114 protein-coding genes, 2 tRNA genes and 1 pseudogene (2 of these 117 cut by a window edge) are annotated in these 115,343 nt (G+C 41.0%); 45 read left to right on the top strand and 72 right to left on the bottom strand.

The features are described from left to right. On the bottom strand, positions 1-616 hold the 5' portion of the coding sequence (gene katG / locus CRO16_RS11860; RefSeq protein ID WP_097056607.1) for a catalase/peroxidase HPI. The gene continues 1,652 nt to the left of window position 1, outside the view; the window shows 616 of its 2,268 coding nt (coding positions 1-616); the start codon lies at positions 614-616; its stop codon lies beyond the left edge, outside the window. A 190-nt stretch (positions 617-806) separates the two neighbouring features. Between katG and CRO16_RS11855 the strand changes: the two genes are divergently transcribed. Beyond that, complete coding sequence (locus CRO16_RS11855) at positions 807-2,378, top strand: serine hydrolase (protein ID WP_097056606.1); 1,572 nt, start codon at positions 807-809, stop codon at positions 2,376-2,378. 35 nt (positions 2,379-2,413) lie between these two features. Further along, positions 2,414-3,142: a ThuA domain-containing protein gene (locus tag CRO16_RS11850; RefSeq protein ID WP_097056605.1), complete on the top strand. Its 729-nt coding sequence runs from the start codon at positions 2,414-2,416 to the stop codon at positions 3,140-3,142. A gap of 104 nt (positions 3,143-3,246) precedes the next feature. Here the strand turns inward: CRO16_RS11850 and CRO16_RS11845 are convergent, their stop codons facing one another. Next, positions 3,247-3,732 (bottom strand): YqiA/YcfP family alpha/beta fold hydrolase, encoded by a 486-nt coding sequence (locus CRO16_RS11845; protein ID WP_097056604.1) that lies wholly within the window; start codon positions 3,730-3,732, stop codon positions 3,247-3,249. A gap of 199 nt (positions 3,733-3,931) precedes the next feature. On the opposite strand from CRO16_RS11845, the gene CRO16_RS11840 reads away from it, so the two are divergent. The 6 genes from CRO16_RS11840 to CRO16_RS11820 all read left to right on the top strand — a co-directional run bounded on the left by CRO16_RS11840 (position 3,932) and on the right by CRO16_RS11820 (position 8,484). Beyond that, positions 3,932-4,384, top strand: a complete 453-nt coding sequence (locus tag CRO16_RS11840) for a hypothetical protein (RefSeq protein WP_097056603.1) — start codon at positions 3,932-3,934, stop codon at positions 4,382-4,384. Between the two features lie 102 nt (positions 4,385-4,486). Beyond that, a complete protein-coding gene (locus CRO16_RS11835; RefSeq protein ID WP_097056602.1) occupies positions 4,487-5,035 on the top strand; it encodes an RNA polymerase sigma factor in 549 nt (182 codons plus the stop codon). Beyond that, on the top strand, positions 5,032-6,396 hold the full coding sequence (locus tag CRO16_RS11830) for an outer membrane beta-barrel protein (protein ID WP_097056601.1): 1,365 nt from the start codon (positions 5,032-5,034) through the stop codon (positions 6,394-6,396). The genes CRO16_RS11835 and CRO16_RS11830 overlap by 4 nt, the downstream gene beginning before the upstream one ends. Positions 6,397-6,733: 337 nt before the next feature. Next, positions 6,734-7,189, top strand: a complete 456-nt coding sequence (locus CRO16_RS11825) for a hypothetical protein (RefSeq protein WP_143544532.1) — start codon at positions 6,734-6,736, stop codon at positions 7,187-7,189. Between the two features lie 291 nt (positions 7,190-7,480). Then, positions 7,481-7,636, top strand: a complete 156-nt coding sequence (locus tag CRO16_RS16190) for a hypothetical protein (RefSeq protein WP_179670531.1) — start codon at positions 7,481-7,483, stop codon at positions 7,634-7,636. A 305-nt stretch (positions 7,637-7,941) separates the two neighbouring features. Further along, positions 7,942-8,484 carry a lipid-binding SYLF domain-containing protein gene (locus CRO16_RS11820; RefSeq protein ID WP_097056599.1) on the top strand — a complete coding sequence of 181 codons (543 nt, stop codon included), beginning with the start codon at positions 7,942-7,944 and terminating at the stop codon, positions 8,482-8,484. A 79-nt stretch (positions 8,485-8,563) separates the two neighbouring features. Here CRO16_RS11820 and CRO16_RS11815 read toward each other — a convergent pair whose 3' ends face one another. Further along, the gene (locus CRO16_RS11815) at positions 8,564-8,995 is read right to left on the bottom strand and encodes a PepSY-like domain-containing protein (RefSeq protein ID WP_097056598.1); all 432 of its coding nucleotides are present in this window, start codon (positions 8,993-8,995) and stop codon (positions 8,564-8,566) included. A 159-nt stretch (positions 8,996-9,154) separates the two neighbouring features. On the opposite strand from CRO16_RS11815, the gene CRO16_RS11810 reads away from it, so the two are divergent. From CRO16_RS11810 to CRO16_RS11795, 4 genes are read left to right on the top strand one after another with little or no spacing between them, the layout of a single operon-like run. Continuing rightward, positions 9,155-9,832: a response regulator transcription factor gene (locus CRO16_RS11810; RefSeq protein ID WP_097056597.1), complete on the top strand. Its 678-nt coding sequence runs from the start codon at positions 9,155-9,157 to the stop codon at positions 9,830-9,832. Beyond that, positions 9,829-11,088 carry a sensor histidine kinase gene (locus tag CRO16_RS11805; protein WP_097056596.1) on the top strand — a complete coding sequence of 420 codons (1,260 nt, stop codon included), beginning with the start codon at positions 9,829-9,831 and terminating at the stop codon, positions 11,086-11,088. The genes CRO16_RS11810 and CRO16_RS11805 overlap by 4 nt, the downstream gene beginning before the upstream one ends. A 59-nt stretch (positions 11,089-11,147) precedes the next feature. After that, positions 11,148-11,594, top strand: a complete 447-nt coding sequence (locus CRO16_RS11800) for a PepSY-like domain-containing protein (protein WP_097056595.1) — start codon at positions 11,148-11,150, stop codon at positions 11,592-11,594. A gap of 10 nt (positions 11,595-11,604) precedes the next feature. Further along, a complete protein-coding gene (locus CRO16_RS11795) occupies positions 11,605-12,447 on the top strand; it encodes an SdiA-regulated domain-containing protein (RefSeq protein WP_097056594.1) in 843 nt (280 codons plus the stop codon). A gap of 76 nt (positions 12,448-12,523) precedes the next feature. On the opposite strand, the gene CRO16_RS11790 is transcribed toward CRO16_RS11795, so the two are convergent. The 5 genes from CRO16_RS11790 to CRO16_RS11770 all read right to left on the bottom strand — a co-directional run bounded on the left by CRO16_RS11790 (position 12,524) and on the right by CRO16_RS11770 (position 16,457). Next, positions 12,524-12,799 carry an ATP-dependent Clp protease adaptor ClpS gene (locus CRO16_RS11790; RefSeq protein ID WP_097056593.1) on the bottom strand — a complete coding sequence of 92 codons (276 nt, stop codon included), beginning with the start codon at positions 12,797-12,799 and terminating at the stop codon, positions 12,524-12,526. A gap of 46 nt (positions 12,800-12,845) precedes the next feature. Further along, positions 12,846-13,685 (bottom strand): 50S ribosomal protein L11 methyltransferase, encoded by an 840-nt coding sequence (gene prmA / locus CRO16_RS11785; protein WP_097056802.1) that lies wholly within the window; start codon positions 13,683-13,685, stop codon positions 12,846-12,848. Between the two features lie 10 nt (positions 13,686-13,695). Further along, entirely contained in the window at positions 13,696-14,448 is a 753-nt protein-coding gene (tpiA, locus tag CRO16_RS11780; protein ID WP_097056592.1) for a triose-phosphate isomerase, read from the bottom strand. Positions 14,449-14,793: 345 nt separating this feature from the next. Further along, positions 14,794-15,888 (bottom strand): BT_3928 family protein, encoded by a 1,095-nt coding sequence (locus tag CRO16_RS11775; RefSeq protein ID WP_097056591.1) that lies wholly within the window; start codon positions 15,886-15,888, stop codon positions 14,794-14,796. Between the two features lie 11 nt (positions 15,889-15,899). Beyond that, positions 15,900-16,457, bottom strand: a complete 558-nt coding sequence (locus CRO16_RS11770) for a DUF1599 domain-containing protein (RefSeq protein ID WP_097056590.1) — start codon at positions 16,455-16,457, stop codon at positions 15,900-15,902. 86 nt (positions 16,458-16,543) lie between these two features. Between CRO16_RS11770 and folP the strand changes: the two genes are divergently transcribed. After that, positions 16,544-17,368 carry a dihydropteroate synthase gene (gene folP / locus CRO16_RS11765; protein WP_097056589.1) on the top strand — a complete coding sequence of 275 codons (825 nt, stop codon included), beginning with the start codon at positions 16,544-16,546 and terminating at the stop codon, positions 17,366-17,368. Positions 17,369-17,406: 38 nt separating this feature from the next. After that, positions 17,407-18,180, top strand: coding sequence for a diadenylate cyclase CdaA (gene cdaA / locus CRO16_RS11760; protein ID WP_097056801.1), 774 nt, complete (start codon positions 17,407-17,409; stop codon positions 18,178-18,180). Here the strand turns inward: cdaA and CRO16_RS11755 are convergent. Next, entirely contained in the window at positions 18,177-19,949 is a 1,773-nt protein-coding gene (locus CRO16_RS11755) for an ABC transporter ATP-binding protein (RefSeq protein ID WP_097056588.1), read from the bottom strand. The two genes, cdaA and CRO16_RS11755, sit on opposite strands and share 4 nt — an antisense overlap. Further along, positions 19,949-20,689, bottom strand: a complete 741-nt coding sequence (gene truA, locus CRO16_RS11750; RefSeq protein WP_097056587.1) for a tRNA pseudouridine(38-40) synthase TruA — start codon at positions 20,687-20,689, stop codon at positions 19,949-19,951. Before truA ends, CRO16_RS11755 begins: the two co-directional genes overlap by 1 nt. A 107-nt stretch (positions 20,690-20,796) precedes the next feature. Between truA and CRO16_RS11745 the strand changes: the two genes are divergently transcribed. Then, positions 20,797-21,291, top strand: coding sequence for a metallophosphoesterase family protein (locus CRO16_RS11745; RefSeq protein WP_097056586.1), 495 nt, complete (start codon positions 20,797-20,799; stop codon positions 21,289-21,291). A gap of 193 nt (positions 21,292-21,484) precedes the next feature. On the opposite strand, the gene CRO16_RS11740 is transcribed toward CRO16_RS11745, so the two are convergent. Further along, a complete protein-coding gene (locus tag CRO16_RS11740) occupies positions 21,485-21,895 on the bottom strand; it encodes a DUF4293 domain-containing protein (RefSeq protein ID WP_097056585.1) in 411 nt (136 codons plus the stop codon). 193 nt (positions 21,896-22,088) lie between these two features. Between CRO16_RS11740 and rho the strand changes: the two genes are divergently transcribed. Continuing rightward, positions 22,089-23,876: a transcription termination factor Rho gene (rho, locus tag CRO16_RS11735; protein WP_097056584.1), complete on the top strand. Its 1,788-nt coding sequence runs from the start codon at positions 22,089-22,091 to the stop codon at positions 23,874-23,876. Between the two features lie 567 nt (positions 23,877-24,443). Here the strand turns inward: rho and rpsT are convergent. From rpsT to proS, 4 genes are all read right to left on the bottom strand, one after another. After that, positions 24,444-24,692, bottom strand: coding sequence for a 30S ribosomal protein S20 (gene rpsT / locus CRO16_RS11730; protein ID WP_097056583.1), 249 nt, complete (start codon positions 24,690-24,692; stop codon positions 24,444-24,446). A 28-nt stretch (positions 24,693-24,720) separates the two neighbouring features. After that, positions 24,721-24,792, bottom strand: a tRNA-Glu gene (locus CRO16_RS11725). A gap of 45 nt (positions 24,793-24,837) precedes the next feature. Further along, positions 24,838-24,909, bottom strand: a tRNA-Glu gene (locus CRO16_RS11720). A gap of 76 nt (positions 24,910-24,985) precedes the next feature. Further along, the gene (proS, locus tag CRO16_RS11715; protein WP_097056582.1) at positions 24,986-26,464 is read right to left on the bottom strand and encodes a proline--tRNA ligase; all 1,479 of its coding nucleotides are present in this window, start codon (positions 26,462-26,464) and stop codon (positions 24,986-24,988) included. A gap of 97 nt (positions 26,465-26,561) precedes the next feature. Between proS and CRO16_RS11710 the strand changes: the two genes are divergently transcribed. From CRO16_RS11710 to CRO16_RS11680, 7 genes are all read left to right on the top strand, one after another. Next, positions 26,562-27,611 (top strand): hypothetical protein, encoded by a 1,050-nt coding sequence (locus CRO16_RS11710; RefSeq protein ID WP_097056581.1) that lies wholly within the window; start codon positions 26,562-26,564, stop codon positions 27,609-27,611. Positions 27,612-27,634: 23 nt separating this feature from the next. Further along, positions 27,635-29,143, top strand: coding sequence for an OmpP1/FadL family transporter (locus tag CRO16_RS11705; protein WP_097056580.1), 1,509 nt, complete (start codon positions 27,635-27,637; stop codon positions 29,141-29,143). A 158-nt stretch (positions 29,144-29,301) separates the two neighbouring features. Next, positions 29,302-29,979, top strand: a complete 678-nt coding sequence (gene folE, locus CRO16_RS11700; RefSeq protein WP_097056579.1) for a GTP cyclohydrolase I FolE — start codon at positions 29,302-29,304, stop codon at positions 29,977-29,979. A gap of 16 nt (positions 29,980-29,995) precedes the next feature. Then, positions 29,996-31,483: a cysteine--tRNA ligase gene (cysS, locus tag CRO16_RS11695; RefSeq protein ID WP_097056578.1), complete on the top strand. Its 1,488-nt coding sequence runs from the start codon at positions 29,996-29,998 to the stop codon at positions 31,481-31,483. A 12-nt stretch (positions 31,484-31,495) separates the two neighbouring features. Beyond that, positions 31,496-31,738, top strand: a complete 243-nt coding sequence (gene yidD / locus CRO16_RS11690) for a membrane protein insertion efficiency factor YidD (protein ID WP_097056577.1) — start codon at positions 31,496-31,498, stop codon at positions 31,736-31,738. A gap of 53 nt (positions 31,739-31,791) precedes the next feature. After that, positions 31,792-32,616 (top strand): prolipoprotein diacylglyceryl transferase, encoded by an 825-nt coding sequence (gene lgt / locus CRO16_RS11685; protein WP_097056576.1) that lies wholly within the window; start codon positions 31,792-31,794, stop codon positions 32,614-32,616. Next, entirely contained in the window at positions 32,613-33,104 is a 492-nt protein-coding gene (locus CRO16_RS11680; RefSeq protein WP_097056575.1) for a DUF192 domain-containing protein, read from the top strand. Before lgt ends, CRO16_RS11680 begins: the two co-directional genes overlap by 4 nt. Positions 33,105-34,109: 1,005 nt before the next feature. Here the strand turns inward: CRO16_RS11680 and secDF are convergent. The 4 genes from secDF to gyrB form a co-directional block, all read right to left on the bottom strand. Continuing rightward, on the bottom strand, positions 34,110-37,103 hold the full coding sequence (secDF, locus tag CRO16_RS11670) for a protein translocase subunit SecDF (protein ID WP_097056573.1): 2,994 nt from the start codon (positions 37,101-37,103) through the stop codon (positions 34,110-34,112). A gap of 235 nt (positions 37,104-37,338) precedes the next feature. Continuing rightward, a complete protein-coding gene (gene mdh / locus CRO16_RS11665; protein ID WP_097056572.1) occupies positions 37,339-38,271 on the bottom strand; it encodes a malate dehydrogenase in 933 nt (310 codons plus the stop codon). Positions 38,272-38,354: 83 nt separating this feature from the next. Continuing rightward, complete coding sequence (locus CRO16_RS11660) at positions 38,355-39,332, bottom strand: DUF6588 family protein (protein ID WP_097056571.1); 978 nt, start codon at positions 39,330-39,332, stop codon at positions 38,355-38,357. A gap of 118 nt (positions 39,333-39,450) precedes the next feature. Next, the gene (gene gyrB, locus CRO16_RS11655; protein WP_097056570.1) at positions 39,451-41,391 is read right to left on the bottom strand and encodes a DNA topoisomerase (ATP-hydrolyzing) subunit B; all 1,941 of its coding nucleotides are present in this window, start codon (positions 41,389-41,391) and stop codon (positions 39,451-39,453) included. A 406-nt stretch (positions 41,392-41,797) separates the two neighbouring features. Here gyrB and CRO16_RS11650 point away from each other — a divergent pair, with 406 nt between their 5' ends. Then, positions 41,798-42,376, top strand: coding sequence for a DUF2911 domain-containing protein (locus CRO16_RS11650; RefSeq protein ID WP_097056569.1), 579 nt, complete (start codon positions 41,798-41,800; stop codon positions 42,374-42,376). Between the two features lie 51 nt (positions 42,377-42,427). Here CRO16_RS11650 and CRO16_RS11645 read toward each other — a convergent pair whose 3' ends face one another. From CRO16_RS11645 to CRO16_RS11630, 4 genes are all read right to left on the bottom strand, one after another. Further along, positions 42,428-43,060, bottom strand: a complete 633-nt coding sequence (locus CRO16_RS11645) for a 7-carboxy-7-deazaguanine synthase QueE (protein ID WP_097056568.1) — start codon at positions 43,058-43,060, stop codon at positions 42,428-42,430. A 95-nt stretch (positions 43,061-43,155) separates the two neighbouring features. Continuing rightward, positions 43,156-45,243: an N-acetylmuramoyl-L-alanine amidase gene (locus CRO16_RS16430; protein ID WP_317042532.1), complete on the bottom strand. Its 2,088-nt coding sequence runs from the start codon at positions 45,241-45,243 to the stop codon at positions 43,156-43,158. A gap of 62 nt (positions 45,244-45,305) precedes the next feature. After that, the gene (locus tag CRO16_RS11635; RefSeq protein WP_097056567.1) at positions 45,306-46,718 is read right to left on the bottom strand and encodes a SusD/RagB family nutrient-binding outer membrane lipoprotein; all 1,413 of its coding nucleotides are present in this window, start codon (positions 46,716-46,718) and stop codon (positions 45,306-45,308) included. 19 nt (positions 46,719-46,737) lie between these two features. Then, positions 46,738-49,827 carry a SusC/RagA family TonB-linked outer membrane protein gene (locus CRO16_RS11630; RefSeq protein WP_097056566.1) on the bottom strand — a complete coding sequence of 1,030 codons (3,090 nt, stop codon included), beginning with the start codon at positions 49,825-49,827 and terminating at the stop codon, positions 46,738-46,740. A 142-nt stretch (positions 49,828-49,969) separates the two neighbouring features. On the opposite strand from CRO16_RS11630, the gene dacB reads away from it, so the two are divergent. The 9 genes from dacB (at position 49,970) to CRO16_RS11585 (ending at position 57,635) form a co-directional block, all read left to right on the top strand. Continuing rightward, complete coding sequence (dacB, locus tag CRO16_RS11625; protein ID WP_245859024.1) at positions 49,970-51,313, top strand: D-alanyl-D-alanine carboxypeptidase/D-alanyl-D-alanine endopeptidase; 1,344 nt, start codon at positions 49,970-49,972, stop codon at positions 51,311-51,313. Between the two features lie 42 nt (positions 51,314-51,355). Then, positions 51,356-52,411 carry a S66 peptidase family protein gene (locus CRO16_RS11620; RefSeq protein WP_097056565.1) on the top strand — a complete coding sequence of 352 codons (1,056 nt, stop codon included), beginning with the start codon at positions 51,356-51,358 and terminating at the stop codon, positions 52,409-52,411. Positions 52,412-52,472: 61 nt separating this feature from the next. After that, the gene (locus CRO16_RS11615; RefSeq protein WP_245859017.1) at positions 52,473-54,002 is read left to right on the top strand and encodes a helicase HerA-like domain-containing protein; all 1,530 of its coding nucleotides are present in this window, start codon (positions 52,473-52,475) and stop codon (positions 54,000-54,002) included. Between the two features lie 15 nt (positions 54,003-54,017). Then, positions 54,018-54,572, top strand: coding sequence for a hypothetical protein (locus CRO16_RS11610; protein WP_097056564.1), 555 nt, complete (start codon positions 54,018-54,020; stop codon positions 54,570-54,572). 20 nt (positions 54,573-54,592) lie between these two features. After that, a complete protein-coding gene (gene rluF, locus CRO16_RS11605) occupies positions 54,593-55,447 on the top strand; it encodes a 23S rRNA pseudouridine(2604) synthase RluF (RefSeq protein ID WP_097056563.1) in 855 nt (284 codons plus the stop codon). Positions 55,448-55,505: 58 nt separating this feature from the next. Continuing rightward, a complete protein-coding gene (locus tag CRO16_RS11600) occupies positions 55,506-55,751 on the top strand; it encodes a DUF7218 family protein (RefSeq protein WP_097056562.1) in 246 nt (81 codons plus the stop codon). Between the two features lie 2 nt (positions 55,752-55,753). Beyond that, positions 55,754-56,179, top strand: coding sequence for a VOC family protein (locus CRO16_RS11595; RefSeq protein ID WP_097056561.1), 426 nt, complete (start codon positions 55,754-55,756; stop codon positions 56,177-56,179). Positions 56,180-56,192: 13 nt separating this feature from the next. Beyond that, entirely contained in the window at positions 56,193-57,212 is a 1,020-nt protein-coding gene (locus CRO16_RS11590) for an AI-2E family transporter (protein WP_097056560.1), read from the top strand. A gap of 15 nt (positions 57,213-57,227) precedes the next feature. Continuing rightward, complete coding sequence (locus CRO16_RS11585) at positions 57,228-57,635, top strand: YkvA family protein (protein ID WP_097056559.1); 408 nt, start codon at positions 57,228-57,230, stop codon at positions 57,633-57,635. A 1-nt stretch (position 57,636) separates the two neighbouring features. Here the strand turns inward: CRO16_RS11585 and CRO16_RS11580 are convergent, their stop codons facing one another. From CRO16_RS11580 to argS, 4 genes and pseudogenes are all read right to left on the bottom strand, one after another. Beyond that, positions 57,637-58,536 (bottom strand): bifunctional 5,10-methylenetetrahydrofolate dehydrogenase/5,10-methenyltetrahydrofolate cyclohydrolase, encoded by a 900-nt coding sequence (locus CRO16_RS11580; protein WP_097056558.1) that lies wholly within the window; start codon positions 58,534-58,536, stop codon positions 57,637-57,639. A 53-nt stretch (positions 58,537-58,589) separates the two neighbouring features. After that, a pseudogene (locus CRO16_RS11575) lies at positions 58,590-58,964 on the bottom strand (four helix bundle protein). A 43-nt stretch (positions 58,965-59,007) separates the two neighbouring features. Further along, positions 59,008-60,336, bottom strand: coding sequence for a signal recognition particle protein (gene ffh, locus CRO16_RS11570; RefSeq protein WP_097056557.1), 1,329 nt, complete (start codon positions 60,334-60,336; stop codon positions 59,008-59,010). Positions 60,337-60,548: 212 nt separating this feature from the next. Next, positions 60,549-62,318: an arginine--tRNA ligase gene (argS, locus tag CRO16_RS11565; RefSeq protein ID WP_097056797.1), complete on the bottom strand. Its 1,770-nt coding sequence runs from the start codon at positions 62,316-62,318 to the stop codon at positions 60,549-60,551. Positions 62,319-62,427: 109 nt separating this feature from the next. Between argS and CRO16_RS11560 the strand changes: the two genes are divergently transcribed. Beyond that, positions 62,428-62,862, top strand: coding sequence for a hypothetical protein (locus CRO16_RS11560; RefSeq protein ID WP_143544530.1), 435 nt, complete (start codon positions 62,428-62,430; stop codon positions 62,860-62,862). Between the two features lie 35 nt (positions 62,863-62,897). Here the strand turns inward: CRO16_RS11560 and ctlX are convergent, their stop codons facing one another. Next, positions 62,898-63,869, bottom strand: coding sequence for a citrulline utilization hydrolase CtlX (gene ctlX / locus CRO16_RS11555; RefSeq protein ID WP_097056555.1), 972 nt, complete (start codon positions 63,867-63,869; stop codon positions 62,898-62,900). After that, a complete protein-coding gene (locus tag CRO16_RS11550) occupies positions 63,839-64,750 on the bottom strand; it encodes a dimethylarginine dimethylaminohydrolase family protein (RefSeq protein WP_097056554.1) in 912 nt (303 codons plus the stop codon). The genes ctlX and CRO16_RS11550 overlap by 31 nt, the downstream gene beginning before the upstream one ends. Before the next feature lie 386 nt (positions 64,751-65,136). Between CRO16_RS11550 and CRO16_RS11545 the strand changes: the two genes are divergently transcribed. Together CRO16_RS11545 and CRO16_RS11540 are read left to right on the top strand one after the other, a co-directional pair. Further along, positions 65,137-66,291 (top strand): glycoside hydrolase family 2 TIM barrel-domain containing protein, encoded by a 1,155-nt coding sequence (locus tag CRO16_RS11545; RefSeq protein ID WP_143544528.1) that lies wholly within the window; start codon positions 65,137-65,139, stop codon positions 66,289-66,291. Next, positions 66,281-70,057: a glycosyltransferase gene (locus CRO16_RS11540; RefSeq protein WP_097056552.1), complete on the top strand. Its 3,777-nt coding sequence runs from the start codon at positions 66,281-66,283 to the stop codon at positions 70,055-70,057. The genes CRO16_RS11545 and CRO16_RS11540 overlap by 11 nt, the downstream gene beginning before the upstream one ends. A 55-nt stretch (positions 70,058-70,112) precedes the next feature. Here CRO16_RS11540 and CRO16_RS11535 read toward each other — a convergent pair whose 3' ends face one another. The 35 genes from CRO16_RS11535 to rpsL form a co-directional block, all read right to left on the bottom strand. After that, positions 70,113-71,402, bottom strand: coding sequence for a citrate synthase (locus tag CRO16_RS11535; protein WP_097056551.1), 1,290 nt, complete (start codon positions 71,400-71,402; stop codon positions 70,113-70,115). Positions 71,403-71,674: 272 nt separating this feature from the next. Continuing rightward, positions 71,675-72,967, bottom strand: coding sequence for a phosphopyruvate hydratase (eno, locus tag CRO16_RS11530; protein WP_097056550.1), 1,293 nt, complete (start codon positions 72,965-72,967; stop codon positions 71,675-71,677). Positions 72,968-73,126: 159 nt separating this feature from the next. Beyond that, positions 73,127-74,239 carry a glutamine-hydrolyzing carbamoyl-phosphate synthase small subunit gene (gene carA / locus CRO16_RS11525; RefSeq protein WP_097056549.1) on the bottom strand — a complete coding sequence of 371 codons (1,113 nt, stop codon included), beginning with the start codon at positions 74,237-74,239 and terminating at the stop codon, positions 73,127-73,129. 185 nt (positions 74,240-74,424) lie between these two features. Continuing rightward, positions 74,425-74,919: a 50S ribosomal protein L17 gene (rplQ, locus tag CRO16_RS11520; RefSeq protein WP_097056548.1), complete on the bottom strand. Its 495-nt coding sequence runs from the start codon at positions 74,917-74,919 to the stop codon at positions 74,425-74,427. A 98-nt stretch (positions 74,920-75,017) separates the two neighbouring features. Then, positions 75,018-76,010, bottom strand: coding sequence for a DNA-directed RNA polymerase subunit alpha (locus CRO16_RS11515; RefSeq protein WP_097056547.1), 993 nt, complete (start codon positions 76,008-76,010; stop codon positions 75,018-75,020). A 20-nt stretch (positions 76,011-76,030) separates the two neighbouring features. Continuing rightward, the gene (gene rpsD, locus CRO16_RS11510) at positions 76,031-76,636 is read right to left on the bottom strand and encodes a 30S ribosomal protein S4 (protein ID WP_097056546.1); all 606 of its coding nucleotides are present in this window, start codon (positions 76,634-76,636) and stop codon (positions 76,031-76,033) included. A gap of 88 nt (positions 76,637-76,724) precedes the next feature. Continuing rightward, positions 76,725-77,114, bottom strand: coding sequence for a 30S ribosomal protein S11 (gene rpsK / locus CRO16_RS11505; RefSeq protein ID WP_029037149.1), 390 nt, complete (start codon positions 77,112-77,114; stop codon positions 76,725-76,727). 8 nt (positions 77,115-77,122) lie between these two features. Then, complete coding sequence (rpsM, locus tag CRO16_RS11500) at positions 77,123-77,497, bottom strand: 30S ribosomal protein S13 (protein ID WP_097056545.1); 375 nt, start codon at positions 77,495-77,497, stop codon at positions 77,123-77,125. A 2-nt stretch (positions 77,498-77,499) separates the two neighbouring features. Beyond that, complete coding sequence (gene ykgO / locus CRO16_RS11495) at positions 77,500-77,616, bottom strand: type B 50S ribosomal protein L36 (protein WP_037325435.1); 117 nt, start codon at positions 77,614-77,616, stop codon at positions 77,500-77,502. Positions 77,617-77,621: 5 nt separating this feature from the next. Next, entirely contained in the window at positions 77,622-77,837 is a 216-nt protein-coding gene (gene infA / locus CRO16_RS11490) for a translation initiation factor IF-1 (RefSeq protein ID WP_006988529.1), read from the bottom strand. Continuing rightward, entirely contained in the window at positions 77,837-79,174 is a 1,338-nt protein-coding gene (gene secY, locus CRO16_RS11485) for a preprotein translocase subunit SecY (protein ID WP_097056544.1), read from the bottom strand. Before secY ends, infA begins: the two co-directional genes overlap by 1 nt. 10 nt (positions 79,175-79,184) lie before the next feature. Beyond that, positions 79,185-79,637, bottom strand: coding sequence for a 50S ribosomal protein L15 (rplO, locus tag CRO16_RS11480; RefSeq protein ID WP_097056543.1), 453 nt, complete (start codon positions 79,635-79,637; stop codon positions 79,185-79,187). Positions 79,638-79,646: 9 nt separating this feature from the next. After that, complete coding sequence (gene rpmD / locus CRO16_RS11475) at positions 79,647-79,829, bottom strand: 50S ribosomal protein L30 (RefSeq protein WP_029037145.1); 183 nt, start codon at positions 79,827-79,829, stop codon at positions 79,647-79,649. A 12-nt stretch (positions 79,830-79,841) separates the two neighbouring features. Then, a complete protein-coding gene (rpsE, locus tag CRO16_RS11470; protein ID WP_029037144.1) occupies positions 79,842-80,366 on the bottom strand; it encodes a 30S ribosomal protein S5 in 525 nt (174 codons plus the stop codon). A 5-nt stretch (positions 80,367-80,371) separates the two neighbouring features. Further along, the gene (gene rplR, locus CRO16_RS11465; RefSeq protein ID WP_097056542.1) at positions 80,372-80,731 is read right to left on the bottom strand and encodes a 50S ribosomal protein L18; all 360 of its coding nucleotides are present in this window, start codon (positions 80,729-80,731) and stop codon (positions 80,372-80,374) included. A gap of 11 nt (positions 80,732-80,742) precedes the next feature. Then, complete coding sequence (gene rplF / locus CRO16_RS11460) at positions 80,743-81,285, bottom strand: 50S ribosomal protein L6 (protein ID WP_097056541.1); 543 nt, start codon at positions 81,283-81,285, stop codon at positions 80,743-80,745. Between the two features lie 19 nt (positions 81,286-81,304). Then, a complete protein-coding gene (gene rpsH, locus CRO16_RS11455; protein WP_097056540.1) occupies positions 81,305-81,703 on the bottom strand; it encodes a 30S ribosomal protein S8 in 399 nt (132 codons plus the stop codon). Between the two features lie 61 nt (positions 81,704-81,764). Further along, positions 81,765-82,034 (bottom strand): 30S ribosomal protein S14, encoded by a 270-nt coding sequence (gene rpsN, locus CRO16_RS11450; RefSeq protein ID WP_097056539.1) that lies wholly within the window; start codon positions 82,032-82,034, stop codon positions 81,765-81,767. A 2-nt stretch (positions 82,035-82,036) separates the two neighbouring features. After that, entirely contained in the window at positions 82,037-82,588 is a 552-nt protein-coding gene (gene rplE, locus CRO16_RS11445) for a 50S ribosomal protein L5 (protein WP_097056538.1), read from the bottom strand. Positions 82,589-82,590: 2 nt separating this feature from the next. Then, positions 82,591-82,902, bottom strand: a complete 312-nt coding sequence (rplX, locus tag CRO16_RS11440; RefSeq protein ID WP_097056537.1) for a 50S ribosomal protein L24 — start codon at positions 82,900-82,902, stop codon at positions 82,591-82,593. A gap of 12 nt (positions 82,903-82,914) precedes the next feature. Further along, on the bottom strand, positions 82,915-83,283 hold the full coding sequence (rplN, locus tag CRO16_RS11435) for a 50S ribosomal protein L14 (RefSeq protein WP_029037137.1): 369 nt from the start codon (positions 83,281-83,283) through the stop codon (positions 82,915-82,917). Between the two features lie 2 nt (positions 83,284-83,285). After that, entirely contained in the window at positions 83,286-83,543 is a 258-nt protein-coding gene (gene rpsQ / locus CRO16_RS11430; RefSeq protein WP_097056536.1) for a 30S ribosomal protein S17, read from the bottom strand. Between the two features lie 17 nt (positions 83,544-83,560). After that, positions 83,561-83,752: a 50S ribosomal protein L29 gene (rpmC, locus tag CRO16_RS11425; RefSeq protein WP_097056535.1), complete on the bottom strand. Its 192-nt coding sequence runs from the start codon at positions 83,750-83,752 to the stop codon at positions 83,561-83,563. Positions 83,753-83,763: 11 nt separating this feature from the next. Next, complete coding sequence (rplP, locus tag CRO16_RS11420; protein WP_097056534.1) at positions 83,764-84,183, bottom strand: 50S ribosomal protein L16; 420 nt, start codon at positions 84,181-84,183, stop codon at positions 83,764-83,766. Positions 84,184-84,202: 19 nt separating this feature from the next. Continuing rightward, positions 84,203-84,925 carry a 30S ribosomal protein S3 gene (rpsC, locus tag CRO16_RS11415; RefSeq protein WP_097056533.1) on the bottom strand — a complete coding sequence of 241 codons (723 nt, stop codon included), beginning with the start codon at positions 84,923-84,925 and terminating at the stop codon, positions 84,203-84,205. A gap of 8 nt (positions 84,926-84,933) precedes the next feature. After that, positions 84,934-85,341, bottom strand: a complete 408-nt coding sequence (gene rplV / locus CRO16_RS11410) for a 50S ribosomal protein L22 (protein WP_097056532.1) — start codon at positions 85,339-85,341, stop codon at positions 84,934-84,936. 8 nt (positions 85,342-85,349) lie between these two features. Continuing rightward, positions 85,350-85,628 carry a 30S ribosomal protein S19 gene (gene rpsS, locus CRO16_RS11405; RefSeq protein WP_029037132.1) on the bottom strand — a complete coding sequence of 93 codons (279 nt, stop codon included), beginning with the start codon at positions 85,626-85,628 and terminating at the stop codon, positions 85,350-85,352. Positions 85,629-85,634: 6 nt separating this feature from the next. Continuing rightward, the gene (rplB, locus tag CRO16_RS11400) at positions 85,635-86,462 is read right to left on the bottom strand and encodes a 50S ribosomal protein L2 (protein WP_097056531.1); all 828 of its coding nucleotides are present in this window, start codon (positions 86,460-86,462) and stop codon (positions 85,635-85,637) included. A gap of 9 nt (positions 86,463-86,471) precedes the next feature. Next, complete coding sequence (rplW, locus tag CRO16_RS11395) at positions 86,472-86,762, bottom strand: 50S ribosomal protein L23 (RefSeq protein ID WP_029037130.1); 291 nt, start codon at positions 86,760-86,762, stop codon at positions 86,472-86,474. A 5-nt stretch (positions 86,763-86,767) separates the two neighbouring features. Beyond that, positions 86,768-87,397: a 50S ribosomal protein L4 gene (gene rplD / locus CRO16_RS11390; RefSeq protein WP_097056530.1), complete on the bottom strand. Its 630-nt coding sequence runs from the start codon at positions 87,395-87,397 to the stop codon at positions 86,768-86,770. Beyond that, on the bottom strand, positions 87,397-88,008 hold the full coding sequence (rplC, locus tag CRO16_RS11385; protein WP_097056529.1) for a 50S ribosomal protein L3: 612 nt from the start codon (positions 88,006-88,008) through the stop codon (positions 87,397-87,399). The genes rplD and rplC overlap by 1 nt, the downstream gene beginning before the upstream one ends. 150 nt (positions 88,009-88,158) lie before the next feature. Next, the gene (rpsJ, locus tag CRO16_RS11380; protein WP_009779180.1) at positions 88,159-88,464 is read right to left on the bottom strand and encodes a 30S ribosomal protein S10; all 306 of its coding nucleotides are present in this window, start codon (positions 88,462-88,464) and stop codon (positions 88,159-88,161) included. A gap of 11 nt (positions 88,465-88,475) precedes the next feature. Then, on the bottom strand, positions 88,476-90,587 hold the full coding sequence (fusA, locus tag CRO16_RS11375) for an elongation factor G (RefSeq protein WP_097056528.1): 2,112 nt from the start codon (positions 90,585-90,587) through the stop codon (positions 88,476-88,478). Between the two features lie 3 nt (positions 90,588-90,590). After that, positions 90,591-91,067, bottom strand: a complete 477-nt coding sequence (gene rpsG / locus CRO16_RS11370; protein WP_097056527.1) for a 30S ribosomal protein S7 — start codon at positions 91,065-91,067, stop codon at positions 90,591-90,593. Positions 91,068-91,109: 42 nt separating this feature from the next. After that, positions 91,110-91,484: a 30S ribosomal protein S12 gene (rpsL, locus tag CRO16_RS11365; RefSeq protein ID WP_013305196.1), complete on the bottom strand. Its 375-nt coding sequence runs from the start codon at positions 91,482-91,484 to the stop codon at positions 91,110-91,112. 563 nt (positions 91,485-92,047) lie between these two features. On the opposite strand from rpsL, the gene CRO16_RS11360 reads away from it, so the two are divergent. From CRO16_RS11360 to rlmB, 7 genes are all read left to right on the top strand, one after another. Further along, entirely contained in the window at positions 92,048-95,260 is a 3,213-nt protein-coding gene (locus CRO16_RS11360) for a SusC/RagA family TonB-linked outer membrane protein (RefSeq protein WP_097056526.1), read from the top strand. A gap of 11 nt (positions 95,261-95,271) precedes the next feature. After that, positions 95,272-96,705, top strand: coding sequence for a SusD/RagB family nutrient-binding outer membrane lipoprotein (locus tag CRO16_RS11355; protein WP_097056525.1), 1,434 nt, complete (start codon positions 95,272-95,274; stop codon positions 96,703-96,705). Positions 96,706-97,099: 394 nt separating this feature from the next. Beyond that, positions 97,100-97,807 (top strand): hypothetical protein, encoded by a 708-nt coding sequence (locus tag CRO16_RS11350; protein ID WP_097056524.1) that lies wholly within the window; start codon positions 97,100-97,102, stop codon positions 97,805-97,807. A gap of 16 nt (positions 97,808-97,823) precedes the next feature. Further along, the gene (locus CRO16_RS11345) at positions 97,824-100,589 is read left to right on the top strand and encodes a TonB-dependent receptor (RefSeq protein ID WP_317042529.1); all 2,766 of its coding nucleotides are present in this window, start codon (positions 97,824-97,826) and stop codon (positions 100,587-100,589) included. Positions 100,590-100,597: 8 nt separating this feature from the next. Further along, positions 100,598-101,785, top strand: a complete 1,188-nt coding sequence (locus tag CRO16_RS11340) for a DUF4249 domain-containing protein (protein ID WP_097056522.1) — start codon at positions 100,598-100,600, stop codon at positions 101,783-101,785. 7 nt (positions 101,786-101,792) lie between these two features. Continuing rightward, entirely contained in the window at positions 101,793-103,559 is a 1,767-nt protein-coding gene (locus CRO16_RS11335; protein WP_143544526.1) for a hypothetical protein, read from the top strand. A 42-nt stretch (positions 103,560-103,601) separates the two neighbouring features. Further along, positions 103,602-104,336, top strand: a complete 735-nt coding sequence (rlmB, locus tag CRO16_RS11330; protein ID WP_097056520.1) for a 23S rRNA (guanosine(2251)-2'-O)-methyltransferase RlmB — start codon at positions 103,602-103,604, stop codon at positions 104,334-104,336. A 15-nt stretch (positions 104,337-104,351) separates the two neighbouring features. Here rlmB and CRO16_RS11325 read toward each other — a convergent pair whose 3' ends face one another. After that, a complete protein-coding gene (locus CRO16_RS11325; RefSeq protein WP_097056519.1) occupies positions 104,352-105,107 on the bottom strand; it encodes a rhomboid family intramembrane serine protease in 756 nt (251 codons plus the stop codon). Positions 105,108-105,284: 177 nt separating this feature from the next. On the opposite strand from CRO16_RS11325, the gene CRO16_RS11320 reads away from it, so the two are divergent. Next, positions 105,285-106,562: a replication-associated recombination protein A gene (locus tag CRO16_RS11320; protein ID WP_097056518.1), complete on the top strand. Its 1,278-nt coding sequence runs from the start codon at positions 105,285-105,287 to the stop codon at positions 106,560-106,562. Here CRO16_RS11320 and CRO16_RS11315 read toward each other — a convergent pair. Genes CRO16_RS11315 through CRO16_RS11285 form a run of 7 tightly spaced genes read right to left on the bottom strand, consistent with a single transcriptional unit; the run spans position 106,556 to position 113,472 of the window. Then, positions 106,556-107,407 carry a hypothetical protein gene (locus CRO16_RS11315; protein ID WP_097056517.1) on the bottom strand — a complete coding sequence of 284 codons (852 nt, stop codon included), beginning with the start codon at positions 107,405-107,407 and terminating at the stop codon, positions 106,556-106,558. The genes CRO16_RS11320 and CRO16_RS11315 overlap by 7 nt on opposite strands. Further along, a complete protein-coding gene (locus CRO16_RS11310) occupies positions 107,404-108,804 on the bottom strand; it encodes a DUF5723 family protein (RefSeq protein WP_097056516.1) in 1,401 nt (466 codons plus the stop codon). The genes CRO16_RS11315 and CRO16_RS11310 overlap by 4 nt, the downstream gene beginning before the upstream one ends. Further along, complete coding sequence (locus CRO16_RS11305; RefSeq protein ID WP_143544525.1) at positions 108,804-109,349, bottom strand: hypothetical protein; 546 nt, start codon at positions 109,347-109,349, stop codon at positions 108,804-108,806. Before CRO16_RS11305 ends, CRO16_RS11310 begins: the two co-directional genes overlap by 1 nt. 41 nt (positions 109,350-109,390) lie before the next feature. After that, on the bottom strand, positions 109,391-110,080 hold the full coding sequence (locus CRO16_RS11300) for a YjjG family noncanonical pyrimidine nucleotidase (RefSeq protein WP_097056514.1): 690 nt from the start codon (positions 110,078-110,080) through the stop codon (positions 109,391-109,393). Next, complete coding sequence (locus tag CRO16_RS11295) at positions 110,067-111,356, bottom strand: polysaccharide deacetylase family protein (protein WP_097056513.1); 1,290 nt, start codon at positions 111,354-111,356, stop codon at positions 110,067-110,069. The genes CRO16_RS11300 and CRO16_RS11295 overlap by 14 nt, the downstream gene beginning before the upstream one ends. Before the next feature lie 9 nt (positions 111,357-111,365). Then, on the bottom strand, positions 111,366-112,067 hold the full coding sequence (radC, locus tag CRO16_RS11290) for a RadC family protein (RefSeq protein WP_097056512.1): 702 nt from the start codon (positions 112,065-112,067) through the stop codon (positions 111,366-111,368). Positions 112,068-112,116: 49 nt separating this feature from the next. After that, the gene (locus CRO16_RS11285) at positions 112,117-113,472 is read right to left on the bottom strand and encodes a UDP-N-acetylmuramate--L-alanine ligase (RefSeq protein ID WP_097056511.1); all 1,356 of its coding nucleotides are present in this window, start codon (positions 113,470-113,472) and stop codon (positions 112,117-112,119) included. A gap of 353 nt (positions 113,473-113,825) precedes the next feature. On the opposite strand from CRO16_RS11285, the gene CRO16_RS11280 reads away from it, so the two are divergent. Continuing rightward, positions 113,826-115,343, top strand: the 5' end (the start) of a protein-coding gene (locus tag CRO16_RS11280) for a gliding motility-associated C-terminal domain-containing protein (RefSeq protein WP_097056510.1). 3,165 nt of this gene lie beyond the right edge of the window; only the first 1,518 of its 4,683 coding nucleotides appear in the window; its start codon is at positions 113,826-113,828; its stop codon lies beyond the right edge, outside the window.

The raw sequence follows: 115,343 nt of genomic DNA, 5'->3' as shown, positions 1-115,343 counted from the left end.
CCCAATAGATATCTTCTTCGGGCTCCCATACATCCTCCCGGCCTCCTGCAAAACCGAACGGCTTTAATCCCATTGATTCCAGTGCAACATTTCCGGTAAGGATCATGAGATCTGCCCAGGAGATTTTTTTACCGTATTTCTGTTTAATTGGCCACAGCAAGAGACGTGCTTTATCGAGATTTGCATTATCGGGCCAACTGTTCAAAGGTGCAAACCGTTGAGATCCCGAACCGGCACCTCCCCGGCCATCCCCTATACGATAGGTTCCGGCGCTATGCCAGGCCATACGAATAAAGAGTCCGCCGTAATGTCCATAATCTGCCGGCCACCAATCCTGTGAATCGGTCATGAGATTATGAAGGTCTTTTTTTACCGCGTCCAGGTCCAGGCTTTTGAATTCTTCGGCATAATCAAAATCCTCACCCATAGGATCAGAAAGTTTGGAGTTTTGCCTAAGGATGGAAAGGTTTAGCATATTGGGCCACCAGTCGCGGTTAGAAGTTCCACTTCCGGCAGTTTTGTCCAGAGCACCTCCCATGAAGGGGCATCTGGAAGATTCATTTACTTCCCAGGCTTTGTGGGTACCCGGGGAATTTCGATGCTCATTATCTGCCATTTTATTAAAATTTTAGTTAATTAATTCCTTTAAAAATACAATAATTAAGAGGTTTATATTTTATATCTCATTGGATTTTTCAATACTAAAGGAGAAAAAATCTTATAGTTGGCGTATAGGTGGTGAAATGCATGGCATGAATACAGGTTTTTCAAAAACCGCTTATCTTTAGGGGCAAAACCCTTACCCGATGAATACAAAATTTCTTACCTGCCTTTTCATATTTAGTTTATCATTCTTTGGAAATTTAGCTACAGCCCAGGGGTTAAATGAAAAACAAATTGACAGCCTTGTGGAGAAAACCATGAAAACCTTTGATGTTCCCGGTATTGCTGTTGCCATACTTAAAGATGACAGGATAGTTCATATGGAAGGCTACGGCACCCGATCTCTTAAAGATGGGGGAAAGGTTGATGAAAATACCCTTTTTGGAGTAGCATCCAACACCAAAGCTATGACCAGCGCCGCCCTTGCCATGCTTGTTGATGAAGGCAAGCTGGAATGGGACACAAAGGTTATTGAAGTGCTTCCGGAATTTAAATTATATGATCCTTACGTCACCAGCGAATTTACAGTACGGGATCTGCTCACCCACCGCAGCGGCCTTGGCCTGGGAGCCGGGGATCTTATGGTGTGGCCATCTCAGAATAAAACCCAAAAAGAGGAACTTATTTATAACCTGCGCTATTTAAAGCCGGTATCTTCTTTTCGTTCGCAATATGATTATGACAACCTGCTGTACATTGTGGCCGGGGTTATTGTCGAAAGAATTTCGGGACAGGATTACGCAAGTTTCATCGAAGAAAACATTTTTGAACCCCTTGGAATGGATCGGTCGGCTGTAAATTACAACCTTATCGAAGATAAATCCAATGTAATTGATGGCCATGCTCCCACCGATGGCAAGTTGGTAACCGTAGGCTTAAGTTTTACTGAAGCTGCCGATCCTGCGGCGGGAGTCTATTCTTCCGTTGCCGATATGAGCAAGTGGGTGCAGGCACAGCTTGACAAAGGTAAATATGGACCCAATCTGGGAAAAGAGCTTTTCAGCGAGCGGCAACATCGGGAAATGTGGACGCCGCAAACCCTTACCGGTTACGGAAAAGGCGATTATAATACTCATTTTAAGGCCTACGGCCTGGGCTGGTTTTTAAGTGATGTCAATGGCTACCTTGAAGTCACTCACACAGGAGGACTTCTGGGTATTGTAAGCCAGGTGACTATGATCCCGGAGCTGGAGCTGGGCATAATAGTACTTACCAATCAGCAATCGGGTGCAGCTTTTCGATCGATCACCAACAGTATAAAAGATGCCTACTTCGGAATTGAAGGCAAAGACCGCATTAGCCAGTACAATGAAAGCAGGCTGCGCTACGAAAAACAAGCAGATTCTGTAGTGACTGAAGTATGGAAAAATGTTGCTGAAGTTCAGAAGAAAAGCAAAATGAGTGCTGAAGCTCTTTCCGGTTACACCGGCACCTACCGGGACCCCTGGTTTGGACAGGTGGAGATCGAATTGCAAAACGGAAAGCTGCGGTTTGAAGCCCAAAATGCGCCGGACCTAATTGGAGAAATGAGTTTTTATAAAGGAAATTCCTTTGTTGTACGCTGGGATGACCGCAGTTTAAACGGAGATGCTTTCGTGGTCTTCTCTCTTGACCGGGAAGGAAAACCTGTAAGCTTTAGCATGGAACCTGTTTCCCCAATGACCGATTTTAGTTTTGATTTCCAGGACCTGGAGTTTACAAGGATTAAAGACTAAGTTTCAGGTTAAAACTTTAGGATTAGTTTAGACTTATGAAAAAGATTATTGTTATTCCCTTTTTGCTGGTTATGTTTTTGAGCTGTAATGCACAGGAAAAAGACAGGATCCTGATCTTCACAAAAACAGCAGGCTTTGTGCACGAATCTATCCCCGATGGAAAGGCTGCCATCATGAAGGCCGGAAAAGAAAGGGGAATTGGAGTGGATACCACCAGCAAGGCCTCTTATTTCACAAATGAAAATCTAAAAAAATATAAAGCTGTAGTGTTTCTCAACACTACCGGAGATGTTTTGGAAGAAGAGCAACAAAGAACATTTGAAGAATACATGCGCGGTGGCGGTGGCTTCGCCGGGATCCATTCCGCAGCCGATACCGAATATGAATGGCCCTGGTATGGAAAGCTGGTTGGCGGATATTTTAAGTCGCACCCTCACATTCAGAATGCAGTGGTTAAAGTTGTAAACAGGGACCATCCTTCAACAAAACATCTCCCGGAAAGTTGGGATCGCCGGGATGAATGGTATAACTATAAGGATCTTAATCCGGCGGTCACTGTTCTTGCTCAACTGGATGAACAAAGTTATGAAGGTGGAGAAAATGGAAGCCACCATCCAATCGCCTGGTACCACTTTTATGATGGCGGGAGAGCCTTCTATACCGGCGGCGGCCATACTTCAGAAAGTTATTGGGAGCCAGACTTTTTTGAGCATGTGATGGAAGGGATCATTTGGGCAGCAGACCTGCAAAAGGTGCAGGATTAAAAATTTTAATTCCGCTAAAAACATTCTTATGGGCAAATTTTGAGTCAGATTAATTCAGAACTCAATAATAGGAAAATAAGTTTCCAGCCTTTCAGTTCTAATAGCTACAGCTTCCTAAAGAATGAATCCACCTCCTCTTTAAAGAAATCGACCGGAATGTTATGACCCAGGCCGGGTACGAGGTGAATATGGACATCGGTTACAGGATCGAAATTCTTCGTCAAAAATGAAAGCGTATCAACAGGAGAAACAACCTCATCCACCTGCCCAAGGACGATCTGCTTCAGGGAATTCAAAGATTTGATATCAGGAACATATTGCTTTACAGATCTTTCCACCAGAGCAGGATTAAACATCAACCCGGGTTTTTCCAGGGCATTGGAAACGTAATAAGCTGCAAATCCACCCATACTGCTCCCCATTACAACATCAATTTGAATGTGGGCTAGCATCTCCAGAATGGTTTCGATAGCATTGGGATTGGTATAATAATTAAGATCGGGTGTATGGACTTTTCCGTACTTCTCTAAAATGGCTTTTTTCTCGGCGCTCAATTTACTGTCAAGTCCGTGGAGGTATACTATATTCAAGGTTTAAGGTTTAAGGTTTAAGGTTTAAGGTTTAAAAAATTAAGTTACGAAATTATATTTGCCGGTCCCTTATCTGCCCTTCTTTCCCCTCCCGAAGCATCCTGAATCTTGAATTTTAAATTTTGAATTTTAAATCCCTTAGACGCAACCTTTTGATAATTAAGGGTCATGTAAGTAAAGAGACCAAAAATTCTCAAGCATGAAATATCATATTTTACTTTTTGCCCTATTTCTAAGCTTATACTCATGTTCAATAGAAACTTCGGTGCCCGATAATTATGAGCACCAGGGAACATGGGAACTGGTAAGGACAAGAAGCAATATGGCCCATGCAGCCTACGAAGATCCCCAGGTGAGGGAATCATATACCTTCAGGAATAACGGGACCTTTCTTAAAACCAGGCTTGAAGGCGCTTCCGAAGAAACAGCAGAAGGCACCTATAAACTGGTGAACAGGCCATGGAACGGAGCCGGTGAACCCCTGCTTTTGCTGGAGCTCAAATTTGATACCGGTATTCCAATGGTATCCAATTGTACTGTGGACCCGGTGGAAAACCTGATCATTACTTCAGAATATTTACTCATAAACACCTGGGTAGCCTGTGATGGCTTCCTTATGGAATATGAAAAAACAGAACCATCTGAAAATTAAACCTTTAAATTAAATATTTGTTTCAGGAAGGAAATATTTTTTTAAAAGAAGCACGAAAAATTGAGTAACATTGTACTCTACAAAACGGGATAAATTCAATTTGTGAGTCTCAACGACCTCATCATTAAGTGCAAAAAGCAGGAAAGGCAGGCCCAGGAGGAGCTGTACAACCGGTATGCGTCAAAGTTTTTTGCCATATGCCTTAAGTACTCCAACAATTATGAGCAGGCAAAGGATAATATGCAGGAAGGTTTTATCAAGATCTTTCAAAATATATCCCAGTATAGCGGCAATGGCACCTTTGAAGGCTGGATGACCCGCATCATGATCAACACGACATTAAAGCAGTATAAAAAAAATGCTTCCGTTTTTTTAAGTATTAAGGAAGACATTGCCGAAGATCCGGAATTAGAATATGAAGAAAATGAATTTTCCACCGATGTTCTCATAAAAATGATCCAGGAGCTGCCCGAACGTTACCGGCTGGTATTTAACCTTTTCGTAATGGAAGAGCACTCTCACCAGGAAATTGCAGAAATGTTGAACATAAGTGTAGGAACCTCAAAATCCAATCTTGCCAGGGCACGAATGAAGCTGAAAGAAATGATCGAAGTTCGAAGAAATCACCCCTCATTGGCAGTAGAAAAATGAAACAAAAGAAGAAAATAGACGATATCTACAGGGAAGGCCTTAAAAGCGCTCACGTCCCTCCCCCTGCCGACTCCTGGGAGTTCATCAGTGCCCGCCTGCCTAAAGAGAAAAAGAAGAGGGTGCTGCCGCTGTGGATCCCTCTTGCCGGTGTTGCAGCTTTAGTTGCGCTGCTGATAAACATTTTTAATTTTAACCTTTTTGACACCTCTGCTCCCGAACCTTTCGTGAATCAGGAGGAAAATTTTAGACCAAATATCTCCCCTGCTGCGGAAATTACCCCGGAAGCCGAACCCGGCATTACCCATTCTGAAAATAAGGAACAGGAAGATCTTTCTATAGAAAATTCTTCTGAAGCAGTTGCTGCTGAAAGTAACTCCAATCGGGCAGCATCAAAAATTCAAAATAACGGGAAGGTTCCGAATGCTGTTGAAGCGAAGGCAGAGAAAAAGCTTTTGTCACAAAAGGCAATTCCGGATGCTGAAAATGCTACGACTGCTGATGCTGCTGTTGCTGAAACCTCAAAGGAGACTTTGGTACCTGGTGAGGGAACCGGAATTAAGCCGGCGATAACATCTACTCCTGCTGAAGCCCTTGCAGAAACTCCTGATGCTTCAAAAATGCAAAATACCAATGCGGCTGTAAAAAAGGATCTTACCAAAGAACTTCTTAAGGAAGAAGCTGAGCTTGCAGAGGCTGAAACCGCAGCACCTTCCACTAAGAATGAAGGTTTCCTTAAGCGAATAAGAATTTCAACTACTGCGGGAGCGGTCTATTTTAATATGGGAAGCAGCAATACCGTGGATTCTCAAATGGCGGGAAATACCGGAGGTAGCGATGTTTCCATGGCATATGGAGTAAACCTGGCTTATCAGGTTTCAGAAAAAGTAAAGATCCGGTCGGGTGTAAGCAAAGTGGATTTCAATTACAGTACCAGGCAGGTGGATTATAATACAGCTTCCAGTTCCAGTGCAGTAAGAACAGATCCCGCCGGTATGGGCATCATGCTCGCCTCACAGGGAGACCTGGAGCAGGAATTCGGATTTATTGAGATTCCACTTGAAGTAGAATTCGCCCTTATCGACAAAAAAATCGGACTCAATCTTATTGGAGGTGCCAGCACCCTGTTGCTCGGGAAGAATAATCTTGTCATGAACACTCCCGCTTTCACTACCGACTTTGGAGGAGCACAAAACCTTAATGAAGTGAGCTTTAGTGCAAACCTGGGATTGGGAGTAAATTACAAGTTCACCCCAAAGATCCGCCTTAACCTGGAACCTATGTTCAAGTACCAGCTTAACACCTTCGATACCGGTAATTCCCACTACTTCGGAATCTACTCCGGCCTAAGCTACCAGTTTTAAAGGTTTAAGGTCTATGATCTTAAGCGTGTTGTGCACAGTGATAAGTAGGCAGGTGGAATAAGTGTGCAGTGATAAGTGGGCAGTGAGTGTTCAGTGATCAGTGATCAGTGATCAGTTTAAATGAAGGAAAAGTCTTGGTTCCTGGCTCTTGTTTTCTACACTAGTGACCATGGGGCATGTTTTAAATCCCCAAATCTTCAAATTTACTTCCTACTGCCCACTACCAATTCAAAGTCCTGACTCTCGGTTCTGAACTCCTGGCTTTTTTTAAATCTAACACACGCAACCTTTAATGATTTTGAGGTCATATAGATAAAGACAATTACGAAAAAAGAGTATGAAAAAATTAGTATTACTTGCGTTGTTAATATTCACAATACAGAGTTGTGAATTGGAGTCGGATGATCCGGTTTGGATGCCGGAGTTAGCTAAGGTAACGGCTATCGATTTACCGGAATTTTTTGAAGAGGGAAAAAGCTATGACATTGAGGTAACTTACGTTCTGCCTACAGCCTGTCATATTCCCCAGGGAATTAATGCCTCCCGAGAATCGCTTTACGGCAGCGGCCGAAGAAAGATTTATGTGGCAGGGATTGCAGCAAAGAAATACGGCGAACCTGAGTGTCAGGAAGAAAGTACAGATCTTGAAAAAACCGGAAGTTTTAGGTTGGTGGTAGATGAAGACATGCCCTACACCTTCTTCTTATGGACCGGGAAAGATCAAACAGGAAAAGATCTTTATACCGAAGTAGAAGTACCCGTGGGGGAACCGGCTGAAGAGGCACAGGAATAAACCGCATTTTAATTATTATTTGTAGCCGGGGCTGTCTAAAGAGGTAACTTTTTAGGCAGCTTTTTATTATTTATTGATCAGCTTAAGAATATAAATTTTTGACGCAGATACTAAGGCTAATCCTCGCCGGAATCAAAAACTTAAAAATCAGTTAATTAGCAAATAGCCTCTGAGAAATAAGGCAGGATCTTCTTATATTTAATCTTACAGCAGATTAATAATTCCGGGAGGAAATTCAGCGTCGCAACCCGGGAATTTGCCGGGTTTTTGCATCGTAAAATTTTTAAAGCCATGATAGAATTCAGCACCTCCAGTAGAGAAAAACGCCAGCCCGAATCCAGGAATCGCAAAGGTATTGGAAGACAGGACTGGGGTTACACAAATCATTACAGAAGAATGATGATGCAGCGGCTTCCTCCTAAAGATAATGAAGAAGAGGAAACTTAAAAATAAAGATATCCCGAAAGATTTAGAGGCTCATAAAATGCTATTTTTTGTGCCTCTTTCTTTTTACTCTTCCCTCCACCCCTGTTCTATTTCTAAAAATGTCAAATCTTTAAGGGAGAAACCCATTAAATGTTGCCCGCGTTCTCAACAGCTTCTTTTCAAACCCAGGAAACCGGATTTTCGGACAGCAATTCTTTAGTAGATTTACTTAACCCCCTCTCCTTCTCTGTTTTTATAACTTAGGCTTAACACATTATTCTTACAATAAAGGCTATCTTAATAAGGTTAACCAAAAATTCAAAGTGATGAGAGTAAGATTAAATAGTGTCTACAAATTTTTGATGGTACTGTTGGTACTGGTGCTGGCCTCCTGTGGTTCTGCCAAGAAGACCGGAGACGACCTTGTTACCGATTCCCGGCAGGAAAAAGATATGATTGAACGTAATTATCCCGTAATGGCCGATCATTTTGACAGTGCCGTTGGATACGCCATTTTTCCAAACGTGGGTAAAGGAGCCTATGTAATTGGTGGTGCATCGGGAAACGGAACAGTATATGAAAACGGAAATCTTATAGGTTACGCCGATCTAAAACAAATTGATGTGGGACTTCAAATTGGCGGTAAAGCTTTTGTAGAAGTACTCTTCTTCGAAAATGAACAGGCTTTGGAGAAATTTAAAAGCGGAAGCTATGAATTAAGTGCGAATGCCTCTGCTGTTATACTTGATGAAGGATTTTCAAGAGATCTGGAATTCCAGGATGGAGTGGCAATAGTCACTGTCCCAAAAGGAGGCGCTATGGCAGGAATCTCTGTAGGCGGACAAAGATTTGAATTCAGGCCACTATAATAATCGTGGTTCAAAAAACAGAAAACGGCTCCCTGAAAGGAAGCCGTTTTTTTGTTACCATTTCATTATAGCAAAAAATTTAATCTACTTTTCTAAAATTTCCCTGAGCATCAAATTCCAGTTCGGTACCGTCTGCCAGCTCTACTTCCTGCTCATCATCGTTCTTTTCCCAACTGATTATCTTGTTTCCGGAATAATTTGATTGAACATAAGTGACCACCTCTTTTGGTAGTGCTGCCTCAGGTATGGCTTCATTATTTTTACTGTCTATCTCTGTGATCTCTCCATTTTTATTGAAATCCAATTTGATTCCATTGGAAAGATGCACCTCATATTTCTCATCCTTATCCCAGAATTCCCAGCTGCTCTCTTCCTTAGTGGTTTCAATAGTGGCAGAAGAGAAATTCTTTTTGATGTAATCCTGAGAATTTTGTGGCAGGTTTGCAGATGTTTGAGCAAATAATCCAAAGGAGCCTAACATTAAAGCCCCGCTTAAAATCAATTTTTTCATAGTTATATTTCTTTTTTAATTCTGAACAAAATAAGCCCCCGAAACTGGAAGAAAATGGGAATGCTATGGTTTAGTTTAATTTCTCCATTTTCAATTAACTTTTCCCGTTCCCGATTGTTTCCGAATTTGGCTTATATTTTTGCGGGCATTTAAAATCTTATGAAGATACTTATTATAGAGGACGAAGCAGAGATGTCCCGCAACATGCAAACCACCATGGAAAAAGAAAATTACCTGGTGGAGGTGGTCAGTAGCTACAAGGAAGCACTTTCGAAAATCGGAATCTATGACTATGATTGCATTCTCCTGGACATTTCTTTACCCGACGGGAATGGACTGGAACTCCTTAAGATCTTAAAAGACAAAGGCCTCTCTGATGCCGTAATTATTGTTTCGGCTAAAGATTCTCTGGATGACCGTATTCTGGGTCTTAATTTGGGTGCCGATGATTACCTCCCAAAACCATTTCATATGGCAGAACTAAATGCCCGGGTAAAAGCCATTTTACGAAGGCGTAAATTCGATGGTTCCAATGTGCTGGAATTTTCCAATTTAAAAATTGATATAGACCACCACCAGGTGAAAATAGATGGCAAGGAACTGGAGCTTAACCGTAAGGAATTCGACGTACTGCTTTATCTTAGTATCAATAAGAACCGCCTCGTAAGTAAGACTGCCCTTGCCGAACATGTGTGGGGTGACAATATCGACCAGGCCGACAGTTTTGAATTCATCTACTCGCAGATCAAGAACCTAAGAAAGAAATTGACTACCGCCAAGGCTCTCCCCGAGATCAAGGCAGTGTATGGAATAGGTTATAAGCTCATTAGCCAATGAAACTTCTCAACTATACCACCTCCTATTTTGCATTGATCCTCATCTTCCTACTTTCCATATGGGCGGTAATCTTTTACATCGAGATCCTCGATGAGATCTATGACAGCATGGATGATGGCCTGGATAACCAAAAAATGCTGGTGATAAGAAAAGCGGCAAAGGATCCGGCCCTGCTTAAGAAGAATACTTTTGATGAAGGCAACTTTATAATTACCCCTACTTCTTCAAAAACTGCGGAAAAATTTACCGATGCCTACCGGGATACGCTGATGTTCATGGAAAATGAGGAAGATTTTGAACCTGTCCGCCTGCTGGAAAGTGCTTTTCGCCATGAAGGGGAATATTATAAGATCAAGGTGATAACCTCCATGGTAGAAGAGGATGATCTCATAAAAGAATTATTCTTTTCTCTTATTTGGCTCTATGTTGGTCTAATATTAACCATTCTCCTGTTGAATAATTTCCTTCATAAAAAGGTATGGCAGCCGTTCTACAAACTCCTTAGGAGCCTGGAAAAATTTAATATTGAAAAAGACACCGAGATCAAATTCGGATCCACTAAAGTGGAGGAATTCCAACTGTTGAATGAACGTATTGATAAACTGCTGAAGAAGTCGGTCGAAAGTTATACCAGCCAAAAGGAATTTATTGAGAATGCTTCTCATGAGCTGCAAACCCCTCTGGCTATAAGCATTAACAAACTGGAATTACTTGCAGAAAATTCTTCCTTAGAGCCTCAACAAATGGAAGAGCTGGGCCTCATCCTGAACAATTTGGAAAGATTAACCCGGCTTAATCGTGCCCTGCTCCTCCTCTCCAGGATCGAAAACCGGCAGTTTGCAGACGAAGAAACGGTAAACTTTAACCAGCTCCTGAAGCAAATAAATCTCGAATTTGAGGATCTTGCCTCCCATAACAGCATTGAAGTTGATGTAATAGAAACGGCTGAACTTCAATACAACATGAGTAAAGACCTTGCCAGAATTCTGGTGGCAAACCTGCTCAAAAATGCACTTTTACACACCCCTGCAGCAAGCAGGGTGAAAGTTGAAATCTTTAAAAATCAAATTTTGATTCAGAATTTAGGAGAAAAGCCGCTCAACCCAAAAACACTTTTTTCCAGATTTCAACCAGGCAAAAGGAGTCATTCCAACGGACTGGGACTTGCGATCTCTAAAGCCATTGCCGACAGGTATAACCTGGAGATCAATTATGATTTCAGGGACAACCTGCATTCCTTTACAATTAACTTTTAATTACCACTGAATTCCCATTTCTTTCCCGATTCCGTTCGGAAATTAGCATTAAAAAAAAAATGAAGCCGAAGTGGGTCCTGTATCTGTTACTTTCCGGAGTTTTGCTTTCCTGTGATTCCGATGATTATCCGAATGCGGATATTCCTTCGGTAGCGATCAATCATTTCCGGGCTTTATATCCTGAAGCTTCCGAAGTTAACTGGGAGCAGGTCAAGGATCATTATGAAGTGGATTTTGAACTTTACGGCCGCGATACAAAGGTGCAAATTCAAACTTCCGGAGATATCATAAAGGAAAAACAGGAAATCCCTTACGAGGTATTACCTCCGGAAGTAAAAAGCAGCCTGGAGAAGGAATTCGGAAAGAAAAAAATTGAAGATCCTGAAATGATCACTGCGGGTGAAAGAAGGTATTACCAGGTGGAGATCGCCGGCTTCTTTTTTGACAAAGAAATGATAGTAGATAAACAGGGAGTAAAAATCACTTCAGTTCCTTACTGGGATTAAAAACACAGCTATGAAAAAAACGAGTCTTATCATCCTCATACTGGCAATAAGCCTGATAGGTTTCTTTGCCTTTCAAAAAGAAAAACCAAATGACCTGCAACAACAGGAATACCGGATCCTTCAAAAATGGGACCTTCCTGAAGAGTTAAGTGAGATCTCCGGAATAGATTGGATAGGCGAAAATACCATTGCAGCGGTACAGGATGAAGATGGGATCATTTTTATTTATGACCTCAAAAGTTCCAGCATAAAAAATAAAATAAAGTTTCATGGAGGAGGAGACTATGAGGGTATTAGAGTAACCAAAGATGACGCTTACATTTTAAGAAGTAACGGTACTATTTTTAAAGTGGCAAATTATAAGGGCCCCGAGCCTATAGTCACCGAATATAATTCCTACCTCGCAGAGGTCAACGGTATTGATGTGGAAGGTTTACATCTCGATCACGAAAATGCCCGGCTACTCCTTGCCGAAAAAGATAAAAAAGGCAAGAATGTTTCAAAAGGCATCTATGCCGTCACCTTAAACCTTGAAAATTCCTGGAAGGAACCCGCTCTAAAAATAAACCTGGAAGATCCGATCCTTGGGAAGGGAAAGAAGAAAAGCCGGGGCAAATTTTATCCTTCAGAAATTACCGCCCATCCTAAAAATGATAATTACTACCTGCTGGATGCGCAATCCCCATCCCTGCTCATCATGGAACCCGGCGGAGAGCTGGTAAAGCTCTATTTGCTCGATAAGAAAGATTTTGAGCAACCAGAAGGGATAACCTTTGATCCTTCCGGGAACGTATACATCTCCAACGAAGCAGGGAAAAATCAGGCAAATATTTTAAAGGTGGCTTTAGAATAAGGGTAATGGCAATAAATAATAAGAGGCCGGAAAAATTACATTTTCCGGCCTCTTATTATTTCAGGTTTAGCGCAGTTTAAACAATCTCTGCACTCAAGCCTTCGTCGAGCAATTTTCCGCAGCGGGGCTCCAGTTCCTTATAAGGTCCTGTTTTAACCGTGCATTTACCTTTATAGTGTACTAACAGCGCACACTGTTCCGCTTGCTCGGGAGTATGCTCACAGGCAATGATGAGGGTTTCAATAACGTGGTCAAAAGTATTATAGTCATCGTTGTAAAGAACGATCTCATGTACTTTGGATGCTTTGCTTTTTACTTCTTTCTTCTCAAGAACTTCTTCCTTCGTGCTCATAATCAGTCTAATTCGTGATAAATTCAAGGGTTAAATATAATAAATTCTATTCAATCTTGTTTTTTACAAACCTTAAAGCGACCCATTCATCTCTCTCTATATAATCGCTGTATTCCAGGCCCTCTTTCTCACATTCCTTTCTAATTGCAGGAATATCTTTGGAATAGAATCCACTAAGATATAATTCTCCCCCGCTGTTCAAACATTTGTTATAGGCAGAAATATCTTCCAGAAGAATATTTCGGTTAATATTGGCAATAATAACATCATAGTTGCGTCCCTCCAGCAGTTCGGCAGCACCTTCAAAAACAGAAATATTTTCACAGGCATTGCGCCCCACATTTTCAAGAGTATTTTGGTAGCACCAGTTGTCAATATCTATGGCATCGATCTCAGTTGCCCCCTTTTTCTCTGCAACGATGGCAAGTACGCCGGTACCACAGCCCATATCCAGCACTTTTTTCCCCTGAAGATCATACTTCAGCAAAAATTCTATCATCATATGAGTGGTGGCATGATGCCCCGTGCCAAATGACATTTTTGGCTCAATGACTATGTCATACTTAACATCGGGTTGAGGATGGAACGGTGCCCGAACCCCGCATTCCTCATTGACCACAATAGGATGAAAGTTTTTCTCCCACTCTACATTCCAGTTCACCTGCTCAATTTCGGTTTGGGTGAAGGAAATATCGAATTCATTCGACTGGAGTATATGTAACCCCGACATAGTTTCAGCTTCATATTCCTCTGTAGGAATATAAGCCGTAATTCCATCTTCATTCTCCACAAAACTTTCAAAACCCGCCATGCCGAGTTCGGCAATCAAGATTTCAGAAGCAGGTTGCGGAGGCTCAATAACAAATCTAAACTCCAGGTAATTCATATTTTTCACTTTAAAACGCATTAACGATAGCCAGGAAATCGGGCGCTTTTAAACTTGCTCCTCCAATTAGTCCCCCGTCTACATCTTCCTTGGCGAAGATCTCCTGTGCATTTTCCGGCTTAACACTTCCGCCGTACAGGATCGCCACCTCATTTGCCAAAGTCTGTCCAAATTTTTCAGCGATGGTTTTTCTTATAAAAGCGTGCATTTCCTGTGCCTGTTCGGGAGAAGCAGTTTCTCCGGTTCCAATGGCCCACACCGGTTCATAGGCAATTACCACCTTCTTCCAGTTTTCTTCAGAAACCTGAAAGAGTCCTTTTTCAAGTTGTGACTTCACCACTTCAAAATGTCTTTCTCCCATTCTTTCACTAAGTTCTTCGCCACAGCAAAAAATCACTTCCATATCATTTTCAAGAGCTGCATTAACCTTTTTTGCAAGGACCTCATCGGTTTCCTTAAAGATCGCGCGGCGTTCACTGTGACCAATGATCACAGTTTTAATTCCTATACTGGTAAGCATACGGGCAGATACCTCGCCGGTATAAGCCCCTTCGCTGTTTTCGTTCATATTTTGAGCCGCAACATCAATGGAATATTTTCTTAAAGATTCAAAGGCATGGTGTAAATTGGTAAACGCCGGCGCCACGATTACCCGTACGCCTTCTTTTTCCTGCCATTGATTTTTAATTTGTCCAAGCAGATCTTCTGTTTGGGCAAGATCGTTATTCATTTTCCAGTTTCCGGCTACTATTTTCTGTCTCATCTTGGTTTTTTAAGGGGATAAGTTAGTATTCTGTTTTCGATGAAAACGCTAAAACTATTATAAATTCCTTCGGAAAATATTAATAGTCAAGAGCTTATCAATTAATTTATTTCTTCTGAAATATTGCAGTACAAATATACGGCTGCAGGGCGTAGAAAACTGCAAAAAAGGGTCGGAAATACTACTTCGAAAGCGGTTATGAAAAGAATATTTTAAGGACAATTAGACAATGTCACACAGCAAATATGACTTCTTACATATTTTCAATCCTTCCAGGTTTAAAACCGGCTGAGTGGTCAAACCAGGGACTAAATACCATTCAAAAAATACCTTTTTTGGCACCTCTTAAAACTTAAGATCTTCAGCATCATTCCAATGCAATTTCTTAAGGATCGTCCCTTTCTGAAGCTTCACCAGCCCGGGATTACTTCGAATAATTGTTTTTAAAGCCGTCTCATCACTAAAAAACCACTCCAGGTCAAGGCCATACTTCCTGTTCATGGTACCTTTTAGATCCTCGTCTGAGGCTGAAAGCCCAATGACCCTGTAGCCATTGCTTCTCGCTTTTTTAATGACCTTTTCTAATTTTTCAAGCCCATCGGGTTCACTGCGATTAAGGCTGTAGGCAACGATCATGAGCAGTTTCTCCTCCTGCAGGATCTCAGAAGTAAAATTCTCTCCATCTTTTTCTATGGAGAAATCATGAATGGGCGGTTCATAGCCTTTTTTGACCATTTCGGTTTCCACTTCAATGAATTCCCCTTCCACAGCCGGGTAAGATCCATTCGTAGTGTAAATTTTTTCTTCGCCATTTACCCTGAATTTCCAGTTGTAGTCATAAACTGCTTCCTGAGCCCCTTCGGGAATGGTCATCGCCTGCTGAATATTAGTTCCTTCCTTATAAGCTCTGAAATCAAGCCAGGGAAGGTGCATTAGCACGTAATAAGCAAAAAGGAAACATAGCATGAAAGAAAGGAATACGATCCAGCGGTGCGATGCCTGTGCAAAATAAGGGGTAATGTGTTCTCTTTTAAAAAATAGGAACAAAATGAGCACCAGCAGAATGATGTCCTTATAAAACGACTGCCAGGGGGTTAGAGGAATTGCATCTCCAAAGCACCCACAGTCTGTCACCTTGTTGAAGTAAGCTGAGTAAAAGGTCAAAAAGGTAAAAAACAAGATCATGAGCAGCAGCACCCATGTGGTGAATCTTGGCAAATAACCTATAAGCAACATGATTCCCACGACCACCTCAAAGACGACCAGTAACAATGCAATCACTAAAGCAAAGGGAGCTAAAAATTCCAGGTTCAGCACCGACGGACTAAAATATTCTTCCAGTTTAAAAGAAAAACCAATAGGATCATTAAGTTTAACAAATCCCGAAAAAATAAATAAGATCCCTACCACCCAACGGGCGATGCTTACAAGAATTTTCATGTGTTGCCGATTTATGTTTTGCTTAGTTCGCTGTTTTCGTGAATATGTATAAGGGCAAAAACTGCATAATTGATCATGTCCTCATAATTCGCCCCAATTCCTTCACTCACCAGAGTCTTGCCTTTATTATTTTCAATCGTCTTGATACGTAGTAATTTTTGCAGGATAAGATCTGTCAGGGAACTTACCCGCATTTCACGCCAGGCCTCTCCGTAATCATGATTTTTATTCTCCATAAGGGCTTTGGTTCTGGCAATGGTTCGATCATACAATTCTGAAACTTCTTCTTCATTTAGATCCGGTTGCTCTGCCACGCCTTTTTCCAGCTGAATCAAAGCCATTACAGAATAATTGATGATCCCTATGAATTCCGGCACTTCTCCTTCATCCACTTTTCGCACTTCATTCTCCTGAAGCCCCCTAATTCTCTGAGCTTTTATAAAAATTTGATCTGTGAGGGACGGCAGCCTCAGGATGCGCCATGCACAGCCATAGTCTTTCATCTTTTTTAAAAACAAGCTTCGGCATTCGGCCACCACGGCATCATATTGGGCAGAAGTATCCTTCATAGAGACAGGGAATTTGCGTAAATTTCGCTGATTTTATTCTTTTTGTCAAAGTTAATTTTTCCATTCAAAAAATAGCATTTTTAAGCATGTATATCAACTGCAAGGGACAACTCATGGATTTTTCTACTCCCAAAGTAATGGGAATCCTTAACATCACCCCCGATTCGTTTTATGACGGCGGCAAGAGAAATAGCCTGCAGGACCACCTGCTTCAGGCAGAAAAAATGCTTGAAGAAGGTGCAGACATTATTGATGTTGGTGCTTATAGCAGCAGGCCGGGGGCTGAAGATATTCCGGAAAGCGAAGAATTGCAGCGGATCCTTCCGGTGGTGAAGGCACTGGTAGAAAAATTTCCAAAGATCATTTTGTCGATAGACACCTTTAGAAGTGAAGTCGCCAGGCAATGTGTGGAAACAGGAGCCGCAATAATAAATGATATTTCCGCTGGAATTCTGGACGAAAAAATGATGCAAACTATAGCCCAGCTGCAGGTGCCGTATATCATGATGCACATGCGAGGCAATCCTCAGAACATGAAAGATCTCAATGAATACGAAGACCTGGTGCAGGATCTGCTTTTCTATTTTTCGGAAAGGATCGAAAAGGCGAGGGTCCTGGGGATAAATGATCTCATCATAGACCCCGGCTTTGGATTTTCCAAGAACATCGATCAAAATTTCCGGTTGCTCTCAAAACTTGAGCTGTTCAAAAACCTTAATTTACCCATACTCTCTGCTCTTTCCAGAAAATCCCTGATCTATAAAACCTTTCACACCACCCCGGAAGAAGCGCTTAATGGTACTACGGTTTTAAACACCGTTTCTCTCATGAAAGGTGCAAATATTCTAAGGGTCCACGATGTGAAGGAAGCAGTGGAATGCGTGAAATTGGTGGAGCGCCTGAAAAACTAGCTTATAATTTTTTACATTTACCAAAAAGCAAATCTACCTTGGAGTTTTTAGACCTGCGCATTCTCGATATTGTTGACATCATCTTTATCGCTGCCCTGCTTTACTATATCTATAAATTAGTAAAGGGAACCGTTGCGGTCAACATCTTTATTGGGATCGTGATCATCTATTTCGTCTGGAAGCTTACCCAGCTACTGCGAATGGAAATGTTGAGCAGCGTGCTTGGAGAATTTATTGGCGTAGGGATGTTTGCTTTGATCGTTGTGTTTCAGCAGGAGATAAGAAAGTTCCTTCTCATGATAGGCTCCACAAATTTTGCACGGAGAAGGAGATTTCTCCAAACTCTAAAGCTTATAAAGGATGACCTGGAGGTGCCGCATGATGTGGAGGCTATAGTAAAAGCTTGTGAAAATATGGGCAGAACGAATACAGGAGCATTGATCGTTATTCAAAAAAATACCAGCCTTGACTTTATTAAGAATACAGGGGATCCAATGAAAATTCAGGTGAATCAGCCTATTATTGAATCTATTTTCTACAAGAATAGTATTTTACATGATGGAGCAATGATCATTGAGGATAATTATATTACAGCAACCCGTGTTATCCTTCCGGTTTCCAATGACAGAACAATTCCTTTAAGATTTGGGCTGCGTCACCGGGCCGCTGTAGGAATTACCGAAAAGACCGATGCCCTTGCACTGGTGGTAAGTGAAGAAACCGGGCAAATCTCTTATATTAAAGATGGGGAATTTGTGATCTACGAAGATCACGATGACCTGGTTGAAAAACTCAGAGCAGATCTGCTCTAAAGCGTTTCCTCTTCCTGCATGAACTGCACCTCATAAAGATTTTTGTAGTATCCATCTTCTTTTTTAAGAAGCTCTTTATGGGTTCCCATTTCCACAATTTTCCCTGCATCCATCACCAGGATCTTATCAGCCTTTTTGACGGTAGCCAGACGGTGGGCAATTACTATGGAAGTACGACCTTGGGTCACCTTATCTGTAGCGTCCTGAATGAGTTGTTCACTGTAGGAATCCACAGAAGATGTTGCCTCATCCAGTACGAGAATACTCGGATTGCTTACATAGGCCCTTAAAAATGCAATTAATTGCCGTTGTCCCGAAGAAAGCATTACTCCCCGCTCCTTCACGTTATAATCATATCCGCCGGGAAGGCTGGCAATGAATTCATCTACCCCGATCTCCCTGGCTGCAGCTACCACAGTCTCTTTAGTGATCTTTGGATCGTTAAGGGTAATATTGTTCAGGATAGTGTCGGCAAAAAGGAAAACATCCTGTAATACAATGGCGATTTCGCTCCTTAGAGATTTGAGGGTCATATCTTTTACATCGATGCCGTCCAGCAGAATCCGTCCACTGGAAATCTCATACGACCGGTTGAGCAGATTGATAATGGTAGATTTTCCGGCACCGGTAGCTCCCACGATGGCCACAGTTTCACCAGGTTTAGCTTTAAAAGAAACTCCTTTAAGAACTTCTTCGTCGCCCACATAGCTAAAACGAACTTCTTCAAATTCAATTTCCCCTTTTAGGTGATCCACAACGACAGTACCTTCATCGGCAATAGAAGCCTGGGTATCCAGGATGCCAAAAACGCGATTTGCAGCCACCATTCCCATTTGAAGCGTATTGAATTTATCGGCTATTTGACGCAGGGGCCTAAAGAGCATCTGGGTTAATTCCACAAAGGCGACAATTACCCCTAAAGTAACAGCTTCACTGCCCCCCATCACCTGCAAACCTCCATACCATACGATAAGACCAATGGTTATGGAAGTGGACATTTCGGCAATTGGAAAGAAAATGGAGTTGTACCATACCGTTTTGATCCAGCCTTTGCGATGTTTATCATTGATCTCCTTGAAATTCTCGTACTCCTTTTGCTCCCTGGTGAAGAGCTGAACGATCTTCATTCCTGTAATGCGTTCCTGCACGAAGGTGTTTAAGTTGGCTACCTGGGTCCTTACCTCTTCAAAGGCCACCTTCATTTTCTTCTGAAAAACTCTTGTTGCGTAAAGAATGAATGGTAGTACCACCAGTACAAGTAAGGTCAATCTCCAGCTTTGGTAGAACATAAAGGCCAGAACTACAGCCATTTTGAGCAGGTCACTAATGATCATAAACAAACCTTCGCTGAAAATACTTGCTATAGTCTCTATATCGCTCACTGCCCGTGTCACTAATCTTCCCACAGCCGAATTATCAAAATATTTCATTTTAAACTGCAGCATGTGTTTAAAAAGATTTACCCTGATATCCCTGATCACTTCCTGCCCCAGCCAGTTGGCAAAATAGATGAAACAGAACTGGAAGATCACCTCTAAAACCAGTACGCCCGCCATAAGAGATATAAAGAACAGCAGCTGGTCATTATCCTGCGGCACAATAGATTCATCTATGGTGATCTGTAGTAGATACGGCCTCATTACTCCCAGCAAAGACAGGAGAACGGCAGCAATAGCCACAAAGTAAAAAGTCCACTTGTAGGCACGGGTATAGGCCAGCAGACGCTTAAAAAGGTTAAAATCAAATGCTTTTCCCGTTGATGCAGCCATTAATTAAAAATTCCTGTTGGATAAATGATCCTGGTTAAATATAATCCGTGTGCAGGTACAGACGCGCCTGCATTACTTCTGTCTTCACTTTTAATGATTCTGTGCATCTCCTCTACCTCCATTTTTCCCTGTCCAATTTGCAGCAGGGTCCCCACTATCGCCCGAACCATGTTCCGCAGAAACCGGTCTGCCGAAATGTGAAAAACAAGCCTGTCTTCCTGTTGCTCCCACTCTGCTCTTTTGATCGTACAGTTATAAGTAAAAACATCTGTCCTGGACCGCGAGAAACATTTAAAATTGGTGTAATCGAGCAATATTTCTGCCGCCCTATTCATTTTTTCAATATTCAGCTCTTTGTGAATATGGTAAGCAGTATCTGTAGAAAAAACGTCTTTCCTGGTCACTATATGATATTCATAGGATCTGGAAACAGCATCAAACCTTGCATGAGCTTCGGGGGTTACCTTAAAAAGTCCTTTTAACGCAATATCCTGCGGCAAAAGAGAATTAGTTCTAAAGATAAAATCTTCATCTAATTCTGCTTCAGTATTAAAATGTGCAAAGATCTGCCTGGCATGTACTCCGGAATCTGTTCTGCCCGCTCCGATTATTTCGACTTTTTTCTGCAGCAGGGTGCTTAAGCTTTGTTCAACCACCTCCTGCACAGAAAGGGCATTTGGTTGTCGTTGCCAGCCGTGATAAGCCTTTCCGAAGTATTCCAACTCCAAAAAATATCTCAATCTAAATTTTTACTTTTACAAATTATAAGCTACAAAGATAAGCCATTCGGGGCAACTGCTCATTCTACCTTATCTATAGTTTGTTAATCTCGTTATAAAAATTCCCGATGAAAAAAATTCTCCTGTTAAGTGATACCCATGGCTATATGGATGACCGAATCCTTAAATATGCAGAAGAAGCAGATGAGCTGTGGCACGCAGGAGATATTGGCACCACCGCTGTAAGTGATTCTCTTCAAAAAATCAAACCCTTAAAGGCCGTTTTTGGAAATATTGATGGAGCCGAAATTAGAAAGGAATTTCCTCTTAATAACAGGTTCATGTGTGAACAGGTAGATGTATGGATCACCCATATTGGCGGATATCCCGGCCGCTACTCCCCTGCCGTAAAAGAGGAAATTAAGGCTAATCCTCCACGCATCTTCATTAGCGGACATTCGCATATTCTCAAGGTTATGAACGATAAAAAACTGGGGGTGCTCCACATGAATCCCGGTGCTGCAGGAAAACAGGGATTTCACCAGATGCGAACCATGCTTAGATTCGTCATAGACGGAAAAGAAATCCGGGACCTGGAGGTGATTGAGCTGGGGAAAAAGTAGTGTTCAGTGATCAGTGATCAGTGATCAGGAAGTTGATAGTGCCCAGTCTCCATTAGGACTAGAATAAATTAAATGTCACCTCGAGCGCAGTCGAGAGGTTGAACTTTAAACTTTGAACCTTAATCAACCCAACAAAAAAACCCGAAGTTTTCACTCCGGGTTTTTACGCACTAATACTACTAAGATGAAAGGTTTATCGCAACCGGTCCACAGATTTTACAAGATCTTCATCCTTTTTTATGGCCTTATTGGCCAGCACTAAAAAAACGATAGAAAATACAGGAGTCAGCATCCCAATACCTTTCTCTGAAACCGAAGTTTCTCCAGATATAGTTAGGGACCAATAGACAAATAATCCTAGTAAAATTAAGTTTAATAAGATATTGATACGCCCCAGCACAAACTGAAGCTTTCTATTCCTAAACAAAAAGATCGTAACTAAAGAGATCAACGCAGACAGCAAAGTAAGACCTAAGGCAGACATTACATCTTCGATGTAAACAGGATTACCTGACAGGTCATTCCAAAGCTTAAAAATAAAGACAAATCCAGCACTTAAAAGGGCCGCGATCAATAGGTAAACAGTCTGTATTCTTTGTAGCATTTATCCTCAATAGAGGCACAAAAATAAAAGATTCTTTTTAGAAACCATATTTAAATAATTAAAATAATGTCGTATAATTGCAATATCAATTCGTAACCAATTCAATAAAGGTTACTTAGACTCCAAAAAAATTTTTCGATTCTTCCTCGAGAAGGTTAAATAAACCAAAGATCAATTTTATCTAAAAACATTCATGTTTGAAATTTCAGAATTAAAGGCTAAAAAGCTGCCTGAACTTCAGGAAATAGCCAAAACGCTAAATGTGCCTAAATACCGCACTCAAAAAAAGCTTGATTTGGTATATCAAATCCTTGATTACCAGGCTGCCAATCCAAAAAAAGTTCAGGAAGTCCTGACAGATGAGGATGTAAAACCACAGCCTCAGGAAGATCAAAATTCCGAAAAGCAGCACCGCAAAACCCGTCCCCGCAGAGAAAAGAATACTGCCGACAAAGGCACTGAAGACAAGTCTTCTAAAAATGTTTCTGCTTCAGAAAAGAAGGAAGACAGCAGGGACAAATCTTCAGAATCAAAAGGTTCTTCTCCAGACAAAAGGCACGATCAGAAAAACAAAAGAGAAGATTCTCAAAGACAACAGTCTTCTTCCAAAGATTCCAGTCCCCGAAATTCTCAAAAGGACAACAGGAAAGATTCCCGTCAAAAAGATTCCAGAAACCAGGGCAGCAGAGATAACAACCAGCGGGATAACCGTGACTCCGGGAACAGAGATTCCGGCAACCGCGATAACGGCAATAGAGATAACAGCAACCGTGATAATCGTGGCGACAGCGGCAACAGGGACTCCGGGAACAGAGATTCCGGGAACCGCGATAATCGCAACCGCTACAAGGAACCCGACTATGAATTTGATGCTATCATAGAAAGCGAAGGCGTTCTCGATATTATGCAAGACGGTTATGGCTTCCTTAGGTCATCTGACTATATGTACCTTTCCTCTCCAGATGATATTTATGTTTCCCAGTCACAGATCCGTCTTTTCGGACTTAAGACCGGAGATACTGTTCTTGGACAGGTAAGGCCTCCAAAAGAAGGAGAAAAATATTTCCCTTTGATCAAGATCAATAAGATCAATGGACTTGATCCACAAGTGGTGCGGGACAGAGTTTCTTTTGAACACCTTACTCCCCTATTCCCTCAGGAAAAATTTAATATTGCCGAAAGACAAAGCACAGTTTCAACCAGAGTTATCGATATGTTCTCTCCAATAGGAAAAGGGCAAAGAGGTATGATCGTTTCCCAGCCCAAAACCGGTAAAACGATGTTGCTTAAGGATATTGCAAATGCAATTGCCGCAAACCATCCTGAAGTGTACCAAATTATTCTTCTTATTGACGAACGTCCTGAAGAGGTAACCGATATGCAGCGAAATGTAAAGGGAGAAGTGATCGCTTCAACTTTTGACAAGGAAGCTCATGAACATGTAAAGGTTGCTAACATAGTTCTTGAAAAGGCCAAAAGAATGGTGGAATGTGGACACGATGTGGTCATTCTCCTGGATTCCATTACCCGTTTGGCAAGAGCTTATAATACTGTACAACCTGCCAGCGGAAAAGTTCTTTCCGGTGGTGTTGATGCGAACGCGCTTCACAAACCAAAAAGATTTTTTGGTGCCGCCAGAAATATCGAAGGTGGAGGATCTCTTTCAATCATCGCAACTGCTCTTACCGAAACAGGGTCAAAAATGGACGAAGTTATCTTTGAAGAATTTAAAGGTACAGGTAACATGGAACTTCAGTTGGACAGAAAGATCGCCAACAGAAGAATATTCCCTGCTATCGATCTTACTTCTTCCAGCACGCGTCGTGATGACATCTTACTGGACGAAGCCACACTTCAAAGAATGTGGGTAATGCGTAAATATCTTGCCGATATGAATCCTGTGGAAGCCATGGAATTCATCAACGACAGGATCAAGCAAACCAAAAATAACGAGGAGTTTCTTATCTCCATGAACGGATAAGACTTACCTCTCTAAAATCATAAAATCCGGACATTTTTGGTGCTCCGGATTTTTTTTTGTTTTACGGTTCAATAGAGAGATTGCGGAAACGAGCACCACCCCGTCCGCTAAAAGCGGACACCCCTCCTCAATGAGGAGGGGAGCTAAAAGGGGATTCTGAAGAATAATCGAAAAGAACAAGAACTTTCCCATCCGCCAGCGGCGGACTCCCCTCCTCAGGGAGGAGGGGAGCTAATTTCCGGGTTCTAATTAAAAATCCAAAGGCGAGCACCACCCCATTCGCCGGTGGCGGACATTCCTCCTCAGGAAGGAGGGGCGCAGTTTGAAATTACAGAAGGAAAGCCCGGAGACAGACCCGTCCGCTTGCGGACGACCACCTCAAAGAGGTGGTAAAACAGACCAATGGCTCCCCTCCTTATTTTAAGGAGCGGTGTCCGCGATAGCGGACGGGGTGGTTAAAACACGAAACCCCGCAGCTTTCACTGCGAGGTCCTTTTACTTTAAAACGAAAAAATGCCTCTCGTTTTTAAACGAAAGGCATCCTCCTATAAATTGAACACTATTTTATTAAAGCGCAGCTACGTGCTTAGCTAACTGAGATTTAAGGTTAGCAGCTTTATTATCGTGAATAATGTTTTTCTTCGCCAATTTGTCGATCATAGAAACTACAGTAGGAAATAAAGTCTCTGCTTCCTGCTTTTCTGCATCCTTCAACTTCTTGATAGCGTTTCTTGTAGTTTTATGCTGGTAGCGGTTTCTAAGACGCTTAGTCTCATTGCTACGTATTCTCTTCAACGCCGACTTATGATTTGCCATTATACTTAAATTAAATTATTTCTTCTTGTAGTCCGTAGGGGAATCGAACCCCTGTTACCAGGATGAAAACCTGGCGTCCTAACCCCTAGACGAACGGACCAATTAATTATTTCAAAACCGGTTTACACGACTTGTAAACCTCTTGTAGTCCGTAGGGGAATCGAACCCCTGTTACCAGGATGAAAACCTGGCGTCCTAACCCCTAGACGAACGGACCATTTATTTTCAAATGCGGATGCAAAAATACAACTATTTTTGAATGGCGCAAATGTAGAATAAATTTTTTTGAATTTTTAATAAGCTTTAGCAAACAACACTCTTCCCACAGACGGTTTTCCCGTATAAACACAAGCACCTTCCTCCTTGTGTTCGTCAAATGGAATAAGCCTTATAGTAGCTTTTGTAAGTTCTTTGATCTTTTCTTCGGTTTCGGAAGTTCCATCCCAATGCGCCGAAATAAAGCCGCCCTTTTCATTTAAAACCTCTTTAAATTGTTCAAAGTTCTCCACCCGGGTGATATGATCATTTCTAAAGGAAAGGGCTTTTTGATGCAGGTTCTCCTGGATCTCGGTCATTAATCCTTTGACCTTTTCCACCACCTCGGTTTGTGCAATGAATTCCTTACTCAGCGTATCTCTTCTGGCAAGCTCTACAGATCCTTTTTCCAGATCCTTTGGTCCTATAGCAATCCTTACAGGTACACCCTGCAATTCATACTGGGCAAATTTCCAACCCGGCTTCTGAGTATCCCGATCATCATACTTCACCGAAATTCCCTGCGCTCTAAGGTCTGCTGCTAATTGATTAGCAACTTCAGATATCTGGTTCAATTGTTCTTCTCCTTTGTAAATAGGAACTATTACCACCTGAATTGGAGCCAGGTTTGGAGGTAACACCAATCCGTTATCATCACTATGGGTCATGATCAAAGCTCCCATTAACCTGGTGGAAACTCCCCAAGAGGTAGCCCATACATATTCAAGGCTTCCTTCCTTACTGGCAAACTTGACATCAAAAGCCTTTGCAAAATTTTGTCCAAGGAAATGAGAGGTGCCGGCCTGTAAAGCTTTTCCATCCTGCATCATTGCTTCTATGCAGTAGGTTTCTTCGGCTCCTGCAAAGCGTTCGCTTTCGGTTTTTCTACCTTTTATTACCGGCATTGCCATAAAACTTTCAGCAAACTCGGCGTATATGTTATTCATTTGCTCGGTTTCTGCCAGGGCCTCAGCTTTAGTAGCATGAGCGGTATGCCCTTCCTGCCACAGGAATTCGGCAGTACGAAGGAATAAACGGGTTCTCATTTCCCAGCGCACCACATTAGCCCATTGGTTAACCAGGATAGGCAGGTCGCGATAGGATTGGATCCAGCCCTTATAAGTGTTCCAGATTATAGCTTCAGAAGTTGGCCTTACCACCAGCTCTTCTTCTAATTTTGCATCAGGATCAACAATAAGCTTCCCTTTATTATCGGGATCGGTTTTTAACCTGTAATGAGTAACAATAGCGCATTCTTTGGCAAAGCCTTCAGCATTCTTTTCTTCAGCTTCAAAAAGGCTCTTAGGGACAAAAAGAGGAAAATAAGCATTTTGATGCCCTGTTTCCTTGAACATTTTATCCAGTTGTGCCTGCATTTTTTCCCATATTGCATAACCGTAAGGCTTGATCACCATACAGCCTCTTACAGCAGAATTTTCGGCCAGGTCGGCTTTCACAACCAGTTCATTATACCATTTTGAATAATCTTCTTTTCGAGTAGTTAGGTTCTTTGCCATCTCCAGTCTTTTGGCACAAATCTTGCACCTTGTTAATGAAATAAAGTTAGGGCAAAACTAACTATTTTTATCTTTGTTCAATAATTAATTCAACGCCATGAAACGATACTACAAGCTTTTAAATGTGAGAAACCTGCTAACAGCAGTGAGTTCTCTGTTTTTATTAGCTTCCTGTAGTTCTTACCAGTATGCCGGGTATGAAAATGATGGAATATATTCCTCTTCAAGAACCGGTGAGGCTTATACTGCTAATGATTACGAGGAATCTTATGAAGACGCCTTATACTACAAAAATCTTTTTGGAGAGAAAGCAGAGCAATTTGGAGCCGTACCTGAAGAAGGAGCCATCTTTACCGATGTGGAAAGTTATGCTTCGGGGCAATATGATGCCGAGATGTTTGGTGAAGAAGGCCTTGCCTATGAACCCGGACGTGCTGCATGGGGATCTGATCCAGATGAGATCTCGATAAACATTTACAACGATTACAACCCGTTCTATTACGGTTACGGATATCCCTATTATGCCGGATTTTACGATCCGTTCTGGGGACCTCATTACAGGTATGGGTTTTATAACCCATACAGATACGGTTATGGATATCCTTACGGATACGGTTATCCCTTTGCATATCATTCCTGGGGCTGGAATATAGGATGGAGCTTTGGATGGGGCGGTTATTACGGCCACAGGTATTCTCCCTACTACTATGGACATAATTATTACCCGTCATATAACCGTCGGGATGTAGCTTACAGCTCAACCAGGAGAGACGCCTATTCCACAAATAACCGTTACAGACAAAGTAATGATGATAGCCGCATCTCCAGAATACAGGGTTATTCGAACACCCGGAATGTTAGGGCTGCAGGTACTTCAAGAACAGATGCCAGAACCTACCAGACCAGAACTACAAGGGTAAGATCGTCCTCCATACCTAATAGAAGATCTTCGGACAGTTACAGGACTTCCACTCAACGTCGGGAAGTCCAAAGTACCAGGACTGCGCCTACACGACGTGAACCACAGGCGAGAACTACCAGATCAAGCAGCAATAATAACAATAGCAGCTACAGGTCTTCCTCATCCAGCTCCAGCACAAGATCTTCCGGTACCACTACCAGATCGAGCCGCGGTAGAGGTAACTAGCCAAGTCTAACAAAACTGATTGTATGAAAAAATTAATTTTTGCCTTCGCAGCCATCTTATCGATGACTGCGGAGGCTCAAAATATTATAGACGCCGTACGATACTCTTCTACAGATCTTAACGGAACTGCAAGATATAGGGCAATGAGTGGAGCTTTTGGAGCTTTGGGAGGAGATCTTTCTGCTCTCAACGTAAATCCCGCAGGATCTGCAGTTTTTCTAAACAGCTTTACTACTTTCACCCTAAATGTGGAAAATGCAGAAAATGAAGTAAGCTTCATGAACGGCTTCAATACCAATTCGAATACAGATGTGGATCTGGGACAAGCCGGGGCTGTTTTTGTTTTCAATAACAGGGACGAAGATGCTGCCTGGAGAAAATTCACTCTTGGGTTTAATTATAATAAGTCAGCTTCTTTTGAAGATGATTTCCTGGCGTTTGGAACCAACACGAAAACCATTAACAATTACTTTCTTGGTTTTACAGAAGGAGTCCCTCTAGATCTTTTGGAAATTGGAAATACCAACCTTGACAGAAAATATGCTGATCTTGGAGAGCGTCATGGTTTTGGAGCGCAGCAAGCCTTTCTCGGTTATCAGGGTTATTTATTTGATTATACTCCGGAAAACACCAACGCACCTTTTGCTCCGTACACTTCTAATGTAGCAGCGGGAATTTTTGATCAGGAATATGGATATGCAGCTACAGGGCTAAATGGTAAATTTTCATTTAATTTCGCAACCCAGTATCAGGATATTCTTTATTTAGGTCTTAATTTAAATACTCACTTTTTAAACTATGATAGAGTCACTACTTTTTTTGAGACAAATAGTAATAATGGAAGTGAAATAAATGAAATTTTCTTTGAGGATCGTCTTAGCACTTTGGGTAGCGGTTTCAGTTTACAATTGGGAGCTTTGGCCAAGGCAGGAGAAAGCTTAAGAATTGGGGCAGCTTACGAATCTCCAACCTGGTATACCATTTCTGAAGAAACCTCTCAATATTTGGAAACCTATAGCGAAGAGTTGGGGGAAGCCATTGTGGATCCACAGGTTGTAAATATTTATCCTGATTATAAGCTGCAAACGCCTTCTAAATATACCGGAAGCTTAGCTTACCTGTTTGGACCTTCGGCATTGATTAGCTTTGATTATTCGTACAAGGATTATTCCTCCACGAAATTTAAACCTAAAGATGACCCTGCTTTTATGAATCAGAATGATATTATTTCCAATGGATTAAAAGGAGCTTCAGAATTTAGGATAGGTGGCGAATATCGCATAGAAGCCTGGAGCCTTCGTGCGGGATACAGATTTGAAGAAAGTCCTTACACCAATGAAACCACTATTGGAGACCTGCAGGGTTATTCAGCAGGATTGGGTTATAACTTCGGAAATGTGCGTCTTGATCTTTCATATGACAATTGGGAAAGAGACAGCAATCCTCAATTATACCAAACCGGACTCACAGATCGTATGGCTATTGCAAAGAACAATTCCAACTTTATCCTTTCCCTGAGTTTCGGAATTTAAGGAACAGTAAAAAAATCAAAAACAGTCTTCGGACTGTTTTTTTGTTTCCCTCTAAATTGAAAGCGGCATCTTGCTGGTCTTGATTATCAAAAAAGGGTTTAAATATGTATCTTTGCAAGCTTAAATAGAGAGTAGTTTACCGCACTTTATAACCTGATATGAAAAAAGACAATATAGACGAGGCCATTGATGAGATGGGAGATGCATTTGTCAGCCCAAATACAGACACACCAATGCGCAGTGATGCGTTCGACCTTAGCGATGATGAAAAGATCGAGAAGATCCAGGAAGATGTAAGGAATATCCTGAACACCCTGGGGCTTGATCTTACCGACGACAGCCTTAAAGGCACTCCCAAAAGGGTTGCCAAGATGTTTGTAAGAGAGATCTTTGGTGGTTTACATCCGCAAGGGAAACCAAAGGCTTCTACCTTCCAGAACAAATACAAATACGGCGAAATGCTGGTAGAAAAGAATATCACCCTCTACTCTACCTGTGAGCATCACCTGCTACCAATAGTAGGGAAAGCCCATGTAGGCTATATCTCCAACGGTACTGTAGTTGGTCTTTCAAAAATGAACCGTATTGTAGATTATTACGCTAAGCGTCCGCAGGTACAGGAGAGACTTACTATGCAAATCGTGAAAGAACTTCAGGAGGTTTTGGGAACTGAAGATGTTGCCTGCGTCATTGATGCTAAACACCTTTGTGTGAACAGCCGTGGAATCAGGGATATTGAAAGCAGTACCGTAACCAGCGAGTACGGCGGCCGTTTTAAAGATCCGGAAGCAAGACGGGACTTTTTAGATTACATCAACCTGGAAACAGAATTTTAAAATTCGCTCTAACCATATGGCACTTTACCAGCAGCAGGAATTAAAGATCTACAATTCAATATCGGGAGAAAAAGAAGTTTTTAAACCAATTAATGAAGGTGCAGTGGGCATGTATGTCTGCGGACCCACCGTGTACAGCAATGTGCATTTAGGAAATTGCCGAACCTTCATCTCTTTTGATCTTGTATTTAGATACCTGAAACACCTTGGCTACAAAGTGCGTTATGTTAGAAATATTACAGACGCGGGCCATCTCGAAAATGACGCCGACTCGGGAGAAGACCGGATTGCTAAAAAAGCACGTTTAGAGCAGATCGAACCAATGGAGGTGGTACAGCGCTATACTGTTGATTTTCATAATATCCTTCAAAAATTCAATAATCTTCCGCCAAGCATTGAACCTACAGCTACAGGCCATATTGTTGAGCAGATAGAGATCATCAAAGAGATCCTTGAGAAAGGTTATGCGTATGAAGCTAACGGCTCTGTTTATTTTGATGTCCTTAAATTCAACGAGTCTCATGACTACGGAAAGCTAAGCGGCAGAAAATTAGAGGATATGATCCCAAACACCCGTGAACTCACAGCTCAAAGCGACAAGAAAAATCCCCAGGATTTCGCCCTTTGGAAAAAAGCGGAACCGCAGCACATTATGCGTTGGCCATCCCCATGGAGCGACGGATTTCCGGGCTGGCACCTCGAATGTACTGTAATGAGTTCAAAATATCTGGGAGAAGAATTCGATATTCATGGCGGCGGAATGGACCTAAAATTCCCTCACCACGAATGTGAGATCGCCCAGGGGGAAGCAGCTACGGGCAAGACCCCTGTTCATTACTGGATGCATGCCAATATGCTCACCCTTAACGGGAAAAAAATGGCCAAAAGCACCGGAAATAATATCCTTCCCAACGAAATATTTACAGGCGACAATCCTAACCTTGAAAAAGGTTTTGCCCCTACTGTGGCAAGATTTTTCATGTTACAGGCAAATTACCGCAGCATCCTTGATTTTTCCAACGAAGCTATGTTGGCCAGTGAAAAAGGCTTTAACAGGCTTATGGATGCCTATCACGCTCTTGGAAATCTGCCTACAGGTAAAACTTCCGATTTTGATGTGGCCGAATGGAGGCAGAAGTGTTATGACGCCATGAATGACGACTTTAACAGTCCCATTCTAATCGCCCAGCTTTTTGAAGCGGTAAAACAGATAAACATTATAAAAGAAGAGAAGTCCTCTATTACTGCGGAAGATCTTGAGCTGCTGAAAAAGACCATGAGTGACTTCATTTTTGAAGTTCTTGGATTAGTAGATAATGCTGAAGCTGCAGATAATGACTTCGGAAAGAAATTAGGAGGCACCGTTGAACTTCTTATCAAACTAAGAGCTGAAGCCAGGGCCAACAAGGATTTTGCAACCAGCGATAAGATCAGGGATGAGCTTATCGAATTGGGTATACAGCTGAAGGATGGTAAAGACGGGACTACCTTCACAATAGACTAAATACTGAAAAAGGTGAAAAAGTGGCTGTCATATCCGCTTATAGGTTTGGTGAAATTTTATCAGAATTTCATTTCTCCTCTCACCCCTGCTACCTGCCGCTACACTCCTACCTGCTCGCAGTATACCGTAGAAGCATTACAAAAACACGGCGCCTTTCGGGGCAGCTGGCTTTCCATTAAACGTATTGCCAGTTGTAATCCCTGGGGCGGCAAAGGCTATGACCCGGTGCCCGAAAAACTTCCGAAGGAAAAATAATTCCTTAAAGTCAACAAATATGTATATTTACCTTCCAACCTTAAAATCATTTCATGCTTTTCAATAAGATCTACTGGAATCCTTCCGAAGGAATCGATCTGGGATTTTTCGTTATCCATTATTATAGTTTAATGTTCGTAGTAGCCTTCACCCTGGGCTGGTATTTAATGAAAAGCATCTATGAACGTGAAGGAGTGTCTCTGGAAAAACTGGATTCCCTGTTCATTTATACCGTGCTTGCCACCCTTATTGGCGCCAGGCTGGGCCATGTGATCTTTTATGACTGGGATTACTTCCAGGACCATTTACTGGAGATCTTCCTGCCAGTACGGTTTGAGCCCGAATTCGAATTCACAGGTTTCCGTGGGCTCGCAAGTCACGGCGCTGCCATTGGGATCATTATTGCCATGTACTTCTACTGCAAAAATGTACTCCACAAGCCAGTGCTGTGGGTACTGGACAGGATTGTTATCCCTGTTGCCGCCGGTGGAATATTCGTGAGAATAGGAAATTTCATGAATTCTGAAATTATTGGAAAGCCTACCAATTCAGACTTTGGAGTGGTCTTTACCAAGCTGGGAGAAGATTTTGCACGGCATCCTGCACAACTTTATGAAGCCGCCTGTTATGTTGTTGTATTCGTGATTTTGTGGCTCACCTACTGGAAAACTTTAAAAAGAGAAAAGCTTGGCTATATCTTCGGGTTATTCCTCGTTCTGCTTTGGACCGTGAGGTTCTTTGTAGAATTTGTAAAGGAACCACAGGTAGGAGAACGCGTGAATTGGGTATTGAACACAGGGCAATGGCTGAGTGTACCGTTTATAATTGCAGGATTCTACTTTATGTACCGCCCATCTACAAAAGACAGAGTAAAATGATCCGAAAAACGACATTTTTGAGCCTGCTTATTACCGGGTCTTTATTGACAGGTTGCAAAGACAAACCTGAAGCTACAAAAGAGATCGCAACAGAACCTGTCACTTTTAAACAGGAAGCTGAAGCTTACCTTGTAAAACCTGCAGGAGATACTATCCGGCACCTGAAGCTGGAGATTGCCGATGATGATTATCAGCGCGAGACAGGTCTTATGTATCGCCAATCCATGGAGGCAGACCAGGGAATGTTGTTCATTTTCGAGAACGAGGAACCCCGCGGATTCTATATGAAAAACACGCATATCCCACTGGATCTTATCTTTCTCGATTCCCAAAACAAAATCGTAAGTATTGCAAAAGATGCAAAGCCCGAAAGTCTGGAAACCATACCTTCCAATGTTCCTGCGCAATATGTGCTGGAGATCAACGGCGGCCTCTCAGATCAATGGAATCTGGTAGTAGGAGATAGTTTGATCCTCAACAGGGATTAAAAAAAATTTTCTGAAATGACATTTTTGAAGCCTCACTTTTAGTGGGGCTTTTTGTTTAAGCAGCCACGAATTCACGAATAATTTTATATTTCCCGCTGATCTCGCAGATTAACGCAGAATAATAATAAATTTTAATGCCATTCTTTTAAATCCAAATCTTGCTCGAGTATCTCCCCTCCTCCGGAGGGGTGCCTGCAGGGTGGGGTGGGAAATAGAATTCAATGCCTGGGATATAAAATTTGGAATTATCAATCTCTCCCTTATCCAATGCACTATGTCCGCTTAATTAAATTCGTGAATTCTGGCAAAATAATTTTCAAATCAATTAATAGCACTCCCAAAGAGGCGGATTGCTTCAGTCGCCATAAAGCTTCTTCACTATGACTAAAAAAAGTTATTCAGAAAAGTGTAGCTCCGGAGGAGCGACATGTCTATAGCATTAGAATGGAAAAAAGAAAAGAGCTCCAGAGGAGCGACATACCTCCAGGTTCGACAAAAGCATTCCGGAATTCGGGTCGAAGGAATTTTTTAAAAAAGTGGCTTTTTACTAAAAGAGCGGCAGATTGCTTCAGTCGCAAAAAGCTCCTTCGCAATGACCGATGGGAATGACAAAAGAAAAAGCTCCGGAGGAGCGGCATGTTTCCAGGTTCAGCAAAATCATTCCCGAACTCGGATCGAAAGATTTTCAAAACAGTGATTTCTTATTAAAAGAGCAGCAGATTGCTTCAGTCGCAAAAAGTTCCTTCGCAATGATGGAAAAACATTCGAATAGAAAACAACTCCGGAGGAGCGACATATAATTTAGTCTCACAGGTTACAGAAAAATCATTAGTGAATTTGTGGCAAAAAAATTCTGTGAAAAACATCTTCAAAAGCACAAGATTGCTTCAGTCGCCGAAAGCCTCCTTCGCAATGGCGGTAGGCACAAAAACCCTTCTTTAAGACTTGACCGCAAAAAAAAGCCTTCCGCAGGGGAAGGCTTTCTGTTATAAGTGTTGTTGCAGATTATCCTACAACTTCTTTTTCTTTTAATTTTCTCTTCTTGCTTTCTTTGTTGAAAGTGTCGTAAGTCACAGGAGTCGCTATAAAGATAGATGAGTAAGTACCTACAATTACACCAACAATAAGAGCGAACATAAATCCTCTGATGCTTTCTCCTCCAAAGATGAAGATCGCAAGTAACACCACCAACGTGGTTAAAGAGGTATTGATGGTTCGGCTCACAGTGCTGTTCACTGCAGCGTTGATCGCATCTTTTTTGGTCCAGGATGGATGTTCGTTAAAGAACTCCCTTATCCTGTCGAAAATTACCACAGTATCGTTCAATGAGTAACCAACCACAGTAAGTATCGCAGCAATGAACGCCTGATCGATCTCCATGTTGAAAGGCATGAACTTATATGTCAAAGAGAACACCCCAAGAACGATCAACACGTCATGGATAACTGCAATTACAGCTCCAAGCGAGAATTGATACTTTCTAAATCTTAAAAGGATATAAAGGAAGATCACCAGTAAGGATCCAAGTACAGCCCAGATAGATGCCTGCTTAATATCATCGGCAATTGAAGGTCCTACTTTAAGAGATTGCATGATCCCTATTCCTCTTTCTCCTTCCCCACCTACAGTGAAATCTTCGTAGGTTGTTCCTTCAGGAAGGTAAGCCTGTACAGCGCTGTAAAGCTTCTGAAGAATCTCTTCATCAACTTCACTTCCTTCTTCTTCAACTTTATATTTTGTTGTTACCCTTATCTGGTTGGCAGCACCAAAGGTCTTGGCATTTGCACTTCCAAATTCGGTAATCAATTCATCCTCCAATTCAGTAGGGTTTATAGACTGATCGAAACGGATAGTATAACTTCTTCCTCCTACAAAATCCACTCCCTGGTTAAGTCCCTGAGTAAATAAAGAACCTAAGCTCACAAGAATAAAGATCCCGGATACCACGTAGAAAGTCTTTCTCTTTTGAAGGAAAGGAATCGTAAGGTTAGTGAACAGATTTTTGGTCATTCCGGTAGAGAACTCAAGGTTCTTGTTCGGATTCTTTGCGTAGTTGTCAATGAACAACCTGGTAATGAAGATCGCAGTGAATAAAGATGTTGCGATACCAATCAATAAGGTAGTTGCAAATCCTTTAATAGGACCTGTTCCAAGAACCAACAGGATCAAACCGGTCAACGCAGTAGTGATGTTGGCATCAAGAATAGAAGAAAGCGCATTGCTGAATCCATCCCGGGTAGCATCCTTATGATTTTTACCCAATCTTAGTTCTTCCCGTATCCTTTCAAATATAAGTACGTTCGCATCCACCGACATACCAATGGTCAATACGATACCTGCAATACCGGGAAGGGTAAGCACGGCACCAAGTCCTGCCAGTACCCCAAATATGAAAAGGATATTCACAATAAGTGCAATATCTGCGTAGATACCGGCCTTACCATAATAGAATACCATCCATAGAAGCACCAGGATAAGTGCTATTGCAAAAGAGTTGATCCCACTATCAATGGCCTCTTGTCCAAGGGACGGACCAACAATCTCACTCTGTACGATATCTGCAGAAGCCGGAAGCTTACCTGCACGAAGCACGTTCGCAAGATCCTGACCTTCAGTTATTGAAAAATCTCCTGTAATTTCGCTTCTTCCGCCGGAAATAGGTCCGCTGGAAACACCCGGTGCAGAATAAACCACGTTATCAAGAACAATAGCAATACTGCTCTGGTTTTCCGAAGCATATCCGGTCATTTCCTCCCAAATCCTGGCTCCTTTTCCGTTCATTTGCATAGTCACGGCTACCCTACCCACCTGGTCGTAGGCCTGTGTAGCATCTGTGATCACACTTCCTGAAAGTGGAGGCTCATTTTGTCTATTCCCTACAAGTGCATAAAGGGGTGCAGCTGCATCATCTTCATCTGTAATTCCCCAAACGAATTTTGCATAACGCTGCTCTCCCTGAAGAAGACCTCGCACCTGAGGCATGTTAAGATATTGAGTTACTTTGGCAGTGTCTTCTATGTTAAACGTAGCCAAAACAGGTCCTCCCTGGAAACCGGGAGAAACCATCAAGTCGAATAATGGATTATTTTGCTGAGCAACTTCAACAGAGTCGTCTGCAGATTCAAGTAGCGCATCGATCTCATCTGCTTCAGCATCGGTAGTATCTACAGTTGTTTCTGCAGTTTCGGTTTTTTGTGCTTCGAGGCCTTTTAAAGTCTCATTTGCCTGAACAAAGAAATTCTGAAATTCATTGCTTTCATATACATGCCAGAACTCCAATTGTGCTGTACTTTGTAAAAGGTCTTGTACACGCTCAATTTCTCTGGCTCCCGGAAGCTCCACAAGGATTCTTCCTGATGTTCCAAGACGCTGAATGTTTGGTTGGGTTACCCCGAATTTATCAATACGTTTTCTAAGAACTTCAAAAGCCGAAGTAATAGATTCATCAATTTTTCTACGAATGATAGGCTTTACATCCTCATTGCTCATTTCAAAATTGATCTCCTCGCTTAGATTCTTGTTTGCAAAAATATCGGGAGAGGCAAGACGGGCATCAGGAATATCTTCAAAAGCATCAAAGAAAAGATCCACGTAGTTTTCCTGACTGGTCTTCTGAGCTTCATCTGCTTTCGCAAGGGCCTGGTTAAAGGCAGGGTCTTTACTATTATTCGCAAGCTCTCTAAGGATATCCCTAACCGAGATTTGAAGAATTACGTTAATTCCTCCTTTTAAGTCAAGACCTTTGTTTAGTTCCTTTTCTTTAGCCGAGTTATAGGTGATCCCAAGAAAAGTTTCTTCATTCCCTACAGAGTCAAGATATCTTTGTTCAACTCTTTCCCTTTCAACAATGTAATTCTCAACACTTTCAGGAACTTCCCGCTGTGCAAATTCTTCGGCATCACTTTCAATATTGCCAGCAATAAATGTAAAAGATAACTGGTAAATACATACCAGGGCAAACAAAATTGCAAACACCTTGACTATTCCCTTGTTCTGCATTATTCTTTAATTTATGTTCAATTTTTAAAAACGGACAAATATAGGTTTTCAATAATGAAATCCCAATTATATTTTTTGAAAAAATTAACTATTTGAAATAATAAAAAAAACTGCTCAAAAGCACCTGTAAATTAGAATTTCACTGACCTGCCGAAGGATCAACAGTAGGAAAATTCCGTTTTAAAAAGGCTTTTTTGAGCAGCTTCTTCCGTAACTTATTTTAACCGTAAAAATACTACTTTTTAAGGTCCAGAAGGTCATTCACTTTTGATACACCTTCTGCACTTTCTTTTAATTTTGACTTTTCAGCATCATCGAGTTCCAGCTCAACGATCTTTTCAATTCCGTTTTTACCAAGGATCACCGGCACCCCGATACAAAGATCACTTAGCCCGTATTCCCCTTCTAAAAGGGCAGAACAAGGGAACATTTTCTTCTGATCACATGCGATTGCCTGCACCAATGAAGAAACTGCTGCTCCCGGAGCATACCAGGCGCTGGTTCCCAACATTTTTGTTAGGGTCGCACCTCCTACTTTAGTGGCTTCAGAAACTTCATCGATCCTTTCTTTAGAAATGAACTTGCTAACCGGAACCGAGTTACGGGTGGCCAGTCTTGTCAACGGCACCATTCCGGTATCGCTGTGGCCTCCAATCACCATCCCGTCGATATCAGATTGCGGGGCATCAAGAGCTTCACTTAAACGGTACTTAAAACGGGCGCTGTCTAACGCACCTCCCATTCCAATGATCTTGTTCTTTGGAAGATCGGTTGTTTTATGAACGAGGTAAGTCATGGTATCCATTGGATTACTTACCACAATAAGGGTTACATTAGGAGAGTGCTCTATAAGGCTTGCAGAAACAGATTTTACGATATCAGCATTGATCCCTATCAATTCCTCACGGGTCATTCCCGGTTTACGCGGAATTCCACTGGTGATCACAGCGATATCTGAATTTGCAGTTTTAGAGTAGTCATTCGTGCTTCCGGTGATACGGGTATCAAATCCAAGAAGTGAGGAGGTTTGCATAAGGTCCATGGCCTTTCCCTCGGCATAATCTTCCTTGATATCTACTAAAACTACTTCTGAAGCAAAATTCTTAATGGCAATGTATTCCGCACAGCTGGCTCCAACAGCTCCGGCACCTACTATAGTAACTTTCATTTTGAATTATTTTGATTAATAGTCTTGCGAAAATACGAATTCTACTGCAGTTTTTCTTTAAACGGAAGCTTAAATGCAGGATTTTAAATCCTTACATGAAGGCCTAAATTGGCATTGAAAAATTCTCCCACCGTACCCGTCGCACTTAACCTGAAACGGTCAAAATGAAGGTTGAAGCCAAGGTCCCCTTTGAATTGAAAATTAGAATCTTCAAGTTTATTTACCTGGGTATTTACCTCACTTAAATAGTCTCCGGTTCCTCCAAAGGTGTAGTCAAAACTTGAATTCATTAGACCTACAGCCCCAAAAGGTTCGAAAATTCCAAAATTTTTGGAAGCTATTAATTCTGCCATAAAAAGATCGGCATCTACATTGATTTGATCAAGAAGCACAATACCTTGTGCGCCCTGAGGTTCAAATTCATATTCTACATTCAGTTTGCTGTAGGCAACTCCAATAGCCACCTGAAAACTTCGTTCAAAATTGTACGGATTGAAATACTGACTTAAATTGTGTACTACCCCAAGACCATAGGTACTTGCCGTAACATCATCAATGGTCACTTTGGGCATGGCCCGAAGAGTGATTTCAGTTCCTGCACCCACTCCTACTGCCACTTGCGCAAATGCATGTGGAATATAATCTCTCCCAATCCCATCAATAGCATCAAAATCAACAGGGATGTCCTGCCCCATAAAATTAATATTACCCACGAGAACGTCATTGCTTACACCGCCAAAAGCAGTAGGTAAACTGGCACTTTCTACACCTTGTATTTCTAAAAGCTGAAGTTCTGAATTATTTAAAGTGAAAGATTTCTTTTTAGAGGGAACCATAAGGGCATTCCCGTGAAGAGAAAATCTAAAATCCCATTTTTCAAGCGCCGATGCAGAACTGAACCACCCGGCGCTAGCCTGAATTCCGGCGCCATCTGCGGCGGGAGCAGAAAATTTCCCGGCAATCAGTAAAATATCATCAATAAATTTCCCTACATCGTCAGACTGTGCAAAAGCAGGTACAGATAATAGATAAACAGTTAATAGGAGAAGAATTTTTTTCACAAGATCAGATTTATTAGTGTGGTAAAAATAGCAAAAAAAGTATAGGTTCTTCAGAGACTTCCTACAAACAAAAGACCCTGCTAAAAAGCAGGGTCTTTATAATTAATTATGTAAGGTGTTATGCATCAATATTAGCATACACAGCATTCTTTTCGATGAATTCTCTACGCGGTGGCACCTCATCACCCATTAACATAGAGAATATCCTGTCGGCTTCTCCTGTATTGTCGATAGTAACCTGGCGCAAGGTTCTGAATTCAGGATTCATGGTAGTATCCCAAAGTTGCTCTGCGTTCATCTCCCCAAGACCCTTGTATCGCTGAATGCTTACACCACCGCTGTAGGATTCCGCGATCTCATCACGCTCCTTATTGCTCCAGGCATAACGCTTCTTGTTTCCTTTCTTTACAAGGTAAAGTGGCGGAGTGGCAATAAATACGTGCCCTGCTTCAATCAACTCTTTCATGTACCTAAAGAAGAAAGTAAGAATAAGTGTAGCAATGTGACTACCATCCACATCGGCATCACACATGATCACGATCTTGTGGTATCGAAGTTTGGAAAGGTTAAGCGCCTTGGAATCTTCTTCTGTACCAATGGTTACTCCAAGAGCAGTATAGATATTCTTGATCTCTTCGTTCTCAAAGACTTTATGGCTCATCGCTTTTTCCACGTTCAGGATCTTACCCCTAAGCGGAAGGATAGCCTGGAAGTGACGGTCACGCCCGGCTTTAGCTGTTCCACCCGCCGAGTCTCCCTCCACAAGGAACACTTCACATTCCTGCGGATCCTGCGACGCACAGTCAGATAATTTCCCCGGTAATCCTCCCCCGCTCATCACGGTCTTACGCTGCACCATTTCACGGGCCTTCTTAGCTGCGTGACGTGCCTGCGCTGCAAGAATCACTTTTTGAACTATAGTCTTGGCATCATTAGGATTCTCTTCAAGATAATTTTCCAGCATTTCGGAAACCGCCTGAGAAACTGCGGAAGTAACTTCCCTGTTCCCAAGCTTGGTTTTTGTCTGGCCTTCAAATTGAGGCTCCTGAACTTTAACCGAGACAATAGCTGTCAATCCTTCTCTAAAGTCATCTCCGGAGATCTCAAATTTTAGCTTATCCAGCATTCCGGAAGCATCGGCATACTTTTTAAGGGTAGTGGTCAAACCTCTCCTGAAACCGGCAAGGTGAGTACCCCCTTCGTGGGTATTAATATTGTTTACGTATGAGTGAAGGTTCTCGTTAAATGAAGTATTGTAAACCATAGCCACCTCAACGGGGATATCGTTCTTTTCACCTTCAATAGAAATTACTTCACTGATAATCGGCTCCCTGGTCCCATCAAGAAACTTGATAAATTCTTTTAGACCTTCTTCGGAATGAAAGACTTCAGAAACAAATTCTCCTTTATCATCTTTCTCTCTGCGATCTGTAAGCGTGATAGTAATTCCTTTATTTAAAAAAGAAAGTTCACGCATTCTGCTCGCCAGGGTGTCGTAGTTATACTCAGTGGTTTGCTGAAATATGGAGGCATCGGGCTTAAAAGTTACAATAGTACCCGAAAGATCTGTTTCTCCAACTGGCTTTACCGGATAAACAGGCTTACCCCTTTCGTACTCCTGCTCCCAGATCGTCCCGTCACGGTAGACCGTTGCCTTTAAATGATCAGATAATGCGTTCACACAACTAACCCCAACTCCGTGGAGTCCACCGGAAACTTTATAGGAATCCTTATCAAATTTACCTCCCGCTCCAATCTTGGTCATAACGACCTCAAGAGCAGAAACTCCTTCTTTTTTGTGAAGATCTACAGGAATTCCCCGGCCATTATCCTCGGTAGTGATCGAATTATCTTCGTTGATGGTAACTTTTATAGTATCGCAATGTCCCGCCAGCGCCTCATCGATCGAGTTATCAACTACCTCATATACCAGGTGATGCAAACCTCTCACGCCTGTATCTCCAATATACATGGAAGGACGCATCCGCACGTGCTCCATCCCCTCCAGCGCCTGGATACTGTCAGCCGAATAACTGTTTCTTTTAACCTCTTCACTCATACTTGATTCGTTAAAATTTTATCAATTTCTATAACACACAAATATACGATATTCCATCCTTTTATACCATTCCAAACCCACACCCACCATCGAAGTTATCAACAAAATCTGTGGAAAAACCCCAGCTTGCACTATTTAAAATTTTTACCTGAAAAAATCTCTACAGCTCAAGATAATCTTCTGAAAGGTCAATAGTTAAATCGTTTTTTTCGGAACAGATCTTATAGAAAACCGGAAGTAGTTATTGACATTTTTGAGGGTGAATATTTCCTTGTGAAAAACTCAAAATTATCCGGTTTAAAACCGACGGTTAAGTATTCATCATTTTAACGAGAATTAAAGATAACCTTAACTAAATTACAAATTGCTTAAAGTATATTTAGGGCTATAATCTAAAACCATTGAAATGAAAAAATTTTTTATAATCTGTGCCGTTTTTGCAGGTACTTTATTCACACCTCAGCTGAATGCTCAGGAAACGCCTGAAACTACTAAGGATAGTGATGGACCCAATTTTTCGAAACTGGATGTGAGCCCTATGGATGTCATCCTCTTTAGAGGAGAAAACAACGAACCCCTTGCCCGGGTACTTTATAGTCGTCCTCAAACCAGAGATAGGGAAATTTTTGGAAAACTTGTTCCTTATGGTGAAGTTTGGAGAACAGGTGCCAATGAAGCTACAGAGATCACTCTTTACAATGATCTCATGGTAGGAGATAAGACTATTAAAAAAGGAACTTATACATTATTCACTATTCCGAGAGAAAAGGAATGGACGATCATCCTTAACAACAGTACTAACATTTGGGGGGCTTATGACTATCATGTAGAAAAGGATGTAGCAAGAATTACCGTTCCTGTTAGAACATCTAAAACTCCTATTGATGCACTTTCTATGAGCTTTTCTCCAACAGAAAACGGCGCCAATCTGTACATTGGATGGGATGACCGTTATGTAGTAGTGCCATTCAAAAATGTGAAGTAGCAATCTTATTATAACACCTACGAAAAAAGCCCTTTTGAAAAGGGCTTTTTTTTATGGGATATTTAGGTATTTATGGGTTTGCAGGGAGACTTTCCACTGTGGATTTTGCATCACGTAATCTACGATCAACGGCATCATTTTTTCCCTGTTGCTCCACTCCGGCTGCAGGTAAAGAATACAATTCCTGTTGACTTTTGCCGCCTGTTCTTCTGCAAATTGGAAGTCATGTTTATTAAAAACGATCACCTTGAGCTCATCTGCTACTTCATAGATCTCCGGGGTAGGTAATTTGATCTTTTTAGGAGACAGACAGATCCAATCCCATGTGCCGGTCATTGGATAAGCCCCCGAAGTCTCAATATGTATTTTTGCTCCCCGGGCTTTTAAGCGGGATGTAAGAGGCTCCATGTTCCAGGTGAGTGGTTCCCCTCCCGTAACCACTATAGTTTTACTACTTTTTAAAGCCTTTTCTACTATCTGGTCCACACCTGTTGGGGGATGTAATTTAGCATTCCAGCTCTCCTTAACATCACACCAGTGACAACCAACATCACAACCACCGATCCTTATAAAATAGGCAGCAGTTCCTTTGTGAAAACCTTCGCCCTGTATTGTGTAAAAATCTTCCATTAGCGGCAGCATCTCTCCCCTTTCCACTAATGCATTTACTTCCTGTTCATTCATAACCGGCAAAGATAATTAAAATCGGTGTTCAAACACCCCCGGTTTAAGATCAGATTTTTTGAAAAGTGAAGACAGAAATCCTCACCTCCTCTAAATTAATTTCTGATAATTAGACCGTTTTCAATTTTAGGGGCACTACCGTCCAGAGATATAACAAAACCATTGATAACTGCATAACCCGATTCCCCCGTTTTCTGAAGAAAAAAAGTAGGATTCATTCCCACCTCTATTTTTTCAGGAGCTCTAAATCTTTCCCCAACGATAATTATTGGATAGTTGGTGTAATTTTGGCCTTTAGGCAGATCTTTCACCTTCACATATGCTATTCCTTCAGACAAAAGATCAGAAAAATCCAGTTTTTCCGCAGCTTTTAGATTGGGAAGCGTTTGAGGATAAATTTTTCCGGGTTTTAAAGAAAAACCTGACACATCTATGGCTTGATATCCATAGTTGGTAGAGAGATCACCCTGATCTGCAATATTGCTTCGGAAATAGAATTTTTGTTCTCCTTTCGAAGGAATTTCGGAGTGGTTGATCCCCAGGTCCAGGATATATTGATCTCCTAAAAGTTCATATTGAAGACCCGTTAATTTAAGATCATACAACTTGCTGTCATTTTCAGGAATTTTAGAGTAGTCAGCAATAGCTGCCCGCTTATAATCTTCTTCAGAAATGGAAAAGATTGCAGCCAGGATAGCCAAAAAGTTTAATTTCCTGATCTCCTGTTTTTCCCGATCATCCGGAAAACCACCGGATTCAATTAAAATAGTGCTGGTTCCCCATTTCTGAATATTATCTCCAAAAGCACGAGGCTCGAAATCATCGTTGTATCTTCCAACATTGCCCGAAGCATACTCCTGAAGCAGCTCGTTCATCTGGACAATAAGTTTCATGGCATTTCCCCGAACGTCATTTACAGATTTTTCGTAATCATACGCAGGTGCCAAAAAGGAGATCGTAGCAGGCTTTTCTGTTCCTTCTGCATTGTAGTACCTGCTTTGATCGTGAAGATTGAATCCAAAGTCGGCATCGAGGCTGTCTCTTATTCTTTTTAAGGACTGTGCTTCAGGGGACTGAAGGCGCAGTGCATCGCGATTCACATCTATCCCCAGGGCATTTCTTCGCTGAAACTCCTCAGCACCGTCAGGATTAAGCATTGGAAGGAAATGAAGCCTTACATTCTGCAATAATTCCTGTTTTTCCTGCTGAAAGGAATCGTCTGCAAGAAAATTCAGAATATCAAAAACAGCCATTGTAGCTGTAGATTCATCACCGTGCATCTGAGACCAAAGCAGAACATCAGTGTCCCCAGAACCTACACTAATCAGGTTAAGGCTTCTTCCTTCAATTGAAGTCCCTACCTTATTGACCTCAAATAATTCATGATCCTTCCATTTGGCAATTAATGGCAAGATATCTTCATGTTTTATTCGTCTTTCTTCAAGGGTATTTTCTTTATATTTCTCATAATCTTCAACAATATCCCGGATCAAAGGAAAAGTTTCATTCCTTACGGGCTCAGGAAGTGGTTTAAATTGAAGGTCGGCAGTAGCAGCTCTAACCTTTGCCATAAATTCCTCACCGGGATCTGATTTCTGAGTCCGGTATGACTCATCTTTTTCAAGCCACAGTTCGTGATCTTCAAAATTGGTGTATTCGTGATGGCCAATTACATATTGAATATCATATTTGGACTTCAGATATCTTACCAGCCATATATTTGCTTCCACCTGAGCTTCGGTTAGTGGTGTTTCAGGTGTTCCTCCTACGTTTTCCACCCCAATAGCGGCATGATTGAGACCTATCACATGCCGTCCCATGGTGGTTTCGGGCATTAGCCGGTAAATTGTACCGTCTCTGTCCACAAGAAACTGAGTAGAGACATTAAGATTACCTGCTCCTGCTATTTCTGTCCTGGCTCCAGGAAGCGTTGGATTTTTAAAGGCTTCAAAAGATCTTTCAAGAGTGGGTATGGCCGTCCAGTGAAGTACTACCATCTTAGGTTCGATAACAGGCTGCTCCTGTTCCAACCCATACCGCTCTTTCATATAATCAAGCGAGAGCTGCTCCCTTTCCTCATCAAAAACAATGGGCCTGTCAATAATTCTGGATGGGGGATTCTTCCTGCTGGAACCACAGGAGATCAAAATCAAAGAAGCAAGAAGAAACAACAGATATCTCATAGTATAAAAATAAAAACTCCCGACAATATCGGGAGTTTTTCAGAATTATGAGAATGAGATTTTTATTCGTCCCAAAAAATTGGATCTGTCAACGTGACGTCAGGAACGTTTCTACCGTTTCTGCTTATTTCTGAATCAGGATAAGCTAATCTTCGGATGAATTCCCCCTGTAGTTCTGGATTCACATTTTGAGGCAACGTAAAATCTTCGTATTGATAATCAAACCTTCGTGCATCTACCCAAGCTTCCGGGTGTAAGAACATAGCTTTCCATTTTTCTTCAAAAATATCTGCAATAGTAAGATTATCTGCTCCCACACTTACGGATGGATGGTTAATATACTCTTCTATTTCTGCACTGGAGACTCCTACCTTTCTCATATGAGCCCGGATTCCCTCCAAATAAGCCTCATAGGACCGTTCACGGTCAATTTCAAAAGCCGCTTCTGCTTCAATAAATTTTTGCTCGAAATAAGTAGCTATTAGAATTGGCGATGTTTCCGAAGAATAAAAATCTCCCGTTTCCAGGGTCGACCTTGCTCCTTCTGCAGGAGCATCTCCCCTACCGGCACCGTTCTCAACTCCTATGTATTCCCCATCTTCTGTTGCACTCACTAATAATGGTAAACGAGGATCCACTACTCCATAGGTTGTTCCATCCATGGCTTCAATAAATTGTTCAGAGATCCATCCGCCCAAAAGAAGTCCGGCATTATCAATAGCAACCTCTGCCCACGGATTAAAGGACTCTTCAAAATAAATCACCTGCGCGTCATCATCATTACTTTCAAATCCATCTTCTAACGCGGCCAATACTGCCGCAGGATCATATGCTGCTGTTTCACTTAAATGATTCAGATAACGCGCTTGGAGCATGTTTCCAAATTTTATCCATTTATCAACATCCCCATTGTATATAAAATCATCTGCTCCTATTGGAACATCAGTTTCCTGGGAAAGATTACTGACTCCCTGGTTTAAGAGATTGATGATCTCGCCATAAAGAACTTCCGCATCATCATAAGCAGGAGTAATAGTTTGAAAATCAAGGGCTTCACTGTAAGGCACGTTTCCCCACGCGTCTACGGTCATTCCCAGATTTAAAGCCATTAAAATTTGACCAGCACCCTGATAATGATTAGCACCAATAACTTCTGCCTGGGCAATCATATCACTGAGATCTGTCATTACATTATACATACTGGACCAGGTACCACTATAGTTCACTCTATCCATAATGTCTGATGAACTGGCGGGGTTTGGTGATGCCAGGTGTTGCACATAATTTGTTGAAATATCTCCCATCCGGAAGGTATTCTGGGCGGTTTCATAAGTAGAATTTGCCATGAGACCAGCAATAGGTGCTTCAGTAGGATTATTTGGATCTTCATTAATATCCAAATAATCATCACAGGAAACAACCAGAACCATTAAGGTTATCAGGAGATAATTCTGTGGTTTTATTAAAAATTTCATATCTAATATTTTTTTACGATTAAAGACTCAGGTTAAGAGTAACAAAATAACTTTGAACCCCGGGATATCCGAGACCTGTAAATCCTACAGCGTTTCCTCCGGCACCTGCACTGAAAGATTCCGGATCGAAACCGTCCCAGGGAGTGTAAAGGATGATATTATTTGCTGCAACAGAAATTCTGGCCGATTCAAATGGTAGCGCTTCCAGGATATTACTCTGGAAATTATAACCCAGAGAAATATTTCTCAGTTTAATAAATGAAGCATCATGAACAAAATTCTCACTCACAGTTCTATAGGTATTTCGGTAAAAACCGGCCCCATAATCCCTGCCATCAGGACCTACCCCCTGGCCAAGCCATACCGCCTGGGCATTTGGAGATCCATCTTCAAGAACCCCTTCAAAAACACGGGTGTCATTCCGTGCTAAAGTGTACTCGGCTATTCCAAATGCCGCCATAAAATTATCATACTGGCTGTACTGCTCAAGCCCGGTCCTAAAGTCGACCAAAAAGGAAAGATCGAAACCTTTATAGTTAAATTCATTCCTCAGACCCCCAAACCATTTTGGAGTGGTGTTTCCTAGAACCAGTTGAGAACCGTTTCTTACCGGAAAACCATTGGCTCCAATAATAATCGGCAGATCTTCGTTCAGGAAAATACTGTTAGGATCGGCGCCATATCGTGCATAGCTGCTACCAAAGATATTCCCATAGGCTTCACCTTCTATTAATTTCATTGTAACCGTACTTCCTGCATATCCAAACTGGCTGCCTACAACAATTTCATCAATTCCCTCGCGGATATTAACTACCTTGTTTTTATTATAGGAGGCATTGAAAGAAACTTCCCAGCTAAAATCTTCGGTCATGATGGGAGAGCCCCTTAAAACGAATTCCACACCCTTGTTTTCAATTTCTCCGGCATTGGTTACAAAAGTTGAAAAACCTGCCGCCTCAGATACCGGTACAGGTATTATTTGGTCCTTACTATTAGACTTGTACCAGGTGAAATCTAATCCTAACCTGTTTTCTAAAAACCGTAGGTCTGTTCCAAATTCTATGGAAGTTGTTCTTTCAGGTTTCAATTCCGGATCTCCAAATCTGCTGAACCTGGTGAAACCAACCTGGCCGTTTAGTGGATAGACTGATGGGGAAGTATAGGTTTGTCCTATCTGGTAAGGATCTGTATCTTTTCCAACCTCTGCCCAGGAAGCACGTAATTTCCCAAAGCTTAAGAAATCTGGCACCTCAATATTTTCAGTAAAGACATAACTCAGGTTAACCGAAGGGTAGAAGAAAGAATTATTACCTATTGGTAAGGTTGAAGTCCAGTCATTTCTTGCTGTGATATTCAGGAAAAGCATATCATCATAATCAACTAACAGGTCTCCGTATAACCCCACCAATCTTTTCTTTCTTTTATGCTGGGAATTTGATATCTGGCTTGTGTAGCTAAGGTCATAAAAACGCGGAATCACAAAGTTTTCTCCTGTAGCGTCAATGCGCTCATAGTCCCTTTCAAAGATATCATTACCCACCCTTAAAGTTGTTGAGATTTTTTCACTCCACGTATTATTGAAGGTGAGGAAAAGGTTGGAATTTATATCCCGGCTGGTAATACGGGTTTCAGTGATAAAACCTGTACTACTTAATGGAATTTCTCCCGCAATACCCAGGGGACCCGGAGTTATTTCTGTTCGACTGTCACTATAGTAGTCGGTTCCGATTATGTAATTGACATCTAACCATTCTACCGGACTGTAAACAAAGTTCAAACTACCAATAGTTCGGTTAACCTCATCTTCAAAAGTACTGAAGCGGGCATCATATAAGGGATTTGTATTCCCATAGGTTTTCATAGTGCCATCGGGATTGATATAATCTGTGACGTCATGATTGGGTGCCCAATACATCATCCGTTCCATAAATCTGTCATGTGGCACCCTATTTCCTCCTGAAATAGTGTAATTTATATTTCCTGAAAATCTAAATTTATCACTCATTTTTACTTCCCCACTTAGTTTGGCAGAAGTTCTCCCCCAATCACTGAAAGGCATTATTCCCTTATGGTCAAGATTTCCCAGGGAACCATAAAAGGTTGCATTTTCACCACCTCCTGAAATACTGAGCGTATTATCAAATTGGACTCCGGTTCTAAAAGCATCTCTCCAAATATCATAAAACCGAACATCAGGATCTATTTGGTTGATCTCCTCCATGGAAGGTCCCCAGTTTGGCCAGAAAGAATCGGCCTCATATTCCCCTGAAAATCCCTGTCCATAAACTTCCTGCACATCGGGATATCGATTGATCTCTTCAAAGCCCACAGAACTGTTGAGGTTAATTCGCATAGCTCCCGATTTTCCCTTTTTTGTAGTGATAATAACTGCACCGTTTGCTGCTCTCACTCCATAAAGAGCTGTAGCTGCAGCACCTTTTAGAACGTTTAGGGATTCGATGTCGTTTGGATTTAAATCGGCTGCCCTGTTAGAAAGTCCGCGAGGAGTCCCCGCAGATTCTGTAGTAGAGTTGTCAACAGGCACTCCATCGATTACAAATAATGGTTGATTATCGGCGTTTGGATCAAGAGAATTTATACCTCTAATGATGATCCTTGAACTCTGTCCGGGAGCACCACCCGCGTTCGTGATCTGCACTCCTGCAGCCTGCCCCTGTAAGGCACTTACAACATTCTGCTGATTGGACTGAACAATATCTTCAGAAGATAATTCCTGAACAGCATAACCCAATGCCTTTGTTTCCCGCTCAATACCAAAAGAAGTTACCACCACCTCGTCCAATGCCTGTAGATCGGCTTCCATGGCTACATTAATTTCGTCTTCGGCACCCACTGTACGTTTAACAGTTTGGTATCCCATCGAGGAGAAGCTTAATACATCTCCCGCTTCTGCATTGATAGAATAGTTCCCATCAAAATCTGTTACAGTACCGGTTCTGGTACCTTCAATAATAACGTTTACTCCGGGAAGCGGCATCCCCTGATCGGCCGTAGTTACCGTTCCCGAAATCACCCTCTCCTGAGCCTGTACATTCATAAACTGCAGAATAGCGATCATGAATGTAAACAGTGTAATTTTGTTTCTCATTTGTTTGGAATTTGAATTAAAATTAAGATGAGAAGTTATTAAATTTTTTCACATTTCAAAGCTAATAATTTAAAATTCCTTTAAATTCAACCCTTTAAGCAATTATAAATTAACTATAAGTTCTCCTTTAAATCATTTTCCCGTGAAAATACTTCGCCGCCTAAAAGCCCCGATTCTGAAAAATATTTTTCGAATATTTATTGTTGTGCTGGTCTTTACCTCCTGCTCCTCCTCAAAAGTTTTAACCTCTCAACTGGATGAGACCCTGGAGGAATTCCCCGCCTTTGAAACCGGATTCACGGGAATCATGATCTATGACCCGGTTGCCAAAAAGGTGGTTTATGAGCATAATTCTGAAAAATATTTTACTCCGGCGTCCAACACAAAACTTTTTACTTTCTATACCGGATTGAAGATCCTGGGTGATTCCGCAGCAGGGTTGGAATATGTGGTAAAAGAAGATTCCCTCCTCTTTAGGGGAACCGGAGACCCTTCCTTCCTTTACGACAAACTGGAATCTACCAGAGTTCTCGACTTCCTGAAGACGAGAAATGAAACATTGTATTATGTGCCTCCAATTTTCCGGGAGGAGCATTTTGGCCCGGGCTGGTCCTGGGATGACTATAACTATTATTATTCCGTGGAACGCTCTGACATGCCTGTCTTTGGAAACTATGCTACTTTCACCTCTACTTCTGAAGCGGAAATCCCTGTTGCGAAACCAAAGTTTTTCTACCGATTTCTTCTGAAGGATTCTCTTGCGACAGGAGACAACTTTCGGGTAATGCGGGAGCGTGACCAAAACAAATTTCTCTATCATCAGCCAGCAGGAGCTGAAAAAAGAAGTCGGGAGGTGCCCTTTGTCTACAGTCCACAGTTAGTAACCGAACTTCTTAGCGATACCCTTCAAAAACCAGTTAAAATTTTACCTTCCGAAAAAGCCGATTTCAGCAACAGCAAAATTCTTTACAGTATTCCGGCAGACAGTCTGTACAAAAGGATGTTGCAGGTTAGCGACAACCTCATTGCCGAACAACTCCTGCTTATGAGTTCACAGGTTATTTCAGATACCCTCAAAACAGATATTGCTATTGATTACATGCAGAAAAATTACCTGCAGGACCTCCCTGACGAGGTGATTTGGGTAGATGGATCAGGGTTGTCGGTTTACAACAAATTCACACCACGGTCTGTGGTTAAACTTCTGGAAAAAATTTCAGAAGAAGTACCTCAAAAAAGGCTTTTTCAGCTGCTACCCGCCGGCGGAGAATCGGGTACCATCAAGAATTTCTACAAAGCGGAGGAACCCTATGTTTTTGCAAAGACCGGTACCATTAGTAATGTACATGCCTTAAGCGGGTACTTAAAAACAAAGAGCGGCAAGGTGCTTATCTTTAGTTTTATGAATAATAATTATACTGTCCCTTCCGCAGAAATAAAGGCAGGAATGGAGCTTATCCTGCGCAATATCTATTTAAATTATTAGTTTTATAGAGGCTCAAAAAGCCCATTTTTAATCTATCTCTAAATGCAAAGACGTAATTTTCTGATGAATGTTGGGCTGGGCAGCCTTGCAATCCCCCTCCATAGCCTAGCCAATTCAATACCAACCACAAATTATTTTCAGGAGGTAAAAAGACCGAAACGGCTTAAAAAAGGTGACACTATCGGGATCGTAAGTCCGGCAGGGGCTATATATGAATCCGAGCCATATGAGATCGCAGTAGAGTCTATGGAAGCCATGGGTCTTAAGGTGAAACTGGGAGAATATGTGCGTACCCGTCACGGTCACCTTGCAGGAACCGACGAACAACGTGCAGAGGAATTCAACGAGATGTGGAGAGATCCCGATGTTGATGCCATTATTTGCCTTAGAGGCGGATCTGGTGCTGCCAGGATCCTGCCGCTTCTGGATTATGAGACCATTGAGAAAAATCCGAAGATTTTTATTGGTTACAGTGATATCACTGCATTGCACCTGGCAATCTATAAGAAAACAGGACTGGTCACTTTTCACGGCCCTCTTGCCACTTCCACATGGAATAACTTTGCGGCAGAACACTTCCAAAAACTCCTTTTTGAAGCCGAAGCCGTGCAATATGACAATCCTTCAGATAAAGGAGGCTTACTCACTCAAACCAGGAACAGGATTCGGACCATCACCCCGGGTACTGCAACCGGCGGGCTCTTAGGAGGTAATCTTTCTGTACTCACGAATATTATGGGTACCCCCTATTTTCCTGAAAATTGGGAGAACAAAATCCTGTACCTGGAAGATGTAGGCGAAAAAATTTATGCTGTAGACAGGATGATGACGCAGCTACAGCTGGGGGGAGTTCTTGGAAAGATCAGCGGCTTTATCTTCGGGAAATGTACCGAATGTGATCCAGGAGGTAGCAGCGGATACGGATCTCTAACTCTTGAAGAAGTCATTGACCATTATATCAAGCCCCTTGGAATTCCGGCTTTTTCAGGAGCTATGATAGGCCATATCAATGATAATGTGACAATTCCTAATGGAATACGGGCAGAAATGGATGCAGAAAAAGGTACTTTCAAACTCCTTTCTCCTGCAGTAAGTTAAATTCTGAAGTTTTTAAACCCTGCCAGTCCCTCACAATTCTTACTTTTATAAAAATTTAAAAGTGGTCGGTAAAAAAGATTTTTCTGAGAGTATTGCTGCAGGTTACCAACCTAAAGGAGATTTTATTTACCTGGGTGCGGCTATGCATGATGGGGAAGTCTTTTCCGATGCAGCAGTGAAAATTCCGTTGAAGACCATGAACCGTCATGGACTTATCGCCGGCGCTACCGGAACCGGCAAGTCAAAGACCCTGCAGATCCTTGCCGAAAATCTTTCAAAAAAGGGAGTCCCGGTACTGCTTATGGATGTGAAAGGGGATCTAAGCGGTGTGGCAAAACCTTCAGCCGGAGAGGCCTTTATACATGCCCGCCATGAAAAGCTGAATTTCCCTTTTAAAGCTTCGGCTTCACCGGTGGAAATCTTAAGCCTTTCCGAAGAAAAGGGCGTGCGACTAAGAGCTACTGTCAGCGAATTTGGTCCGGTTCTGCTATCCAGGATCCTGGACCTTTCAGATACACAAAGCGGTATTCTCTCCATCATCTTCAAGTATTGTGATGACAATCACCTGCCACTCCTGGACCTTAAAGATCTTAAACAAATATTGCAGTATTCCACCGGAGATGGAAAAGAGGAATTTGAAAAGGATTACGGCCGAATTTCTGCAGCTTCGACAGGCGCTATCCTTAGAAAAATTGTAGCCCTTGAACAACAGGGAGCTGATCTTTTCTTTGGAGAAAAATCGTTTGAAGTTGAAGACCTGCTGCGAAAGGACGGTAATGGCGACGGGTATATTAATATCTTAAGATTAACCGATATCCAGGACCGCCCCAAACTTTTCTCCACTTTCATGTTAAGCCTGCTGGCCGAGATCTATAACACCTTTCCCGAACAGGGAGACAGCGATAAGCCAAAGCTTGTGATGTTTATAGATGAAGCTCATCTTATTTTTGAACAAGCCTCTTCTGCCCTGCTGGACCAGATAGAAAGCATTGTTAAATTGATAAGATCCAAAGGAGTAGGTATTTATTTTGTCACTCAAAATCCTGCCGATATACCTGCAGATGTTTTGGGGCAATTAGGATTAAAAGTTCAGCACGCTTTAAGGGCTTTTACGGCTAAAGACAGAAAAGCGATAAAACTTGCTGCAGAAAATTATCCTATTTCTGAATTCTACGATACCAAAAATGAGCTTACATCGTTAGGAATTGGGGAAGCGCTGGTAACGGCACTGGATGAAAAAGGAAGACCAACACCCCTGGCTGCAACTATGCTAAGGGCTCCAATGAGCAGAATGGACATTCTTTCTGAAGGTGAACTGAAAGATCTCATTGATGCTTCGGGATTGGTAAATAAATACAACCAGACGATTGACAGGGAAAGCGCTTATGAGATCCTAAAAGCAAAAATTGAAAGGGCCGATGTTGAGGAAGCCAGGGAAAAAGCAAAGGAAGAAAGAAAAAAACTGGAAAAAACCACTACCGGCAGACGCAGAAATACTTCCGCCGACCCACAAAAAGCAATTGTTAAAGTACTCACCAGCGCAACTTTTATTAGGGGTGTAATGGGAGTCCTAAATAAACTATTAAAATAACCTGTTACCACAATCATGCGACAAAGCCTCCTAATTCTAGCAATTACTTCTACTTTATTCATAGCCTGTGAAAAAGAGCAGGATCCATTTTTAATTAGCGCAAACAGTATTGGTTTACTCACCAGAGATGTAAAGATCACTCAACTGGATTCTGTTTTTGCAGAAGATTCTATAGTGAAACAAGTGAGTGACGGTGAGTTTTACCGCAAGAGCAATGAGATCGAGATCTATGATAGATCGGGTAAAAAATTATTGCTGTTGGAACCTGTACAGGCTTTTGATTCCACGAGCACCATTGGATTCATCCAGGTATTGGATCCCCGCTTTAAGACCGCAAAAGGATTGGGTACGGAAAGCACGTTTAAAGATATCGTGGAGAATTACAATATTTCGCGTATTGAAAACACTTTAAGTGCTGCTGTCATTTTTATTGACGATCTTAACATGTATGTAACCATAGATAAAAAGAATCTTCCTGTAGAACTAAGGTATGATACCCAATCCAGGATTCAGGCTTCCCAAATTCCTGATAATGCGCCAATTAAATATTTTATGATCGCCTGGGATTAACCCAAACCTAAATCACATCAATGTCTGCTGATAATCTTACCCGTTTAAATAAATACTTGAGTGAAGTAGGCTATTGTTCCCGCCGTAAGGCAGACAGCCTCATAGAACAGGGGCGGGTAACCATAAATGGTGAAGTTCCTGAAATGGGAACCAAAGTAAAACCCGGAGATGAAGTACGTGTAAACGGGGAACTGATTGTACCTCCCAAAAAAGATAATGTTTACCTGGCTTTCAACAAACCCATAGGAATAGTTTGCACCACCAATCCTAAGGACAAGAAGAACATTGTTGATTACATCAATTATCCAACCCGAATTTTTCCTATTGGCCGTCTCGATAAACCCAGTGAAGGCCTCATTCTTCTTACCGATGATGGAGATATTGTAAACAAGATCCTAAGGGCAAGAAACAATCACGAAAAAGAATACATAGTCACTGTAGACAGGCTTATTTCTGCTGATTTTATCAACCGCATGGCATCAGGAATTCCTATTTTAGATACAGTAACAAAAGAATGTGAGGTAGAGCAGCTGAGTAAATATGTCTTCAGGATCGTTTTAACCCAGGGCCTCAACAGGCAGATAAGGCGCATGTGTGAATATCTGGGATATGAAGTCGTGAAGCTGAAGCGCATAAGGATCATGAATATTGAACTGGACGTGCCAGTGGGCCAGTACCGTCATCTTACCAAAAAAGAACTTGAAGAACTGGATAAATTGACCGGTGCTTCCATTAAAACTGAAGAAGGGTCTTTGATAACTCCTGCTTCTGAAGAGAAAAACACACAAAGGCCTAAATCCTTTAAAGCTTCCGAAAATAAAAGGCTTCAGCCAAAAACCCGAAAAAATTCCGGAAGGAAGGATCGGGAATCTTAACAGAGAATTAAGCCATAAAATGATGATTACTGCCTATTTTTAATAAAAAAATAGAAAAATGGCAAAGCAAAGTAATCGCATTAAGAACGAAGATCAGTATGAGGCATTAAGAGATAAGGGTGCCAGCAAAGAAAAAGCTGCCCGTATAGCCAATTCTTCAAATTCAGGAAAGAAAGGTGGTAACGCCGATAAATACGAAGACCGCAGTAAGGATGATCTTTACAAGAAAGCCAAAGAGGTCGGTATTGAAGGGAGATCAAAAATGAGTAAAAAAGAACTTATTAACGCTTTACGAAATCATTGAAAATGCACAAAATACAACCTTTTCATCTTGCGATCCCGGTAGACGATCTTGAGAAAGCCAGAATCTTTTACAGGGACACATTGGGCTGTGAGGAAGGAAGAAGCAGCGACCACTGGGTAGATTTTAATTTTTTTGGTCATCAGCTGGTGATCCATTATAAAGCTGCCGATGAACCAAAAAATACCGGCAGTAATCCTGTCGACGGAAAGGATGTGCCAATTCCTCATTTTGGTGTAGTGCTCGATTGGGACACTTTTCAGAAATTTTCAGAAGAATTAAAACGAAAGAACGTCAAATTTGTGATCGAACCTTACATCAGGTTTGAGGGACAGGTGGGAGAACAGGCCACTATGTTCTTTAAAGATCCCTGTGGAAATGCATTAGAGTTTAAAGCCTTTCAAAATATAGACCAACTATTTGCAAAATAATTACTCAACCTAAATGAACCGATTAAAACCATCACTGGTACGACAGTTATTCGTACTACTTCTCATATTATTTCTCCTGGTTTTAATCTTTAGAGAAATTTTACCTTACCTCTCGGGAATTCTTGGGGCTATCACCCTTTTTGTTATTTTGCGAAAACCCATGATCAAACTGGTAAATAAAGGATGGAGACCGGTTATGGCAGCATCCTTTTTAATGTTCCTTTCTTTTATAGGAATTCTGGTTCCGGTTACCCTCACCGTTCTCATGCTGACTTCCAAAATAGGAAAGGCTGTCGCAAACTCAGAAAAGGTATTGCAGGTAATTAAAGAACAAATTAATCATGCCGAAACTTACGTAAACTACGATATAAGTCAAAGCATCGATTCTGCCAGCGTGACCAACTGGCTATCTAATAACCTGCAGTCTCTTGGCGCAGGCACTTTCAATGCTTTCATTGCCATAAGTATCATGTACTTTATGCTTTACTATATGTTGATGTACAGAGATCAAATGAAAGGCATTGTAGTTTCCTATATCCCTTTGGGGGAAGAAAACCTGCAGGTCATTGGGGAAGAAGGAGATGAAATAGTAAAGTCTAACGCATTAGGCATTCCTTTGGTTGCTTTTTTCCAGGGAATTGTTGCCTTAATAGGTTATCTCATCGTAGGAGTTCCCGATCCCCTCTTTTGGTTCGTTATTACGGCTATTGGCGCCATGGTTCCTTTTATTGGAACTGCTATTGGTATTTTACCGGTAGCCATTCTGCTCTTTTCAATGGAAATGGAATGGCAGGCGATCTTTATTTTAATCTACGGATTTGTGATTGTTGGGATCACCGATAATATTTTACGACTATATATTCTAAACCGACTCGCAAGTGTCCACCCTCTTATCACCCTTTTTGGGGTACTGGTGGGAGTACCGCTTTTTGGATTCATAGGACTCATATTTGGACCTTTGCTGGTATCCATGTTTTTGCTTATCTTAAAGATATACAAGCATGAATACGGAAAAACTGAAAATAAACTATAACTAAAAAAATAAGCTATGCTGGAAAATGTAAAAAAGAAGATCAATGAAGATTATCTAAAATCTGAAGTTTCTAAGGTGGATGATGGGGATCTTGATATGGTGATGAAAAACAAGGAAGCGATTGACAAGAAGCTGAAAGGTTCCGGCATGAAGAAATACGCGGAACTGGGAAAACTAATGTTTGGCATGCTAAAAGATTATAAAAAAGGAGAATACCAAAGGGTGCCCTGGTTTACAATAGCAGCTATAGGTCTTACCCTGCTTTATGTATTAAATCCAATGGACATGCTACCCGATTTCCTCCCGGGTGTGGGATATGTTGATGATTTCGCGCTCTTTACCGTAGCTATTCGTTTCCTTGAATCTGACCTACATGCCTATCTTGACTGGAAAATAGATGAGGCGAAGCTGCTAAATTCTTAGATCAGCTTTTCAGTTCTTTTTCCCTGGTGCGATGAGTTTCTCTTGCTAACAAGGTGTTCTTAAGGAGCATTGCGATAGTCATTGGACCTACTCCACCGGGGACAGGTGTTATGTAACTTGCTTTTTTGGAGACATTTTCAAAATCCACGTCTCCTGTGATCCTGTAACCTTTTGGTTTACTTTCATCGGGAACGCGGGTGATTCCCACGTCTATTACTACGGCATCATCCTTGACCATTTCGGCTTTGAGGAAGTTTGGAATACCTACGGCAATAATGATAATATCTGCCTGCGAAGTTATTTGGGTGATGTTTTTGGTGAACTCGTGAGTAAGAGTAACCGTGGAATTTCCAGGGAAACCCTGTCTTCCCATCAGAATACTCATTGGCCTGCCCACGATATAACTACGTCCAATCACACAGGTGTGTTTTCCTTTCGTCGGAATATTATATCGCTCCAGCATTTCCAGAATTCCGAAAGGCGTTGCAGGAATGAAAGAAGTCATGTCCAGGGACATTTTTCCGAAATTGGTGGGGTGGAAACCATCCACATCTTTATCGGGACTTACTGCTAAAAGTACCTTTTGAGTGTTAATCTGTGGCGGAAGCGGCAACTGCACGATAAAACCGTCGATATCATCATTGTTGTTCAGCTCCTCTATCTTTGCAAGTAATTCCAGTTCACTGGTATTAGAGGACATCCGGTATTCCGAAGATTCGAAGCCCACTCTTTTACAGGCATTGACTTTTGCATTCACGTAAGTCAAACTGGCGCCATCACTACCAACAATAATGGCAGCTAAGTGCGGGACCTTCTCCCCGCGTTCTTTCATTTTTTGAACTTCCAGGGCAATTTCTTCCTGAATATCGTTGCTTAGTTTTTTACCGTCGAGGAGCTCCATGTTTTATAAGTGTTCAGTGATCAGTGGTCAGTGATCAGTTAATTATAAGTATATTATTCTTCTGTTTTGACACCAAATTTTCCAGGGTTGAGAATCATGTAATTAATTAATTTGCCTACTTCATCACTCTCTATTATCAACTTCTTGAAATCATCTTCGGTAATATATTTACACCTGAAGGCCTATTCAAGCCACACTTGTGTTTCAGAATTTTCCGCATCTCAGTCTGTCAATTTGCTTGCAAAGTGCCGGGGATAATTTCTTTTTCTGTAAGCCTCAGCAATAGCCGCGGAAACGCTTCGGGATGAACGTCGAATCTGGTCTGTCAATGAATAAGTTTCCTCCTTCGGAAATTTTTTAGAAATCTCAAATATTTGCATTGAAAGGGTTACTGACTTCTGATATGCAAACAAATCCTGAAATTTCATAACTAAATTTAGCTGTTCACTGAGCTCTGACCACTGAGCACTTTTACTTCATTCCCTTCATCATCTGCATCATCTTTCTTCCGCCGCCGCCCTGCATCATTTTCATCATCTTGCTCATTTGGCTAAACTGCTTTAAAAGCTGATTCACTTGTTGTACCGAAGTACCGGAACCTTTTCCTATTCTCTTTTTTCTTGAGGCATTAATGATAGAAGGTTTTGAGCGTTCTTCGGGCGTCATGGAGTGAATGATAGCCTCAATAGGCTTGAAAGCATCATCATCGATCTCCACATCTTTCAGCATTTTTCCTGCTCCGGGGATCATGCCCATAAGATCTTTCATAGATCCCATCTTCTTGATCTGCTGAAGCTGGTTTAGGAAGTCATCAAATCCGAATTCGTTTTTGGCGATCTTCTTCTGAAGTTTTCTCGCTTCCTCTTCATCATACTGCTCCTGGGCTCTTTCCACAAGGGAAACAACGTCACCCATTCCAAGAATACGATCGGCCATACGGGAAGGATAGAACACATCAATAGCATCCATTTTTTCACCCGTACCAATGAATTTTATAGGCTTGTTGACGACAGATTTGATCGAAATTGCCGCACCCCCACGGGTATCCCCGTCGAGTTTTGTGAGCACAACACCGTCGAAATTAAGTCGGTCGTTAAAGGCTTTTGCTGTATTCACTGCATCCTGCCCTGTCATGGAATCTACTACGAAGAGCGTTTCCTGCGGCTGAATGGCGCTGTGAATATTTGCGATCTCTGTCATCATCGCCTCGTCAACGGCAAGTCGACCGGCGGTATCTATGATCACCACGTTATGACCATTGGCTTTCGCATGCGCAATAGCAGCTTTTGAAATAGCAACCGGATCCTGGTTGCCCTCATCGCTGAACACCTCAACTCCCACCTGATCTCCAACTACGTGCAGCTGGTTAATCGCCGCAGGACGATAAACGTCACAGGCAACCAGTAATGGCTTTTTGCTCTTTTTTGTTTTAAGGTAGTTAGCCAGTTTTCCCGAAAAAGTGGTTTTACCACTTCCCTGCAATCCCGACATAAGGATCACCGACGGATTTCCTGAAAGGTTTATACCCTCTGCATCTCCTCCCATCAATTGAGTAAGCTCATCCTTGACGAGCTTCACCATCATTTGCCCGGGTTTTAAAGCGGTAAGTACATCCTGGCCCAATGCTTTTTCCTTCACCGTAGTGGTGAATTCCTTGGCAATTTTATAGTTAACATCGGCATCCACAAGCGCGCGACGTACCTCTTTAAGGGTTTCGGCAACGTTAACCTCGGTAATTTGGCCATGCCCCTTAAGGACATGTAAGGCATTATCTAACTTATCGCTTAAACTTTCGAACATAATCTCTCAGATTTTATATAACAGCAGTTTTCACCGGCAGTTGCAAATTTAATGAATTGAGCCTGAAGTGAAAATTTTTTCAGCGCCACATCAGTTTTAAATATATCTTTTTCTTCGGAAAAAAAATTCCTCCGTAAGAGGTGTCAAAAATGTCATTTTTGATACCTCTTATTTTTACTTCTAAAATCGCACTTCTACCTTCTAACTTCAAACTACATTCTCTCCGGCACCTGAATTCCCAGCAGTTCAAAGGAAGATTTGATCACGTCTCCCACTGCTTTTGAAAGCTGCACCCTGAATTTCTTTTCAGTTTCGTCTTCGGTTCCTAAAATTGTGACATTTTGGTAGAAACTATTGAATTCTTTCACCAGTTCATAAGTGTAATTGGCAACCAATGCAGGACTATGATTTTCGGCAGCAAGATTCACAGTTTCGGGATAAAGCTGCAGCTGCTTGATCAACTGTTTTTCCTTGTCATTTAGCTGATATTCTGAAATGACCTCAGAATAATCAAATTCTGCTTTTCGAAGGATGGACTGGATACGGGCGTAAGTGTATTGGATGAACGGCCCGGTATTTCCCTGGAAATCTACTGACTCTTCAGGATTAAAAAGTATCCTTTTACGTGGATCGACCTTCAGAATATAATACTTTAAAGCTCCAAGCCCGATGATCCTGTAGAGCTCCTCCTTTTCGGCTTCAGAATAACCGTCAAGTTTTCCAAGTTCTTCAGAGATCTTTCGGGCGGTGGCAGTCATTTCTTCAATAAGATCATCGGCGTCTACAACAGTACCTTCCCTACTCTTCATTTTCCCGCTGGGAAGATCGACCATTCCGTAGCTAAGATGATAGAGATTTTCTGCCCATTCGTAACCCAATTTTTTCAGTATCAAAAAGAGCACTTTGAAGTGATAATCCTGCTCGTTTCCTACGGTATAGACCATTCCGTTAATATGAAAATCTTCTACTCTCTGGATGGCCGTACCTATGTCCTGGGTCATGTAAACCGCGGTACCGTCACTTCGAAGCACGATCTTCTCATCAAGTCCGTCGGCAGTAAGATCAATCCACACGCTGCCGTCATCCTTACGATAAAAAACACCTTTTTTAAGACCTTCGGCAACCACATTTTTCCCAAGGAGATAGGTGTCGCTTTCGTAATAATTTTTGTCGAAATCCACCCCGAGCTTTTGATAAGTTTGCTCGAACCCATCATACACCCACTGGTTCATGGTCTTCCATAAATCCACAACCTCAGCATCACCCGCTTCCCATTTGCGAAGCATTTCCTGTGCATCCTTTAGAATTGGTGCTTCAGCTTTTGCCTCTTCTTCAGTTTTTCCCTGGGCTACGAGATAAGAAACCTCTTCCTTGTAGGCTTTATCGAACTTCACATAGTAATTCCCAACCAGCTTATCACCTTTTAAACCTGAAGTTGCAGGAGTTTCATGATCTCCAAAACGTTGCCATGCAAGCATTGACTTACAGATGTGAATTCCGCGGTCGTTGATGATCTGGGTCTTATAGACTTTCTTTCCGGAGGCCTTTAAAATCTCAGCAACAGAATAGCCTAAAAGGTTATTCCTGATGTGGCCCAAATGCAACGGCTTGTTTGTATTGGGAGAAGAATATTCCACCATGATAGATTCCTCAGCTTCAGGAGTTCTTCCGAAGTTTTGATCATCTTTCATCTTTCCGAAGAAATCCAGGTAATATTGATCATCAAGAACAATATTCAGAAATCCCTGTACGACGTTGAATTTTTGGATCTCCCGGTTATGTTCCACCAGGTATTGACCAATTGCTTCCCCGAGCTTCACAGGATTGGTTTTGATCTGCCTCAACATTGGAAAGGTCACCAAAGTGATATCTCCTTCAAAATCCTTTCGGGTAGGCTGAAATTCAACCGACTCGGGTTCCACCTGAAATATATTTTTTACCGCCTCTTTTACCTGAAGGGCCAGAGTTTCCTGAACATTCATTTTTTCCAATTTTATTTTATTCCCTGGGAAACAGGAAGCGCAAAGATAACAGAAATTTAGGCTTGGGTAAACGGTTTGAAGGCAAATGCTTATCTTTAGAAAAAAGAGCATGCTAGTCAATATTTCAAAAGATTTTAGTGAGAAAAGAGAAGAGATCAATCAATTGATAGGCAAAGCATTTCCCCTTGAAGAAAGAAAAGAACTGGAAGGCACAAGTCTGCCAAATATTCCAATTACAGCCGCAAGTATAGAAATCTACAATTTACTTGTACTCAACGAGGGAAATAGCCATTGTACTATAGAAATTCGTCCTAAAGGTGTAATGATAAGCTTTAGAGCTGCGGGGGAATCTTATTCGCTCGTGATACCCTTTTATAAACTAAAGATCTATAAAGGCAGGAGTGAGGAATATTCTTTCTACAAAGATAATTACTTCATAAAAGTTTGGGCGGGCGCCAATGAACATGAGGTGCATGCCTTTATTAAAAAGCTGAGACATTACAAAGCCGATAAAGCTTTGCCACGTGTAGACGATCAGGAATAGGGATAAAAAAAGCCCTTTTTCAAGGGCTTTAAAATTTACTTTTTTGGGAGAAAAACTTCTGCCAGCATACAGCGGGCACTGCCTCCACCACAGGTTTCTATGGTGGTAAGATCACTGCTAAGGATCTCACAATGTCTTTCAATTGCTGCTACCTGGGCCGGAGTTAAACTTTTTCTTGCCGCCTCACTCATCACCAGGTATTTTTTACCTTCTGCTCCCTGTACCTGGAGCATATTTCCCGCATAATGATGCATCTGGGCTTCAGTGATCTCAATGATCTCTTTCCCATCAGATTTAAGATGCTTAATCACATTTTTTCGCTCCTTGACGTCATCAATGCTGTCCAGACAGATCACTGCAAAATTTTCTGCCAGGCACATCATTACATTAGTGTGATAGATAGGCATCCTGCGGCCGTCAACATCCTGGTAAGCAGTAAAGATTACCGGAGTAAGTTCAAAATCCTCGCAAAATTCTATAAGTAATTCTTCACTTGCCCTGGGAGAAAGTGCACAATAAGCTTTTTCATTAACTCTGTCAATGATCAAAACCCCCGTTGATTCGAGGAAAAGACCTTCCTCTTCAGCACTGGTGTAATCAATGACATCTTCTATGAGATATCCTGCCTCCTCTATTTTGTCAAAAACTTCGGGACGGCGTTCACGTCTTCTGTTTTCGGCAAAAAGTGGATAAAGAGCTGCAGTAGCATCTTCATGAAAGGTGACCCAGTTGTTGGGAAAAATTGAGTCGGGAGTATCCAGCTTCTCATCATCATTCACCACGATCACATTTACACCCACACTCCTTAACTTCTCTACAAAAGCATCAAATTCCTCCTGTGCTTTTTTGTTGATCTGTTCATTGGAGAGGTGTAGTCCTTCCTGAAAATAATTGTTTACGGCGGTTTGCTCATTCATTCTGAAAGCCACCGGCCGTACCATTAAAACTGTATCTGTTATTTGCTTTTTCAAATCGTTTAATCTCTTATTAATGGCAGGGTGGAACATCTTAAAAGTCCTTCCTGCTTTGCTATTTCGGCATAAGGCACCTCCTCCACTGTAAGACCGTTTTCACGGAGCCAGGTGTTGAGGCGGGTAAAATTCTTTTCGGAGATCACCACATCTTCAGAAATAGAGAAAACATTAGAGTTCATGTCATACATTTCCTGCCGGGTAATTTCGAATACGTTTTCCTTTCCGAAGAAATCTACGAGCCACTCATATTCCTCCCTGTTAAGGAAACCATTCTTATGAATTATCGCTTTTCCACGGCCTACAGGCTGGAAACAACAATCCAGGTGCAGGGCATTGTCTCTCGCCTCGGTATTTGATTTCCTCAAATTAAAGGACTTCACCTTTTTATTTGGAAACATTTCTCTTAGATGCTCCACACCTTTAAGGTTGGTACGGGCCGTGATAAAATCTGCATAATCTTCCCCATAATAGGCACCTATAAACAGGTAGTCATTGTACAACATAACGTCTCCTCCCTCTACATGCACATCTTCCGGAAGCTCAATTACCTTATCCTTATCTATTTGATCTATGACATATTGGATGGCTTCGATCTCTTCCTCCCTATCGGGTAAAATATTAGCCTTAATGAACTTGTCGTCAATAACAAAGGCTATATCCCGGGTAAAGATCTGGTTGAGGTCTTTTACCAATTGCGGGCGGTAAACTTTAACATCATATTTCTCAAGCACCTCCCTAACCGCCTCCATTTCTTTCACCATATCTTCCTCTGTGGGATAGGTTCCTGCTTCGATATGTTCGGCAGATTTTGGATCGTAGGCATTTTCCAGCTCCGGCACCGGCCCCGGACTCTCGGCAGTACCCAGAACTACTGCTCTTAAACGGGAAGTCTCATTTTTAATATTCAGTTTCATAAACCCCAAATTTGCTGCAAATATAGCAAAAGGATTTGTCTGATTTAAAAGCCTATGGAGGCATATATTTTTATTTTTCCTGCTTTCTCTTTTATTTATAATTACTAAAATCTGTTTTTCTATTTTTGTCTACAAACCAAAAGGAATTCCACTGCTAATTTCCTCAAAGGAAAGAGCAGATACTTTGATCAATACATTTGTTACGAGCCTTAGAAATTAAATTATCCAATATTAGATTCAGGGCGAAAAATTTTCTTTTCCCTCTACTCCTCATTTTGTGTTCTTCCTGTGAAAATCAGGAATCTGAGCATAAATTTGTTCCGGCCGTACACATTTCAAAAAACAAAGGAAAATACCAGCTTATTCGCAATGGGGAACCATTTTATATGCATGGTGCTGCAGCACACAAAGATTTTTTAGAGGAGCTAAAAGATGCCGGTGCGAATACGGCCCGCATTTATGACACCATTGATCTTAAAAGCACTTTGGATAAAGCGCAACTATTGGGTCTTGCGGCTGTTGTCGACATTCCCATGCCTAAAGAACATACAGATGGTATTTTCTATGAAGACAATGATCTTTTTGAAGAAATGTACAGCAGGGTTGCCAGAGTGGTTACGCAGCACAAAGATCACCCTGCCCTGTTATATTGGAATTTAGGAAATGAATTATATTACCCCTACTTCTACAAGGACACAAAATTCTATGAACGATTTAATATTCTAATAGATCTTATTCATGAGTTAGACCCCGATCATCCCGTAAGTACAACAACTATAGGTGCAAATAAATTGAGGGTGCTTTCTATAGAACTGAAAAGTCCCCAACTGGATTTTATTTCCTTTAATTCCTTTGGATCCCTAAGCACCTTTACTGATCGTTTAAAACCTATCGCACCTTTGTGGAACGGACCTCATGTGATCACCGAGTGGGGTGTCAACGGGCCATGGGAAGCTCCACTTACTTCGTGGGGTGTACCCATAGAAGAGACGAGCACAAAAAAAGCAGAACAAATAATACAGAGATACCGGGATTATATTAAACCTCTTAAAAACAGTAATTCTCTGGGGAGTTTTGTTTTTTATTGGGGGCAAAAGAATGAGATCACGCCAACCTGGTACAGCCTTTTCGAACCAAATCATTTGAAAAGTCAGGCAGTATTTGAACTTGCTAAAATCTGGAAAGGATTAGATGCGGAATTTCCCGGACCGCAACTCGAGTATATATTACTCAATGAAAAAGGCGCACTGGATGATATTATACTGGCAGCAGGCCAACCGGCAATTGCAGAAATATTTTTTGATAGGCCGCCTAAAGGCTATACCTTCCATTGGGAAATAAGAGAAGAATCCTGGTATGCTTACCACATAAGTCAGGTGATCCCGGGAATGGAATTTCATGTTGAAGATAATCGGGTAAGATTTGAAGCACCCGTACAAGAAGGCCCCTACCGGCTTCATCTTATGATCACCAACAATACTGGGTATTATGCCACTGCAAACATTCCTTTTTACGTCCTAAATCCTGCGAATGAGGAATAGTATTAAAGCACCTACGGTAAGAGAAGAAAGAACTATTAAACTTTTGATCCTGCTAGCACTTTTCAGCATAGCTAATTTTTTGTTCTTCTTCCTCCAACCCGAACATCAGGGAAATAATTACCTCTTTCTTTTGCTTTTTATTACCATCTCCTACAGCATTTTTAAGAAGCTGTACATGTGGTACAACTATGCAAATATTTCAGTTCCGGAAAAACCTTCTACCTCTCTCGACGTAACAGTAGACATCCTCACCACCTATTTTCCCGGAGAACCTTACCAAATGATCGTTACCACTCTGGAAGCCATTACCCAGATTACCCATCCTCACACAGCCTATTTATGTGATGAAGCAAATGATCCATATTTAAAGGATTTTTGTGAAAGGAATGGGATCATACACGTCACCCGTAATAATCGAAAAGACGCTAAGGCAGGAAATATTAATAATGCATTGAGGACAGTTGCAACCGGAGATATTTGTGTGGTTCTTGACCCCGATCATATTCCGGAACCGGATTTCCTGGATGTTATTCTACCCTACTTTGCCGATCCTGACATTGGATTTGTACAAACTGTACAATCTTACTACAACATCAAGGATACTCTGGTGGCAAGAGGAGCGGCCGAACAGACCTTTCAGTTCTACGGGCCAATGATGATGACCCTTAATTCATATGAAACTGTAAATGCTATTGGAGCCAATTGTGTTTTCAGAAGAAAAGCTCTTGATAGCATAGGAGGACATGCTCCCGGTTTGTGTGAAGATATGCATACCGCTATGTTGCTTTATGCCAAGGGATGGAAAGCAGTGTATGTTCCCGAAGTTATTGCCCGCGGACTGGCACCTTCAAATCTTACCACATATTACAAACAACAATTGAAATGGGCGCGTGGCACTTTCGACCTCTTATTCAATGTTTATCCAAAAGTGTTTAAAAAGCTTAATGTAAGACAGAAGATACACTTCGGTATCCTCCCTTTGCATTACCTGAGTGGAGTCATGTACTTTTTAAATTTCTTGATTCCTGTACTAGCCCTTGTTTTTTCAACTACCCCCTGGGAAGGAAATATTATAGATTTTATTCTTGCTTTACTTCCCGTGGCTATGAGTGCATTATTGATAAGGGCTTTTGTACAAAAATGGGTGATCGAAAAAGAAGAAAGAGGATTTCATATAACAGGAGGCTTACTCCAGATCAATACCTGGTGGATCTATATGCTTGGATTTGTTTATACCATCTTTAATAAAAATGTTCCCTACCTGCCTACCCCTAAACAAAGTGAATTCAATACAAATCTGAAGATCGTAATTCCGAACATTGCTGTTGCTGTTATTTCTGTATTTGCCATTATTTATGGTTTGCGCAGGGATTTCACTCCTTTTTCCATTTTCATGGCAGGTTTTGCTTTTTTCAATACCTGCATAATGTTGTTTGGTATTTATCTTACAGTGAAGGTTACTAATCAAAACAGAATCCTTAGATCAAACTTAAGCGACTCCACGGTTAAGAACCTGTTTTCAACAAAACAAAAACTTAGAAACCTTTTCCATACAGCTTTCACTATAACAAGAAAAGGAGCTCTGCCCCTATTGATCATTGCACTTTTTTCAACTTTGGCTTTTAAGCAACAAATGAAAAACAACAGATGGGAGAATGTGGAAGCTAATTATTACATTAAAAAAACAGGAAAGTTACTGGGCATCTTTCATCCCCCCGAAGACACCGGCTGGATTGATCTTGAAGATATTAATGCCCTGGAAGCCAGGAACAATCTTAATTTTGATATCATTTCGCTGTACATGGCCTGGAACGAGGATAACGTGGAAAATTTTCCGGACCAGCTTCTTAATAGCATAGCAGTGAAAAATGCAGTTCCCATGATCACCTGGGAACCCTGGAGTTCAGATTTCGACCTGGCCGAAGAAAATTCTGATCTGCGGGAAAACAGGAGAGTACTTAAATACATCCACGAGGGTCTTTTTGACGATTACATTACAAAATTTGCCGACAAGTTGGCAAAATACAATAAACCGGTATTTCTAAGATTTGCTCATGAATTTAATAATCCCGGATATCCCTGGTCTGCCGATGGAGGAAACACTCCGGCAGATTTTAAAGCAGCCTGGAGACATGTCCATGAAATATTAAAAGATCGGGGTGCAAATGAAGTGATGATGGTATGGAATCCCTGGGATCCACAAGGAATGGAACAATATTATCCCGGAGACCAATATGTGGATTGGGTAGGTCTAACCATGTTAAACTATCAGGGGCTAAACCAGAATGGTGAGGAAGTTGCTTTTGAGGATCTTTACCTTCCTTTTAGAAATAAGCTGCACTGGTTCACAAGAAAACCTGTAATGCTGGCAGAATTTGGTTCTCTAAATCTCAACGGTAATCAGAATGCCTGGCTGAAGAATGCAATGACCTCTATCTCCGGGGTCCTCACAGAGATTAGCGCTGTGGTTCTATTTAACAGCGCCTACGACAATAATATTCCGGTCAATAACTGGTACAAAAGGCCCTACCTTGACTGGACCACAGATTCCCTGTCTATTATAAGTGCTCACTTCGATGAGACCCCTCTTTTCTCAAATACTTCTCCTGCTCTTATTGCTGGGAAAACGGAAAATAAACCGGTGAAAAACATAAGAGGAGTTAGATATAAGAAAGGAGAAGATTGGAAGGATAATTATTACGTGCTTACACGTGAACATTTGCTTGCCGATTTTAAAAAGATGAAAGAAGCAGGCATCAACACAGTTCATTTCAAAGGCGGAAACGTCTATGAATATAATCTCCTCAAGTACATTGAGGAAAGGGATTTAAAGGGGATCTACGAATTTGACATCGATCTCTCTCAAGGGTTTATAAACCGAGATTCTGAAAATGCGAAGCTTACAGAATATATTCTTGAAAAAGTCGAAGAATTAAAATCTAATCCAGCCATTGTCTCTTACAGCTTCAACTACAATCTCGATCTTTACTACTCCAAACCCTTACTGTTCTACCAAAAACAAGCCTATGCAGATTGGCTGGCCTATCTAATTAAAAGAATAAAAGAGATTGATCCTGAAAAGTTAATATTCCTTGATCTCCCCCTTAAAAGGTCAACCCCTGCAGAACTCCTTGAGCTGGATCAAATTATTCCCGTGGATGCTTTTGGCCTAATGCTGAAGGATTCTACCCACCTTAAAAAAACCTTAGCCTTCTCCAAGGATAGAAATATACCTGTTTTTTTGAGTTCCACTCCTGCCGACCTTATTGCTACAGTGCCTTCTTTACCTGAAACCAATATTATACTTGAAAACTGGCAGGATGAAAGATACAGCCACAGGCTATCTTTTGACGGATTGTTGGATTTCTCCGGCCGAAAGAAAAGAACGTATTATACAGCTCAAGATCATTTCAGGTTTCAAAAGGATCGAGTGTTTTCCACAATAAAAATTGTAAAACCTGCCATTCCATTACTCCCACACCAAACTGTAACTTATCATGCTGCACTCTATGAAGACAACAATTGGCTTCAGGGTTCTCAAATTTCAGAAGATTTCATTTTTGAATGGAAACTCATCAAAAATGACATCTTTGGAAATCCCTTAGCGGCCCGTGATCTTGGAGAAGGAAAATCGATAAATGTTAAAATTCCTGAAGATTATGAAAACTATGAAATTCTTTTATCTGCAACGAGTAAAGATTCAGATGGAGTTTTACAAAGCCGGGAAATTCTTCATACTCCAGTTTTAATAAGAGGTGGATATTAAAAAAGCTCTGCAGATTCCTCTACAGAGCTTTTTTTACAGAATACCTGAAGATATTCTATCTGTTTTCTATTGATTTAAAAGAACGCTTAGTCTCTCCAATATAAACCTGACGTGGACGGCCTATTGGCTCCTTGTTAAGTCTCATTTCTCTCCACTGGGCGATCCAACCTGGAAGACGACCTACCGCAAACATAACTGTGAACATTTCTGTAGGTATACCCATTGCGCGGTATATAATTCCTGAATAGAAATCCACGTTGGGATAAAGCTTCCTGTCAATAAAATATTGATCTTCTAAGGCTGCCTTTTCAAGGCCCTTAGCAATTTCAAGAATAGGATCATCAACTCCTAACTGCCCAAGTACTTCATCGGCTGCTTTTTTAATGATTTTAGCTCTTGGATCAAAGTTTTTATATACTCTGTGTCCAAAGCCCATTAATCTGAATGGATCATCCTTATCTTTTGCTTTTTCAATGAATTTAGAAGTATCCCCTCCATCTGCTTTGATCTCCTCCAGCATTTCGATCACAGCCTGATTAGCACCTCCATGAAGAGGTCCCCAAAGGGCAGAAACACCTGCAGATATAGAAGCGAACAAACCTGCGTGAGAAGAGCCCACGATCCTTACTGTGGAAGTAGAACAGTTTTGCTCATGGTCTGCGTGCAGAATAAGCAATTTATCAAGAGCATTCACTACCACTTTATTCTGCTTATAATTTCTCTTTGGATTATCGTCCTGGAACATCATTTTTAGAAGACTTTCCACGTACCCAAGGTTGGTATCTTTATTATAAAGAGTCTGCCCATTCTTTTTCCTTAGGGTCCATGCAGCAAGCACCGGAAATTTTGCAAGGATCTTTACTATAGCCCTATACATATCTTCTTCCGAATCTACATTGACAGACTTGGGATTGAAAGCAGTAAGGGCACTTGTAAGGGAAGAAAGAACTCCCATTGGGTGTGCAGTTTCAGGAAAACCTTTTAGCACGGTTTTCATGTCTTCATTTACAATGCTTTGATCAAGAATATCTGTATTAAATTTCTGTAGTTGAGAAGCATTAGGCAACTCCCCAAAAATAAGCAGGTATGCTACCTCCAGAAAATCAGCCTTTTCAGCAAGTTCTTCAATGGAATAACCACGATATCTTAAAATACCTTCTTCCCCATCAAGAAAAGTTATCGCGCTTTCACAAGCTCCGGTATTTTTGTAACCCGGGTCCAGGGTAATGGCCCCACTTTCACCTCTTAACTTGGTAATATCGATTGCGACCTCATTTTCTGTGCCCACTACCATCGGCAGGTCGTAGGTCTTTCCATCTATTTTTAGAGTAGCTACTTTTGACATATCTTTTATGGATTTGCTTTTAATTTATTTTAAGGATTGCTAATTTACAAAATTCTCCCTTATTTTCGGACAGGAACAGCCTTTTCCTTGACTAGAATAGCAGGGAAAATCCCGGCAACAACAGCCTTTTCTAAAAAGGTTATCTTTTCTACTATTTTCAATTTAGTTAAATATAAATAGGATGGAATTCAGGAAGTATGACAAACATCATATTTTAAAACAAAAAGCCTTTCCGAAAAGGAAAGGCTTTAATATTTGTTCTACTTAATTAACTATTTTTTGATCTTGAAGGCTTTTTCCTGCGGAAAATACGCAACACTACCTAACTCCTCCTCAATTCTCAACAGCTGATTGTATTTTGCCATACGATCACTCCGCGAAGCAGAACCCGTTTTGATCTGCCCGGTATTTAAGGCAACCGCAAGGTCTGCAATGGTATTGTCTTCGGTTTCTCCCGAACGATGAGACATTACAGAAGTATAACCTGCATTATGAGCCATATTAACTGCCGAAATAGTTTCAGTTAAAGTACCTATCTGGTTTACCTTAATAAGGATTGAGTTTGCAATCTTATTTTCAATTCCTTTTGACAAGCGTTCCACGTTGGTTACAAAAAGATCATCTCCTACCAACTGCACCTTATCTCCAATTTTTTCTGTTAGAGCTTTCCAGCCATCCCAGTCATTTTCATCCATTCCATCTTCAATAGAAATAATCGGATATTTGGAAGCCAGTTCAGCAAGATATTCTGCCTGTTCTTCGCTGCTTCTTATTTTTCCTGATTCTCCCTCAAATTTTGAGTAGTCATACTTTCCATTGTGATAAAATTCGGCAGCTGCACAGTCCAGTGCGATCATCACTTCTTCTCCCGGCTTATATCCCGCATTTTTGATAGATTTTAAAATCGTATCAAGTGCATCTTCTGTTCCGTCAAGAGTCGGTGCAAATCCTCCTTCATCACCTACTGCAGTGCTAAGTCCGCGATCGTGTAATACCTTTTTCAGGTTGTGGAAGATCTCTGTTCCCATTTTTAAGGCTTCGGAAAAGGTTTTTGCCTTTACAGGCATCACCATGAATTCCTGAAAAGCTATTGGTGCATCACTGTGAGAACCCCCGTTGATAATGTTCATCATAGGCACCGGAAGCGTATTGGCACTTACTCCTCCCACGTAGCGATAAAGCGGCATATTCAATTCATTCGCGGCAGCTTTTGCCACAGCAAGGGAAACTCCCAGAATAGCATTAGCTCCAAGCTTGGATTTATTCGGCGTTCCGTCCAGTTCGATCATCGCCTGATCCACAATGTTCTGATCAAAAACTGAGTAACCCAACAGTTCTTCAGCAATTACTTCATTTACATTTTTTATTGCTTTAGAAACTCCTTTTCCCATATAATCCTTGCCGCCGTCACGAAGCTCTACAGCTTCATGCTCTCCAGTGGAAGCTCCTGAAGGAACAGCAGCTCTTCCAATAACTCCATTTTCGGTCTCCACATCAACTTCTACGGTAGGATTTCCGCGGGAATCAAAGATCTGGCGGGCGTGTATATTTATTATAATGCTCATTTTTATAAATTTTAATTAATTATCTTTTTTAGCCCCTGCAAGATACGAATACTTCAAAAGAATAGTAAAAACCTGCGTTTATACTTCAATGGAATTAAGAGAATTTTATTAACGAAACCGATGTAGATAAAAAATCCCCGCCGGTGCGGGGATTTAATTTTAAGCTTTTACCTTGATAAGGTTGTGAATGAACTCATCAAATAAATAATGAGCATCATTTGGGCCCGGGCTGGCTTCAGGATGATACTGAACAGAAAAACAATTCTTGTTCTTAATCCTAATCCCTGCCACCGTTTGGTCGTTTAGATGGGTATGGGTCACCAATACATCAGGATGCGCTTCGGTCTCTTCTTTGTTAATTGAGAATCCATGATTTTGCGAGGTGATCTCCCCTTTTCCTGTTTCTAAATTTAAGATAGGATGATTAATCCCCCTATGCCCGTGGTGCATTTTGTAAGTTGAAATTCCGTTAGCAAGAGCGATTATCTGGTGGCCGAGACAGATCCCGAAAAGCGGTTTATCTTCAGCAATAATATCTTTGGCAACCTGAATGGCATTTCCTAGCGGCTGTGGATCACCGGGTCCGTTAGAAATAAGGTATCCCTGTGGCTCCCATTCCTTCATTTCATTATAAGTGGCATTATACGGGAAAACCTTGCAATAGACATCCCTGGTGGAAAGGTGCTTTAAAATGCTCTTTTTGACACCCACATCAAGAACCGCTACTTTAAAGCGGGCTGATTCATCACCGAAGAAATAAGGTTCTTTGGTGGAAACCTTTGAAGCCAGTTCAAGCCCATTCATATCAGGCACTTCTGAAAGTTCATTTTTAAGAGCTTCCATATCCTCAAAGTCTGTGGTGATCACAGCATTCATAGCACCATTTTCCCTAATGTAGGTCACCAGTGCACGGGTATCCACGTCTGAAATGGCAAAAAGATCGCTTTTATCCAAAAACTCTTTCAGGGTTTCATCTGCAGCAGGCCGTGATTGATTATAGCTGAAGTTCTTGCAAACCAACCCTGAGATCTGCGCAGTTTCAGCTTCTTTTTCATCTTCCTTTGCCCCATAATTACCAATATGTGCATTAGTGGTCACCATGATCTGCCCAAAATATGACGGATCTGTAAAAATTTCCTGATACCCGGTCATTCCCGTGTTGAAACAGACTTCTCCAAAGGCTTTTCCATCTTTGTCGCCTACGGCTTTTCCATGAAAGATGGTTCCGTCTTCCAATAACAGGATTGCCTTTTTTCTGGTTTGGTATTTCATAAACGCTTTCTCCTTTTTTCTTCTACAAAACTATCATTTTTGAATGAGATAACTTTGAGTTGCTATTTATTGATTTTAAAACACTTCAATTTTTCCCCTTTCAGGAATCCCCGGGGAGAGGGTATAAAAAAAGGATAAGCTTTAATGGCTTATCCTTTTTAAAATTTATGAAGAAAGATTCATTTCTATTCCTCGTTTCCTTCAGTTTTCTTGTCATCAGCAGAAGCTTCAGGTTTTGCCTGAGGCGCATCGGCAGCTTTCTTACCTCTACCAGCTCTACGGGTAGATTTCTTCTTCTCCGGCTTGTTCACGTTATAAGTTTCGTTATAATCTACAAGCTCGATAAGGGCCATATCTGCGTTATCTCCTAAACGGTTACCCAATTTAATGATCCTGGTATATCCACCGGGACGGTCACCTACCTTAGGGGCTACTTCACGGAAAAGTTCAGTGATCGCTTCTTTATCGCGAAGTTTACTGAAAACTATTCTTCTGTTGTGAGTAGTATCTTCTTTCGACTTAGTTACCAACGGCTCCACGAATTGCTTTAAAGCTTTAGCTTTTGCTACAGTAGTGTTGATACGCTTGTGCTCAATTAAAGAACAAGCCATGTTTGCCAACATCGCCTTGCGATGAGCAGTTTGTCTTCCTAAGTGGTTTATTTTCTTTCCGTGTCTCATGACATTTTTTGTTTCATCATCTTGCTGCGACCCGCTTTGAGGAGCAAATTATGACGGTTATTGTATTATAAGGTTGCTAATTGCGATTTAAGCCGCAACTAGTCTTTATCTAATTTATATTTTGAAAGATCCATTCCAAAGTTCAATCCTTTGTTGTTCACCAATTCTTCAAGTTCAGTAAGAGATTTCTTTCCGAAGTTGCGGAACTTCATTAGATCATTCTTGTTGTATGATACCAGGTCACCAAGAGTGTCAACTTCAGCAGCTTTCAGGCAGTTCAATGCTCTAACTGAAAGATCCATGTCAACAAGTTTGGTTTTTAGCAACTGGCGCATGTGAAGAGATTCTTCATCATAGGTTTCAGTTTGTGCAATTTCATCGGCCTCCAAAGTGATGCGCTCATCAGAGAACAACATAAAGTGGTGGATTAGAGTCTTGGCAGCTTCAGTAAGCGCTTCTTTAGGATGAATAGAACCATCTGTAGAGATCTCAAATACAAGTTTCTCATAATCGGTCTTTTGTTCAACCCTATAGTTCTCAATGCTGTACTTAACGTTCTTCACCGGAGTGTAGATCGAGTCAACATAGATAGAACCTAAAGCGGCGTTGGCTTTCCTGTTCTCTTCAGCAGGAACATATCCTCTACCTTTTTCAACGGTAATTTCCATGTTCACATTTACCTTCTTATCCATATTGCAGATCACAAGATCCGGGTTAAGGATTTGGAATCCCGAGATGAACTTTTGGAAATGCCCGGCAGTTAACTGCTCTTGTCCTGAAACAGAAATTGTAACGGCTTCATTGTCTATTTCATCAATTTGCCTTTTAAACCTTACCTGTTTAAGGTTAAGAATGATTTCGGTTACGTCTTCCACTACCCCCGGGATAGTTGAGAATTCGTGTTCTACTCCTTCGATACGAACCGAAGTAATAGCGAACCCTTCAAGTGAAGATAAAAGTACTCTCCTTAGAGCGTTACCAACAGTTAATCCATAACCTGGTTCCAAAGGGCGAAATTCAAATTTCCCTTCGAAATCGGTTGAATCAATCATTATAACTTTATCGGGCTTCTGAAAATTTAATATTGCCATATTACGACTTCTGTGAATTATTATTTCGAATATAATTCGACGATGAATTGTTCATTTATATTTTCCGGAATCTGAACTCTTGCCGGTACAGAAACATAAGTTCCTTGCTTAGTTTCGTTGTTGAATGTGATCCATTCATATACACTGCTTGAATTAGCCAATGAATCCTGGATGGCAGTTAAGGATTTAGATTTCTCTCTTACTCCTACAACATCTCCCGCCTTAAGCTGGTAAGAAGGAATGTTTACTAATTCTCCGTTAACGGTAATGTGCCTGTGAGAAACTAATTGTCTTGCTCCACGTCTAGAAGGAGAAATACCCATTCGGTATACCACATTGTCTAAACGAGACTCTGCAAGTTGTAAAAGCACCTCCCCGGTAATTCCCTGGGCACGTGTTGCTTTTTCAAACATGTTTCTGAATTGACGCTCAAGGATACCATAGGTATACTTTGCTTTTTGCTTTTCCATTAACTGGATAGCATATTCAGATTTTTTACCGCGACGACGGTTGTTACCGTGCTGTCCCGGAGGATAATTCCTTTTTTCGAATGATTTGTCATCTCCGAAAATAGCTTCCCCGAATTTACGGGCGATTTTAGTCTTTGGACCAGTATATCTTGCCATTGAAAAATTGATTATAAAGCAAGCGATCGTGGAATTAAGGTCACTGTCCTTCGCAGATCTCTTTGCTTACTTTTGTTATACTTGTTAATTAAACTCTACGTCTTTTTGGAGGACGACATCCGTTGTGTGGAAGTGGAGTAACATCGATGATCTCGGTTACTTCAATTCCGGCATTGTGAAGGGAACGAATCGCAGATTCTCTACCGTTTCCTGGTCCTTTCACATATACTTTTACCTTACGAAGACCGGCTTCATGAGCCACTTTAGATGCGTCTTCTGCAGCCAATTGTGCTGCATAAGGAGTGTTTTTCTTAGATCCTCTAAAGCCCATTTTACCGGCAGAAGACCAGGAGATCACATCACCTTTTTTATTGGTCAACGAAATGATAATGTTGTTGAAAGAAGCAGTAACATGCGCTTCTCCAATAGACTCAACATTTACCTTACGCTTCTTTTGAGTTGCTTTTGCTTTTGCCATCCTACTTATTATTTAGTTGCTTTCTTTTTGTTTGCAACTGTTTTTCTTCTTCCTTTTCTGGTTCTGGAGTTGTTCTTGGTTCTTTGTCCTCTTAACGGTAATCCCGCTCTGTGACGAATTCCCCTGTAACTTCCAATATCCATCAAGCGCTTAATGCTTAACTGGATCTCTGAACGTAATTCTCCTTCAATCTTAAAAGCTCCAACGGCTTCACGGATGCTTCCGATCTCGTCATCGTTCCAATCTGAAACTTTCTTGCTCTCATCTACGTTGGCCTCTTTAAGAATTTCCTGAGCTCTGCTCTTTCCAATTCCGAAGATATAGGTCAATGCTATAACGCCTCGCTTTTGTTTTGGTATATCAACACCTGCAATTCTAGCCATAACTACCCTTGTCTTTGTTTAAATTTTGGATTCTTTTTGTTAATCACGTACAGTCTGCCTTTTCTTCGCACAATTTTGCACTCGGCACTTCTTTTTTTAATTGATGCTCTAACTTTCATCGTTATTAGTATCTGTAAGTTATTCGAGCCTTTGATAAATCGTACGGGCTCATTTCTAATTTCACTTTGTCTCCAGGTAACAACTTAATATAATGCATACGCATCTTACCTGAAATATGCGCGGTCACCACATGACCATTCTCTAATTCCACCCGGAACATCGCATTTGATAATGCTTCAATGATCGTTCCGTCTTGTTCAATTGCCGATTGTTTTGCCATTACGCTACTGCTTTTCTGTTTTTACCGGTTTTCATCAGTCCATCATAATGCCTGTTCAACAAGTATGAATTTACCTGTTGCATGGTGTCGATTGCAACTCCAACCATGATCAATAATGATGTTCCTCCAAAGAACAAAGCCCATCCAGCCTGTACTCCTAAAAGTGAAACGATAATTGCAGGGAACACTGCGATAAGCGCCAGGAAAACAGAACCCGGTAGGGTGATTTGTGACATGATCCTGTCTAAAAATTCGGCAGTTTCTGTACCGGGACGAATCCCCGGAATGAAACCACCACTACGTTTAAGATCATCTGCCATTTTATTGGTAGGTACAGTAATTGCGGTGTAAAAGTACGTAAAAATTATGATTAACAACGCGAACACCAAATTGTACCAGAAGCCGAAAATATCACTGAAGGCTGCAGTTACTCCCTGGGCAGTATCAGACTGTGAAAGTCCGGCTACGGCCGCAGGTATAAACATGATCGCCTGTGCGAAAATAATAGGCATTACTCCCGAAGCATTAAGCTTTAAAGGGATATATTGTCTTGAACCAAAAACATTCTTTTCATAACCACCGGTTGCAGTTCTTCTAGCATACTGCACCGGGATTTGTCGTACAGCCATCACCAACATCACACTGGCCAGAATGATCACGAACCAGATAACAAGTTCGATTAGGATCATAATAAGACCACCGTTTGATTCGAATACCCTGGAAGCAAATTCCTGAATGAACGCCTGCGGTAAAGTTGCGATAATACCAACCATGATAAGTAGAGAGATCCCGTTACCAATACCTTTATCGGTAATTTTCTCACCCAACCACATGGCAAAAATGGTTCCTGTTGTAAGGATAATTACAGATGAAGCCACAAATGTCACAGTACTTCCTAACAGGAAAGCACTTGACGGAAGGGTGGCAAAAAGGTTATAAATATAACCCGGCCCCTGTACCAAAGTAATAGCAATGGTAAGCCATCTCGTAATTTGATTGATCCTTCTACGGCCACTTTCTCCTTCCTTTTGCAATTTCTGAAGATATGGAACCGCAATTCCCATCAACTGCACTACAATCGAAGCAGAGATATAAGGCATAATCCCCAGGGCAAATACAGAAGCATTTGAAAATGCACCTCCTGTAAAAGCATTCAGCAATCCTAAAAGACCACCGTCTGTTTGAGTGGCTAAATTAGCTAATTGAGACGCATCAATCCCCGGAAGCACTACCTGTGCTCCAAAACGATACACCAACAACAAACCGAGGGTCACTAAAATTCTGTTTTTTAGCTCCTCGATTTTCCAGATATTCTTTAATGTATTGATGAATTTCATTGCTTATCTATTATAAAGTAACAGCTTCACCACCAGCAGCTTCGATAGCTTGCTTTGCTGAGGCAGTAAATTTATGAACAGATATTTTCAACTTAGCTTTTAATTCTCCTCTACCCAATATCTTAACCAACTCATTTTTCCCGGCCAACCCGTTCTCAACAAGAACATTCATATCAACCGTATCTGTAATTCTACCTTCATCAACAAGAGACTGAAGTGTATCAAGATTGATCCCCTGGTAGTCCTTACGATTTATGTTGGTAAAACCAAATTTTGGAACTCGTCTTTGAAGTGGCATTTGTCCTCCTTCAAATCCAATTTTCCTGGAGTAACCTGAACGTGATTTGGCACCTTTGTGACCACGGGTAGCAGTTCCGCCTTTCCCTGATCCTTCTCCACGCCCAACACGTTTACTGTTACTTTGAACTGAACCTTTAGCAGGTTTTAAGTTACTTAAATCCATGTGCAATTCTTATTTTGTCTCCTCAACGGAAACCAGGTGATTAACTTTATTTACCATACCAAGGATGTTTGGCGTATTCTCATGCTCCACAACCTGTCCAAGCTTTCTTAGACCAAGCGCTTCCAAAGTACGTTTTTGGTTTTGAGTGCGTTTAATAGCACTTTTTACCTGAGTAACTTTTATTTTTCCCATTATTCCTTGTTATTATCCTTTAAAAACTTTTTCAAGAGAAATACCGCGTTGCTTTGCAACGGTCTCTGCACTCCTCAATTGAAGTAAAGCATCAAAAGTAGCTTTTACCACGTTGTGAGGGTTAGAAGATCCCTGATTCTTCGAAAGTACATCATGTACCCCAACAGATTCCAGTACCGCACGAATAGCACCACCGGCAATTACTCCAGTACCGGGAGCTGCTGGTAACAACATAACTCTTGCACCACCGTATTTACCTTTTTGCTCGTGAGGAAGTGTACCCTTGTTAAGAGGAATACGCACCAGGTTTTTCTTTGCGTCTTCTACTGCTTTAGAGATTGCGTCGGCTACCTCTTTTGATTTTCCTAACCCGTGGCCTACAACACCATTTTCATCACCTACAACTACAATTGCAGAAAAGCCGAAAGCTCTACCACCTTTTGTAACCTTGGTAACACGTTGTACACCTACCAAACGATCCTTTAATTCAAGTCCGCCCGGTTTTACAAGTTCTACGTTTTTATAATCCTGATACATATCTTCTAGAATTTTAGTCCTCCTTCGCGAGCACCTTCTGCTAATGATTTTACTCTTCCGTGATACAAGTAACCTCCCCTATCAAAAGAAATGGTTTCTATCCCGGCCTTTAAAGCCTTTTCAGCAATAGCTTTACCAACTAAGGCTGCCTGCTCTATTTTGTTCTCTACAGTCGCAGATGCAACTTCTTTATCTCTTGAAGAAGCGGATACCAAAGTTTTTCCATCCACATCATTGACAATTTGAGCATAGATCTCCTTATTGCTTCTGAAAACTGAAAGTCTTGGACGACCTTGAGTACCATTGATATCTCTTCTGATCCTCTTCCTGAGCTTATTTCTTCTATCTTGTTTTGACACTGCCATAATCTTACTTATTAAGCTGATTTACCTGCTTTTCTTCTTAATTGTTCTCCTTTGAACTTAATACCTTTACCTTTATAAGGTTCCGGTGCACGGAAAGAACGGATCTTTGCAGCTATTTGACCAACCAGTTGCTTGTCATGTGAAGTTAATTTCACGATTGGGTTCTTACCTTTATCTGAAACTGTTTCCACTTTAACTTCGGGTGCCAAATCTAAGACAATGTTATGAGAGTACCCAACAGCCAGATCCAATTTTTGTCCCTGGTTTGTTGCTCTGTAACCTACACCAACAAGTTCAAGCTCATGTGTAAATCCTTTAGACACACCTTCGATCATATTATTAATCAAAGCACGGTAAAGACCGTGTTTCGCTTTATGTTCCTTTTTATCTGAAGGACGCTCCAAAGTGATTACCCCGTCCTCGATAGTAATATCGATCTCTGAGAATTCCTGAGAAAGCTCTCCTAATTTTCCTTTTACCGTTACAATCCCGTCATTAATGTTTACTGTAACACCCTCTGGAACTGTGATTGGACTTTTACCTATTCTGGACATTTCTTTTCGTCTTTAAATATTAGTAAACGTAGCACAATACCTCACCACCAACTTTTTCCTGTTGTGCCTGCTTTCCGGTCATTACACCGTGGGAAGTAGAAACAATAGCAATTCCAAGGCCGTTAAGGATACGAGGAAGTTCATTGGCACCGGCATATTTACGTAAACCGGGTTTACTTATGCGCTGAATTTTTTTGATAACAGGTTCTTTGGTTACCTTATCATATTTTAGTGCAATTTTGATGCTGCCCTGGGCAGTAGAATCATCAAACTTGTAGCTAAGGATGTACCCCTGATCAAAAAGAATCTTGGTAATTTCCTTTTTAAGATTAGAAGCGGGGATCTCCACCACTCTGTGGTTTGCAGCAACCGCATTTCTAATTCTTGTTAAATAATCTGCAATAGGATCTGTATTCATCTATTTCAATTTGCGGAAGTGGTTTTCGATCTCATGTCGAACCTTCTTCCAATTTATATTCTTACCAACTTGCTTTTTTAACACCCGGGATCAATCCATTGTTAGCCATTTCTCTAAAGGTAACACGGGAGATTCCAAATTGTCTCATATATCCCCGAGGTCTTCCTGTTAGCTTACAACGGTTATGCAAACGAACTGGAGAGGCATTCTTTGGTAATTTTTGTAGTGCATCATAATCACCAGCCTCTTTTAGAGCCTTGCGTTTTTCAGCATACTTTTCTACCATTTTTTGTCTCTTCACCTCACGGGCTTTCATTGATTCTTTAGCCATAATTAATTCTTTTTAAAAGGTAACCCCAGTTCAGTTAACAATGATTTTGCTTCCTTATCGGTATTGGCGCTGGTAACAAAGGTGATATCCATCCCGTTGATCCTGTTCACCTTGTCGATATCGATCTCAGGGAAAATGATTTGTTCTGTAACACCCAGGTTATAGTTTCCTCTTCCATCAAAGCCTGTTGCATTGATTCCGTTGAAATCCCTTACACGTGGAAGTGCAGAAGTGATCAAACGATCAAGAAATTCATACATTCTTTCTCCACGTAAGGTAACTTTTGCCCCAATTGGCATCCCCTTACGTAATTTAAAAGAAGCAACATCCTTTTTAGATATGGTCGAAACAGCTTTTTGACCGGTAATAGCAGTCAATTCATCAACTGCATAGTCAATAAGCTTTTTATCTGCAACAGCAGCTCCAACTCCGCGGCTCACAACTATCTTCTGTAGTTTAGGAACCTCCATAACATTGGAGTAGCTGAATTCTTCTGTAAGAGCGGAGATCACTCTCTCTTTATACTCTTTCTTAAGTCTTGGTTCGTAGGCCATAACTAAATTACTTCATTGGATTTTTTGGAAAACCTTACTTTCTTATCATTCTCTGTTCTATATCCAACCCTGGTGGTATCACCATTTTTGTCTATTAAAGAAAGATTGGAAATATGAATAGGTGCTTCCTTCTTCTTAATTCCGCCCTGAGGATTTGATGCGCTTGGCTTCTCATGTTTAGAAACCATATTTACACCTTCAACAATGGCTTTATTCTTATCCATTAATACCAGCTGTACTTTACCTTCCTGACCTTTGTGGTCTCCAGCAGTTACGCGAACAGTATCTCCGGTTTTTATTTTAAGCTTTTTCATCTTGTTTCTGTATTAAAGCACTTCTGGTGCCAATGATACGATCTTCATGAATTGCTTATCACGAAGCTCACGCGCTACAGGTCCAAATACACGTGTTCCCCTCATTTCCCCAGCAGGGTTAAGCAGAACACAGGCATTATCATCAAAACGGATATATGATCCGTCTGGTCTGCGCACTTCTTTTTTGGTACGAACAACAACTGCTGTTGAAACTGCACCCTTTTTTACGTTTCCGTTCGGTGTAGCTTCTTTTACGCTGACAACGATTTTGTCTCCAACAGAAGCGTATCTTCTATTTGTACCGCCCAATACGCGGATCACTAAAACTTCTTTAGCTCCGGTATTGTCTGCAACTCTTAATCTAGACTCTTGTTGTACCATAATTACTTCGCTCTTTCAATTATTTCTACTAGTCTCCAACATTTAGACTTACTCATAGGACGTGTTTCCATGATCCTTACTGTATCTCCAATGTTGCAGTCATTTGTTTCGTCGTGAGCCACGTACTTCTTCGTTTTCAAAACGAATTTTCCATACATGGGGTGCTTTACCTTTTTAGTTTCAGAAACCACAATAGATTTCATCATCTTATTACTGGTGACAACACCTATACGCTCTTTTCTTAAGTTTCTTTTTTCCATTTTCAGCAGAATAACACTTATTGTTGTTCTCTTTTAGTTAACTCTGTAGCAATACGCGCTATAGATCTTCTTACAGTTCTTAACTGTATTGGGTTCTCTAATGGCGATACTGCGTGAGCCATTTTAAGATCGGAATATGCTTTCCTTGATTTACCAAGTTCTTCCTGTAATTCTGCTACAGACAATTCTCTAACTTCTGATTGTTTCATAACGTATCTTATTAAGCTTGATAATCTCTAGCTACAATGAACTTAGTTTTCACAGGAAGTTTTTGTGCTGCCAGGCGTAAAGCCTCTTTTGCAACATCAAAAGGTACACCTCCTACTTCAAAAAGTATTCTTCCGGGTTTTACAACTGCAGCCCAGTATTCCACGGCACCTTTACCTTTACCCATACGTACTTCAAGAGGCTTCTTGGTGATTGGCTTGTCTGGAAAAATTTTGATCCAGAGTGAACCTTCCCTCTTCATGAAACGGGTAGCAGCAATACGCGCAGCTTCTATTTGTCTTGCAGTCACAAAATTTGAGTCTAAAGACTTGATACCAAAAGTTCCGTTAGAAAGCCTGTGTCCTCTTTGAGAAACACCTTTCATACGGCCCTTTTGCATTTTGCGATATTTTGTTCTTTTAGGCTGTAACATTTTCTTTTACTTTAAAAAATTACTTTCTACGACGTGATTTTGGTGCACCACTTCGTCCGGTTCCGGTTTTTCCTCCTTGTTTTTTGGCCATGCCAACAAGTGGAGAAAGTTCTCTTTTACCGTATACCTCACCTTTCATGATCCATACCTTAACACCCAATCTACCATAAGTAGTATGAGCTTCAACTAAAGCATAATCAATGTCGGCTCTAAATGTAGACAAAGGAATTCGTCCATCTTTGTAACCTTCTGAACGCGCCATCTCAGCACCGTTTAAACGGCCGGAGATCTGGATCTTAATTCCTTCAGCGTTCATTCTCATCGCAGCCGCAATAGCCATTTTAATTGCACGACGGTAGGAGATACGATTCTCGATTTGTCTTGCAACACTTGATGCAACAAGATGTGCGTCAAGTTCTGGCCTTTTGATCTCAAAGATGTTGATCTGAACTTCCTTGTCGGTAATTTTTTTAAGCTCTTCCTTCAACTTGTCTACCTCCTGGCCGCCTTTACCAATAATGATACCAGGACGGGCTGTGGTGATAGTAACGGTTACAAGCTTAAGAGTACGCTCAATAATTACTCTTGATACACTCGCTTTAGAAAGACGAGCATGGATGTATTTTCTAATCTTATCGTCTTCGGCTAATTTGTCGCCGTAGTCATTTCCTCCGTACCAGTTGGATTCCCATCCTCTAATGATACCAAGACGATTCCCGATTGGATTTGTTTTTTGTCCCATACTCTTAACTAGCTTTGTGTATTATTGTTAGCTCCAAGCACTAATGTGACGTGGTTGGAACGTTTTCTAATTCTATGTGCGCGACCCTGTGGAGCAGGACGTAGTCTTTTCAACATACTCCCACCGTCAACACGAATCTCCTTTACAAACAACTCTGCATCTTCAATGCTTGCATCTTCATTCTTTGACTGCCAGTTAGCAATTGCCGACAATAACAGTTTTTCAAGATTCTTGGATGCATCCTTAGAATTGAATTTCAAAATATGAAGCGCTCTTTCTACTTTTTCACCACGAACAAGGTCTGCAACCAAACGCATTTTTCTTGGTGAAGTAGGGCAGTTATTTAGTTTAGCAAAAGCTATCTGCTTCTTAGCTTCTTTCGTTTGCTCTGCTCTTTCTCTTTTACGAACTCCCATAGCTTCAATTATTTTTTACCTTTATTTTTAGCACCAGCATGACCTCTAAAAGATCTTGTTGGTGAAAATTCACCTAATTTGTGACCTACCATGTTCTCAGTGATATAAACCGGAACAAATTGACGTCCGTTGTGAACGGCAATAGTTTGTCCAACAAAATCCGGAGTGATCATGGAAGCCCTTGACCAGGTCTTAATAACCGCTTTTTTTCCAGACTCTGTGTTCTGAGCTACTTTCTGCTCTAATTTATAGTGAACGTAAGGTCCTTTTTTTAATGAACGTGCCATATCTTATTATTTCTTTCTACGTTCTACAATATATTTATTACTCGCTTTGGTCTTAGAACGGGTTCTGAATCCTTTAGCAGGAATACCCTTTCTTGAACGCGGGTGACCTCCAGAAGCACGGCCTTCCCCACCACCCATTGGGTGATCTACTGGGTTCATTACAACCGGTCTTGTTCTTGGTCTTCTACCCAACCATCTGTTTCTACCGGCTTTTCCTGAAACAAGCAACTGGTGATCACTGTTTGAAACAGCTCCAATTGTTGCAACACAGCTAGCCAATACTCTACGGATCTCTCCTGAAGGTAGTTTAATGGTTGCGTATTTCCCTTCTCTTGCCATTAACTGAGCGAATGCACCGGCGCTACGAGCCATAACAGCTCCCTGTCCAGGTCTAAGCTCAATACAAGAGATAATAGTACCTAATGGAATATTAGACAAAGGCATAGCATTTCCGATCTCCGGCGCTACATCTTCAACTCCCGATACTATGTTCTGCCCAACCTGAAGTCCATTTTGAGCAATAATATATCGTTTCTCACCATCCTGATAATTCAATAGTGCGATAAAGGCAGTTCTGTTTGGATCATATTCAATAGAAGCTACAGTTGCAGGAATTCCCTGCTTGTCCCTCTTAAAATCAATGATCCTGTAACGTTTTTTATGACCACCACCAATGTAGCGCATGGTCATTTTACCTTGACTGTTTCTACCACCAGATCTTTTGTTCGGAGCCAATAAACTTTTCTCCGGCTTATCAGTAGTGATCGCGTCAAATCCGTTCACTACTCTAAATCGCTGACCAGGGGTAATTGGTTTTAATTTTCTAACTGACATTTTTTAATCTTAAAGATTACTATATAAATCAATAGTCTCACCTTCCGCCACCTGTACTAGTGCCTTTTTATAGGCGCTGGTTTTACCAGTGACAACACCCGTCTTTGTGTAACGGGTTTTTCTGTCCGGGCGAACGTTAATTGTACGAACTTTAGTAACTGAAACACCATAAGCAGACTCAACTGCGTCTTTAATTTCAATCTTATTCGCCTTATTATCAACTACAAAAGCGTACTTATTGTTAAGTTCGCTATCGGCTGTAGCTTTCTCTGTAATAATAGGTTTTATTAAGATACTCATAATGCTTATTTACTTAAATTCGACTCAATTCCTTCCAGAGACCCCTCTAAAAACACAAGATTATTTGCGTTTAAAATTTTGTAAGTGCTTAATTCTGAAGCACTTACAACCTCAGAGGCCTTTAAATTGCGTGACGACAAATATACGTTTTTATTCGAGTCACCCAACACTATCAAAGATTTTTTCCCTGCCAGCCCCAATGCATTCAAAACATCGATAAAATTCTTTGTTTTTGGAGTGTCAAAAGAAAAATCTTCTACAACTATTATGGAGTTGTCATTTGCTTTCATAGACAAGGCAGATTTTCTTGCCAGTCTCTTCAGGTTCTTATTCAATTTGAAGGAATAGCTTCTTGGTCTTGGACCAAAAACTCTACCTCCTCCTTTAAAAATAGGAGACTTGATACTTCCCGCACGGGCAGTACCTGTACCTTTTTGTTTCTTGATCTTACGGGTAGAACCAGAAATCTCTGCACGTTCTTTCGCCTTGTGAGTTCCCTGCCTTTGATTGGCCAGGTATTGCTTCACATCAAGATAAACAGCATGGTTGTTCGGCTCCACTGCAAAAACAGCATCAGAAAGGTTTGCCTTTCTCCCTGTTTCTTTTCCTTTTATATCTAAAACTGCTACTTCCATTACTTCTGAATGATTACGTAAGAGTTCTTATGTCCCGGTACAGCTCCACTTACTACAAGCAGATTCTTATCGGCAATCACTTTTAGAACTCTCAGGTTTTCTACTTTTACTTTTTCGCCACCCATTCTTCCGGCCATTCTCATTCCTTTGAAAACTCTCGCAGGATAAGAAGCAGCACCAATAGAACCAGGAGCTCTTAATCTGTTATGCTGTCCGTGAGTAGCTTGTCCCACACCACCAAAACCGTGGCGCTTTACAACCCCTTGAAAACCTTTCCCTTTAGAAATTCCGGAAACGTCAATGAATTCACCTTCAGTAAAATGTTCTACGGTGATAGTATCACCTAATTTGTGCTCTCCTTCAAATCCCTTGAATTCAACGACTTTGCGCATTGCTGCGGCTCCGGCTTTTTTGGCGTGCCCTGTAGCAGCCTTATTAGCAGTCTTTTTGTCATCGAAACCAAGTTGAAGAGCTTCGTACCCGTCAACCTCTTTGGTTCTGACTTGGGTAATTACACATGGTCCTGCTTCAATAACGGTACAAGGAATGTTCTTTCCGTTCTCGTCAAAAATGCTGGTCATGCCAATCTTTTTTCCTATTAACCCAGACATAATTAATTATTAGTTATTAATTTATATTTATTTAAAAATATTCAGGATTGAAAAACACTTCCAATCCTGAATGTATTTTTCACCGTTTTTCCCTTGCCTAAGGCTCGGGACATGTATGGCCGCGAACACCTTCGAAGCCGGTTGTGTTTATCACACTTTTATCTCTACCTCTACTCCACTTGGCAATTCAAGTTTCATCAAGGCATCAATAGTTTTAGAAGACGAACTGTAAATATCAAGTAGTCTCTTATAAGAGCTTAACTCAAACTGTTCTCTCGATTTTTTATTAACGTGAGGAGAACGCAATACAGTAAAGATCTTCTTGTGAGTTGGCAATGGAATTGGTCCAGTTACCACAGCTCCCGTACTTTTTACGGTTTTTACGATCTTTTCGGCAGATTTATCTACCAGGTTATGATCGTAAGATTTTAGTTTTATTCTGATTTTTTGACTCATTTTCCTGATAATTAATCGTTAGCGGATCCCTTAGCTGCTTTAATAACTTCTTCTGAAACATTTGAAGGAGTTTCAGCATAATGAGAGAATTCCATTGTAGAAGTTGCACGACCCGAAGAAAGGGTACGAAGTGTAGTAACATATCCGAACATTTCAGATAATGGAACTTCAGCCTTGATAACTTTAGCTCCGGAACGGTCTGACATGTCATTTACCTGTCCTCTACGTCTGTTCAAATCTCCTACGATATCTCCCATGTTCTCTTCAGGAGTAACCACTTCTACTTTCATGATTGGCTCAAGGATCACAGCCCCTGCTTTTTTAGCAGCTACTTTATATCCCATTTTAGCAGCCAGTTCAAACGAAAGTTGATCGGAATCCACGGGGTGGAAAGATCCATCCAAAAGGTTAACTTTTAGAGTATCCATGTTAAACCCGGCAAGAGGCCCGTTTTTCATAGCTTCTCTAAATCCTTTTTCTACAGATGGAATGAATTCTTTAGGAATACGTCCACCTTTGATCTCATCAACGAATTGAAGTCCGGGTCCCTTGAAATCTGCATCTGCAGGTCCCAATTTGAAAACAATGTCCCCAAATTTACCACGACCACCAGATTGTTTCTTATAAACCTCTCTATGGTCTGCAACTTTAGTAACAGCTTCCTTATACTCAACCTGAGGCTGCCCCTGGTTAACTTCAACTTTAAATTCTCTTTTAAGACGATCAACAAGGATCTCAAGGTGAAGCTCACCCATACCAGAGATAATTGTTTGACCTGAAGCCTCATCTGTCTTCACCTGGAAAGTTGGATCCTCTTCGGCAAGTTTTGCTAAAGCCATACCCATCTTATCAACATCTGCCTTAGTTTTAGGCTCCACAGAGATACCAATTACCGGCTCAGGGAAAGACATAGACTCAAGCACGATTGGGTGCTTCTCATCTGTCATGGTATCCCCTGTCTTAATATCTTTAAATCCAACAGCTGCACCTATATCTCCTGCCTCAATTCTATCAATTGGCTGCTGTTTATTAGCATGCATTTGGTAAATACGTGAGATACGCTCTTTCTTTCCTGAACGGGTGTTCAAAATGTAAGATCCGGCATCAAGTGCACCAGAGTAAACTCTAAAGAAAGCTAAACGCCCAACGAAAGGATCGGTAGCAATTTTAAAAGCAAGAGCTGCAAAAGGAGAATCTACAGAAGGTTTTCTGCTTTCTTCTTTTTCAGTATCAGGATTGATCCCCTGAATAGCTTCAATATCTACCGGAGAAGGAAGGTAACGCATTACCGCATCCAACATTGCCTGCACTCCTTTATTCTTAAAGGAAGAACCACACATCATTGGAATGATAGACATATCAATTGTTGCAGCCCTAAGCGCAGCAATGATCTCATCTTCGGTAATTGAGTTTTCGTCTTCGAAGAACTTCTCCATAAGAGCCTCATCGTATTCGGCAACCGCCTCAACAAGTTCAGCCCGGTATTTATTTACGTCTTCCATCAATTCCTCAGGAATATCGATGGTTTCATAAGTCATTCCGAAATCTTCTTCGTTCCAGATAATAGCTTTCTTAGCGATAAGATCAACAACACCTTTGAAATCTACTTCATCACCAATCGGCACCTGAAGCGGAACAGGGTTCCCTCCAAGCATTTCTCTTACCTGACTACATACTTTAAAGAAGTCAGCTCCCTGACGGTCCATTTTATTAACGAAACCTAATCTTGGAACTTTATATTTGTCGGCCTGCCTCCAAACAGTTTCAGATTGAGGTTCCACACCATCAACCGCACTGAAAAGAGCAACCATCCCATCAAGTACACGCAATGAACGCTCTACCTCTACGGTAAAGTCAACGTGACCCGGAGTATCAATAATATTAACAGTATATTCCTGATCACGGTACATCCACTTACAATGTGTAGCAGCCGAAGTAATGGTGATCCCACGCTCCTGCTCCTGCTCCATCCAGTCCATAGTCGCAGCTCCATCGTGCACTTCACCAATCTTATGGCTAATACCGGTGTAGAAAAGAATACGTTCTGTTGTAGTGGTTTTACCGGCATCAATATGCGCAGCAATACCTATATTTCTTGTAAATTTTAAATCTCTTTGTGCCATTTTTTAGAATCTAAAGTGAGAGAATGCTTTGTTAGCTTCAGCCATCTTATGGGTATCAACCCTCTTCTTCACAGCCGCACCTTCTTCTTTAGCAGCAGCAAGAACCTCTGCAGCAAGTCTCTGAGCCATAGATTTCTCGTTACGCTTTCTCGAATAGGAAATCAACCACTTCATAGCAGTTGAAACTTTACGATCTGGTCTAATCTGCATTGGGATCTGAAAAGTAGCACCTCCAACTCTACGGCTACGCACCTCTACGTGTGGCATAACGTTAGAAAGAGCATCTTTCCAAAGTTCAAGTCCTGATTTTTCTTCATCCTGTTTTTTCTCCTCTACGATCGCGATTGCATCATAGAAAACTTTAAAGGCAACAGATTTTTTACCATCCCACATCATCATGTTAACAAAACGCGTTACTAACTGATCATTAAACTTTGGATCTGGTAAAAGTGGCCTTTTTTTCGCCTGTCTTTTTCTCATTTCTTCTTTGTAATAAGTTAATTGTTACTTGCCCCGGAAAGATTATTTCTTAGGCCTTTTAGCACCATACTTTGATCTACGCTGAGTTCTTCCCGCAACACCTGCGGTGTCAAGAGCTCCACGTACAATATGATACCTAACTCCAGGCAAATCCTTAACTCTTCCGCCTCTAACCAATACTATCGAGTGCTCTTGCAGGTTGTGCCCTTCTCCGGGAATGTATGCGTTCACCTCTTTCCCGTTGGTCAATCTAACCCTTGCTACTTTACGCATAGCAGAGTTAGGTTTCTTAGGGGTAGTGGTGTAAACACGCGTACAAACTCCTCTTCTTTGAGGGCACGAATCCAAAGCAGCCGATTTACTCTTCTTGGTAATTGTGGCTCTTCCTTTTCGTACTAATTGTGAAATTGTTGGCATAATTTCTTTTACACTAATTATTGTTTTATTATTCTCCCTTTTTAAAAAGGTCTGCAAAGGTAGAAATAAAACCGAAGTATTCAAATCTTAATTAATTAATTTTCAGCTTGATCTTTTTTCTCTAAAATTCCAGAGCACAAAACCTGGGAAAAAAAGAAAAAAAACTGCAGACCTTACTAAGAGGGCAAATTGAAGGATTTCCCAGAAGATAAGAACCCAACTTTCTTTTTACCTATATATTATGTAAGGATCATATTTTTACCCCTTACGGTAGCTGGTCCATTAGTGTAAAGATTTTCTGTATATCCCTGTACTTTCCGGTAAGGTACTGATGAGATTATGTTAACATCATAATTATGAATCTATTACAATTTTCTTCCGTGGTTAGAACGATTTTCCTCTAAAACCCCATGACCCAAAAGATTAGAAATATCAAAAGCGTTAAGAAAAACTTAAACTTTCAGAAAGAAATCAGATAAAAAGAAAGTTTTACAGGAAAAAAGTTGCCCGCTTAACAATAAATTATCAAATTTGGCACTGGCTAATTCAAACAAATCTTAAAAATGAAAACAAAGTTTAGTGGAATACTAACGCTTTTACTGGCGTTAGTTGTGCAATTTGCTTTTGCACAGCAACAGATGACGGTCTCAGGAACTGTGACCGATTCGAATGGAATGCCCCTCCCGGGGGTTAACGTACTGGTAAAAGGTACAACTCAAGGAGTACAAACCGATTTTGACGGTAACTACTCTATTGAAGTAGATCAGGGCGAAGTCCTTGTCTTCTCTTATTTAGGGATGAAAACTACTGAGTATCCTGTAACAAATGTGGATACCATTGATGTAGTCCTGGAGCAGGATGCTGCCCAACTTGAAGAAGTAGTGGTCACGGCCCTAGGTATTTCCAGAGAGAAAAGATCTCTTGGTTATGCCACAGAAGAGGTAGCCGGAGCTGAAGTAAACACTGCAAAAGAAGGAAACTTCATTAACTCATTATCTGGTAAAGTATCAGGTCTTGACATTAAGAAGAGTAGTACTTTAGGTGGATCTTCAAACATTATTATTCGTGGTTACACTTCCTTAACAGGTAACAACCAGCCTCTTTTCGTAGTAGACGGAGTGCCAATTAGTAATGCCAACACCAACACTGCAAACCAGCAAACAGGTAGAGGTGGTTACGATTATGGTAACGCCGCTATGGATATTAACCCTGATGATGTTGCTTCTGTAAACGTATTGAAAGGTGCTGCTGCATCTGCTCTTTATGGTTCACGTGCTGCAAACGGGGTAATTATCATTACTACCAAATCTGGTCAAAAAAATGAAAACATTGGTGTAACTATTAGTTCAGGTGTTACCTTCTCTAAAATGGATGACGACACTTTTGTTGAGTACCAAAAAGAATACGGTGCAGGTTACGGTGAATTCTATGAAACAGGTTATTTTGATAGCTGGGACGTAGACGGAGACGGAACCGATGACCTTGTGGTTCCTTTCACAGAAGATGCTTCTTTTGGTGGAAGATTCGATCCAAATTTATTGGTTTTCCAATGGGATGCTTTATATCCTGAATCTCCAAACTACCTGCAGGCTACTCCTTGGGTTGCTGCAGAGAATGGTCCTGAATCTATTTTCAGAACTGGGGTGACTTTTAACAACAGTGTTGCTCTTGACGGTGGTACAGACAAAAGTACTTACAGATTAGGATACACACTTTACGATCAGGAAGGTATTCTTCCTAACAGTAGGATCAGAAGAAATACAGTAGATATTAAAGCTACTCATGACTTTACTGAAAAGCTTACTGCAGGTGTTACTGCGACTTTCACTAATACAAACGGAAAAGGTCGCTATGGTACAGGTTATAGCGGAACCAACATTTTCCAATCTATGCGTCAGTGGAACCAGGCTAACGTAGATTTCGAAGCACAACGTAGAGCCTATTTCAATACAGGCCGTAACATTACCTGGAACTATGCAGATGCAGAAAACGGGGATTTCTCTCCTATCTACACAGACAACCCATACTGGCAGCTGTATGAAAACTACCAAACAGACGAAAGAAACAGGCTGTACGGTAATTTCAACATTAATTATGAATTAACCGACTGGTTGTCTGCTACTGGACGTGTTTCCATGGACTACTACGGAGATTTCCGTGAGGAAAGAAGAAACGTTGGAAGTAATGGAGTATCTCATTATCAAAGATATGACGGAACTTACAAGGAGATAAACTACGATTTCCTTTTGAACTTCGACTATGATCTTAATGAGGACATTAACCTTGCCGGTATATTAGGAGCCACAGCAAGAAGACTTGACAATGCTCAAATGAGAGCAGGAACTACAGGTGGTTTGGTTATTCCAGGACTTTTCGCTCTTTCAAACTCTCAAAACCTTTTGACTCCTCCAAACGAGGCAGTTACAGAATTACATACAAACGGTTATTTTGCGAGTGCATCTTTTGGATATAGAGATTTCTTATACCTGGATGCTACAGGAAGGGTTGATGAAGTATCTTCATTACCAGAAGAAGACAACACTTATTTCTATCCATCTATTTCTACAAGTGTTGTATTCTCTCAGTTATTGGATACAGACTGGTTGAGCTTCGGTAAATTCCGTGCCAACTATGCAGAAGTAGGTAACTATGCTCCTCCATTGTCTGTTCAGGATGTTTATGCGAGTCCAACGAACTTTACAACACCACTTTATTCTGTATCAAGTACAGCAAATAACCCGAACCTTAAGAACGAAACAACTAAGAGTTGGGAAGTTGGTTTGGAAATGGAATTTTTCCAGAGACGTTTAGGATTTGATGTTGCTGCTTACCAATCTAATTCTGTTGATCAACTAATGCCGGTGACAATTACCGCAGCAACAGGTTATACTTCAAGATGGGTAAACGCAGGGGAGATTGAAAACAAAGGTATTGAACTTAGCCTCCATGGAAGCCCTATAAGAACAGAGGATTTTGAATGGAGAGTTAACGCTAACTGGTACAAGAATGAGAGTGAAGTTATTTCCCTTTACGGAGACAACAAGAACCTTCAAATGGCTTCTCTTCAGGGAGGTGTAACCATCAATGCTACAGTAGGACAGCCTTACGGTACTATTTGGGGAACTAACTATACTTTCTTAAATGGAGAAAGAGTGATCAACCCAACTAACGGAAGATTTGTTGTAGACGGAACTCCACAGGTAATTGGTGATATCAACCCAGACTGGAAAGCGGGTATTAGCAACTCATTATCTTACAAAGATCTTTCTTTCAGCTTCCTTATTGACATCCAGAAAGGTGGAGATATCTTCTCTCTTGATACCTGGTACGGTTATGCTACCGGTGTTCCTGCCAATACTGCAGGTTTGAATGAACTTGGAAATCCATTGAGGGATCCAGTTGCAGACGGTGGTGGTCTTCTTTTAGAAGGTGTGAATCCTGATGGTTCTCCAAACACTACACGTACACAAATGAGTAACTATGCCAATGCTATAGGTTATGGTTATGCACCAAATGCTTACCACACTTATGATGCTAGTTTTGTTAAACTAAGAGAGATGACTCTTTCTTATTCTTTACCAGAAAGCATCACAGACAGAATTTCAATGGCAGACATTACTCTTTCTGCAGTTGGAAGAAACCTTTGGATCATCGACAAAAACATTCCATATTCAGATCCTGAAGCAGGATTAAGTTCTGGAAACATCCAGGGATACCAGTCCGGAGCAATTCCAACTGCAAGGGAATATGGTTTTAACGTAAGACTACAATTCTAAAAAAATAAATCATGAAGAAAATATTTTTAATTTTATTACTGGCTGCTGGTGTGGTGTCATGTTCAGATGACCTGTCTAGTGTCAACGTCGACACCAAAAGCCCGACTGAAGTACCTGCAGATGTACTTTTCTCAAATGCAACCAAGAACCTGTTTGACCAAATGGTCAGCACGAACGTGAACCGCGGTATCTTTAAGATGGTGGCCCAGTACTGGACAGAAACCACTTATACCGATGAGGCGAACTACGATTTGATCGGAAGAGATATTAACGGTGCACAATGGATCATTCTTTACAGAGATGTTCTGAAGGATTTAAAGGAAGCGGAAATGATCTTAAACGAAAATCCTGATCCTACCCTTTCTGAAGCGAATATTCAAAACAGGTTAGCCATGATCGAAGTACTTCAGGTTTTCACCTGGCATGTACTGGTTGACACCTTTGGTGACATTCCTTATACTGAAGCTCTTGATCTTGAGAATTCAACTCCTGTATATGATGACGACGCTGCTATCTACGCAGACCTTGTGGTGCGTTTAAATGGAGCTATTGATCAACTTGAAGCCGGAGCCGGTGGTTTTGGCGGGGGTGCAGATTACATCTATGATGGTGATGCAGCCAAATGGTCAAAATTTGCAAATTCTCTTAAATTGAGATTAGCTTTAAGATATGCTAACGTTGATGATACAAAAGCAGCAACAATGGCTACTGAAGCTATCGCAGCAGGAGTTTTCGAATCACAAGATGACAATGCTACTATTCAGTATCAGGCTTCTGCACCTAACACAAACCCAATTTGGACAGACCTTGTACAATCAGGTCGTAAAGATTTCGTTGCAGCCAATACTATTGTAGACGTCATGAATGAGCTTGATGATCCAAGAAGAGATGATTATTTCGCTCAGAATCTTGGCGAGGGTGTTTACAAAGGAGGTACTTATGGTGCTAACGGTAATACCCAGGGGAACAGTACAATCTTTGGTGAGATCTTCACAGATCCTACTTTAGAAGGTGTTATTCTTGACTATGCCGAAGTTGAATTCCTTATAGCTGAAGCTGCAGCCAGAGGTTATATCACTGAAGATGCTGAAACTCACTATAACGAAGCTGTAACTGCATCTATTATTTATTGGGGTGGAACTGAAGCAGAAGCTGATGCTTACCTGGCTCAACCTGAAGTTGCATGGGATGAATCTATTTGGTTGGAAAGAATTGGTATTCAGAAATGGATCGCTCTTTACAACAGAGGATTTGAAGCATGGTCTACCTGGAGAAAACTTGACGTGCCTGAATTACCAAACGCAGCACAGTCTGGTCTTCCTGTACCACTAAGGTTTACTTATCCTACAACAGAAGCTACTCTAAATGGTGATAACCTTGCCGCTGCCGCAAGCGCAATGGGAGGTGACACTCAACAAACCCGAGTGTTCTGGGATCTGGACTAAACCAAAACGAATATAATTCCTAAACTAAAACCACCTAATTCACATTAGGTGGTTTTTTTATGAGCAATAATTGCCGCGCTTCCTTCCAATCCCGGATTGTTCATATTTTAATTAAAAGTGTACATTTACTAATTATGAGCTTCTAAATGCAGGCACGTGGGGATTTATTATGGGGACCAGAATACTAGACAGGCAATTTTATTATTAAAATGACGCAACCTTTTAAAAAATTAGAGTCATTAAATAAGAACAGGTTAACTTTATTTTAAACCTTACCATCGAAGAGCACCTTATAGTTGTAATCTTCAACTCAAGGAATAATAAATCTATGTGGTATATCAGGTTATGGAGCTCAAACAAACCACTCAAATTTTAATGTCACAGGCATAATAATATGAAAATACTTTCTGCAAGGATCTCTTTTGCCTTTCTCTTTCTATTCTTTACCAACCTCCATTCCCAGGAACTTCAGGAAAACCCGATTCCTTTGGAATTATTTGATCAAATTGTAAGGATTGAAAATACCAGCCTTGCCAATGGAGAAGAATATATTGAACCTCATATAATCAGAGATGATCAACATAAATATTTCTTGTCCTCTTCGTTTCTGAAAGGACAGGTTACATATGATGAACAGTTATATTATCCGGTTCTACTTAAGTATAATATTTTTGATGATGTCCTCCTTGTCTTCCTCAATACCTCCGATGGAAATTCAACTATTAAGTTACACAAGAATAAAATCACATCTTTCAGAATAGATGAGCATAACTTTATCAATGTTAAAGAAGATAATGATCTTAAAGGTTTCTATGAAATTCTCCTTGACAGCAAGGAATCTCTACTTCTCAAGAAACATTTTAAAAAAATTCACAAAGAACTTGATGATAACTTTACCTATTACCGCTTTGAAGAAGATGAACCTGCCTATGTGTTGAATCATAATTCACTCTATTATTCCGTAAGTTCCAGAAGAGATTTTTTGAAGATTTTTCCCGATAAAGAAAAGGAGATAAAAAACTTTTTCAGAAGGAACAAGTCGCTACGGAAAAACAGTCCAGATGAATTCATGATAAGACTTCTTCAGGAAATTAACCAATAATATAATCCACAACAGTTTGAAAATATTTACGCTGCTCTTAATGCTTTTTAGTTGCTATTTTGTTTTCGCACAAGATCCTTCCAAAAAAATCAGTCTTGAATTACAGGATGCCACTCTAAAGGAAGCCATTTTAAAAATAGAAGGCCAATCTGGTTTCAAACTCTTTTTTGCAGATGAGTGGGTAGACCGTGGACATGTTACTCTCAGCTTACAGGATGTAACTTTAGAAGAAGCACTTCAGAAAGTATTGGCAAACACCCCTCTCAATTTTTACCAGCTGGAAAATGGCCAGGTTGTAATTACCAGGAATAACATAATTTATGATCGATTACCTGAAGGTTTTTTTCCTAAAGTTGATTCTTTATCCACAAAGACAGAAACAACTGTAGTAGATAGCTATAATCCCATTTTCTATGGCCCTAACAAAAGATCTCAAACCAATATTGAGACTGTGTATATTGGAAAACAGGATCAAGCTGGCGGCAAGAGAATATACACCCTGTCAGGAACTGTAAAAAATCTTGAAACGGGGGAGCCAATAGCCAACCTTGCTATCCTTGTTCGGGGGACCGAGATTGGAACAGTAACAGATCAATCGGGATTTTACTCTCTAAAAATACCTGCCGGAACTCATATTTTAGAGACTCGTTCCTTCGGAAATGAAGATGTTCAGAAGAGGCTGCTTTTATATAACAATGGATCTCTAAACCTCAACTTAAGAGAGGACTATGAACTCTTGGGAGAAGTTATGTTGGAATCTAACCCGGATAAAAATGTAAACAATGCAACGGCCGGGGAAGAGAACATCAATATTGAGGAGGTTAAAAATATTCCGTTGATCCTGGGTGAAAGGGATGTTATGAAGGTTGCCGCCACCCTTCCGGGTATTTCCACGGCAGGAGAAGGAGCAGCCGGGTACAACGTAAGGGGAGGAAAAACCGATCAAAATCTTATTCTTCTTGACGGTGCAGTAATTTATAATCCGGCACATTTCTTTGGGATCTTTTCTGCTATCAATCCTTTTACATCAGGCGACATGACCATTTATAAAGGTCATATTCCCGCACAATTTGGTGGAAGGCTTTCTTCTGTTTTTGATATTACCTCAAAAGATGCCAACACAAAAGAATTTGCCGGGGAAGTTTCGGTAGGACCGGTTACAGCCAATGTGGCCCTTGAAATTCCTGTCATAGAAAATAAATCGGGGATTATAATTGGGGGAAGAAGCACCTACTCAGACTGGATCCTTAAATCCCTGGAGGAAGAATCCTTAAAGAACAGCGAAGCTTCTTTTAGTGATGTACTTGTGAAGTACAATCACAAATTCAACGATAAAATTTCGGTAAAAACCACAGGTTACTTTAGTAATGACAGGTTTAGTATAACCTCAGATTCTTTGTATAACTACCAAAACCTCCTTTTCTCTCTTCAGGCAGATCATAAACTGAATGAAAAAAATACCGGGAGCCTATTGTTATCCAATAGCAGTTATAATTTTGATATAGAATACGATAGCCAGTTCAACAATAATTTCATTTCCGGATACCGAATTAATGAGACCGAAGCCCAGTTAAACATGCGTTATCTGCACAGTAAAGCGCATAAATTCGACTATGGTATTTCCGGAAAACTGTATAATGTTCAACCCGGAGAAATTGATCCATTGGGTGCAGAGTCAATTATACAGCCATTTGAAATTCCGCAGGAAAAAGGATTGGAATCGGCTGTTTATATATCAGACCAGTTCGAGGTAAATGACCGCTTACTGCTCAATGCAGGGATCAGGTATTCCCTATATGCAGCCCTGGGAGAAAAAGCGCAAAAGATCTATGAAGAGGGACAACCTAAAAGCGAGGCGACTTTAGTGGATACACTTTATTATGGTAAAAATGAAGTCATGGAAACCTATAGTGGCCCGGAAGTGAGGTTTTCGGCCCGTTACTTCATTCTTCCCGATCTTTCTGCCAAAGCAAGTTACAACAGCACTTACCAGTACATTCATACCCTCTCTAACAATACTACAGTCTCCCCTACTGACACGTATAAACTTTCTGACAGGTATATAGAACCTCAAAGGGCCAATCAATATTCCCTTGGCTTATATAAGAATTTCGACAGTAACGAATATGAACTTAGCCTGGAAGGCTACTACAAAACTTCAGAAAATATCCTGGACTATAAGGTGGGGGCACAACTTTTCCTAAACGAAAATATTGAAACAGAAGTGCTGCAGGGGAAAGGCCGTTCTTATGGTCTGGAATTCCTGCTGAAAAAGACCGAAGGCAGGTTAAACGGATGGTTGGGTTACTCCTACTCCCGTTCTTACCTCCAACTGGACGGGGAACATAGAGAAGAAATTGTTAATAACGGGGAGTATTTTCCCGCTAACTACGATAAGCCTCACGATGTAAGTGTGGTGGCTAATTATAAGGTAACTCAAAGGTTCAGTTTTTCAGCAAACTTTGTCTATCAAACAGGAAGACCTGTGACCTACCCCACTGGAAAATACAATCAAAACGGGATGGAATATGTGCTTTACAGTGACAGAAACAGGTTTAGAATTCCCGATTACTATCGTCTCGATCTTAGTTTTAATGTGGAAGGAAACCACAAGATCAAAAAGTTCGCTCATAGTTTCTGGAATATTTCGGTTTATAATGTTTTAGGCAGAAACAACCCCTACTCGGTATTCTTTGTAACAGACCAGGGTGAAATAAAAGCCTATAAAAGTTCCATCTTTTCGATCCCGGTGCCAACAATTACATATAATTTTAAATTCTAGGGTATAGAATGATATATATAAAAAATTACAAGATAATCTTCCTGATAGCCACCTTCCTTGCGGTCTATGGCTGTGTTGAGCCTTACGAATTTGAAACTGAAACTTTTGAAGATGCATTGGTTGTGGAGGCTATATTAACGGATGAAATTAAATTTCAGGAAATACAAATCTCCCGCACCTACAGGCTGGAAGACGATTTTCCGACAGCCGAATCTTTTGCCGATGTCGTAGTCACCGATGATCAGGGCAATGAATTCTTTTTTTACGAGATGACTCCGGGAAAATACATCTCTAATGTTGAATTTGGAATACAACCTCAACGCAAATATCAACTTCTTATTCAGACCCGGGATGGAGGAAGCTATTCTTCAGATCCCACCCAAATGGTACCCGGAAATGACATAGAAGATCTTTATGCCGAACGTGTGGTGTTGCAGGGGGAAGATGGTATTGCTTTATTAGTGGACAGCAAAAACTCTGAGACAGCTTCCAAATATGCGCTTTACGAATATGAAGAAACCTACAAGATTGTTTCGCCAATTGTAGTACGAAGCACCATTGAATTTGAAGGGAATAACTGGCGAGTCGTTCCAAATACAAAACAGGAAACTATTTGTTATAATACTGTTCCTTCCAAAGAAATCATTCTTTCAAATACCAGTGCCCTTAGCAGTAATAACCTGGATTCATTCCTGGTCCGGTTTATCCGGAAAGACGACCCTGTATTAGGACAGCGCTACAGCATTCTGGTAAAACAGTATTCTCTTACAGGAGAGGCTTATTCTTATTATTCTACTTTAAAAAAGATCTCCAGCTCAGAGAGTTTGCTTTCCCAAAATCAACCCGGGTTCGTAAATGGAAATATGTATTCAATAAATGATGATGATGAAAAAGTAATAGGATATTTCACGCTTTCAGAAGTGTCAACCAAAAGGATCTATTTTAATTATTATGACTTTTTTGATTTTGATGAACCGAGGCCCAAATTTCCAGAAGATTGTATCCCTTTTAGACCCGGAGAACTAATTGAGACTCCCATTGGCATGATCCAAAGTGGCACAGTTCGGTTTATGAACTTCGCAGGAGCTCCTGTCGAGGGAGAAATTGGAGAAGGCCCTATAAGAGTAGTAGCAACAGAATGCGTAGACTGCACCGTTTATGGAACTAATGAAATGCCTGATTTCTGGAAAGAATAAAAAATTTATGAAAAAATTAGTCGCTTTATTATTTGTCATTTTATTCCAACAGAGTTCTGTTTTTGCTCAGGCAGTAGCTCCTTCGGAAGGAGAAAAACTTCTGGAGGAGATCCCGGAAGAAAAGATCTTTGTTCATTACAATTCTTCCCTCCTCTTCGCCGGGGAATATTTGTACTACCGCCTTTACACCCTCAATTCCGAGACCGGCGAATTGAGCGGGTTGAGTAAAGTGGCTTATCTGGACCTGGTGGCAGAAAAAGACACTACTATCTTTCAGCAGAAAATTCTTCTGGAAAACGGGCTTGGACAGGGAGATTTCTTTATTCCCACAGATGTTCCTTCAGGAAAATACAAGCTTTTAGCTTACACTAACTGGATGAGAAACAATGGTGCTTTTTTTGCGGGAGATGTAGTGATCATTAATCCCTACCGGGGAGATCAATCGGCTCTAACTGCCCAAACACCTCAGGATTCTTTAAAATCTGAAATTCCTGCGGAAAAAATTCCTGTTGCAAATAAAACCTCAGGATCCAAAGAAGGTGATTTAAAAATGACATTAAATAATTCCATTTTTGGAAAGAGGGAAAAAGTAGCAATCGAAATTAAGGGTGACGCCGGAAAATATTCCCTCTCTGTAAGGATCAAAGACAGCATTAATATTCCTGAAAAATTTTCTTCTAATAACTTCAGCAATAATCTGTTCTCTCAGGCAAAACATTTAGATTCTATTTATCTACCTGAATTACGTGGCAACCTTCTTTCAGGAAAAATTATTAGCAACACTTCTGAAACCGCCAAACTCGCAGGTAGAAAAGTAGCCTTTTCTATTCCGGGGGAAAGCTACATCTATAAAGTCGCCACCACAGATCGCAATGGAAAATTCTACATAAATCTAGATGAACCCTATGCTACTTCAGAAGCTTTACTGCAGGTAATTGGAAAGGATTCCGAAGATTTTAAAATTGTTTTAGATCCAACTCCGCATATGGAAATTTCCGATCTCAATTTTGAGGATTTTTTCATTAATCCCAATCTTAAAGAATGGATCGTGGATCGCAGCGTTTACAATCAAATTGAAAATGCCTACTACAGTGTAAAACCAGACACTTTGAAAGCGCTGGTTCAAACAGAGCCGTTTTATACTGTTCAACCGGAACTTTATGACCTTGACGCCTACACAAGGTTCAACACTATAAAAGAAACCTTCGTCGAGATTATCAAGTACTCTTATCTTTCTTCGGGAAGAACAGGCAAACCGGAAATCGTTGTGAGGCAGCCAGAAGGTGCAACAAAATATTATCTGCCCGCACTACTAATTGTAGACGGTCTTATGGTCCAGGATCATGAGTTATTTATAGACTATCCTGCAAAAGCAGTTCAAAGTATCGCGATATTGAGGAATAATTTCTTCTTGGGATCTCAGATCTTCGCAGGAATTATTGATGTTAAAACCATTGAAGGAGATTTCTGGGAAAATTTAAATTCCGAAAAAATAAAAAGCATTGAACTTGAAATGCCGCTGCCAAAAAGGTATTATTTCAGGCAATCTTATGAGGAAAATCTCTCTCTGGCAAAAGAAAGGATTCCCGATTTTAGGACCCAACTTCACTGGGAACCTTCACTGAATTTCAATTCCGAAAAGGAAACTGTAGAGTTTTTCACTTCAGATGTTTCCGGAAAATATGAGATTCAACTGGAAGGCTTTACAGAAGAAGGAGATCCGGTTTCTATAAAAAAGGAGTTTTCTGTACTCTCACAGGAACAGAAACTTTAGACTTCCCTCGAAAAAGCCTGAAATAAAATTTACCTTTGCACGATGCAGGAAACCACAACCATCTTTGGAATACGCGCTGTACTTGAAGCAATCCATAACGGCGAAACCATTGACAAGATCTATGTCCAAAAAGGACTTAGCGGACAATTATTTCAGGAGCTACAGCAAAAAACCAAATCCGGTGATTATAATATCTCCTACGTTCCGGTAGAAAAACTCAATAAACTGGTGAAGGGAAACCACCAGGGCGTAGTAGCCAAAATTTCTCCTATCGCTTTTTCTGATCTGGAAGAAGTTGTTGAGAATGCATTATCTAAAGGTACTGCTCCCTTATTTCTTTTGCTGGACCAAATTGATGATGTACGTAATTTCGGAGCCATCATACGAACTGCCGAATGTTGTGGAGTAGATGGAATCATCATTCCCAAAAAAGGAGGTGCGCCCGTTACCGCCGATACTGTAAAAACATCGGCAGGAGCTATTTTTAATATTCCTCTTATAAAAGTGGATCATATTAAAGATGCGATATATTACATGCAGGCTTCCGGAATAAAAGTTGTAGCGGCGACAGAAAAAACCGATACCTTACTTTATAATGCAGATCTCGCACAACCCGTTGCATTAATTATGGGTAATGAAGGTAAAGGAATATCAGATTCAGTGCTGAAGCTTGCAGATGAAAAGGCAAAACTTCCCATGCTGGGCAGTATAGGCTCCTTAAATGTGTCTGTAGCCTGTGGAGCTTTCCTTTATGAGGTGGTAAGACAAAGGCTTTAATTTAACAGAAAGAGGCTAAGCCCCTTTTGAACTATCTGCATCTTTTTCTGATTTCCTGAAATGGTAAATGTATTGAGGCTCTTCCTCTCCATAGGGGTTTTCAATAAAATTTCCGTTTTCATCAAAATGCCTCATAAAAGGATCTTCCTCTTCTTTATAAGTTTCTTTTTCCCATTCATATTTAGGTGCCCGGGCAATATTTTTCTTGTAGATCAGGGCAAAGACAAGCCCCGAAACCAATCCCGCTAAATGACCTTCCCAGGAGATCTTGGGATCTATAGGGGTAATATACCAAAGTAGTCCGCCGTACAGGAATACAACAATCAGTGAAAGGGCAACAAGCCTGAAATATTTTGAAAAGATCCCTTTAAAAAAGAGGAAACCAGCCAATAAATATATTATTCCGGAAGCTCCAATATGATAGGCCGGCCTGCCAATGGTCCAGGTCAAAAACCCTGAAAGCAGGAGACCTAAAAAGAGGATTTTCCAGCTTAATTTTCTGTAAAAGTAAAACAGGGATAACGAAAGCACGAACAGCGGAATAGTGTTATGAAACAGGTGTTTGATATCGCTGTGTATGAAGGGAGAAAAAAGAACACCTCTTAGTCCTTCTATCCTTCGGGGATAAACTCCAAAACTGGTAAAGTCCCAGCCAAAGCGTATTTCCATCCAAAACACGATCCAGATGAGCAATACAAAGAGAAGTGGATATCCCAAAACTCCGGTTGTAAACTGGAATGGTTCTTCAGTTTTTAGCCTTTGACGTTTCATACAATCTGTCTAACAAAAATTCAACCACTGTAATTTTCTCCTGACACACCCCTCCAAAAATGCCTTTTTAAGCACCTCTTACTTCCCTGCTTCTCCACTTCATGCCAGTTCGTCATCCTGCTTCTATAAAAAGCCGAAAGTTTTCTGCACCCAAACCCAATTTACTATTTTTACTTCATGAATAAACCATTGGCCGAAAGATTACGTCCCCGGACGCTTGATGATTACCTGAGTCAGCAGCACCTCATAGGACCTGAAGCTGCACTGCGAAAACAGATCAAAAGAGACATCATTCCCAGCATGATCTTTTGGGGGCCACCCGGAGTGGGGAAAACTACCCTGGCCAACATCATTGCCACCGAGTCCGGAAGGCCGTTTTTTACCCTTAGCGCTATTAGCAGCGGAGTAAAAGATGTGCGGGAGGTCATTGAAAAAGCCAAAAAAAGCGACGGACTTTTCACCACCAAAAATCCCATCCTTTTTATTGACGAGATCCATCGCTTTAGCAAATCGCAGCAGGATTCCCTTTTAGGAGCTGTAGAAAAAGGGTGGATCACCCTTATTGGCGCTACCACAGAAAATCCAAGTTTTGAAGTTATTCCGGCACTGCTCTCCAGAAGTCAGGTGTATGTGCTCAATCCTTTTACCAAAGAAGACTTGCTCGCGCTGCTGGAAAGGGCTTTGAAAGAAGACGAAATCCTTTCCAAAAAGGAAGTAATTCTTGAAGAAACCGAAGCTCTCCTAAGACTTAGCGGCGGCGATGCCAGAAAACTGCTCAATATCTTTGAACTCATCATCACGTCTGAAGAGGATGAAAAAGTCGTGGTAACTAACAAAATGGTGTTGCACAAAGTGCAGCAAAACACCGTGCTGTATGACAAGACAGGAGAACAGCATTATGATATTATTTCAGCATTCATTAAATCGATCCGCGGTAGTGATCCCAATGCAGCAGTTTACTGGCTTGCGAGAATGATCGAGGGTGGAGAGGATGTAAAGTTCATCGCCCGAAGACTGATTATTCTAGCTGCTGAAGATATTGGAAATGCCAATCCCACTGCTTTGATCCTTGCCAACAATACTTTCCAGGCGGTTTCGACCATAGGATTTCCGGAGTCGCGAATAATTTTAAGTCAATGCTGTATTTACCTTGCCACATCCCCGAAATCCAATGCTTCTTACATGGCTATTAATGAGGCGCAGGCGATGGTAAAAAAGACTGGCGATCTTCCTGTGCCACTCGCAATAAGGAATGCACCCACTAAATTGATGAAGGATCTAGGCTATGGAGAAGATTACAAATACGCCCACAGCTATGAAGGAAATTTTGCCGCAGCCGAATTCCTTCCGAAGGAAATTTCAAACACTACATTTTTCCATCCCGGCAGTAACCAGCGGGAGCAGGCACAGCGGGATTTTCTTCAGAAACGATGGAAAGGCAAATACGGCTATTGAGCCTGCACTTTGTAAATAACTGAAATCAACTGTTGGGAATTGGGATCCAAATATTCCACCACAAGATTTCCCTGCCCGTCAAAAAAGGCATTTCCAGAAACATTTTTTGAAGAGTATAAAAAATTATCCCCTCCACCGGACTTCATGAGACTTGCAAACTTCTGCTGCTCCCCTTCCCTGAAAAGCTCATACCCTGCGGAAGTGCTCCTGAGCAGATAGGTAACAGGACCATTGGTGAATTTTTGAATTTTTCCGGCTTCTGAAGGATTTCTCTCAGCTTCGGAAGGAGTAATTTCTGCTTCTGCTTCAGAAGAGATTTCTTCAACAGCGACTTCTTCAATCTCTTCAGAAGTGACAATTGGATCAACAACTATCTCTTCCGGAAGCTCTTTTTCATTATTATTATTGCCTGAAGCGACCTTCTCAGTAACCTTGGAAGTGATTTCAACATTTTCAAAAGAAGCAAAGGCATTACGCAAAGCTTCATGTTGGGAAGGTTTGAAAGCCTTTTCCCTGCTGCTACCGGTCTCTGTTGTAAATACTACACGATTTTCACAATCGGTAAGAGTTACATACAATTTTGTTCTGAACAGGTTAGAATCATCATGCACATTGGCAGTTAATACATCACAAGGTTTTACACCCGCCGGCATTCCATTTTTATATAATGTCTTAAAACCATATTTTTCAAATAGAAATGCTGTTAGGGCATTTAGCTGATATTGGTTCTCGGCTTTCTGAAATTCAAATTTGTCCGGCACCTTGATGTATTCATAGTGGATTTCCTGAGCTGCCAGAGAAGCAACAATAAAAAAACAGCTTAAAAAATAAATAAATTTTGTCATTCCCGGGAAAATAATAGCTGAAATCCAAGCTGCACCGAAGCATTACGGGCTTTGGCCAGATTGGTATAATCCAGCAGATTGTCTGCAGCAATATAAACATTAAAATTGTAAATCGTTGCCGATAACAACAGTCCTATGTTCGAAAAGGAATAGGAATCTGCAGTGTAGGTAAGCTTTCCCCGGAATTTTTCATTGAAGGTACGATCGTAGTACAGGGTAGTAGCATAATTAAGCCCTCGAGGACGCTTCATAGCGAAAAACTGTGCCCCAATGTGATTGTAATACCTCCTTCTTCCCATTGGCCGGTAACAATTACAGGGTTCAGAATTCTCAAACCATCCAAAATCCACTGAGGCATTTAACTTTACCGGTCTCCATGTCACGTAAGAGTTGGTTAGCGTTTCATCTTTAAGATTGCGGTCCAGTTCATCTTCCCATTCATCCCAGTAGGAAGGAGAATTTCCTTCGGGAAAAAGCAGTTCGATTCCATCTGTAGTGTAATTTCCGTAATAGCGGTAATTTTCCACATTTTTGGACTGATGAATAAAACCAATATCCAGAATACTTCCCGTTACCTGGATGTGATCCTCGGGATACCAGGTAAAGCCGGCGTCCAGGCCGAGTCCGAGATTACCTCCAAAAAAAGCCTTTCTGGCGATCTTATTCATCATTCCCAATCCGGTGATATTGTCAGATTCTTCCATATCTGCCCACCCTGCTGTATTAATGAGTATATCAACTCCTGTCATATAGTGACGGTAAAGGTTTGGACCTTCGGGTGAATTTTCGGTCCTGAAAATTCCCCTGTTACCAACGCTATAGGCATTAAAAACTCCTGAATATATCTTTCCACGAAAACCGTAGTTGAAATCCTTGGAATAATAGTTTGTAAATCCAATATGGAAGACGTTGAGAGCCTCTGCCGTAAAAGCAACATCTGAAAAATCGAAATTCTCACCAATGTAATTCCTGTTTCCTTCATAAGCCAGCACAGCAGGATCTTTAGGGAAATAGGCAAATGCATCCAATTCCTGATAAATGCCTGCGGTAAAATATCTTCGATTCTTATCGCGCCAGCCAAGGGAAAGGATCTCCATTTGTTGATTCACCGTAAAAAAATCATTCCGGTCCATTTTATGAATCGTGCTTCTTATCCTGTCATTAATAGAACTTCCATCCTTTTTGAAAATATCATATAAAGAAGCTCCCGAAGATCCGGCAGAAATATGGATCTGAGACAGCAATGGCAACCCGAAATGCATATCAAAATTTGTTTCCCCTCCGGGGTTTATCATCAAAGTTTGGGGTAAATAATCGTAATTATATAGGAGCTGCTTGTTTTGAGCAGAGGATGGGATAGTGAGGAGCAATATGAAGAAGAACAGGAGTATTCTCATCATTTGAATTCGAAGTAATAAGTGCCTTTAGATTTTAGCTGAAGACTACCTTCGGTCACTACAGGATCTTCCAGCATGTCTATATCAATGGACACTTTTATACTTTTTCTTATTTTATCTATTTGTGAGTTATCGACTATTTCTGTGTAATCAATAACTGCAGGGGCCTCCATACTTCCTGCAGGAATTTCAATAGGAATCTGATATCTTATTGCATTTGTGGGAGACCTGAACAGAATATTAATTTTAAAGGCATTTTCAAAGGAATTTATAAACCTAAAATTGAAATCAGCCCGCATTAAGCCTGTCTGGATATAATCATCGTCGAGAAAATCCAGACGGGATTCGTCTACAGCTCTTAAATTGCCCCCGGGCCCCAAAATAAATTCATCTGAGGTTAAATCAAAATATATTAGATCTATAGCAGCAGTAGGGGGAATTACAATTTCCTCAGCCTGGTTAAGATCTACATCCTTAACACAGGAAGTGAGAGAAACAAGCAGGAGTAAAAATGCTATTTTGAACAGGTATTTCGTAGGAGGCATGTTCATACAATTCATTATCAAACGAAATTAATGGCGGGTTATTACAGGAACTTTATCAATTCCCTCATTTCCAATACCTGGTGGAATTCTTTGGAAAAATCATTCTTGTAATAATTATATAAAATAGCTCTCATCCCCAATTTTTGAGCACCAAGAATATCTGCTTCCAGGTTATCTCCAATCATCAGACTTTCATCTACATTGGCTTCAGCATTGGCAAGTGCCGTTTCAAAGATTCTAGGGTGAGGTTTTTTCACTCCAACATCTTCAGAAGTAGTAATGGTTGTAAAATATTTCAGAATTCCTGAACTCTCAAGTTTTTTATGTTGTACCTCTTTAAAACCATTGGTGATAATATGTAGTTTATAGGAGGATCTTAAATAATCCAATATCTCCAGTGCTCCCTCAAGAAGATGGTTATGATTGGGCAGGTGATCAATATAATCTACGCTTAACAGGTCTATCTGCGTATCGGTCACATTGATGTTCAGCCCATCAAAAGATTCCTTAAGCCTGCCATACCTTAGATCTTCTTTGGTCACTTTGTCTTCCCGGTAAAGCTTCCAGTAATTTTCATTTATTGGGGTGTAAATCTTTAGAAAATCCTCCAGAGGTACCATGATCTTATGCTTCTGAAAAATCGAATTAAATGCAAGACCTGAATTCTTATCAAAATCCCATAACGTATGATCCAGATCAAAGAATATGTGACGTATGTTACTGAATTTCATTTACTGTCTTTAAAATTGTGTAATTGATCCTGGAATTGGCATATTCCGAAAAATCGATATTGCTAAAAACCGCAGTTAAAGTGCCGTTCACCAGTTTTATCTGTCGTTTTATTTCCCGAACCTTATATTCAATTTCTGTTTCTTTATATTTTTGAAGTGCTCCTATACTTATAGCATATGGATGAAGCAGTAATGGAGTAGTAATTTCAAAATTCAAATCGTAAAAAAGAAAGGGTGTACATGTACCTGCTCTAAATCCAATTGCTTCAGGATAACCCATTGAATAATCGTTCTTAAATTCCAATTCTACCATGTGATTATAGGAATCTGGCAATAACAGGTTATAATGATTATTTATCCCACTCACTACTGGCCTTTTCATGATATCCTCCAGCCTCTGCTTTTCTTCTTTAAGCACCTTAAATTTCATATTGGCATAGTATCCCGGCTGCAAACCAACTTCGGCATAATCGGCAACAGATTTGATGAGACTTTGCAGCTCCAGCCGATTATGATTAATGTTACGGTCATAAGTGGAAAAATCACTCACCTGGAACATGAATTTCATCTCCACTTTATGCTTTTTCAGAAGTCTGATCAAACGCGAGTAAACATCATAGGGATCTTTTCTGAACTTAAGCATGACCTGGAGCCGGTGTAGCACATGTTTAGGCCTTAGCTGAAGCAGATCCACAAGTAGACCAAGAACAACTCTTACTATTCCCTTTTTTCGATAGCAGAAAGCTTCAGTAACGGTAATAACAGAATTTGCTGAAAATTCCCTCTCCTGGAAAACATAATTCGGAAACTTTTCTTTCAGAATTTCACGAAATCTCACTGCCCAAATGTCAATCACCGGCAATTCTAAAAATCCTTCCTGAAAAGCCAGGCTTTCACTCGCCTGAAATCTTCCCTCCTCGTCCTTTACGTGGGGAAGATATTCTTCATACCTGCTAAGCAGATAAAAGGAAGCAGCAAAAATGTCAAAGGGCAGGGAACTGTTTTCCCCCACAGCAAAAAAACAGGGAATGCCGTCCCAATCCTGCACCTTAACCTCTAGATCGCTTATCCCCTGTTCCAGCAACAGGTCAACATTCTGGATAAAAACCTCATTACCGAGACTTTGTTTTCCATAGGAAATTTTCATTCCCTCATGAGCTACAAATTCTTCAATTTTAGAGGTAAAACCTATGGGGATTCCAAGGATATGGGTGCAAAGGTTTTTAAAGGTATAGGTGATCCTGGGAGTGATTTTCTGAGTATATACCAGCAGCATAGGCTAAATTTAAAGCAAACCTTCATCGGCAAAGCTAAAGTAGGACTTCTCGGTTACAATAACGTGATCCAGCACTTTAATATCAAGGCTCTCCCCCGCAGTTTTGAATTTATTGGTTAACTGTTTGTCTGCAGTACTGGGATTCAGGTTTCCCGAAGGATGATTATGCACCAGGATGGTTGCCGTTGCACCCAGCTGCAGCGCCTGCTTATAAGCAATTCTTATATCTACCAGAGTACCGGTAATGCCACCCTTGCTTAATGGAAGCTCCTGGATAACCTTGTTGGAATTATTAAGATATAGGATCCAGAATTCCTCATGGGGCAATTCCCCGATCTTAGGTTGCATGAGTTCAAAGACCGAAGAACTGGAACTGATTTTTTTCTTTTCTAATGCCTCAGAAGAGCGTCGACGACGTCCCAGTTCCATGGCAGCAACTATGGTCAAAGCCTTGGCTTCTCCAATACTTTTCACTTCCATGAGCTGCTTAACCGAGAATTTTCCCAGCTCATTCAAATTATCTCCTGCCTTGGAAAGCACCTTTTTGGAAACTTCTACAGCAGATTCATTACGGTTGCCGGAACCGATTAAAATTGCCAGAAGTTCGGCATCGCTTAAGAATTCCCTCCCTTTTTGAAGCAGTTTCTCCCTTGGCCTATCCCCTTCTGCCCAATGTTTTATAGTAAAAGAAGGTAACTTTTCTGATTCCATTCCCCTAATTTCCTTAAAGATAAGAAAATGAAATAATCTTCAGGAAATTTTACTTTATCCACTCCGCAATTTTGTTGAAATCAAGTCCGCCGTAAGTTCCACTGCTCATGAGTAGTAAAACCACGTCCTCATAATGCTGCTGTTCCAGCAATTTCTGAAAATCTTCCGGATTGGTATAAACTTGTAGATCCTTCCTGTCAAAAGCATTGAAAATCTGCTCTTCAGCCACGGGAGCCAGCTTTTTATTTTGAATAGCTTCCGGAGAAAAATAAACTACAGCCGTATCCGCAGCATTTAAAGCACCTTGGTACTCCCTAAGGAATTCGGCATTCAGACTACTATAGGTGTGCAGTTCAAGACAAGCCACAATTTGCTTTTTTGGATACTGATGTTTTACCGCCTTTGTAGTCGCCATAACTTTTGAAGGACTGTGGGCAAAATCCTTGAACACAATAGCTTTTGAAGTTTCAGCAATTCTCTCGAGGCGTTTTGAAGCTCCTTTAAAAGAGGAAATGGCTTCATAGAAATCTTCTTCATCAATTCCCATGTGTTGACATATCCATTTCGCACCGGCAAGGTTTTGGAGATTATGGCTTCCAAAAACTGAAACAGGCATGTCTCCTTCCGGCGTTTGAAGCAGGGTCTTTTCATCTTCCACACGGAATTCCGGTGTTTGATAAGGATGTTTCCTTATGGTGTTTGTTGTTTCAGAAACCAACTTTTTAAGTTGAAGATCTTCCTCGTTATAAACAAGAATTCCTCCCTTTACAATAGAATCGATGAAGATCCTGAATTGATCCACATAATTTTCATAAGTAGGAAATACATTGATGTGATCCCAGGCGATCCCGCTTAGGAGAGCGATATTTGGTTTATAAAGATGAAATTTGGGCCTCCTGTCTATGGGAGAAGAAAGATACTCATCCCCTTCCAGGACGATGAAATCATTTTCTTTGGTTAAATGTACCATGGTGTCAAAACCTTCGAGCTGAGCGCCTACCATGTAATCCACCTCTTTTTGATGATATTTTAGCACGTGCAGGACCATGGAGGTAATAGTGGTCTTTCCATGGGAACCGCCAATAACCACGCGGGTCTTCTCCTTTGACTGCTCATAAAGGAACTCGGGATATGAGTAAACCGGAATATTTAACTCCGTTGCTTTTTGAAGTTCAGGATTATCCTCACGGGCATGCATTCCCAAAATGACAGCATCAAGATTAGCAGTTATTTTTTCAGGAAACCATCCCATTTCTTTAGGGAGCAAGCCTTTTTGCAAAAGTCGGGTACGCGAGGGTTCATAAACAGCATCATCACTTCCGGTTATTTTATAGTCTTTATTATGAAGAGCCAGGGCAAGGTTATGCATGGCGCTACCTCCTATGGCAATAAAATGAATGTACATTAAAAAATTTTTGGTGTAAAGATACGGGAAGGATGAAATAAAGGAAGATAGAAAGAAAAAAAAGAGAAATTTATGTAACAAAATCTCAATTAATAGGTCCAACTGTGAGTTACATTTAATCTATGAATGGAAAGTTTAACTTTTTATGTGTAAAAATATTCCTAAAAATATTTTATTAATGAAAAAATTGTACTTTTAACCCTCCCTACTTCAGTAACATAGCCAGCCCAAGTGCTGATGCGACATTAGCTCCCACCTTAACAGGAGTTTAAGTTTTAATATTATATGTTTGCTTAAAATTTTGAACTATATACACCTTAATGAAAATTGATTTAATTTAACACTTAGAGCCTATGCGAATTTTTACTCTGGGTAAAAATGGAATTCCTTTATTCTTTTTTGCCTTATTTTTATTGACAGGAACTTACTCATCTTACGGACAGACATGTCCTACTGTAAGTGAGACAGATTCTACACAGTACTTCTGTGATTCACAGGAAGCTGAAGTGAGTCGCCTTCGGGTGACTTCAGGAACAGACGTGGTATGGTATGCGAGTCAAACATCTGACACTCCAATACCTTCTACAAATTTTTTAGTTAGCGGAGTAACTTATTACGCCGGCACGAGCGCTAATAACTGTCAGAACAGTCGGGCAGCTGTTACAGTAGTAATTGCCAGCGAACCTGAAATCTTAGGAATTAAATCTTCAACCACTCCAGTGACTTCTGCAGAGAAAAAACAATCTCTTGCAGTAATTGGGGTTTGTGTTGCAAATGTAAATGAACCCGGGTTAACCATTGATGATCTGAGGACCAATGCAGCAGATGAAGACCAGGTAAGATGGTATTACACCCGTACAGGAGGAACAGCTATTCCTGCAGGAACAGAACTTCAAAATAACACAGATTATTATGCGGCCTTAGTTTCTGCAGATGGATCCTGTGAAACCAATAGAAGGAAAACTACTGTACAATTCTATTCTGAAGCCGCTCCAACAGGTCCGACTTCCCAGGAATTTTGCGCTATCAACAATCCAACATTAGGAGATATTGAAGCGACAGGAAACAACCGATATTTCAGTACTGTTTCTTCTCAAACTGAATTAAGTCCTAATACTCCCCTAGTAAGTGGAAGAACTTATTTCATTTCTTCAGTAGGAGAAAATTGTGAGAGTATTGACAGACTTGCTGTAACTGTTACTGTAACACCTTCCGTTGAACTTACAACTACCAGTCCTGGAATTGTGTGTGAACTAGACGTTCAGGATACTTTTCCAAGTGAGGATGCTATACGTAATTATTATTTAAATCTTTTAGGAGAAGGAGTTCCCACAAACGGAACTTTTAATCCTACTGCCGGACAATTAGCCACTCAATATCAGAATGATGCAGATGGCCTGGGAGATTTTACAACAACTTATACAGTAGGATGTGATCAGGTTGATTTGACCATCTCTATTGTTGCTTCTGAAGATGCCAATGCAGGTGCTGATGTAGCGAAAACTTATGATTTATCTCAGGGACCTCAGGATCTATACGGATTAATTTCAGGAGGTCAAACTATCGGAACTTTCGAAGGCTACCCTGACGGTATGTTTGATCCCTCATCTGAAGGACCCGGAGTTTACACCATAAACTACACAGTAGATGAAACTTCTGGATGTATAGTTGGAAGTGATACCGCTGTTTTCACTATTACTGTAGCTCCTTGTGAAGCTAATGCAGGTGAGGATGCTGATTTGGTATTTTGTCAATCTGAGGCTGTTGCTATAGCAGGCCAGCTTCTTCTGGCTCAAACTGAAGAAGAAGGCTTTGCTATTATAGCCGCCTGGATTGGGGACAGAGATTTAAACGGCACCTTTTCTAATGAT

Source organism: Salinimicrobium sediminis, from assembly GCF_900215295.1.
GTDB lineage: Bacteria > Bacteroidota > Bacteroidia > Flavobacteriales > Flavobacteriaceae > Salinimicrobium > Salinimicrobium sediminis.
This window is presented reverse-complemented; position numbering and strand designations above follow the sequence as displayed.

Excerpts from the sequence above, each read along its gene's own strand:
- ffh (WP_097056557.1), bottom strand. The coding sequence starts at position 60,336 with ATGTTCGAAAGTTTAAGCGATAAGTTAGATAATGCCTTACATGTCCTT.
- lgt (WP_097056576.1), top strand. The coding sequence starts at position 31,792 with ATGCTTTTCAATAAGATCTACTGGAATCCTTCCGAAGGAATCGATCTG.
- CRO16_RS11770 (WP_097056590.1), bottom strand. The coding sequence starts at position 16,457 with ATGAAGGATACTTCTGCCCAATATGATGCCGTGGTGGCCGAATGCCGA.
- CRO16_RS11580 (WP_097056558.1), bottom strand. The coding sequence starts at position 58,536 with ATGGAGCTCCTCGACGGTAAAAAACTAAGCAACGATATTCAGGAAGAA.
- CRO16_RS11840 (WP_097056603.1), top strand. The coding sequence starts at position 3,932 with ATGAAATATCATATTTTACTTTTTGCCCTATTTCTAAGCTTATACTCA.
- CRO16_RS11600 (WP_097056562.1), top strand. The coding sequence starts at position 55,506 with ATGGCAAAGCAAAGTAATCGCATTAAGAACGAAGATCAGTATGAGGCA.
- rplB (WP_097056531.1), bottom strand. The coding sequence starts at position 86,462 with ATGTCAGTTAGAAAATTAAAACCAATTACCCCTGGTCAGCGATTTAGA.
- CRO16_RS11680 (WP_097056575.1), top strand. The coding sequence starts at position 32,613 with ATGATCCGAAAAACGACATTTTTGAGCCTGCTTATTACCGGGTCTTTA.
- rpsC (WP_097056533.1), bottom strand. The coding sequence starts at position 84,925 with ATGGGACAAAAAACAAATCCAATCGGGAATCGTCTTGGTATCATTAGA.
- rplD (WP_097056530.1), bottom strand. The coding sequence starts at position 87,397 with ATGGAAGTAGCAGTTTTAGATATAAAAGGAAAAGAAACAGGGAGAAAG.
- CRO16_RS11515 (WP_097056547.1), bottom strand. The coding sequence starts at position 76,010 with ATGGCAATATTAAATTTTCAGAAGCCCGATAAAGTTATAATGATTGAT.
- folP (WP_097056589.1), top strand. The coding sequence starts at position 16,544 with ATGTATATCAACTGCAAGGGACAACTCATGGATTTTTCTACTCCCAAA.
- infA (WP_006988529.1), bottom strand. The coding sequence starts at position 77,837 with ATGGCAAAACAATCGGCAATTGAACAAGACGGAACGATCATTGAAGCA.
- CRO16_RS11710 (WP_097056581.1), top strand. The coding sequence starts at position 26,562 with ATGAAACGATACTACAAGCTTTTAAATGTGAGAAACCTGCTAACAGCA.
- rpmC (WP_097056535.1), bottom strand. The coding sequence starts at position 83,752 with ATGAAACAATCAGAAGTTAGAGAATTGTCTGTAGCAGAATTACAGGAA.
- rpsK (WP_029037149.1), bottom strand. The coding sequence starts at position 77,114 with ATGGCAAAAGCAAAAGCAACTCAAAAGAAGCGTAAGGTAAATGTTGAG.
- CRO16_RS11620 (WP_097056565.1), top strand. The coding sequence starts at position 51,356 with ATGCAAAGACGTAATTTTCTGATGAATGTTGGGCTGGGCAGCCTTGCA.
- CRO16_RS11300 (WP_097056514.1), bottom strand. The coding sequence starts at position 110,080 with ATGAAATTCAGTAACATACGTCACATATTCTTTGATCTGGATCATACG.
- eno (WP_097056550.1), bottom strand. The coding sequence starts at position 72,967 with ATGAGCATTATAATAAATATACACGCCCGCCAGATCTTTGATTCCCGC.
- gyrB (WP_097056570.1), bottom strand. The coding sequence starts at position 41,391 with ATGAGTGAAGAGGTTAAAAGAAACAGTTATTCGGCTGACAGTATCCAG.
- CRO16_RS11315 (WP_097056517.1), bottom strand. The coding sequence starts at position 107,407 with ATGACAAAATTTATTTATTTTTTAAGCTGTTTTTTTATTGTTGCTTCT.
- rplF (WP_097056541.1), bottom strand. The coding sequence starts at position 81,285 with ATGTCCAGAATAGGTAAAAGTCCAATCACAGTTCCAGAGGGTGTTACA.
- CRO16_RS11755 (WP_097056588.1), bottom strand. The coding sequence starts at position 19,949 with ATGGCTGCATCAACGGGAAAAGCATTTGATTTTAACCTTTTTAAGCGT.
- CRO16_RS11775 (WP_097056591.1), bottom strand. The coding sequence starts at position 15,888 with ATGAAAATTCTTGTAAGCATCGCCCGTTGGGTGGTAGGGATCTTATTT.
- cysS (WP_097056578.1), top strand. The coding sequence starts at position 29,996 with ATGGCACTTTACCAGCAGCAGGAATTAAAGATCTACAATTCAATATCG.
- rplR (WP_097056542.1), bottom strand. The coding sequence starts at position 80,731 with ATGGCAGTGTCAAAACAAGATAGAAGAAATAAGCTCAGGAAGAGGATC.
- CRO16_RS11745 (WP_097056586.1), top strand. The coding sequence starts at position 20,797 with ATGAAAAAAATTCTCCTGTTAAGTGATACCCATGGCTATATGGATGAC.
- rpsN (WP_097056539.1), bottom strand. The coding sequence starts at position 82,034 with ATGGCTAAAGAATCAATGAAAGCCCGTGAGGTGAAGAGACAAAAAATG.
- rplC (WP_097056529.1), bottom strand. The coding sequence starts at position 88,008 with ATGTCTGGGTTAATAGGAAAAAAGATTGGCATGACCAGCATTTTTGAC.
- rplQ (WP_097056548.1), bottom strand. The coding sequence starts at position 74,919 with ATGAGACACGGAAAGAAAATAAACCACTTAGGAAGACAAACTGCTCAT.
- CRO16_RS11325 (WP_097056519.1), bottom strand. The coding sequence starts at position 105,107 with ATGAAACGTCAAAGGCTAAAAACTGAAGAACCATTCCAGTTTACAACC.
- CRO16_RS11790 (WP_097056593.1), bottom strand. The coding sequence starts at position 12,799 with ATGAGCACGAAGGAAGAAGTTCTTGAGAAGAAAGAAGTAAAAAGCAAA.
- CRO16_RS11610 (WP_097056564.1), top strand. The coding sequence starts at position 54,018 with ATGCGACAAAGCCTCCTAATTCTAGCAATTACTTCTACTTTATTCATA.
- radC (WP_097056512.1), bottom strand. The coding sequence starts at position 112,067 with ATGGAATCAGAAAAGTTACCTTCTTTTACTATAAAACATTGGGCAGAA.
- CRO16_RS11855 (WP_097056606.1), top strand. The coding sequence starts at position 807 with ATGAATACAAAATTTCTTACCTGCCTTTTCATATTTAGTTTATCATTC.
- rpmD (WP_029037145.1), bottom strand. The coding sequence starts at position 79,829 with ATGGGAAAAATAAAAGTTACTCAGGTAAAAAGTGCTATTAAACGCACT.
- argS (WP_097056797.1), bottom strand. The coding sequence starts at position 62,318 with ATGAATGTTCAGGAAACTCTGGCCCTTCAGGTAAAAGAGGCGGTAAAA.
- CRO16_RS11320 (WP_097056518.1), top strand. The coding sequence starts at position 105,285 with ATGAATAAACCATTGGCCGAAAGATTACGTCCCCGGACGCTTGATGAT.
- CRO16_RS11830 (WP_097056601.1), top strand. The coding sequence starts at position 5,032 with ATGAAACAAAAGAAGAAAATAGACGATATCTACAGGGAAGGCCTTAAA.
- CRO16_RS11550 (WP_097056554.1), bottom strand. The coding sequence starts at position 64,750 with ATGAAACTGAATATTAAAAATGAGACTTCCCGTTTAAGAGCAGTAGTT.
- CRO16_RS11585 (WP_097056559.1), top strand. The coding sequence starts at position 57,228 with ATGCTGGAAAATGTAAAAAAGAAGATCAATGAAGATTATCTAAAATCT.
- rplW (WP_029037130.1), bottom strand. The coding sequence starts at position 86,762 with ATGAGTATCTTAATAAAACCTATTATTACAGAGAAAGCTACAGCCGAT.
- CRO16_RS11800 (WP_097056595.1), top strand. The coding sequence starts at position 11,148 with ATGAAGCCGAAGTGGGTCCTGTATCTGTTACTTTCCGGAGTTTTGCTT.
- CRO16_RS11635 (WP_097056567.1), bottom strand. The coding sequence starts at position 46,718 with ATGAAATTTTTAATAAAACCACAGAATTATCTCCTGATAACCTTAATG.
- CRO16_RS11595 (WP_097056561.1), top strand. The coding sequence starts at position 55,754 with ATGCACAAAATACAACCTTTTCATCTTGCGATCCCGGTAGACGATCTT.
- CRO16_RS11540 (WP_097056552.1), top strand. The coding sequence starts at position 66,281 with ATGAGGAATAGTATTAAAGCACCTACGGTAAGAGAAGAAAGAACTATT.
- CRO16_RS11545 (WP_143544528.1), top strand. The coding sequence starts at position 65,137 with ATGCATGGTGCTGCAGCACACAAAGATTTTTTAGAGGAGCTAAAAGAT.
- rluF (WP_097056563.1), top strand. The coding sequence starts at position 54,593 with ATGTCTGCTGATAATCTTACCCGTTTAAATAAATACTTGAGTGAAGTA.
- rpsE (WP_029037144.1), bottom strand. The coding sequence starts at position 80,366 with ATGTATCAGGATTATAAAAACGTAGAACTTGTAAAACCGGGCGGACTT.
- CRO16_RS11350 (WP_097056524.1), top strand. The coding sequence starts at position 97,100 with ATGAAAATACTTTCTGCAAGGATCTCTTTTGCCTTTCTCTTTCTATTC.
- CRO16_RS16190 (WP_179670531.1), top strand. The coding sequence starts at position 7,481 with ATGATAGAATTCAGCACCTCCAGTAGAGAAAAACGCCAGCCCGAATCC.
- rplX (WP_097056537.1), bottom strand. The coding sequence starts at position 82,902 with ATGAAAAAGCTTAAAATAAAAACCGGAGATACTGTTCGCGTAACTGCT.
- CRO16_RS11805 (WP_097056596.1), top strand. The coding sequence starts at position 9,829 with ATGAAACTTCTCAACTATACCACCTCCTATTTTGCATTGATCCTCATC.
- CRO16_RS11810 (WP_097056597.1), top strand. The coding sequence starts at position 9,155 with ATGAAGATACTTATTATAGAGGACGAAGCAGAGATGTCCCGCAACATG.
- rplO (WP_097056543.1), bottom strand. The coding sequence starts at position 79,637 with ATGGATTTAAGTAACTTAAAACCTGCTAAAGGTTCAGTTCAAAGTAAC.
- rpsJ (WP_009779180.1), bottom strand. The coding sequence starts at position 88,464 with ATGAGTCAAAAAATCAGAATAAAACTAAAATCTTACGATCATAACCTG.
- CRO16_RS11590 (WP_097056560.1), top strand. The coding sequence starts at position 56,193 with ATGAACCGATTAAAACCATCACTGGTACGACAGTTATTCGTACTACTT.
- rpsT (WP_097056583.1), bottom strand. The coding sequence starts at position 24,692 with ATGGCAAATCATAAGTCGGCGTTGAAGAGAATACGTAGCAATGAGACT.
- CRO16_RS11295 (WP_097056513.1), bottom strand. The coding sequence starts at position 111,356 with ATGCTGCTGGTATATACTCAGAAAATCACTCCCAGGATCACCTATACC.
- rplP (WP_097056534.1), bottom strand. The coding sequence starts at position 84,183 with ATGTTACAGCCTAAAAGAACAAAATATCGCAAAATGCAAAAGGGCCGT.
- CRO16_RS11335 (WP_143544526.1), top strand. The coding sequence starts at position 101,793 with ATGAAAAAATTAGTCGCTTTATTATTTGTCATTTTATTCCAACAGAGT.
- rplN (WP_029037137.1), bottom strand. The coding sequence starts at position 83,283 with ATGGTACAACAAGAGTCTAGATTAAGAGTTGCAGACAATACCGGAGCT.
- CRO16_RS11795 (WP_097056594.1), top strand. The coding sequence starts at position 11,605 with ATGAAAAAAACGAGTCTTATCATCCTCATACTGGCAATAAGCCTGATA.
- secDF (WP_097056573.1), bottom strand. The coding sequence starts at position 37,103 with ATGCAGAACAAGGGAATAGTCAAGGTGTTTGCAATTTTGTTTGCCCTG.
- CRO16_RS11285 (WP_097056511.1), bottom strand. The coding sequence starts at position 113,472 with ATGTACATTCATTTTATTGCCATAGGAGGTAGCGCCATGCATAACCTT.
- rplE (WP_097056538.1), bottom strand. The coding sequence starts at position 82,588 with ATGGCCTACGAACCAAGACTTAAGAAAGAGTATAAAGAGAGAGTGATC.
- rpsH (WP_097056540.1), bottom strand. The coding sequence starts at position 81,703 with ATGAATACAGATCCTATTGCAGATTATTTAACAAGAATTAGAAATGCG.
- CRO16_RS11630 (WP_097056566.1), bottom strand. The coding sequence starts at position 49,827 with ATGAGAAACAAAATTACACTGTTTACATTCATGATCGCTATTCTGCAG.
- folE (WP_097056579.1), top strand. The coding sequence starts at position 29,302 with ATGAAAAAAGACAATATAGACGAGGCCATTGATGAGATGGGAGATGCA.
- rlmB (WP_097056520.1), top strand. The coding sequence starts at position 103,602 with ATGCAGGAAACCACAACCATCTTTGGAATACGCGCTGTACTTGAAGCA.
- rpsS (WP_029037132.1), bottom strand. The coding sequence starts at position 85,628 with ATGGCACGTTCATTAAAAAAAGGACCTTACGTTCACTATAAATTAGAG.
- CRO16_RS11820 (WP_097056599.1), top strand. The coding sequence starts at position 7,942 with ATGAGAGTAAGATTAAATAGTGTCTACAAATTTTTGATGGTACTGTTG.
- CRO16_RS11705 (WP_097056580.1), top strand. The coding sequence starts at position 27,635 with ATGAAAAAATTAATTTTTGCCTTCGCAGCCATCTTATCGATGACTGCG.
- CRO16_RS16430 (WP_317042532.1), bottom strand. The coding sequence starts at position 45,243 with ATGAGATATCTGTTGTTTCTTCTTGCTTCTTTGATTTTGATCTCCTGT.
- CRO16_RS11305 (WP_143544525.1), bottom strand. The coding sequence starts at position 109,349 with ATGCCTCCTACGAAATACCTGTTCAAAATAGCATTTTTACTCCTGCTT.
- rho (WP_097056584.1), top strand. The coding sequence starts at position 22,089 with ATGTTTGAAATTTCAGAATTAAAGGCTAAAAAGCTGCCTGAACTTCAG.
- CRO16_RS11825 (WP_143544532.1), top strand. The coding sequence starts at position 6,734 with ATGAAAAAATTAGTATTACTTGCGTTGTTAATATTCACAATACAGAGT.
- CRO16_RS11645 (WP_097056568.1), bottom strand. The coding sequence starts at position 43,060 with ATGAATGAACAGGAAGTAAATGCATTAGTGGAAAGGGGAGAGATGCTG.
- rpsQ (WP_097056536.1), bottom strand. The coding sequence starts at position 83,543 with ATGGAAAAAAGAAACTTAAGAAAAGAGCGTATAGGTGTTGTCACCAGT.
- carA (WP_097056549.1), bottom strand. The coding sequence starts at position 74,239 with ATGAAATACCAAACCAGAAAAAAGGCAATCCTGTTATTGGAAGACGGA.
- rpsG (WP_097056527.1), bottom strand. The coding sequence starts at position 91,067 with ATGAGAAAAAGACAGGCGAAAAAAAGGCCACTTTTACCAGATCCAAAG.
- proS (WP_097056582.1), bottom strand. The coding sequence starts at position 26,464 with ATGGCAAAGAACCTAACTACTCGAAAAGAAGATTATTCAAAATGGTAT.
- CRO16_RS11310 (WP_097056516.1), bottom strand. The coding sequence starts at position 108,804 with ATGAGAATACTCCTGTTCTTCTTCATATTGCTCCTCACTATCCCATCC.
- prmA (WP_097056802.1), bottom strand. The coding sequence starts at position 13,685 with ATGAATTACCTGGAGTTTAGATTTGTTATTGAGCCTCCGCAACCTGCT.
- CRO16_RS11360 (WP_097056526.1), top strand. The coding sequence starts at position 92,048 with ATGAAAACAAAGTTTAGTGGAATACTAACGCTTTTACTGGCGTTAGTT.
- CRO16_RS11740 (WP_097056585.1), bottom strand. The coding sequence starts at position 21,895 with ATGCTACAAAGAATACAGACTGTTTACCTATTGATCGCGGCCCTTTTA.
- rpsM (WP_097056545.1), bottom strand. The coding sequence starts at position 77,497 with ATGGCTAGAATTGCAGGTGTTGATATACCAAAACAAAAGCGAGGCGTT.
- CRO16_RS11355 (WP_097056525.1), top strand. The coding sequence starts at position 95,272 with ATGAAGAAAATATTTTTAATTTTATTACTGGCTGCTGGTGTGGTGTCA.
- rpsD (WP_097056546.1), bottom strand. The coding sequence starts at position 76,636 with ATGGCAAGATATACTGGTCCAAAGACTAAAATCGCCCGTAAATTCGGG.
- secY (WP_097056544.1), bottom strand. The coding sequence starts at position 79,174 with ATGAAATTCATCAATACATTAAAGAATATCTGGAAAATCGAGGAGCTA.
- mdh (WP_097056572.1), bottom strand. The coding sequence starts at position 38,271 with ATGAAAGTTACTATAGTAGGTGCCGGAGCTGTTGGAGCCAGCTGTGCG.
- CRO16_RS11560 (WP_143544530.1), top strand. The coding sequence starts at position 62,428 with ATGCTAGTCAATATTTCAAAAGATTTTAGTGAGAAAAGAGAAGAGATC.
- ykgO (WP_037325435.1), bottom strand. The coding sequence starts at position 77,616 with ATGAAAGTTAGAGCATCAATTAAAAAAAGAAGTGCCGAGTGCAAAATT.
- CRO16_RS11535 (WP_097056551.1), bottom strand. The coding sequence starts at position 71,402 with ATGTCAAAAGTAGCTACTCTAAAAATAGATGGAAAGACCTACGACCTG.
- CRO16_RS11815 (WP_097056598.1), bottom strand. The coding sequence starts at position 8,995 with ATGAAAAAATTGATTTTAAGCGGGGCTTTAATGTTAGGCTCCTTTGGA.
- CRO16_RS11650 (WP_097056569.1), top strand. The coding sequence starts at position 41,798 with ATGAAAAAATTTTTTATAATCTGTGCCGTTTTTGCAGGTACTTTATTC.
- rpsL (WP_013305196.1), bottom strand. The coding sequence starts at position 91,484 with ATGCCAACAATTTCACAATTAGTACGAAAAGGAAGAGCCACAATTACC.
- fusA (WP_097056528.1), bottom strand. The coding sequence starts at position 90,587 with ATGGCACAAAGAGATTTAAAATTTACAAGAAATATAGGTATTGCTGCG.
- CRO16_RS11340 (WP_097056522.1), top strand. The coding sequence starts at position 100,598 with ATGATATATATAAAAAATTACAAGATAATCTTCCTGATAGCCACCTTC.
- ctlX (WP_097056555.1), bottom strand. The coding sequence starts at position 63,869 with ATGTTCCACCCTGCCATTAATAAGAGATTAAACGATTTGAAAAAGCAA.
- CRO16_RS11850 (WP_097056605.1), top strand. The coding sequence starts at position 2,414 with ATGAAAAAGATTATTGTTATTCCCTTTTTGCTGGTTATGTTTTTGAGC.
- tpiA (WP_097056592.1), bottom strand. The coding sequence starts at position 14,448 with ATGAGACAGAAAATAGTAGCCGGAAACTGGAAAATGAATAACGATCTT.
- rplV (WP_097056532.1), bottom strand. The coding sequence starts at position 85,341 with ATGGGAGTTCGTAAAAGAGAAAGAGCAGAGCAAACGAAAGAAGCTAAG.